Origin of the sequence: Streptomyces sp. NPDC091209 (assembly GCF_044757755.1) — a bacterium.
In the GTDB taxonomy this organism is placed as follows: Bacteria; Actinomycetota; Actinomycetes; order Streptomycetales; family Streptomycetaceae; genus Streptomyces.
The window spans coordinates 1-100,992 of sequence record NZ_JBIVVR010000016.1 but is presented as its reverse complement, the minus strand read 5'-3'; the positions used below and the strand labels follow the sequence as shown (position 1 = coordinate 100,992).

Here is a 100,992-nt window from a genome sequence, read left to right as displayed (position 1 = left end):
GGAACGCGGGACGCCGGACGCGGGCGCGGAACGCGGGACGCCGGACGCGGGCGCGGAACGCCGGACGCCGGACGCCGGACGCGGGCGCGGGCGCGGAACGCCGGACGCCGGACGCCGGACGCGGGCGCGGGCGCGGAACGCGGGACGCCGGACGCCGGACGCGGGCGCGGGCGCGGGACGCGGGACGCCGGACGCGGGGGCGGACGCCCGGCGCCGGGGCTGCCCGGACCGCGTGAAACCGGGCGGCCGGGTGTGGGACGTGGGAGTGTGAAACGCGGTGCGGCTCGGGGAGCGGGGCCGCGCGGTCTCAAGGGGCGGCGGGACGTCAGCCGTGCAACCGCAGGGGGCAGCCGGACGCTGCGCTGGGCCGCGGGACTGCGGTCCGGGGCATGCCGGATCCGCGGTATCGGCGGGGCCGCTGAGCGGGCTGTGCGCGCGCCGGGTGAGGGCAGGGGCCGCGCGGGATCCGGGGGAGGTCCGTCCCGCGCGAGGAGGGGCGGGGGTCAGGCGACGTTCACCCGCTGGCCGGGCGGGGCCGCCTCCAGCCAGGCGAGGAAACCGGTCAGCGCGTCCTCGCTCATCGCCAGTTCCAGGCGTGTCCCGCGATGGAGACAGGCGAGGATGATCGCGTCGGAGAGCAGCGCGAGCTCCTCCTCGCCGTCCGCGGTACGACGGCCGGCCACCTCGATCGCCGAGCGTTCGAGAACGCGGCGCGGGCGGGGGGCGTACGAGAAGACGCGGTACCACTCGATCCGGTCACTGTTGTAGCGGGCGACGCCGTAGCTCCAGCCCTTGCCACTGGGGTCACCCTTCTCTAGGACGTCCCAGCGCAGGCTGCAGTCGAACGTTCCGCCGGAACGCTGGATCAGCCGGCGACGGAGGCCGAAGACGAACAGCCCCACCACTACAAGCGCTACTAGCACTCCGCACACAGTCAGAGCGAGGACCATCGACACCGACCTCCTCGTCTCCTAGGTAACGGAAAAGAAAAAACTTCCGGATTTGCCTCAGCCGCGGCCAGGGCCGGAGTGATCCGGTCCCAGCCGCGGCTGAGTCAAAGCTTCACACAGTGCTAGCCCAGCGCCTAAAGGGCCGGGGTCGCACCGATGGTCAGCGGGGCGCCACCGCACGCAGGCGGACGTCCGCGCGGCGCTCGGCGGACGCGTCGGCGTCCGACTTCGCGCGCTCGAGCGCCCGCTCCGCACGCTGGACATCGATCTCGTCCGACAGCTCGGCGATCTCGGCCAGCAGCGACAGCTTGTTGTCAGCGAATGAGATGAAACCGCCGTGCACCGCGGCGATGACCGTTCCACCATCACTCGTACGGATGGTCACCGGGCCCGACTCCAGCACACCGAGCAGCGGCTGGTGACCGGGCATGACGCCGATGTCGCCGGACGTGGTACGCGCGACGACCAGGGTGGCCTCGCCGGACCAGACACTACGGTCCGCGGCGACGAGCTCGACGTGCAGCTCAGCAGCCAAGGTGGGCTCCTCGGGTCACCACCCGGCGTTGCTGCCGGGTGTTGGGTCAAAGTCTAGTAGGCGTACGGAGGGGGAAGGACCGCACCCCGCGAGGCGCGGTCCCGCCCTCTCACTCAGAACACGAGGTTCAGGAGACGCCGAGCTCCTTGGCGTTGGCCTTGAGGTCCTCAATGCCACCGCACAGGAAGAACGCCTGCTCCGGGAAGTGGTCGTACTCACCGTCGATGATCGCGTTGAAGGCCACGATCGACTCGTCCAGCGGGACGTCCGACCCGTCGACGCCGGTGAACTGCTTGGCGACGTGGGTGTTCTGGGACAGGAAGCGCTCCACGCGACGGGCACGGTGGACGGTGAGCTTGTCCTCCTCGCCCAGCTCGTCGATACCGAGGATCGCGATGATGTCCTGAAGGTCCTTGTACTTCTGGAGAACCGACTTGACGCGCATCGCGGCCGCGTAGTGGTCCGCCGCGATGTAGCGGGGGTCCAGGATGCGGGACGTGGAGTCCAGCGGGTCCACGGCCGGGTAGATGCCCTTCTCGGAGATCGGACGGGAGAGAACCGTCGTCGCGTCGAGGTGGGCGAACGTGGTGGCCGGGGCCGGGTCGGTCAGGTCGTCCGCGGGGACGTAGATCGCCTGCATCGAGGTGATCGAGTGACCACGGGTCGAGGTGATGCGCTCCTGGAGGAGACCCATCTCGTCGGCCAGGTTCGGCTGGTAGCCCACCGCGGAGGGCATACGGCCGAGCAGGGTCGAGACCTCGGAACCGGCCTGCGTGAAGCGGAAGATGTTGTCGATGAAGAACAGCACGTCCTGCTTCTGCACATCGCGGAAGTACTCCGCCATGGTCAGACCCGCGAGGGCCACGCGCAGACGGGTGCCCGGGGGCTCGTCCATCTGGCCGAAGACGAGCGCGGTCTTGTCGATGACGCCCGACTCGGACATCTCCTCGATGAGGTCGTTGCCCTCACGCGTGCGCTCACCGACACCGGCGAACACGGAGACACCGTCGTGGTTGTTGGCGACGCGGTAGATCATCTCCTGGATGAGCACCGTCTTGCCGACACCGGCACCACCGAACAGACCGATCTTTCCACCCTTGACGTACGGGGTGAGGAGGTCGATGACCTTGACGCCGGTCTCGAACATCTCGGTCTTCGACTCGAGCTCGTCGAAGCGCGGGGCCTTGCGGTGGATGGACCAGCGCTCGCCCGAGTACTTCTCGTCGCTGTTCAGCACCTCACCGAGGGTGTTGAACACCTTGCCCTTGGTGAAGTCACCGACCGGGACGGTGATGCCCGCGCCGGTGTCGGTGACGGCGGCCTGGCGGACCAGACCGTCGGTGGGCTGCATGGAGATCGTGCGGACCAGGCCGTCACCCAGGTGCTGGGCGACTTCCAGGGTCAGCGTCTTCTTCTCGCCGGCGTTGGCCGGGTCGGCCACCTCGACGTGAAGGGCGTTGTAGATGTCCGGCATCGCGTCGACGGGGAACTCCACGTCGACGACCGGGCCGATGACCCGGGCGACGCGGCCCGTGGCAACGGCCGTCTCAGAAGTCGTCGTCATTACTTGTCACTCCCCGCGGTCGCGTCGGCAAGGGCTGCGGAGCCACCGACGATCTCGCTGATTTCCTGGGTGATTTCGGCCTGGCGGGCCGCATTGGCAAGTCGGGAGAGCGTGGTGATCAGGTCTCCCGCGTTGTCGGTCGCCGACTTCATCGCGCGGCGCGTGGCGGCGTGCTTGGAGGCAGCCGACTGGAGCAGCGCGTTGTAGATACGGCTCTCGACGTAGCGCGGCAGGAGGGCGTCGAGGACGTCCTCCGCCGACGGCTCGAACTCGTACAGCGGAAGGATCTCGCCCTCGGGCGCTTCCTCCGCCACGACCTCTTCGAGGCGAAGCGGCAGCAGCCGGCCGTCGATGGCCGTCTGCGTCATCATCGAGACGAACTCGGTGTAGACGATGTGGATCTCATCCACGCCGCCGTCCGCCGTGTCCTTCTCGATGGCCTCGATCAGCGGACCCGCGACCTTCTTCGCGTCCGCGTAGGTGGGCTCGTCGGTGAAACCCGACCACGACTCCGCGACCTTGCGCTCGCGGAAGTTGTAGTGGGCCAGACCGCGGCGGCCGACGATGTACGTGTCGACCTCCTTGCCCTCGGCCTCGAGACGGGCGGTCAGCAGCTCCGCCGCCTTGATGGCGTTGGAGTTGAAGGCGCCGGCCAGTCCGCGGTCGCTCGTGAGGAGCAGAACCGCGGAACGGCTGGCCGTCTCCGCCTCCGTGGTCAGCGGGTGCTTGGTGTTCGAACCGGTACCGACCGCCGTGACCGCGCGGGTGAGCTCGGTCGCGTACGGCGTGGAGGCCGCCACCTTGCGCTGCGCCTTGACGACACGCGAGGCGGCGATCATCTCCATCGCCTTGGTGATCTTCTTGGTCGCGGTGACGGATCGGATGCGACGCTTGTAGACCCGGAGCTGGGCTCCCATGAGTCAGGTCCCTTCCTTACGTCACTTGGCTGCGGCCGGAGCGTCCTCGCCGAGAAGCTTCCCGTCCGAGGTCTCGAACTGCTTCTTGAACTCCGTGATGCCGTCGGCGATGGCGGTGAGCGTGTCGTCCGACATCTTGCCGCCCTCCTTGATGGAGGTCATGAGGCCCTGCTCCTTGCGGTGCAGGTACTCCAGGAGCTCCTTCTCGAAGCGGCGGACGTCGACGACCGGAACGTCGTCCATCTTGCCGGTGGTACCGGCCCAGACGGAGACGACCTGGTCCTCGGTGGCCATCGGCTGGTACTGAGCCTGCTTGAGCAGCTCGACCAGACGCTGACCGCGCTCCAGCTGCGACTTCGACGCGGCGTCCAGGTCGGAACCGAAGGCGGCGAACGCCTCCAGCTCGCGGTACTGGGCCAGGTCGAGGCGGAGCCGGCCGGAGACCTGCTTCATCGCCTTGTGCTGGGCGGAGCCGCCGACGCGGGAGACCGAGATACCGACGTTCAGGGCCGGACGCTGGCCGGCGTTGAACAGGTCGGACTCAAGGAAGCACTGGCCGTCGGTGATGGAGATGACGTTGGTCGGGATGAACGCCGACACGTCGTTCGCCTTGGTCTCGACGATCGGCAGACCCGTCATCGAACCGGCGCCCAGGTCGTCGGAGAGCTTCGCGCAGCGCTCCAGCAGACGGGAGTGCAGGTAGAAGACGTCACCGGGGTAGGCCTCGCGCCCCGGCGGACGGCGGAGCAGCAGGGACACGGCGCGGTAGGCGTCGGCCTGCTTCGAGAGGTCGTCGAAGATGATGAGGACGTGCTTGCCCTCGTACATCCACTGCTGACCGATGGCCGAACCGGTGTACGGCGCAAGGTACTTGAAGCCGGCCGGGTCGGACGCCGGGGCGGCGACGATGGTCGTGTACTCCAGCGCGCCGGCCTCTTCGAGGGCGCCACGCACGGAGGCGATGGTCGAACCCTTCTGACCGATGGCGACGTAGATGCAGCGGACCTGCTTCTTGGTGTCGCCCGAGCGCCAGTTGTCGCGCTGGTTGATGATCGTGTCGACGGCCAGCGCGGTCTTGCCGGTCTGACGGTCGCCGATGATCAGCTGACGCTGGCCGCGGCCGATCGGGGTCATCGCGTCGACGGCCTTGTAGCCCGTCTCCATCGGCTCGTGCACCGACTTGCGGACCATGACGCCCGGGGCCTGCAGCTCGAGGGCGCGGCGGCCGGACGTCTCGATCTCGCCGAGGCCGTCGATCGGGTTGCCGAGCGGGTCGACGACGCGGCCGAGGTAACCCTCGCCCACGGCGACGGACAGCACCTCACCGGTGCGCTGCACCGGCTGACCCTCTTCGATACCGCTGAACTCGCCGAGGACGACCGCACCGATCTCGCGCTCTTCCAGGTTCAGCGCGAGGCCGAGGGTTCCGTCCTCGAACTTCAGCAGCTCGTTCGCCATGGCCGAGGGGAGACCCTCGATCTTGGCGATACCGTCGCCGGCGACGGTGACCGTACCGACCTCCTCGCGCGAGGCCGCGTCCGGCTTGTACGACTGGACAAAGTTCTCCAGCGCATCCCGGATCTCCTCCGGCCGGATCGTGAGCTCCGCCATCTGGGTTCCCTGCTCTCCTTGTTGGGCCCGAAGTTTCACTTGGGGGGATGGACTCCCCCCTATGAGAGGTGAATCCTCTGCACGGCCCAACATGGGCCGTAATTGCGTACTGCTTATGGGATTACTAGCTCGCCATGCGGCGGGCGGCGTCCTCGAGACGGTCCGCGATGGAACCGTTGATGACCTCGTCGCCGACCTGCACCCGGATCCCGCCGAGGACATCGGGGTCCACGTCGAGGTTGAGGTGCATCGGGCGGCCGTAGAGCTTCGCCAGAGCGGCGCCGAGGCGCTGCTTCTGTCCGTCGCTCAGCGGCACCGCCGAGGTGACCACGGCGACCATGCGGTTGCGACGCTCGGCGGCGAGCCGGGACAGGGACTCGAGTCCCGCTTCCAGGCTACGTCCGCGAGGCGCGGTCACAAGGCGCGTCACCAGACGCTCGGTCGTCACGTCGGCCCGGCCGCCGAGCAGGCTGCGCAGCAGCTCGCTCTTGGCCGCCGTGGTGGCGGCCCGGTCGGTCAGCGCGGCGCGCAGCCCGGTGTTCGAGGCGACGATCCGGCCGAAGCGGAACAGCTCGTCCTCGACGTTGTCGAGCGCGCCCGTCCGCTGCGCCGCCGTGAGGTCGGCGGTGGCGGTGAGCTCCTCAAGGGCGTCCACCAGGTCGCGGGGCTGCGACCAGCGGGAACGCACCATGCCGGACACCAGGTCGGCGGCGGTGCCGCCCACCTGGCCGCCGAGCAGGCGCTGGACCAGCTCGGCCTTGGCCTCGCCGGGCTGCGCCGGGTCGGTGACGACCCGACGCAGCGACACCTCGCGGTGGAGCAGCGCGGTGACCGCGGCCAGCTCGTCGGCGAGCTGTGCCGCGTCCACGGACGTCGAGTCCGTCAGCGCGTCGAGACGCTCACGTGCGGCTGCGGTTGCCTCGCGGCTCGCTCCGTGTGCAGTCATCGAGCCGCCTCGGCCTTCTCCTCAAGCTCGGAGAGGAAACGGTCGATGACGCGGCTCTGCCGGGCGTGGTCCTCGAGGGACTCGCCGACCAGCTTGCCGGCCAGGTCGGTGGCCAGGTGGCCGACGTCCTGGCGCAGCGCCTGAGCGGCGGCCTTGCGGTCGGCCTCGATCTGCGTGTGACCGGCGGCGACGATTTCCTCGCGCTGCCGCTGGCCTTCCGCGCGCATCTCGGCGATGAGCGTGGCGCCCTGCTCCGTTGCTTCCTGGCGCAGGCGCGCGGCCTCGTGACGGGCTTCGGCGAGCTGAGCCTTGTACTGCTCAAGAACGCTCTGGGCCTCGGTCTGCGCGGCCTCGGCCTTTTCGATACCGCCCTCGATGGCCTCGCGGCGCTGCTCCAGAACCTTGTTGATGTTCGGGAGAAGCTTCCAGGCCAGGAAGCCGAAGACGATGACGAAGGCGAGCAGGCCGATGACAAGCTCGGGGATCGGCGGGATGAGAGGGTTTTCCTTCTCGGCCGCCAGAATGAGCATGTGGCTCATGTCAGTGCCTTTCGTCTAGTGGGCTGTCGCTGATCGGGTGGATCAGGTGCCGTAGACGAACGGCATGACCAGACCGATGAGGGCGAGCGCCTCACAGAAGGCGAAGCCGAGGATCTGGTTGGCGCGGATCAGACCGGCGGCCTCAGGCTGACGGGCGAGGGCCTGGGTGCCGTTACCGAAGATGATGCCGACGCCGACGCCGGGGCCGATGGCCGCGAGGCCGTAACCGATCGAGCCGAGCGAGCCGGAGACAGCGGCAAGGGTCTGCATGCCAGTTATTCCTTTTCTTTACGGACCGGTGGGGGTTGGCCACCGGACGACTGCGGGGCGGAGAGGACGGGCGCTCAGTGGTGCTCGGCCAGCGCGCCCTGGATGAAGGTGCAGGTCAGCAGCACGAACACGTACGCCTGCAGGGCCTGGATGAACAGCTCGAAGGCCGTCATCACGATGACCATGATGAACGAGACGCCCGAGTAGGCGATCCCCCAGCCGTTGAGCAGGTACCAGGTGGCGATCGTGAACAGCAGCAGCAGGGTGTGGCCCGCGAACATGTTCGCGAAGAGTCGCACCGCGTGCGTGAACGGCCGGACGATCAGGTTCGAGAGCAGCTCGATGAACATGGCCAGCGGGAGAACCGGGCCCAGCGACTTGTCGTAGCCGCTGATGTTCTTGAACGCTCCGACGAATCCGTGGCGCTTGAACGTCAGGGACACCCAGACGACGTAGACGATTCCGGCCAGCACCGCGGGATACGAAATGATCGCCGTGACCGGGAACTGGGCGACCGGAATGATCGACCAGAGGTTCATCATCCAGACGAAGAAGAACAGCGAGACGACCAGGGGTACGTACTTCTCGCCTTCCTTCTTGCCGATCGTCTCGTAGACGACGCCGCGGCGGATGAAGTCGTAGCCGGCTTCGGCGACCATCTGCAGCTTGCCCGGGACGACCTTCGGCTTGCGGAAGGCGGCCCAGAAGAAGGCGACGACGATAACCGAGCCGAGCAGCGCCAGGAGCATCGTCTTGTTGAAGTACAAGTTGCTGTCCCCGTTGCCCCAGAGAGGCTCGAACAGGAACGAGTGCAGGCCGGGTGCCGGGAAGCCACAACCGTTGTTCTCGAAGATGTGGCAGTCGGTCTCGAAAGCGAGCACCTGCGTCGGGTCAGCACTCACCGCGGGCTCCTTCAGCGTGGCGCATAGGTACGGCAACCTCGTTGTGTCGGCGCGGCGCACAGCCGCGGTTCGGCACTGGACTGGTGTTACGGATGTGGGGGCGGCAGTGGGGCATCAAGCCTCGCGATTGAGCAGGCGTCAGCTCAGATGCCCGCGCCCGCGATGCCGCAGTTGGCACCGGACGATAGCAGGATCTCCTACGTGCACTTATCCCGGCCCTACCCCTCACGACGAATGCCCCTTGTTCTCGGGCTTGTCGCCCTTCGAGGAGTCGGGTTCGACGTAGAGGATCTTGGCCTTCATATGGGCACGCGCCTGTGCGCCGATCCACACGAGAGTGGTGACGACCAGGGTGAGCGCGAAGGACTTGGGATTGAACAGCGAGGTGTTCTTGAACACGGCGACAAAGATGAACAGCAGAAGAATCTGCGCCGTGTAGAGCAGGAGACCCATCGCCTGGAACAAGTGCGGAAGCGATGTCGCCACGCGCTGCAGAACGTAGAGCCCGAGCCCCATGAAGAGAATCACGACCAGCGTCGCGACGATCGCCCCGATCGCTCCTTTGCCGCCGGCGACCACACCGCTGACGACGGCGGCAATCGCGCCGACGGCAGCTGTGGGTACAGCGGCCTGCAGGAGGATCCGGGCGTCATTGGACGGCATGGCGGCAACTCCGCTTGCTAAGGGGGGCGTGTCGTCATGGACGAGCGTAGTCCCGGGCTGAGAGAGAACCTCACGCCAAAGGACCGTGGTACTGGGGTCCTTCGGCTCTGCCCTGGGTTCTCGTGAACCGTATCACAAACTATTTGATGAGGTCTTTACCTGGTTGGTGTGCTGACTGTCACACATGAGAGTGAAGGTGCGCGTCTGTGCGCGCAGGCGACCAACTTGTCTGATATTGGGGTGCTTTACTACCCCACGATTTGGTCACGCGTTAGTCAGATTCTTACCTTGGACTCAGTGCGAGGACTCGGCCTCGCGCCGGTCGAGAAGTCGCGGACGGGCACCAATCGCCGTCGCTCCATTGACTCCTGAGACCCCGGCAGCCGCCGGCGCACGGTGCTCGCGTGCCTCGTCAGGCTCGCCCGCCACCGCCGCCTCGTGGGTCACGGGCGACCCCGCTCCGGCAGCCTCTCCAGCGGCCGCGGCGGCGGCCCTGCGGCGCCGGTAGCGCGGCGGCAGCAGGTGCTCGGCCCAGCGCGGGGCGCGCGGCGTGAAGCGCGGCAGCAGGAGCAGGACGAGACCGACCGCGCTGAGTGCCGCGATGGCGAGCACGCTCCACATGGCCCCGGAGTTGACCGAGTACGCGAGGGCGCCGAAGGCGATCAGCGCCGACCAGAAGTACATGATCAGGACGGCCCGGCTGTGCGAGTGCCCGACCTCCAGGAGGCGGTGGTGCAGATGGCCGCGGTCGGCTGCGAACGGCGACTGCCCGCGCCAGGTGCGCCGCACGATGGCGAGCACCAGGTCGGCGGCCGGGATCGCGATGATCGTCAGCGGCAGCAGCAGCGGGATGAACACCGGCACCGTCTGGTGCACGGTGTTGCGCTCGGAACCGGAGAACAGGTTCATCACGTCGGGGTCGATCTGCCCGGTGATGGAGATGGCGCCGGCGGCCAGCACCAGCCCGATGAGCATCGAACCGGAGTCGCCCATGAAGATCCGCGCGGGGTGCATGTTGTGCGGCAGGAAGCCCAGGCACATGCCCATCAGGATCGACGCGAACAGCGTCGCCGGGGCGGCGGCCTCGATGCCGTACGAGTACCAGATCCGGTAGGCGTAGAGGAAGAACGCGGCGGACGCGATGCACACCATGCCGGCGGCCAGTCCGTCGAGACCGTCCACGAAGTTGACCGCGTTGATGGTGATGACGACGAGCGCCACCGTCAGCAGGGTGCCCTGCCACTGGGTCAGCGCGACGAGGCCCACCCCGGGGATCGGCAGCCACAGGATCGTCAGACCCTGCATGACCATGACGCCCGCGGCGATCATCTGGCCGCCCAGCTTGATCAGGGCGTCGATCTCGAACTTGTCGTCCAGCACGCCGATCAGCCAGATCAGCGCGGCCCCGGAGAGCAGGGCGCGTGGTTCGTTGGAGTTGGAGAAGACCGCGTTGAGGTTCTTCAGGTGGTCGGCGACCAGCAGGCCGGCGCACAGACCGAAGAACATCGCGATGCCGCCGAGCCTCGGCGTGGGTTCACGGTGCACGTCGCGCGCCCTGATTTCCGGCATGGCTCCGGCCACGATCGCGAATTTCCGTACCGGCCCTGTCAGCAGGTACGTCACCGCGGCCGTGATGCAGAGCGTCAGCAGGTATTCACGCACGGGCTTCCCCACAGGTCTCGCTGGCCATCACAGCCCCACACCCTAGCGATGCACGCATATGGTTGAGGACTTTCGGGTAGCGACGATGGTTGCACGAGTGGCTGTGCAGCGCGGTACGCGTACCCCCGGTCAGTCCGGATAAGGCGGAAATCTACCGGTCAGTTCCCGTACTTCCTCCCGTGCCGTCCGGCCGTCGATCTCGTCCCGCAGCACCCCCGCGAAGAGTGCGGCGACCCGTGCCATCTCCGGCTCGCCCATCCCCTGGGTGGTCAGCGCCGCGGTGCCGAGCCGCAGGCCACGGGCGTCGCCGTGAGGCAGCGCACACGTGTCGAGGACCATACCGGCGGCGGCGAGACGGCCACGCGCGGTGCGCCCCTCGACACCGAGCGGGGCCGGGTCCGCGGCGAGCAGATGGGTGTCGGTGCCGCCCGTGGTGATCGCGAGCCCCTCCGCGTCCAGTCCCTCGGCCAGCACGCGGGCGTTGGCGACCACCTGACGGGCGTACGCCGTGAACGCCGGGGTCGCGGCCTCGCCGAACGCGACGGCCTTGGCCGCGATGGTGTGCATCTGCGCGCCGCCCTGGGTGAACGGGAAGACCGCCCGGTCGACCCGCTCGGCCAGTTCGCCGCCGCAAAGGATCATGCCGCCGCGCGGACCGCGGAGCACCTTGTGGGTGGTGGCGCACACGATGTCGGCGTACGGCACCGGGTTGGGCGCCGCTCCCCCCGCGACCAGCCCGATGGGGTGGGCGGCGTCCGCGATGAGATAGGCGCCGACCTCGTCGGCGATCTCCCGGAACAGCGCGTAGTCGATGTGCCGGGGATACGAGATCGATCCGCACACGATCGCCTTGGGGCGACGGGCCCGGGCCAGGGTGCGCACCTGCTCGTAGTCGATCAGTCCGGACTCCGCCCCGACTCCGTAGCCGACGAAGTCGAACCAGCGGCCGGAGAAGTTCGCGGGCGACCCGTGGGTCAGGTGACCGCCGAAGGGCAGGCCCATCGCCAGCACGGTGTCACCGGGGCGCAGCAGGGCCGCGTACGCGGCCAGGACCGCCGAACTCCCGGAGTGGGACTGGACGTTGGCGTGCTCTGCGCCGAAGAGTGCCTTGGCGCGGTCGACGGCGACGCGTTCGGCGGCGTCGACGAACTCGCAGCCGCCGTGGTGGCGGGCGCCTGGATATCCCTCTGCGTACTTGTTCGCCAGCGGTGAGCCGAGCGCGGCCAGCACGGCCGGCGAGGTGAAGTTCTCGGCCGCGATCAGTTGCAGCGTGGTCGACTGCCGGTCCAGCTCGCCGATCAGGATCTCGGCGAGCTCGGGGTCCTGGCGGCTCAGGACATCCGCTTCGAGCGTGGTGGCGACCGGCATGGTGGACTCCGGACATCTACGGGGGACGCTTACGTCCAATGTAGAACCGGGACCGGTGGGACGCCCGGTGTCACGTCCGCGCGGGTACCCCCGTCAGAGCGGTGACGACGGGATCCAGTGCCTCGTTGATCTCGTCCCCGATGGACCGGAAGAACGGCAGCGGCGCCCCGTAGGGGTCGTAGACCTCGTCGGCCTCCGCGGTCGGGGCCAGCAGCCAGCCGCGCAGCGCCGCGGCGGCCCGCACCAGGGCGACGGCACGTTCGATCACGCCGTCCTGGAGGGGCGGCAGGGTCGCCGTGTCTATGGCGCGGACCAGCCGGGTGAACTCCTTCAGGGTGAAGGTGCGCAGTCCCGCCGAGTGGCCCATGGAGATGACCTGGGCACGGTGGTCGCGGGTGGCCGTCAGGACCAGGTCGGCGCGGATGACGTGGTCGTCGAGGAGCTCGCGCCCGACGAAGCCGGAGGGGTCCGCGCCGAAGTCGGCGAGGACGGTCTCGGCGTTGGCCTCCATGGGCGCGCCCTCGTGGCCCCAGGTGCCGGCGCTCTCCACGATGAGGCCGCCCCACAGGGGGTCGCCGAGCCGGTCCGCCAGGGCATGCCGGGTCAGCCGCTCGGTGATCGGCGAGCGGCACACATTGCCGGTGCTGACGTGGAGGATGCGGAAGGACCCCCGGGGGGACCCACCGGTCCCCGTGATCCCCGTGCCTATCCATCCACGCCCCGCGTCAGGGGCTGTCAATTCGCCACCTCGAGGTCGGGTACGACCTTCCGGAGCTCCTCCGCCGACAGTGCGCCCGCGCGCAGCAGCACGGGCACCTTGCCGGTCACGTCGACGATCGAGGAGGGCACGTTGCCCGGGGTCGGGCCGCCGTCCAGGTAGACGGAGACCGAGTCGCCGAGCATGCCCTGCGCGGCGTCGCAGTCCTCCGGCGCCGGGTGGCCCGTGAGGTTGGCGGAGGAGACGGCCATCGGGCCGACCTCGGTGAGGAGCTCGATGGCGACGGGGTGCAGCGGCATACGGATCGCCACCGTGCCCCGGGTGTCCCCGAGGTCCCACTGGAGGGACGGCTGGTGCTTGGCGACGAGCGTCAGGGCACCGGGCCAGAACGCGTCGACGAGCTCCCAGGCCATCTCGGAGAAGTCCGTGACGAGGCCGTGCAGGGTGTTCGGGGAGCCGATGAGGACAGGGGTGGGCATGTTGCGGCCCCGGCCCTTGGCGTCCAGCAGGTCGGCGACGGCCTCCGAGGTGAACGCGTCGGCACCGATGCCGTACACGGTGTCCGTCGGGAGGACCACCAACTCGCCACGGCGGACGGCGGACGCTGCCTCACGCAGACCTGTGGTGCGGTCGGTCGCGTCGTTGGTGTCGTATCGCCGTGCCATTTAGCGGGCCTCCTCATACACGTACTGCTGGCTGGGGGTGCGAAGAAACGCGGTGCGGGGAAACGCGGTGCGAAGAAACGCGGTGCGGGGGAAGGCGCTGCGGGTGCGCAGGACGGCGCCGCGCGCCCGGGCCCCGTCGGCCGTGCTCACGGCATCGCCTTGCGGGCGGTCGCGAACCGCGGCCGGTTGTTGAGGTCCGGGTGGTCGGCCGCGTCGGCCCAGCCCCGCTCCTCGGTGAAGATCCAGGGCACCTGTCCGCCCTGGGTGTCGGCGTGCTCGATGACGACGACGCCGCCGGGACGCAGCAGCCGGTGCGCGGTGCGCTCGATGCCGCGGATGAGGTCGAGTCCGTCCTCGCCCGAGAAGAGGGCGAGTTCGGGGTCGTAGTCCCTGGCCTCCGGCTGCACGTACTCCCATTCGGTGAGCGGGATGTACGGAGGGTTGGAGATCACCAGGTCCACCTGGCCGTCGAGGTCGGGGAAGGCCGCGAGGGCGTCTCCCTGGCGCAGGTCGACCCTGGACCCCTCGACGTTCTTGCGCGTCCACCGGAGGGCGTCCTCGGACAGCTCCACGGCGTGCACACGGGAGCGCGGGACCTCCTGGGCGAGGGCGAGCGCGATGGCGCCCGAGCCGGTGCACAGGTCCACGATCAGCGGTTCGACGACATCCATCGCGCGGACGGCGTCTATGGCCCAGCCGACGACCGACTCGGTCTCCGGGCGCGGGACGAACACGCCCGGACCCACCTGGAGTTCGAGGTAGCGGAAGTAGGCGCGCCCGGTGATGTGCTGGAGCGGCTCGCGGGCCTCGCGGCGCGCGGTCACCTCCCAGTAGCGGGCGTCGAAGTCCGTGTCCTTGACACTGTGCAGCTCGCCCCGCTTCACGCCGTGCACGAAGGCGGCGAGCTCCTCCGCGTCGTTGCGCGGCGAGGGCACGCCGGCGTCGGCCAGCCGCTGGGTGGCCTGGGCCACTTCCGCGAGCAGCAGGTTCACGCTGGTCCTCCGGGACTGAGCTGGTGTCGTTTGCTGTTATGCGTTGGCGAGCTTGGCTGCCGAGTCCGCGTCGACGCAGGCCTGGATGACGGCGTCGAGCTCACCGTCGAGGACCTGGTCCAAGTTGTACGCCTTGAAGCCGACGCGGTGGTCCGAGATGCGATTCTCCGGGAAGTTGTACGTACGGATCTTCTCGGAGCGGTCGACCGTGCGGACCTGGCTGCGGCGGACGTCGGAGGCTTCCCGCTCCGCTTCCTCCTGCGCCGCCGCGAGGAGCCTGGAGCGCAGGATACGCATCGCCTGCTCCTTGTTCTGCAGCTGGCTCTTCTCGTTCTGGCAGGAAGCGACGACTCCGGTGGGAATGTGCGTGATGCGCACCGCGGAGTCGGTCGTGTTGACGGACTGGCCGCCGGGGCCGGAGGAGCGGTAGACGTCGATACGGAGATCGTTCGCGAGGATCTCGACCTCGACCTCCTCGGCCTCGGGCGTGACGAGGACACCAGCGGCGGAGGTGTGGATGCGGCCCTGCGACTCGGTCGAGGGCACGCGCTGCACCCGGTGCACGCCGCCCTCGTACTTCAGCCGGGCCCAGACGCCCTGGCCGGGCTCCGTGGCACCCTGGCCGCCCTTGGTCTTCACGGCGACCTGGACGTCCTTGTAGCCGCCGAGCTCGGACTCGGTGGCGTCGATGAGCTCGGTCTTCCAGCCGACGCGCTCGGCGTAGCGCAGGTACATGCGCAGCAGGTCACCGGCGAACAGGGCGGACTCGTCGCCGCCGGCGCCCGCCTTGATCTCCAGGATGACGTCCTTGTCGTCGCTGGGGTCGCGCGGGACCAGCAGCAGGCGGAGCTTCTCGGTGAGCTCCTCGCGCTGCTTCTCCAGGTCCTTGACCTCGGCGGCGAAGTCGGGGTCGTCGGCGACGAACTCCTTCGCCGTGCCGATGTCGTCCCCGGTCTGCTTCCAGGAGCGGTACGTCGCGACGATCGGGGTCAGCTCGGCGTAGCGCTTGTTGAGCTTGCGCGCGTTGGCCTGGTCGGCGTGGACCGACGGGTCAGCGAGCTTCTTCTCCAGATCGGCGTGCTCGCCGATCAGTTCCTCGACCGCCTCGAACATCTCCGGCTCCAATGGACTGTCCCCAGCTCCATGACGGGCTCGGGGACGTAGGTACGGCGTGGGGTTCCCCTGCTCGAACGGGTCGAGAGCCCGGGGAGGGGGCTGGACCGCAAAGCGCCGGTCCCGGCGTCCCCGTACGGGAGACTCCGAAGACCGGCGCTGTGGGCTCGCTACTTGTTGGCAGCGGCAGCCTTGCCGAAGCGGGCCTCGAAGCGGGCCACACGGCCACCGGTGTCGAGGATCTTCTGCTTGCCCGTGTAGAACGGGTGGCACTCGGAGCAGACCTCGGCGCGGATGGCACCGCTCGAGATCGTGCTGCGGGTGGTGAACGACGCGCCACAGGTACAGCTGACCTGCGTCTCGACGTACTCGGGGTGGATGTCGCGCTTCAAGGTGTCTCCTAGTTTCGGGAGGGCACCGGGTCGCCGCCGCTGGATGCGGATGCGTGAACCGGGGCCGACGTACCAGTCTGCCAGCACTGGCCGTATCCCCCAAAACGGGGGGACGCGACGATCTATTCCCCGGGGGTACGCAGCGGGTACGCGCGCAGGTCAGCCGGGGCCGACGACGCCCTTCGCCTGGCCGGTGGCGGTTCCCTCGGTGGCCGCCTTCGGGATCGGCCGGTCGGCCTTCAGCGCCTTCCAGACCAGTTCGGCCTTGGCCTTGTCGACCAGGACGCGGTTGGCGTCGGCGCGGTCGTACTGGACCGGCATCGTCACCATGTTCATGTGGGACGAGCCGATGCCCTTGAGGCCGCCCGCGAAGGAGGCGAGGCGGGTCACACTGCCGATGTCGGTGTCGGTGGTCACCGTCTTGGTCGCGGTGTCGGCGAGGTCGAACAGCTTTTTCGGGCTGGACAGGATCCCGATGTGCTTGACCTGGTCGACCAGCGCCTTCATGAACGCCTGCTGGAGCTGGATGCGGCCGAGGTCGGAGCCGTCGCCGACGCCGTGCCGGGTGCGGACCAGGCCGAGCGCCTGCTTGCCGTCGAGGTCGTGCGACCCGGCCGTCAGGTGCAGATGGCTCTCGTGGTCCGAGATGGCCTTGGTCGTGGTGACCGTGACGCCGCCGAGGTCGTCGATCAGCTTCTGGAAGCCGCTGAAGTCGATCTCGATGTAGTGGTCCATGCGGATGCCGGACATGTGCTCGACGGTCTTCACCGCGCAGGCGGCGCCGCCGGTGGAGTAGGCGGAGTTGAACATCGCGCCGGAGACCGTGCCGTGGACGGTGCCCTTCGAGTCGGCGCAGGAGGGCCGCTCGACGAGGGTGTCGCGGGGGATGGAGACCACGCTGGCCCTCTTGTGGCCCTTGTACACGTGGACGATCATCGCGGTGTCGGAGCGGGCGCTGCCGTCGTCGGCACCGCCGCCCAGCTTCTTGTTGGTGCCGGACCGGGTGTCGGAGCCGAGGACCAGGATGTTCTCGGAGCCGTTGTCGACCTTCATGGGCCGGTCGCTGCCGAGCGCCTGGTTGATGTCGACGCTCTTGAGGTTGCCGTTGAGCTTGAAATACAGGTAGCCGGCCCCGGTGCCACCGAGCACCACGATCCCCGCCGCGGTCCAGGCCGTGACGATCAGGGCCCTGCTCCGCGTGCTGCGGGTCTTGCGGCGGCGGCCCTTCGGACGGCGCGGGGCGCTGCTGGCGGGGTCCCCCGGTATGCCGGGTTCCGGCGTGCTCTCGGCAGGCATGTGCTCCTCAATCCGTTTGCGGTCGGTTACCCCCTGCTTTCAGGGCCAGGCCCATCTGGTCGTGACGAGGCGTACCGCTCCATGGTCACTCCGTACGGTCAGACGGGGAAACTCGGGAAAGGGTTGCACAACGCAGTGTGCCCACCGCGTCACGCGATGGGCACACTGTGTGTTCGGCCGGAGCGGGGAAAACCCGCTCACCTGCGAGGTCAGCCGAAGATGTCGTACTGCTTGAAATCGGTACCGACCGAGATCCTTGTGGCAAAGATCTCGCTGGTGGCCTTTCCGGTACCCGGGTACAGGTACAGCGTGCCGGCGGGGGTGCGGGCGAGGAAGTCGGCCTTGCCGTCGCCGGTGATGTCGCCGACCGCGTCGAAGGCGTTGTAGCCGGGCCAGGTGCGCACCTTGATCCGGGCGGAGAAGGCGCCGCTGCCGGTCTTGCCGGTGCCCTTGTACAGGTACATGTACGAGCCCGAGCTGCTGCGCGCGATCAGGTCGGCCTTGCCGTCGCCGGTGAAGTCGCCGTGCCCGCGCACCGAGTTGTACTGGTTCCAGCCGGTGCCGATCTCGACGCGGGCCGAGAAGGTGCCGTTGCCCTTGCCCGGGTACTCCCACATCGCTCCGGCGGAGTCGACGGAGAGGACGTCGGGCAGGCCGTCGCCGGTGAGGTCACCGGGGGCGAGGATGCGGGTGCGGGTGCCCCAGCCGCTGAAGATCCTGTCGTTGGCCCACTTGCCCGTCGCGGGCAGCCAGTGCATCCAGTGGACGTCACCGGTGGCGCTGTCGCGGACGACGAGGTCCTGGTAGCCGTCACGGTTGAGGTCGCTCTGGAGCACGATGTTGACGCCGGCCCAGCTCGACCACGACTGACGCGCGCCGAACGAGGTGCCGTTGGAGTCCTTCTCGTAGCCCGTCTTGGTCGACGAGTTGCGGACCCACAGGTCGGCCTTGTGATCGCCGCTCAGGTTGGCGTCCTCGACGCGCGGCCAGGCGGCGCCGACATAGGTGCTGACCTTCGAGAAGACGCTGTACGCGCCCTTCTCGACGCAGTCCTCGACACCCCAGGAGACGACGCCCACGATACGGGCGGCGGTGCCGCTGCCGACGATGAGCGGGCCGCCGGAGTCACCGTTGCAGGCAGACGTCGTACCGGCGTCGCTGCCGGTCGCCTTGGGGCCGGCGCAGACCATGTGGCCCTTGATGAAGTAGCTGCCGAAGGCGGCGGCGCAGGTGGTGTCCGAGTTGATCGGCAGCGTGGCCGTCTTCAGCGTCTCGGAGATGTCCTGGCTGGTGGAGGTGGTGCGGCCCCAGCCGTACAGCGTCGCCTTGGTGTTGGCCGCGTACGACGTGGTGTCACCGGACGTCGTCATGTTGATCGGCTTGGCGGTGACGGGGTTCGCCAGCGTGATGACCGCGATGTCGTTGTCGATCTTGGCCGGGCTGTACGAGGGGTGGGTCCACTGCCGCAGGGCGCCGGTCACCGTGCCACCGTGCAGGACGACGTTGCCCGCGGAGTCGCTGGTCGGAAGCTGGGCGGTGCCGGTGACGACGACGCCGTTGGCCTTCCAGTCGTAGATCTTGCCGCTCTCGTCCTTGGTGCAGTGCGCGGCGGTGAGGATCTTCGTCGGCGAAACGACGGAGCCACCGCAGAAGAAGCCGAGGTCGTCGGCCGTGCTGGTGGTGCCCTTGTCGTCGTAGTACCAGAGCTGGGCCATCCACGGGGCCGTGCTGATGGTGGTCGTGGTGCCACCGATGATCTTCGGGTCGACATGCGCCGGCGTCGTGGTGGCGCTCAGCGATGTCTTCCGGGTCGTACGGCCCGCGGTGTCGTCACCGGCGAGGGCGCCCGCGACACGCTTCTCCAACACGGCCTGGGAAGGCGTGGAGTTGGCGAGGCTCACGGTGGGTGTGGGCACCGTCGTGCCGGGCGCGGCGTTCGCCGACGACATCAGGAGCGCTCCGGCGACCACGGCGGCGAGGCCGGCCGCGGCGACCGGGACGGCGATCCGTATGCGACGTCTGTGCCGACCGCTCCCGGACATGGACGTATCCACTCAGGTCCCCCCTCAGAGACTGAAAGTTCAGATCTGCATCAGCAGAAGTTCAAGGGCGCGATCGTACACGCGTACCGAACAGCGCAAAGGGCCGCCCCCGTCACGTGTGTGACGGGGGCGGCCCTTGGTGGTTCTTGCCCTGAGGACCTAGTCGTTGCCGTTGCCCGGCGACGGCGTGGTCTTCTGGATCTGGAGCAGGAACTCGGCGTTCGACTTCGTCTGCTTCATCTTGTCGAGCAGCAGCTCGATCGCCTGCTGCTGGTCGAGCGCGTGGAGCACGCGGCGCAGCTTCCAGGTGATGGCGAGCTCGTCGCTGCCGAGCAGGAGCTCTTCCTTACGGGTGCCGGACGCGTCGACGTCCACCGCCGGGAAGACGCGCTTGTCGGCGAGCTTCCGGTCGAGCTTGAGCTCGGCGTTGCCGGTGCCCTTGAACTCCTCGAAGATGACCTCGTCCATGCGCGAGCCGGTGTCGACGAGCGCGGTGGCCAGGATGGTCAGCGAGCCGCCGTCCTCGATGTTGCGCGCGGCACCGAAGAAGCGCTTCGGCGGGTACAGCGCGGTCGAGTCGACACCACCGGACAGGATGCGGCCGGAGGCCGGGGCGGCGAGGTTGTACGCACGGCCCAGACGCGTGATCGAGTCGAGCAGCACGACGACGTCGTGGCCCAGCTCCACCAGACGCTTGGCACGCTCGATGGCGAGCTCGGCGACCGTGGTGTGGTCCTCGGCCGGACGGTCGAAGGTCGAGGAGATGACCTCGCCCTTGACCGACCGCTGCATGTCGGTGACCTCTTCCGGACGCTCGTCGACCAGGACGACCATCAGGTGGCACTCGGGGTTGTTGTGCGTGATCGCGTTGGCGATCGCCTGCATGATCATGGTCTTGCCGGTCTTCGGCGGGGCCACGATCAGACCGCGCTGGCCCTTGCCGATCGGCGCGACGAGGTCGATGATCCGGGTCGTCAGCACGCCCGGGTCGGTCTCCAGGCGGAGCCGGTCCTGCGGGTACAGCGGCGTCAGCTTGTTGAACTCCGGCCGTCCGCGCCCGGAGTCGGGGGCCATGCCGTTGGTCGAGTCCAGGCGCACCAGCGCGTTGAACTTCTCGCGGCGCTCGCCGTCCTTGGGCTGACGGACCGCTCCGGTGACGTGGTCACCCTTGCGCAGACCGTTCTTGCGGACCTGGGCGAGGGAGACGTACACGTCGTTGGGACCCGGCAGGTAGCCCGACGTACGGATGAACGCGTAGTTGTCGAGGATGTCGAGGATGCCCGCGACGGGGATCAGCACGTCGTCGTCGGCGACCTGCGGCTCGGCGATCTCGTCACGTCCACGACGCCCACGGCGGTCGCGGTAACGGCCGCGGCGACCGCGGCGACCGCCCTCGAAGTCGTCGTCGTCCTGCGGGCCGTTGTCGCGCGGACCGTTGTCACGGGGTCCGTTGTCGCGCGGGCCACTGTCACGCTGCTGCTGGCGGTCCTGGCGGCCGCCGCCCTGCTGCTGACGGTCCGGACGGTCCTGGCGCTCCTGACGGTCCGGGCGCTGCTGTCCGGCGCCCTGGCCGCCCTGCTGCTCGTCGCCCTTGACGGGACGGCGGTCGCGGTCACGGCCACCCCGGTCGCGGTCACGACGGTCACGGCGCTCACGACGTCCGTCGGCGCCCTCGGCGTCGCCCTGCGTCTCGGTCCTCGGCTCGCTCTTCGCCTCGGCCGCGACCGTCTCCGGGCTGCCCGCCTCGGCGGTGGCACGGCGACGGCGGCGCTCGGCGGGGGCGTCGTCGCTGAGGGGCTGGCCGGGGATCTCGATCTGCTGCTGGGCCACGGCCTTCTCGGCGGCGACCTTCTCGGCCTTCTGCTCGGCCGGGGCCGCGACCTCGTCACCCGTACGGGCCTTCGAGGTGGTCCGGCGCTTCGGCTTGGTCTCGGCGGCGGCGTCGTCGGACGTCGTCTTGGCCGGAGCGCCTCCCCCGGCCTGCGCCTCCTTGATGACCTCGATCAGCTGGCTCTTGCGCATACGCGCGGTGCCCCTGATCCCGAGGCCGGATGCGACCTGCTGCAGCTCGGCCAGCACCATGCCTTCGAGGCCGGTACCGCGGCGTCGCCTGGAGCCGGCACCGGTGGCAGGCGCGGAGGCGTCCGTGGCGGGCGCGGCAGCGGTCTCCTCGACACGTGCGCCCATCAGATCGGTGGTGTCGCTCACGAAGGGTCCTTCCCTGGAGCGGACGTCGGCCTGTCTGGCTCGGCGACCGGTTGTGCTGTCCGGCATTGGTCCTTGCTGTGTGGACCGTGCCGGGGCGGTGGTCCGCCAAAGCGGCGGAAGACATTGCTGGTGATGACGATTACGCAGCCGTGGCACTGAGGTTCGGTGTCATCGGCTCGGTCACGCCGGTTCCGGAGCGTGCTCAGCACTGCTCAGCGCATAGCACCCAATGCAAGGCACGTAGCAGTTTGGGAGGCTCCCGGAAGAATGGGTGTCCCGGACGGGGACGCGAAGCACCTCGCCATGGTGGGGTCGGGTGCAGACTTGAGGTTAACACTACCGGATCCAACAAACATTCCCCCTCTCCAAATCCGGCAACCGTGCGTCGTCAATTGACCCCGACAGGTGCGAGCGGCAACACGCACGCCCCCTGGGCGTCGAGGTCCAGACGGTTGGCGGCCCAGCCCTGACCTGCGAGATCGGCCACCTTGTCGGCCGACGCGCGGTCCGCCAGCGCGAGGACCGTGGGCCCCGCACCGGAGATCACCGCCGGGATGCCGTCGGCGCGCAGGCGCTCCACGAGCGCGGCGCTCTCCGGCATCGCCGGGGCTCGGTACTCCTGGTGCAGCCGGTCCTCGGTGGCGGGCAGCAGCAGCTCGGGGCGCCGGGTCAGCGCCTCGACGAGCAGTGCGGCGCGTCCCGCGTTGGCGGCGGCGTCGACATGCGGAACGGTGCGCGGCAGCAGACCGCGCGCGGTCTCGGTGAGCACGGGCTTTCCCGGTACGAAGACCACCGGAACGATGGAATCGGCGGGCTCCATCCTGATCGCCCGCGCGGCGCCGGACTCCATCCAGGAAAGCGTGAACCCGCCGAGCAGACAGGCCGCGACGTTGTCGGGGTGTCCCTCGATCTCGGTCGCGAGCTCGAGGAGCGCGGCGTCGTCGAGCCTGCTGTCCCCGCCTATCGTCACCGCGCGGGCGGCGACGATGCCGGCGCAGATGGCGGCCGAGGAGGAGCCCAGACCCCGGCCGTGCGGGATGCGGTTGGCGCAGACGATCTCGAGGCCGCGCGGCTGGCCGCCCAGCAGGTCGAAGGCGGTGCGCAGGGAACGGACGAGGAGATGGTTCTCGTCGCGGGGCAGCGTCTCGCTGCCCTCACCCGCGATGTCGATGTGCAGCCCGGAGTCGGCCACCCGGACGACCACGTCGTCGTACAGCCCCAGTGACAGCCCGAAGGCGTCGAAACCCGGGCCGAGGTTGGCGCTGGTGGCGGGGACGCGCACCCGGACGGCGGCGGCGCGGAACGCTGGACCGGCCATCGCTCGATGACTCTCCTTGAGCTGCGTGATCTACGAGATTTTCGAAGAACTGCGAGATGAACTGCGGGATGAACTGCAACGGACGGGCACCAGGTCCCGGAGTCCGCGAAGACCGCGCGACACCGCGGCATATGCGGCGGGCGGGTTCGGTACAGCCTATCGAAGGAAGGTTCAGTGGCGACATAGGGCGCACAGGAGGCGCACGATGCGTGTCGTAAGCCCCTCGTGCACCCCCTGTCGGGTCGCCGCGGGGGACGACCCCCACGAGCGGACGGTTTCCGACGGCTTTCTGACGGTTTCCCGCCCGCCCGGGGCGCGTTCCGCACTGTTCGACGCGTTCCGCCGGGTCCGGCCGGCCCCACCTGGCGGGTTCACGCCTGGCGGCTTTACGCCATCCCGGTCCCGGTATGACGCCGGACCAGGCCCGGTTCCACGCCGACCCGACCTGGATGGGTGCCGGACCAGGCCCGATTTCAAGCCGAACCGGGTCGGGATTCACGCCAATCCCGGCCCGATCCAGACCGGACCGGGCCCCGATCCAGACCGGACCGGGCCCGGATTCAGCCTGGAGCAGGCCTGGATTCAAGCCGGACCGAGCCTGGATTCAAGCCGGACCGGACCCGGATTCAAGCCGGACCGGACCATGTCTCGACCTACGCCAGACCGAGCCGTTCGGCCGCCGTCGCCGCGTCCACCGGGACGGTGACCGGCTGCGGAGCACCCGCGACGGCCCAGTCGGGGTCCTTGAGACCGTTTCCGGTGACCGTGCAGACGATGCGCTGGCCCGGGTCGACCTTGCCCTGCTCGGCGGCCTTCAGCAGACCGGCGACGGACGCGGCGGACGCGGGCTCGACGAAGACGCCCTCCTGAGCGGCCAACAGCCGGTAGGCGCGCAGGATCTCACGGTCCGTCACCTCGTCGATGAAGCCGCCCGACTCGTCCCGCGCGGCCAGCGCGAACTTCCACGAGGCCGGGTTGCCGATACGGATCGCGGTGGCGATGGTCGACGGGTCCTTCACGACCTCCCCGCGCACGATCGGCGCGGAGCCGGACGCCTGGAATCCCCACATGCGCGGGGTCTGCCGGGCGATGCCGTCGGCGGCGTACTCCGTGTACCCCTTCCAGTACGCGGTGATGTTCCCCGCGTTGCCCACCGGAAGGACATGGATGTCGGGCGCGTCGCCGAGCATGTCCACGATCTCGAAGGCGGCGGTCTTCTGGCCCTCGATACGCACCGGGTTGACCGAATTGACCAGCGCCACCGGGTAGTTGTCGGACAGCGAGCGCGCCAGCGTCAGACAGTCGTCGAAGTTGCCGTCGACCTGGAGGATCTTCGCGCCGTGGATGAGGGCCTGGCCCATCTTGCCGAGCGCGATCTTGCCCTGCGGCACGAGGACGGCGCAGACCATCCCGGCACGTACGGCGTAGGCGGCGGCACTCGCCGACGTGTTGCCGGTGGAGGCGCAGATGACGGCCTTCGCGCCCTCCTCCTTCGCCCGCGTGATGGCCATGGTCATACCGCGGTCCTTGAAGGAACCGGTCGGGTTGGCGCCCTCCACCTTGAGGTGGACCTCGCAGCCGGTGCGCTCGGAGAGCACCTGCGCGGGTACGAGCGGCGTGCCGCCCTCGCGGAGCGACACGACCGGCGTGCTGTCGGACACCGGAAGCCGGTCCCGGTACTCCTCGATGATTCCGCGCCACTGGTGGGTCATTGCTGGTTACTCTCCTTCAACCCGCATGATGCTGGCGACACCCCGCACGGTGTCGAGGCTGCGCAACGCCTCGACGGTCCCGGCGAGGGACGCGTCGGACGCACGATGGGTGACGACGACGAGGGAGGCCTCGCCGTCCTTGCCCGACTGACGCACGGTGTCGATGGACACTCCGTGCTCGGCGAAGACGGTGGCGACCTGGGCGAGGACACCAGGTTTGTCGGCCACGTCGAGGCTGATGTGGTACCGCGTGACGACCTCGCCCATGGGTGAGACGGGCAGCTGGGTGTACGCGGAGTCGCCGGGGCCGGTGGCACCGCCGAGCTTGTTGCGGCAGACGGCCACCAGGTCGCCGAGGACGGCGGAGGCGGTCGGCGCGCCGCCGGCGCCGGGCCCGTAGAACATCAGCTGACCGGCGGCGTCCGACTCGACGAACACGGCGTTGTACGCGCCGCGCACGGAGGCGAGCGGGTGGGTCAGCGGAATCATCGCGGGATGCACGCGCGCCGTCACCGAGCCCCCGTCGGCGGCCCGCTCACAGATGGCGAGCAGTTTGATGGTGCAGCCCATCCCCCGCGCCGAGGCGAAGTCGGAGGCGGTGACCTCGGTCATGCCCTCGCGGTAGACGTCGTCGAGGCGCACGCGCGTGTGGAAGGCGATCCCGGCGAGGATGGCGGCCTTGGCGGCGGCGTCGAAGCCCTCGACGTCGGCGGTGGGGTCGGCCTCGGCGTACCCGAGCGCGGTGGCCTCGTCGAGAGCCTCCTGATAGCCCGCACCCGTGGAGTCCATCTTGTCGAGGATGAAGTTGGTCGTCCCGTTGACGATCCCCATCACCCGGTTGATCTTGTCGCCGGCGAGGGACTCGCGCAGCGGCCGGATCAGCGGGATGGCGCCGGCGACGGCGGCCTCGTAATAGAGGTCCCTGCCGTGCTCCTCGGCCGCCGCGTGCAGGGCTGCACCGTCCTGGGCGAGCAGCGCCTTGTTCGCGGAGACGACGGAGGCGCCGTGCTCGAACGCGGTGGTGATCAGCGTACGGGCGGGCTCGATGCCGCCGATGACCTCGACGACGACGTCGATGTCCCCGCGTTTGACGAGGGCGGTGGCGTCGGTGGTGACCAGGGCGGGGTCGATGCCCTCGCGCACCCGGGAGGGCCGGCGGACGGCCACGCCCGCGAGCTCGACGGGGGCGCCGATCCTGGCCGCGAGATCGTCGGCGTGCGTCGTCATGATGCGCGCCACCTCTGAGCCGACAACCCCGCAGCCCAGCAGCGCCACCTTCAGCGGACGCGTACGCATCATCCGACCTCGTTTCCTCATACCGTCTTCGGTTGGACCAGTCTCACTCACCGGACGGGAGTTTCTACCCTTCGTCCGGATCGTGAGACGTCCATTTCATTTTTCTGGTAGGCGACGACAGGAGATCTTCCGCCCGTCCTCACCCGTACATCCGATCACCTGACGTCACCCCCTGTCACCTGACGTCACCCGACATCGAGGCGCAGGAGGTCCTCCTCCGTCTCGCGGCGGACGATCACCCGCGCCGCGCCGTCCTTCACGGCGACGACCGGCGGGCGCAGCGCGTGGTTGTAGTTGCTGGCCATGGACCGGCAGTACGCGCCGGTGGCCGGGACCGCGATGAGGTCGCCCGGGGCCAGGTCGGAAGGCAGGAAGGCGTCCTTCACGACGATGTCACCGCTCTCGCAGTGCTTGCCGACGACGCGCACGAGCATCGGCTCCGCGTCGGAGGTGCGCGAGACGAGGGCGACGCTGTACTCGGCGTCGTACAGCGCGGTCCGGATGTTGTCGGACATGCCGCCGTCCACCGAGACGTACGTCCGCAGCCCGTCGAGCGGCTTGATGGTGCCGACCTCGTACAGCGTGAACGCGGTGGGGCCCACGATGGCGCGCCCGGGCTCCACGGAGATCCGCGGCGTGCGCAGCTTGGCGGCCTCGCACTCGCGCGTCACGATCTCGCTCAGCGCCTTGGCGATCTCGTGCGGCTCACGGGGGTCGTCGTCGCTGGTGTACGCGATGCCGAGACCGCCGCCGAGGTCGATCTCGGGCAGTTCGACCCCGTGCTCGTCGCGCACGGCGGCCAGCAGCGCGACCACGCGTCGGGCGGCGACCTCGAAGCCGGCCATGTCGAAGATCTGCGAGCCGATGTGCGAGTGGATCCCGACGAGTTCGAGCGCGTCGAGAGAGAGTGCCCGCCGTACGGCCTCGGCGGCCTGCCCGTCGGCGAGCGCGATCCCGAACTTCTGGTCCTCGTGCGCCGTCGCGATGAACTCGTGCGTGTGCGCTTCGACGCCCACGGTCACCCGGATCTGCACCCGCTGCGTCTTGCCCAGGGACTGGGCAACGTGAGCCACCCGCACGATCTCCTGGAAGGAGTCGAGCACGATCCGCCCGACCCCGGCCTCGACGGCCGTACGGATCTCGTCCCCGGACTTGTTGTTGCCGTGGAAGGCGATGCGGTCGGCGGGCATCCCGGCGGAGAGGGCGGTCGCCAGCTCACCCCCGGAACACACGTCCAGGTTGAGCCCCTCCTCGTACAGCCAGCGCACGACGGCGCGCGACAGGAAGGCCTTGCCCGCGTAGAAGACATCGGCGTCGTGCCCGAACGCGGTGCGCCAGGCACGCGCCCGCTCACGGAAGTCCGTCTCGTCGAGGAAGTACGCGGGCGTGCCGAACTCCTCGGCGAGCGCGGTGACTTCGAGCCCGCCGACGCGCACGACACCGTCGTCCGTACGGCTGACGGTGTGCGACCACACCTTCGGGTCGAGGGCGTTGAGGTCGGCGGGCGGAGCGCTGTAGTGGCCCTCGGCGAAGACATCGGCGTGGCGGGGTCCGGCGGGGTGTGCGGAACGACTCATGTCTGTAGAGCTTTCTGCTGTGTCTTCTACTGGGTCATCTGCTGGTCAGAGGTATTCGGGTGCGCTGATGCCGAGCAGGGACAGGCCACCGGCGAGCACCGTCCCGGCGGCTTCGGCGAGCGCGAGCCGGGCACGGTGGGCGGCCGAGGGTTTCTCGTCGCCGAGCGGCAGCACGACGTGCTGGAAACCGAGAAGAGCGTCGGCGGTCACCACGAGATGCCGCGCCAGCCGATCGGGCGCCCGATGCCGCGCGGCGACACACAGGGCGTGCGGATAGTCGGCCAGGGCGGCGAGGAGATCGGCTTCGTCCTGGTGGGAAGGGACGGGGACGTCCGTACGGCGGATGCGGGTGACGGCCAGGCCACGGGTGTCACGGGGGGTGGGCGAGTCCTCCGCCGAATGGGCGCGCGTGGGTGCGGGCGAGCCCTCCGCCGAGGGGGTGGGCGTGGACGACGGCGAGCCGCCCTCATCGGGAACGGCGTCGGCGACAACGAGACCACCGGAACCGTTCGGAGGATGTACGTCCTCGTGGGCACCGGAGTAGCCGAGGGTGGCGGCGTTGCGGCGCAGGGCCCGGGTGCGGGCATGGGCGTACCGAACACGGAAGAGCGGGTTGCTCTCACGCTGGAGAAGGTGGTCGGCGCTGATCCGGGGCCGGTCGTGGGGCGCTGGATGCAGCAGCGCCCAGCGCGAGGCGTCGGGGCCGAGGCCGGCGGGGTCCTCGGCCGCCGGCACGGGCACGGGCCGCAGGTTCACGGGCTCCGCGTGCCGGACCTCGGCACGTCCGCCCTGGGTGGCGACGATCCGTACGAGGGTGTCGGCGACGACTTCGGCCCGGGTCTCGTGGGGCACGCGCAGCTCGACGACCTGCCCGGCGAGGGAGTCGCCGTACCCGTACCGCGCCCCCCGCTCCAACACCTCTCCCACCAGGGCGGCGACCGCTCCACCCCCGAGAGTGATGTTGAGGAACCCGGGCCCGGTCACGGTCACGTCGGCGACCCCGGCAGCACCCGCGATGTACGGCCGCAGGATCTCGGCGACCTCCCGAGCCGGCCGCCCGGCCGGACCGGCCAGCCGCAACGCGACGCTCGTCGCGTAGTCCCCGCACCCACCCGGCCCCGGCGGGGTGACCGCCGCACCCGCGGGCACGGAGACACCCAGTTCCCCCACGTCGACAGCACGACGCACCGCGCCCAGCACGACACGAGAGAGCTCAACGGGAGTCACGGGACAAGCCTAGGGGAGGAGGGGGGTGGGTAGGCGAGCCGGTTTAGACGATGGTCCGGGATGTGGACGGGGGGATGGGGGCGGTGGGGGGCCGGGCTCGGGGGAAGGGGTGGTCGCCGGGGGGGTGCGGCTGGGGCCGAGGCGGAGGCGGAGGCGGTGCTTCGGGGGGCAGGGGGCGTCGATGGGGGCTCGGCCTCGGGGGAGGGGGTGATCGCCGGGGGCGCGGCTGGGGCGGAGGCGGTGCTTCGGCGCTCCGGGGGCAGGGGGCGGTCGCCGGGGGCGCTACGGCGAAGGCGGTGCTCCGGCGCTTCGGGGGGGGCAGGGGGCGGTCGATGGGGTTGGGGGTGCTCTCCCGGAGGGGGCTCTGGCGACGGCCGCTGGAAATGGGGGGCTGCCCCACCATGCCGTCGGGTCCCTGCCCCACCACGCGACCGAACCCCTTCACCCACCACACAACCGGGCCGCTTCGCCCACCACGCAACCGGGCACAGCTCAGTGACCGGTACGCCCCGCACGCTCGGTCTCCTCGACGGCGCCGCCCGCGCCACCGCCCACCTCGCCCCGCTCCATCAACTGCCGTACCAGCCGCACGAGTTCGGCGGGCTCGAAGGGCTTGGCGAGAAAGGCGTCGACACCGACGTCGAGCCCGGTCTCGACCTCGTACTGCGTACAGGCGCTGACGATGGCGAGGGGAAGATTCCGCGTCCTCGGATCGGCGCGCAGCCGAGCGGCGGTGCGCAGCCCGTCGAGCCGGGGCATCACGACGTCGAGGGTGACGACATCGGGCCGAACCTGATGGACGACGTCCAGACACTCGGCACCGTCAGCCGCGGTCACGACCTCGAGACCCTCCAGCTCGAGGTTGACCCTGATCAGCTGCCGGATGACCTTGTTGTCGTCCACAACAAGCACCCGACCGGACACGCCTGGCACAACTCGAGAGTAGGTCCGCGCCCACCGCCGCGTCCGGGTTTTCCCCACTTCCACCCCGTGCGGACCCCACCACCCACGCCGGGCGCACCCCACCCGCCCGGCACTCCCCCGGCCCTCCCCGACTCCCCGCAACACCACCGGGCCCCGACCAAAACACGTGGCGATCACCCCTGAAAGAGCTGGTAGGGTTCTACCCGTCGCCGCACACAAAGCGCCCGACACGCCCCCGTAGCTCAGGGGATAGAGCAACGGCCTCCGGAGCCGTGTGCGCAGGTTCGAATCCTGCCGGGGGCACTCGCCACACAGCCAGCCTGAATCAAGCGCTGAGCTGGGCGGATGCCTAGATGAGAGAGCGGGAGTCAGTCTCACTGACTCCCGCTCTTTCTCGTTCTCTCTCACTGTTCGCGCACTATCTGCGATACACGCGATACGCCCGCCCCGCCCCGCTCATACGCAGGGCGCCCCCTGACGACGCCGGGGGCTGTGCGGACGTGTGTGGACATGCCTAGACCGAAAAGCTTCACGGCGTGATCGAAGACCCAAGCCGACGCGACAGCGGTGGGGCCAGCACCTGTCTACGCTGACCCACGTCCGCTATTATCGTCGTACTGACGTAAAGCTGCTGTGGTCGAAGCGGTGAGACGCCAGACAAGAGAAGGGCCAACACTCCAACTGGCGCGCACCTTGATGGCCAGCGCCACCTGTGAGAAGAGAGCCGATGGCACCTGCCGGTACAAGCGACGGAAGCGACAGCCGACGAGATGTAGTGGAGTTCACTGCGCACTCACTTGAGGAGTATCAGCGCATCTGCAAGTCGCTGAAGAACCGAGATGACGGCAAGCAAGTCTTCTTCCGTGGGCAGGTTCATGGCTACGAGCCGCAGTCCTCGGAAGAGCGGCCGCCGGTGGACGACGAAGACCGGATTCGCCGGGATCTCCTACGGCATGCATGGGAGACGACGGCGTACGCCACACTCGTCGGCTCCGGCCGCGGATCCGTAAGCCCGGCTGCGGTCATGGGTGTCCTACAGCACTACGGGTTCCGGAGCTGGTTCATCGACGTCACCGACGACGAAATGGTCGGACTTTGGTTCGCGCGCCACAAGTACACGGCCTCGACAGGGTGTGCACCCCGTCCGCTGGCTGAGGTCGACGATGCGAGCCCTGAGCATGAGCACGTCCATATCGACCTGTCCGAACTGCTGATGTTGGACATCGTTCGCCACGAACCGGTAAAGGACGATGACGACGGGAGAGTCGAACCAGGGTTCGTATTCGTGTTTGCCGTTGACAGCGACTCACCTCACTTGCTGGACCTAAGGTCCAATGTGCCGACATCGGCGTTGCGAGTGCACAGACAGAGCGGGTCGGGCCTACTTCCAGACGACGGCAGCTACGTACCCTTTCTCCTGGCGCGCATCGCGGTAACCTTCCCAGCTCCGGCCGAGCTATACAGCGGGTCAACCCTGCTCAGCACCACCGAACTGTTCCCCGGCCCCGACGAGGACGAGTTCTACAAGCTCCTGCTGCGGACGCCACGGTTCCCAGTCGATGAAGGGAAGCCGATGGTGCCTGACCAATCGCCCGATGACGCCTCGACACCGACTCCGACGCATCGACGTTTCGCCGACCCTCTTGGTATCCCACTTTACGAATCGGCCGGGATGGTGGGACATATTCCGCTGCTGTGGGATCGCGCCGTGAACAACTGCACGGGGGAATGCCTGACGTGTCTCGGGATGACGGAGGCAACCGTCGACATGCCATTCACCGCACCCGGCGGTGCACAAGGCAGCCGATTCAGGCCCGAGGAGGTTCTCGACGAGACGCGGACCGAATCGCCAGGCGAAGCCCATGCCGGACAAGCCATCGAGGGCCGAGCAGGCGCCAGCGGAGCGCCCCAACCGAGCGAGGAACACCCCCTGCTCGCCTCCGTGCCTGCGGAGCCCGTTGACTCCCAGGGTGAGCGATGTCTGACCACTCCCTTCGCGAACTGGCCTGCTGAGTCTCGCCTGTTCCTACGCACCATGGTGATGGGGAACCTGCCTGAGTTCGTGAGTAGCGAGAACCCCTTCCCGCTGCTTCGAGGCTTCATCGTCCAAGAACACGCCAAACACATCGAGGTCTGGTCAGTCTCTGAGTTGACTGACGGGGCTCTCTGCTCGTGGCCACCCCTCGCAGAGCCGGGGCTGCGCTACCCGTGGCCGCTCGAACCACAAGCGTTTGCAGCCAAACTGGGTGAAGTGGTCGGCGACGAGCTAGACGCTGCCCTAATCGGCATGCTTATGGGTGGCTATTTCAACGCGATCGAGCGTGGCGAGGCTGCGCTGTTTCAGACTGGCCCCCATCAGTTCGGCTTCTACTGGGTGCACTCGGATGGAGTGGCGCCAATCGGCAACCCATGGACGCCGGCTACTACCTAGTGATGTGGGCAGCCAGTCGATGCTCTAGCAACCGTAATCGAGCTCGCCAATCTCCTCCAGCCCGACGATGTCGGCCTCGGAGCTTATCTCGTCCGCGCCGATCAGGGAATTAGAGGGCGGTCCGAGCCTTCCGGACCGCCCTCGCAGCGCGGTGACACGGACCGCGCTATGCCGAGTCCCCGTCCTCTTCCAACGCCTTTGTGATCTTCGCGTTGGCGGCTTCCTCGTGCCCGTCGATGCAACCGTGATAGCGCCGGTGGATCACCTCAGGAGAATTGCCGACCCGTCGGGCCACCTCAGCGATCGGGACCCCGGCGTTCAACCACCTCGTGATGCAGGCGTGCCGCAGGTCGTACGGGCGTCCGGCGAGCGGCGATTCGACGCGCTCCGGTGGGAGGGCGAACACTCGCGCTTCTTCCCACACGCGCCAGTACGTCGACGAACCGACCACTCCCTCGCGCTCGTTGCCGAACACCCGCCCTTCCTTGGCGGTCCCGAACTCCTTCAGGTGAGACCGCAGGATGGCGACCAGGACGGGCGGGATAGGGACCGGGCGGTCCGTGTCCGCCTCGCGCGCCTTTAGCCCCCGGCGGTCGTGGCGCTCCCCCGAATCGGTCCACTGCTTGCCAGAGACGGGACGCGTCTCCCGCAGCGTCAACGTGCCCCAACCCTTCTCCGGTAGGTGACAGTCAGAGAGCCTCAGCCCAACCGCCTCAGCAGGCCGGAGTCCCGCGTAGTACAGGACCCCGTAGAACGCCACCAGGCGGCGCCCGCGACTGCGATCCCACGAGCCGACGTACGAGACGGCAGCGAGCAACTGGCGCCCCTGTACGGCGTTCACGAGCACGCGGCGGTCCACCACCCCAGCGGAGCCCACGCGCTTTCCGCGGGCTCCTTGGAGCGGGTTCCCGGGGAGTTCCTTGGCTGCGACTGCGTATTCGAGGGCCGTGTTCAAGGCGCGCCGCCGCCGTCTGTACGTCTCCCCCGCCGCCGGGGTGCCGTCCAGCCGATAGCTGAGGCGGTACACCACGTCCTCGAACACCCCGATGTCCACCAGATCGGCAACTGGCCTGTCCTGCGTCGTGAGCCACTCGTACGCGGCTTTCAGTTCGGCCGGCGGATCCTCCCCCGCGTTCGCGGGGACGATCCCCCACCGGAAGGCCAGCCGCAGGTCCTTGTCGTCAGGTGCGTCGTCCCCGCGCTTCACCATGGCCAGCGCCACGGCCGCGAGCCCGTCCGCGATGCCTTCACGCGTCTTCGCGGCGCTCATGCGCCACCGCCCGGCGACGTACTTCCGGCAGAACTCGAACCACCGCAACGACGGCTTGGCCTCAACGGCCTTTGCCGCCGCGTCAGCCGCCGCGCGGACTTCGGACTCAGGTTGTCCGCTCGCAATCTCGAACGCTTCGCCCCGGCGCATGGCCTGCCGGAGCTCCGAGCGTCGGCTCTCGGCGAGTGCCGACGTGGCGAAGGTCGCGCTGCTCACCTTCCCGCCCACGACCCACCGGAGTTGATACGGACGTGCCTTCCGGTCGACCTTCGTGACCTTCCACAGCCGAACGTCGAGGGAGTACCCCGGCCGGCCCTCCCCGTGGGGGCGGAGAGCCGGGGTGTCTCCGGTCGTGCTCACGCGGCGTCCTCCCGCTCCGCAAGCCACCGCTCGTATTCCGACCTGCGGATGCGCACGTCGCCGTTCGGCAGCTTGATCGAGCGCGGGCCCTTCCCGAGTTGACGCCACCGGTAGAAGGTCGACGGAGCCACCTTCAGATCAGTGATGACCTCGGCGACGGTCAACTTCTCGTCCAGTGCGCGGGCGCTCATACCGCCGTCCCTTCGGCTTCGGTCGACCCGGACAGCCCGGACAGCTCCAATTCCGACTGTCCGGGTCGTTCTTGCAGCTCAGGGGGGTTAACCGGACAGCCGGACAGCCCGGACACCTCCGGGGCGCCCTGTGTCCGGGTCTCGGTGTCCGGGTAGTACCAGCCGCCGGCGTCCCTGGTGAGCTGTCCCGCCTCGGCCATGCGGGCGCAGGTCCGGCGGATCGTGTCCATGTCGACGTGCGGCAGCTCGCCCGCCATGTCCTTGGGCTTCGCGCCGGGATGGGCACGGACGTACCGGAGGATCACGGCGCGGGTGTCTCCGACGGTGTGGTCGGTGGCCGGACCGTCCAGCAAGTGCCAGGCTCCGGAGGCCGGTTGGAAACTGAGGGCGTACTCGGCTTCGTCCACGTCGCGGCCGGTGACGTGCAGGATGCCGTCCGCCTGCCCGCGCGCCCGCTTCAGTACGAGCGTTGCGTCCGCGGCACCCGCGATGCCGTTGGTCCCGGACACCTCCGTCAGAAAGTCGTCCGAGCCTGCCTTGCGGACGTGGTGGACCAGGACGACCGCGATGCCGTAGTGGTCCGCAAGGCGCTTCGCGTAGCCGACAGAGACATAGTCCGCGTCATACGCGGACACGCCCTGTGGTGCCTGTCCGCGCATCTTGGCGAAGACGTCGATGACGACCATGCGGGCGTCGGGATTGCGGTCCAGCCACTGCGCGATGGCCTCGGTACCGCCCTGCGGGAAGGGCGGGCACTCGGTCACGAGGGTGAGCCCGGCGGGTGCGGGCTGGCCTCCCAGGAGCTTGCCCATGCGGGTCTGAAGACGGCGCGGGGTGTCTTCCAGGGCGAGGTAGAGCACGGGGCCGCCGTCGACCGGCACGGAGTCGAAAGCCTGGCCTCCGGCTGCGACAGCGAGGGCGAGTCCGAGGGAAAGCCAGGACTTCCCGACCTTCGGCGGTCCGGCGAGCAGGCTCACGCCCTCGGCGAGGATGCCGGGCACGGCCCACTTCGGCTCGGGAAATTCCGCAGCCATGAGCTGATCAGCCGTCCACGCGGTCCGCGGACGCTCCCGCTTCGGCGGCGGCACGGCCGACGGTTGGGGATCGCTGGGCACGGAATACAGGTGCAGCGGCGGAATCGGGTTGGCGCTCACGCGGCGACTGTCCGGGGGCGCCGTACCCCGGCCCGCAGGCCGGAAGCGATGGTGCGACGTGCCTCGCGCTCGCCCTGCCTCACTTGAAGCGCCGCGGTCAGGAGCCAGCCAGTCACGTCGGCCTCGCTCAACTCGCCCCCGGCGACGAGCTGCCCGAGTGCAACGGAGGCGATGTAGAGGGCGTTGTTGTGCTGGTCCTCGCCGGAGGTGGTGACCCGCTGCACTTCCCCGTTGACCGCGGCCCGCAGGAACCCGGTACGACGGCCGCGACCGGACAGGGCAACCCTGATCGGCTTCTGCGGAGGCAGCGGAGCGGGGCGCAGGAGTTCGGCGAGCCAGCCTGGCAGCGGCGCCGCGGGGGCGTCGTGGCTGACCTCGTAGGGGCGTCCGTTGAAGGTGCTGCCCGCCCCGACGACGAGTCCGCCGACGGCGCGGGTGTCGACCTTCCAGCCGAGCCCGCGGGCGCTGTCCCCGGCCGTGTTGCGCAGGGGCTCGCCTTCGGGGGCGGTGAAGTAGAGGTGGGTGCCGCCGCTCCAGGTGCGGACCGTGTACGTGTCGGAGGGGAAGGACTGGCCGTGGCGTTCGCAGAGCACGGCGAGGACGTCGGCGCCGTCGGTGACGCCGTGTTCGGCCCAGTGCGCCGGCGGGGTGTCGTTGTCGTGCTTGGGCCGGTCCAGGTCGATGACGACCAGCTTGGAGGGGCCGGTGGCGATGCCGAGGTTGAAGGCGCCGACGCACCACGCGACGGTGATGCGGTGCGGGTCGGTGGTGGCGCGGGGCTCCCAGTCGCTGAGGGCGGGGCGCTTGTCTCCGGGGATCAGAGGGAAGACGTGCCAGCCTCGTGACGCTGCGTCGAGCGCTGAGGTGAGCTGGGCAGAGCCGTCCGTGTGCGGCATGCTGAAGGTTCCTGTTCTCTCTTTTCGGGTGGACAGGGAGAACCGCGGCGGCGGGCGACCTTGCTGGGGAGTCCCGCCGCCGCGGCGTAGCTAGGCGATATCCAGGGTGAGCTGGGCCGGTGCGGACTCTGCGGCTTCGCTCGCGAGGGTGGCGAGCAGCGTGCGGTAGGCGAGTGCGGCTTGGTGGATGACGACACCGTTGCCGAGGATCTTGAGCTGGTCGGAGCGGGACAGTCCCAGGTCCGTGCCGGTGACCCAGCCGGGATCGGCGCCCATCATCCATTCGACGAACGCCGGGGACAGGCGCCGGTTTCCCTTGGTGCCCGCTTCGGTCGGCTCGGGCGCGGGACGTCCCAGAACCGCTTCCCAGCGGTGGATGGCGGGTCCGTAGTCGGTGTCGTTGGTGGCCACCCATCGGCCGTCCAGGCGTACGGCCTGGCCGGGGAGGTAGTAGTTCCCGGCGGTGTCGCGCTGGTTGGGTCCGCCGTGCGGTCCGTCGGACGCCTTGGGGGTGGGCAGCAGGTTGACGACCACCTCGTTGAGTGGGCGGGAGTTGGTCCCGAGCAGGTTGGAGGCGCCGGACTTCCAGTCGCGTGCCGCGGGGGTGGGCAGCAAAGTGACGGCGGTGCGCAGGTTCATCCCGCCCTGCCGCTTGGGGGAGGTGCCGGGGCCGCCGGTGCCGTCGGCCGCGGCCGGGGTGGGCAGCAGCCTCAGGTGGCCGTCGGGGGCAGCAAGAAGACCACTTCGTCCTCCAGCGTCGGCCCGTGCCCGCCCGCTTTGCGCTTGTCCGGGTGCTGGGGTCCGCCGTTGCGTCCCAGCTGTGAGGTGGGGGTCTTCAGCAGCGGGATAGGCGACGGCGAACCAGCGGTCGCGGCGGTGGCAGGCTCCGACTTCGGGATCTCCAGCGCGTAGGCACATCCACCGCGCGTCGTACCCGAGCGCGGCCAAGTCCGCGGCGACGACGTCGAGCCCGCGGCTGCGGATGGCGGCGACGTTCTCCAGGAAGACGAGGCGGGGTCGAAGGTGGCGAATGGCGCGGGCGATGGTTTTCCACAGTCCTGATCGGTCACCGGCGATCCCTCCCCGAGGTCCGGCGTTGGAGATGTCCTGGCAGGGAAACCCGGCGGTCAACGCCCGAGGGCGCGGCAGCGAGGCGGAAAGGGCCGCGAAGTCGACCGCAGTGATGTCCCCCAGGTTGCGGGCGTGGGGCAGGCGGGCGGCCAGCAGCCGGGACGCGGCCGGGTCCTTCTCACCGACCAGGACTGTGGGCAGGCCGGTGACGGCTTCCACGGCCTGGTCCAGCGCACCGGAACCGGTGCAGAAACTGATGTTGCCGCCCTCCAACGGCGCGACGGGATAAGTCATGAGCGGTTCTCCTTACTGCTCTCGGTGGAGGGGAGTTGGGGCAGGCCCACCGCTTCGAGGGCCGTGGGGTCGAAGCCCGGCAGTGCGGCACGGGTGACGAGAGCCTGTGCAAGCTGTTCGGCGTAGACGGCGCCAGTGCGGGCCACCTCGATCTGCGTGGTGCCGCGGATGGTCTCGACGCGCTCGATGTGGGCTCGTTCCTCTCGCCGGTCGCTCACGTGCCGCTCGTACGCGACGCGCTCGCGGCGGTCGGTACGCCAGTACCGCGCGGCGAGCCCGTACGCGACGGCGGTGGTCAGCACCCACAGCAGCAGCGGCAGCGAGGGGCCGTCGGCGTATCCGGCAACTCCGGCGAGGGCGAGCCCTCCGGAGGCAGCGAACGCAGTTCCGGCGATCACCGGGTCTCCGGCGCGGCCGATGCTCGTGCACACGCCGGCCGTCGCTGCGGCGAGCGAGAGCGCGGTCATCAGCACGGCGTTACCGATGGAGTGTTCGCCGCCGTTGGCGTTCCAGATCCGGGCCAGGATCAGCACGGTGGACGTGGCGAGTGCGGGCGCTGCCTTGGGGGCGATGAGGGCGAGCCAGTGCCGGGCGATGATCTGTTCGTTCACGGCAGGACTCCTGTCACAGGTCGGGGATGGCGTTGATGACGGCGCGGGTGAGTTCGTTGATGGGTCCGGCGGCGCCGGTCGAGGCGAGGAAGAACCCGAACATCGCGGCGATGAACGCGGCGCCGTAGCCGAGGGACTTGGAGCGGAGCAGGAAGAACAGGACGAGTCCGAAGAGCAGGACCAGGGAGACAGTCACGGCCATGGGGTGGCCTCCTTTCGTGTCAGCGGGTGCCTGCGCGGTAGATCCGTGAGGCGCGGTTGTAGAGCCAGCGGCCGATGCGGACGCGTTTGCCGCGGCCCTTGCAGCGGCGGCAGTGCTTGCCGCGCTTGGGCCGTCCCTTGCGGTCGGTGGTGGTGGCGAAGCCGAAGCCGTTGCACTTGCGGCAGGTGCCGAACGGGCTCCCCGCACACAGAGCGCCGTAACAGAGTGTGATGGCGAGCAGGCATGCGATAGCGAGGGCTATGGGGGTCATCGGGGTCCCTCCGGGCCGTTTTCCGGGGTTTTCGCAGGTGGGGTGCTATCCGCTAGATCCCTGATCGGATGCTGTTTGTGGTGCTAGCGGGGGTGCTACCGGTAGCAGGTGGGCCCGCTACCGGTAGCGGTGGTGCGGGGCTAGGCGGCGCCCCGGTTTCCGTCACGCTCCGCAATCGCGGTGGTGAGGTCGTCGCGGACGATTCCGCGGCGGGTGGTGCGCTCTCCGTCGTCGGTGGTCCCGGCGATGCCGGTGGTCTTGATGCCGTGCGGCTTGAGCGCGCTGGTGACGTTCTCGCCCTTCCAGCCGCCGTAGATCTCCGGCCGCAGCTCCGCGAGCCGGGCGGCGATCCGCTCGTTCCACACCCGCTTCTCCGAGGCCGGCACGACCGCGGCCACGTCGGCGAGCAGGTCGTAGGACGGCCCGGCCGCGCTCTCGGCCTCCTCCCCGATGGCGACGCCGGACAGCGTGCCCTCGGCCTTGCGCAGCGCGAGCGCCCGCTGAGCGATCGCGTGGGTGGCGTTGTCGTCCAGGTAGGCGGTGCGCACCACGACCGGCAGCGCGCCGGCGCCTCCGAGGTAGCCGTTGCCTGCGTCGATCTCCGGGCGGAAGGAGGTGGCGCGCACGCCGTTCTTGTACGCGGACGTGCCGAGGATCATGTCGTTCTCGACCTGTCCCGCGACGCGTAGGCAGAAGCGGATGGACACGTTGCCGCTGATCCCGGTTGGCAGCGAGTCCTTGTCCGGGCGCTGGGTGGCCAGGACCAGGATCACCCCGAGGGCACGGCCCAGCTTGATGATGAACTCGGCGTCCTCACCTGCCTGTTTGCCGTACTTGGAGTGGGCGAACAGGTTCTGGCACTCGTCGAACACGGCCAGCAGCGGCCACAGCTTGAGCGAGCGCTTGTCTGCGATGGCGCGGGTGATGCGCTTGTCCGGGCACAAGTCCCGCGGCAGCTTCTTGATGGCCGCGGCGCGGCGCATGACCTCGGCGCGCAGCAGCTTGAGTGAGTCGGCTGCGTACTCGATCGCTTCGTCATGGATGCCGGAGACGAACCGGTGCGAGACGCATTCGAGTTCGTCCAGGTCGCCGGTGCCCTTGTTCTCGTGCAGCCACAGTTCCACCGACGGGTCCAGGGCCGCACCGCAGGCCAGCACCCGCACGGAGGCGGTCTTGCCCTGGCCAGGCTGCGAGCCGATCAGCACGTTGTGCTGGATCAGCGGCACCGCCTGAGCCCGTCCCCGCGGGTCGATGCCGAACGGCACGCGCTTGAAGACGTCGTGCCGGCGGGCGCCTGCGAGCTGCCACTTGACGATGCCGGTCTTGGACAGGTCCCGGTCCCCGACCCACAGGATCAGGCGTCCCTCGTGCTCGTTGGGGTCGGCGTCCGGCCACACGCACCCCAGCGGGCGGCGCAGGCCGGAAGCGAGCCGGGCCCGCCGGTCCGCCACGTCCGCCGGGGTCACCCCGAGCGGCAGGTCGATGTCGGCGCGCCAGCCCGGTCCCTCGCGGGTGATCGGGGCGACGAACTTGATGCCGTCCTGTCCCTTGGCGACCGCGGACGTGATCTGGCCGATGCCGATGGAGGCCATGGCCTTGACCACGATGTCGCTGGTCAGCTTCTGCACCTCGGTCTTGACGACCGCGCGCGTCGCGAGCGGCGCATCCGCTGGCGCCCCGGCCAGGCCGAAGCCGAGCACCGCCACCGCGGCGGCGATGACCTGCGTCATCGGCTCCGCGCCGTAGACCAGGAACAGGGCGAGTCCGAGAGCGAAGACGGCCCCGAGGACGGTGAGGATCATCCGCAGGCGCACTCGGCGGTCGCGCTGCCGGGAGAGCTTCAGGTACTCGTCGACCTGCTCGTTCGTGGCCGTGTACTGGCGCAGGGCCTCGCCCTCGGCGTCCACGGACCAGCGGCCCACCTTGCCAAGGGTGTTGAGGGCGCCGCGAGGGGCGCGCCAGGCGAGTTTGGGCAGGTAGACGAACGGCACGCGGACCGCGTGGAAGGCGACGGTGTGCCAGGCGTGCCCGGCCAGCCAGCCGAGCGCTTCCTTGAACTCGTGGCCCGACTTGAGCCAGGCCGGGAAGACGTCCAGCCGCTTGGAGTTCTTGATGCGGTCGATGACGCCGGGGCCGGACACGGTCGGCACGGTGCTGTCGACCAGGGTCGGCCGTCCGTCGGCCGACTCGGTCGGTTCCGGGTCGGCCGACTTCGACGGCCGGGAGTCGGCCGACGGGTCGGGGCTCGGGGCGGTCGACGGGTCGGGAGCCGGGTCGGTCGACTCGCCGCGCGCGGTCCGTGCCTTGCCGAAGTCGACCACCTCGCCCCCGGCCGGGCCTGCGGGGTCGGTCAGTTCGGCTTCGAGCCGGTTGAAGAGTTCGTTGTCGTCGTCGGGGTGTTTCACTGACAGTTCCTTCTCTCGGGAGGGAAAGGTCGGGCCCGGCCGTCGCTGTAGGAGGTGGGCGGTCGGGCCCGCCGCGGGGGTCATGCGGCGCGCTGTTCCTCGGGGTAGGCGCAGGACACGCACAATCCGAGCGAGGTCGGGATGACGTATCCGGCGTCCAACCGGCACTGCGGGCAGGTGCGGCGGGCGAGCATCGCCAGGGCGAGCGCGCCCCACTTGCGGGAGGTCATCGGCCGCACCGGGCGGGCGCGGTCGACGCGGTAGAGGTAGGCGACCTGCACCCCGGACTTCCGGCCCCGGTGGCAGCGCATCACCTGCGCGGCGATCGGCTGTCCGCCGGGCCGCAGCCCGCGGTCCCGGAGCTGTCGTCGGGTGGCGTAGCCGTCGGGGGCGAAGTGCCACGGGTAGGTGGGGACCCCGTACCGCGTGCCGTCGGGGTCGTAGCACTTGCCGAACGCCGTGGACATCAGGCCCCCACCCCAACAACCGGCGCATCGGTGCGAGCGCCGGTCCGGCCGGCACGACGACCGTTGACCGTGGCGAACAGCCAGCCAAGACCTGCCCGGCGCATTCCGGCGCGGGACTGCTTGGCCGCGTACATCGCCTCATCCGCCCGCCGCAGCAGCCCCGACAGATCGTCGTCGGGGAAGTCCGCGGCGCGCACCCAACCGAGCGAAACCGTGGTGTGTACGGCCGGGTCCTGGCCGTCGACCGGACGGGCGAGCACGCCGTGCAGAACGGCGAGCAGGTCGCCCGCGGTCCCGTGGTCGTCGATGACGACGGCGGCGAACTCATCGCCCCCGAGCCTCCCAGCCACACCGGAGTCCTGGACGTAGTGGGTGAGCCGGTCGGCGGTCGCCTTCAAGAGCGCGTCCCCGGCCGGATGCCCGTGGGTGTCGTTGATCTGCTTGAAGCGGTCCACGTCGGCCAGCACCACCACCGCGCGTGGGTCCTTGAGCAGAGCGGTGGCGCGGCGGGTGAACCCGTCGCGGGTCCATAAGCCGGTCAGCGGGTCACGCCGTGCCGTGTTGAGACGGGCTGACAGCCTCCAGGCGTGGACGGCCCAACCTGCGGCCGGGGCCAGTGCGGACAGCAGGGCGGTGGCTTGGGTGCTCACGCTGCCGCCCCCTCGCCGCTGTCGGTGCTGTCGATGGGGTGCAGGCGCCGGCCGTCCGCGCGCTCACTGAGCAGCAGGTCCCGCAGCACGCGGGAGTTCGCGGCCGAGCAGTGCAGCGTGGTGCGGATCGCTTCGGCATTGATCGCGTCATCCACCCACCCGGCCGTGGCCTCGCGGGCTTCGGCCAGCAGTTCAGCGGGAGTCCGCGGCGCCTTGCCGGTCTTGCCCTTGGGTTTGGCGGTGCGCTTGCGCGGCGGCTTGGGCGTCTCCTGCTTCGGCAGCTCCGGGTCCTGCGGCGGAACAGGCGACAGGTCGTCACTGGCCGGGGCCAGCTCACCCAGCTTCAACAGCACCCGCTCCGGCCGCGGCGTCTTGGAACGCCACCGCCAGCCGAACCGCTCGCGCAGCTCCGCACGGGCCAACTGCCGCTCACGCTCCCGCCCCAAAGCATCGGAGTAGGACGTGACCTCCCATAGCGTCATGCGGCGCCACAGGGCGAACGTCGACAGCGGGGCGAGCAGCCAGCGAGAGCGCCGGATCTTCTCCATCCGCCGACCAGTGACGGCACCGATCCGGGAGGCGTAGACGTGCGCGGCCACCTCGGACAGGACCACCCACAGCAGCGGCATCGTGCCGTGCGCGAGCTTCGCGGAGAGCGAGTGCCCGGCCGCGATGTTCAGCCAGCACGTCACCCCAGTCAGCGCCCACGGCACGAACCGCACCCAGCCCAGCGGCATGTCCGTACGGATCAGCAGCAGGAACGCCGCGGTGAACACCGGGATCGCCGTGTCGATGCCCACCGGCAGCATCCACGGGGAAGCGAACCCCCAGCGCGCCCCGGCCGCGGACACAGCCTCGAAGGAAGAAGCCAGGCCCAGGCCGCCAACCCCGGCCGCGAGCACGGCGACCGCGCCTAACAGCCACAGTTCCGGCGTCGTCAGCGGCGGCACGACCGGACGCTCGATGGTCTCTGGCGCGCTCATGCGCTCTCACCGTCCTGCGAGGCCCGGAGCTGTGCCTCCATCAGTTCGGTTTCCACGTCGCCGACCTGGCCGTCGAGGATGCGTTGATAGACGGCCTCGCTCTCCAGGAACATGCGGTTCTGGAAGTTCGGGTCCTCGCTCATGCCGCCGCCCCCTTGCGCACCGGGCGACGGCCGGCGGGACGGGCCAGCGGGATGACATTGAACAGCTCCGGCGCGTACGCCTCGATCGCCTCAGCGGCGATCCGACTCACGTCGTCGGGCAGATGCGGGTAGTCGGCGAGGATGTCGCGCGCCGCATCCAAGCGGGCCGCGCGCTCCTCGTCCGTCTCGCCCTCCACCCCGAGCCACAGTTCAACCGGGGTGCCAAGGGCGAGTTCTACGAAGTCATCAGCGGAAACCGCCTGTTGATGGCCTACGTATGTGCGCATGGACGTTCTCCAGGGTCGAAGGAGCAGGGAGAGCCGCGACGTTGGGCGACCTTGCTGGGGAGTCCCGGCGCCGCAATTTCAGATTGACCTATGTCAATCTGACTGTCAACAGGGTCGGGCCGAAAACCAGAGATTGACCTAGGTCCAGCTACTCTCGGACCTATGGAGCAGAGCCCAGACGCGCACAGGCAGGCCCCCACGGCCAAGGAGATCGCTGCGGAGTTCCGCGAGAAGATCACGGGACCGCGCCCCGGGTACGACCCGGGAGATCAGCTTCCCGCCGCCCGCAAACTCGCCAAAGACCTCGGCGTACAGCTCATGACTGTGCAGAGCGCGTATGGCCAACTCCGCGACGAGGGGCTGGTTCTCACTCAACAAGGCCGCGGAACGTTCGTCCGTGACCCATCGCTGCCGCTCGGGACCGAGCCAGGCAGCAGTCCGGCGTTCACCGCCCTCGCGGCAGAACTCAGCTCGATTCATGACGCACTTCGCCTGCTCGGTGAGCGGCTGGACCGCCTGGAACACCTTGTCGGCGACGAGACTCCACCCTCGCAATGAGTTCATCCGCACGCCTCACCAGCTGCTCTGCCGTGGCGCGTGCCTTGCTCAAACTCGCTTCGATCACGGCAAGTTCCGCAGGAGTTAAGCCTCCTAACTCGCCGATCCGATCATTGATCCCTGACATGCCAACGAGCATGCGGCCCTCAACAGGCGAGGACCCGGACAGAGTGTCCGGGTCCTCTTTTTCGTGCAGGTCAGGGAGGACAGGGCGTCAGAGAGTGGCCGCATCCACGGCGTCCAGCACGGCCGCCCACGGCAGGTCCCGTCCGGCCGGCGCTTCCCTTGGCTCGTACAACGGCCAGACATCGGGGCCGTAGACGATACGAACTCCCCCGGCGACGAGGACGTCGATGTGGCCCTGCCACGCGGGATGGCGAGCATGCGCCGCGTTCACGCGCGGGAAGACGACAACCGGTAGACCGAGGGTGCCGATAGCCTCACCAACCTGGGTCAGAGCCTGGTTGTCCATCAGGCCGACCGCGAGCTTGGCAACCATGTTGGCCGAAGCAGGAGCGACCGCGTAACAGTCGACCGCTGGATGTGGTCGAGCCTCACCAGGTAGACGCGGTTCGTCACGTACAGGCAGGCCGGTGAGCTTTTCCAGCCGGTCAACCTCGCCGCTCATTCGCAGCCACTGACCAGCAGTCGGCGTCAGAGTGACAGCCACCTGCCAGCCTCGCGCCATCGCTGGCTCGACAAGGCCAGTACGCAGCGCCTCAACACCTCCAGCTGCGGATCCGACCACGCCGAGCACCCCACGCTTGCCTGAACTCACTGCACCGCCCTGCACCGCTGAGCCATCACGAGCACCTCGGATGAACGCGATCCGCTGGTCACGGGGGACTGCTTGATCAGGTCCCTGAGCGTCTCGCGCACTCTCGGATTGTTGCGCACGAGCTGCGGCGAAGTGCGCTCGGCCATACGTAGCGCAGTGAATGCTTCGTCACCCTGGCCGGCGAGCGACAGGGCGCGTGCGTAGTCGATGCGATGCGAGACGCTGCGCTCCTGCGGCATGTGGTCGACGTTGATTCGGCCGTGCTCCACAACGTACGAGACATTGTCGAGATCCAGCTCAATGGACAAGCGATGGAGCAGGACATTCGTCGGCCCAAAACCGGTCTGCCAGTAGTTTTCATCCGACCCGAGGTCGCCTGCGAGTTCTTCGGCACGATCTAACAGGCCCGTAGCCGTCGGCCGGTCTTGATACCGTGCTGCGGCGACAGCCGCTCGGAGATGGATCATCCCAAGCAGGCTGAGCGCCGCTGGATCGTGCACGGACACCTGGGACGCCAGCCAGGCTGCGGCCGCGTTGCCCAATTCGAGGGCATCGTCGTAGCGCCCGTTGGCGAGTAGGGCATGGGTGCCGGACCGTGCCGCGGACGCCAGCACGAGCGGGTCGTCCGACTCGTCAGCGGCTCGCATCGCACGCTCGGCAGCGAGCCAAGAGATATCCGATTCGCCGATCTTCGCCAGCGTTGTAGCGGCGAGATGGTGTGTACGGGCCGACACTGCCCAGCAATCACCGCGCTCTTCGCCGCGCCGCGCTGCTCGCTCTTCCAACTCCTGTGCAGTCTGGAGCAACGCAGGAAGTGCAGCGACGACAGTGCCGAGCCGTCCGCCCTGGTAGTCGTTCCACGCCTGTTCCACACGTACAGCCACGGGTGCGGGATTCGGGAGTTGAGCCTCAGCATCGGGACCGAACAGCAGGCGTGAGAGGCGGCGCGGGCTCATGAGGGCGTCACGCACAGCGGGGACGTCATCCTGTTGCCGCTCATCCTCCATGAGGACGGTCTGCCCAAGCAGATCTCCGAGTTGGACACGCAGGATGCGGGACAACTCCGCGAGCATGTCGATGCGCGGCGGCTTCCGCCGCCCCGTCTCGATCTTCGCGAGCCAGTCGGTGCTACGACCGACCAGGCCAGCCAGCACCTCCTGCGTATAGCCGCGGCGCTTGCGGTAGAACGCAATGCGCTCGCCGATGCTGAGGTGATCTCCAAGACCACGCATGGGGTGTTGCCTCCCGCTGCTGAGTAGGGGCATCTCTCACGGTACCGACGCGGCGGGGAGCTAGTAGGCGATCTCGGCCTCCAACAGCCCCACGGCGAGTGTGAGGCACTGAGCAGGAGCGAACCCGGACAGATTGTCCGGGTCTGAAGGACCCGTGCTTGAAGGTGTCCGGGCTGTCCGACTGTCCGGTTAGCACTCTCACCTGCACAAACGGTCCGGACAGTTCATTGGGCCGCTGTCCGGGCTGTCCGGTCACAGACGGCTGCAACACCCTGGGTGTTTCAGCCCGTCGGCGAAGCCGACCTTTCACTGGATGTAGGAGCCGGAGGTGACTTCCGATCCGATCTGCGCCTCACAGCGGGACGACCAGGAGGACGTGGAATTTCCCCTACCTGGTTCAAGGCGGCTCGCTCCGTTCCCTGCGGCGGCCCCGCCCCGGCCAAGCCTGCGCTCCTGCCACCGCCCCACTCCAAGCTGGCTGGCGCCCGTGCCGCGCACAAAGCAATCAGCCACCTGATCCCAGATAGGGGCACGTCGTGGCTGGGGCGGCCGGATCCACGGCTTTACGGGCCATGATCACTCGCCCCAAAGCAGCGGCACCCCAAAGCCGATCCGCCGACCTCGCTTCCGGCAGCTAAGCGGTGCCCGTGGCCTCGCTCTCGGCCTGCGCAAGGAACCACTTCTCACTAAGCGCCCTTGTTAGCACGCGGGCCAACTCGTTCATGAATTCTTCGCACTTTTTGAGATGCGCAGAGAAAAGACCACCTGGAATCTTCTCTTTGCGCCCGCCGTGCGCGATATCGTTCCGAACATTTTTCACAAAGTCAATTGCCGTATATTGGTCACGCTTTACCTTCTCTACGGAGATACCCAAGGCGACGAGGCACTTCTTTAGGACATCTGACCCTAGGTTCATCTCCATCGACACAGCCACCTCCGCGGCGATAGAAATGGGCCCTTCATTGAGCTCTTGAAGACGTTGAACGAAGGCAATCTGGTGACGGGCGCGGGAAGTCATCTTCCCTTCGTCCCCGGCCAAAGGTATACCGCGACGCAACGTGTCAAACTCGCCGGAGAGTGCAGCCGCAAGGAGTTCGGGTCTTAATGATTTAGCTGACAAACCTTGGCTGTTGATCGCATCGACATAAAGAGAAAGTGCGGTTCTCGTAAACCCCTCCAAGTGCGCGTACTGCATCACCAGAATCGCACGGAGAGAATATACGGAAGCCTTGTCTGGATCATCGCCTTGCAGGAGCAAGTTGCGAAGGTGACGTATTTCGTCTAGGCGCCAGAGGATGTCTGCCTCAAGTTGGGCCCGCATGTCGGACACATTCATCATGACAGCGCTCGCGTGAAGCTGTCACGGAAGAAGCCGATGCGGGTCTGAAGAGAAATACGGTCGTTTTTACCTCCCCCGATAGCCTTGGTGAATCCCGGGTTGGTCTTGCCATCTTTTACCGCTTCGGCAAGTTTCTGCATTTCCTCTTCATCTTCGAGGTTGATTCTATTGAGAGCATCTTGCATCCCCAGCACAATGCCTTCAAAATGGTGGACCGAGAATTGCCAGCGCGGCTCACCATTTCGACCAACAGTACCCAAGACCCTCGGGCCCCAACCGAGCAGTTCGCCAAGCTTCGTGACCACGCGGAAGGTCTTCTCGAATACCTTCCTTTCGTGCTCATAATCGAACTGGGTGACACCCGAAGGATCGGAGACGTCCTCCATGTATTCAGTCATGAAGTCGGCAATATCGTGCCTGTATTGAGCGCCGGCGTTCTTGAAGGCAAAGAATCTTAGAATGAGTTCTTGATCAAACCGCTCATTGCTTGCCTTCTCGGTGAGCGTCTCTACGCAAATACGGAAATCGACATTCTCCGACAGGTCGATAATAAACTGATTGAACTCATTGGCCAGCAGGCGGATTGTCGCGTTCCTGACCTCTTGATTAGAGAGCGCCAAGCCGCCGGTGTTCAATCGCTTGAACATGTAGTAGCGAAGACGTGGGTCGCTTTCCTTACGAAGGATCTCCGCTCGGATGTAGCTACGCTTCAGCTTGATCTCAAGGGCTTTCGGAAGAGAAGCGTATGTGCAGCCATTGAGCTCGGGAACGATGTCACAGTCGGACAGCACAAGAGGCGGCACTTGGCTGCCATTGACTGTGAGCTCACCCCGAAAGTGGAGATAGGAGGAAATACGCTGCAGACCATCGATCAATTCATAAACCCGATTCTCTCTCTCAATGAGGAAAATCGGGGGAACAGGTAGCTCAAGGAGCAACGACTCCACGAAACGTGACTGCGCACCCTCGGACCAGCGGAACATGCGCTGAAAATCTGGATCAATAATCAATTCCTCCGAGGCGTACATATCCGCCAGTTCATTGAAGGAGAAATCGTTACTCTTCGTTCGGACGGCGGTGATCTTCTGATCCACCGCTTCGATCAGCTCTTCTGCGCTAAGGTGGCTGGGCACCCTATTACCCCCTACTGAACGTAAGGACAGACTCGACTACGTCGCCCTTTTTGTATGTTCGAGCCGACTTGTTCAGCGAAGTGAGTGTCCGGCGCACCGGAAAGCGTTCCGGTTCGTTTTTCAGAACCCATCCCCGCATCGTTGCTTCATCAATACAGATGTCAGCCAGTGGCACGTGCACGTCCTTGTAGAAGGAATCCTGCACTACGAGATGAGCCGTCGCGGAATCCCGGGCCACGCGCGTAATCTCATCAAGACCTGACGCTAGATCTGCTAGGTACTGCTGAGCCTGCTTCAAGTAGTACCCGGATGACGCTTTACTGTCATGCTTCTGAATAAGCGACAGTAGGTTCGATCCAACTTTCCCAAAATCGGCAGAGGTTTCCCCCTGCCGTCGGATTAGCGTGGTCCCCATAAGGCCTGACCGAAGAGAACGATCGCTTGAGATGTTAACGCCGAGCAGTGCCAGCTCTCGAGAGTAGGCGACAGCGTAATCAATTCGAGTTAGATACGGCGGGGAAGTGACGATGACGTCGACCGAGTTGGACGCAATCGGCATCTGTCGAGAGTCTGCCGTAATTACGCATACTGGTCGGCGCAGCGATTTGACACCAACACGCGAGGAAACGAATCCGACGTGCCGCGCAATAATCGAATCTAGCTCTTCACCCGTGATCAGGACTCTTTCAGTGGAATCTTTGGCCCGCTTTACCCACGTGGGATTGCTACCCTCAAACCGTTTGGTCACCTCGCGAATAGCGCGAAAAAGTGAAACAATCAGCAAATCTTGGGTAGGACCTCCAACATATTCGCCCGTCTTGAACCACTGTCGAATCCTGCGGACAGTAGGATCGGCAAGCCAAGCCGCTAGCGGATCATCGTCTACGCACACGCCAGTATCCGCATGAGGACGTTTTATCTCTTCGATTTGCGAGTAGTCTTGAGCTCGCAACTTGGCAATTACGTTTGCGACAGGATTGAGATCCAGACCAATCGCATTAAAACCGAGGCTCTGCGCTGCAAGGGTTGTGGTGCCACTACCGTTCCAGGGGTCCAGAACGGTCGCACCACTAAGCTGCTCGGCCTCGTGCCCTGCCAGTTGATGGCATGCCCACTCGAAAGAAAAGCCAGCGTAGTACGGGAAAACATCCGCAAGCCCCGCAGTCTCCACTGCTGGCCGCTTCGGCGACAGGGCTCCTGCCCTGCGGACTCCCGGCAACACGCCACTCAAGGGCATCACCAAGGCCTCCTGCACAGGCAAGGCTCCTAGAGTGTCCTGCGGCGTATCCACTGTCCCTCTTTCACGCTTCTCGGCAGCGGGCGTCGGGTCAGTCTAAGGGACTACGGTTCCCTGAACCGAGGCATGGTACCAGCGGCCCGCAGTGACCGGCGCTCACTTGTCAACAGGCAGTGGGCTCGCCCGGCGGGAACGTGTCAAGGCTCCCGGACCCCTGTGGCCAGTTGCTGGGGTGTCTCGACGAGGCCCCAAAACGAGCACTGAGCCCCTGCAAGGTCCACCCGGAGCCCGCCCGCCCTACGTAGACGCTGCGTCCCAAGCCGACGGCCTCTTTGTACGCTCCGTGGACCTAGCAGTGCCTGGGAGGCACCTGCCCTCCCAGGCACTGCTAGGTCCACGGAGCGTGAAGCGCTCGATAGGGGGCGGGACTCGACCAAGGCGACACCTTTGACGGCTGCCGCTGTCGGCCCACCTGAGCCTTCCCTGCCTCATCGAGGGCCCTCACTGTTCGCCGGCGCCCGGCTTGATGCAGGTCGCGTACAACACGAGCGGGTGCTGTGCCTGATCGACCGTTCACAGGACAGCGACCCCCAAACGTTTGGAGTCGGCTCTAGTTCGCGTATTAGGTTCGCGTATTAGGTTCGCGTATTAGGTTCGCGTATTAGGTTCGCGTATTAGGTTCGCGTATTAGGTTCGCGTATTAGGTTCGCGTATTAGGCGTATCAACTACCCCAAAATTGGGGTAGTTTTCCTAGCGGTTTAGGAGGAACGCTCCCTGACCTGCCAGTTTGCCCTTCTTGGTAAGCGTCCTGAACAATCGACAGAACACGGCCTCGGGACACTCCCAAGGGGGGAGGGAAGAGGCCACCCGTGCGCCTAGAGAACGATTCGGGTGGCCTCTTGGTCCGCAGCCCTCGCAGACAGGGACCTCTGTCAGTATGAGAGATCGAGTTCGGCAAATCCAGGCAGCAGCTTCCGGCGAAGCTTCTACTCGCGTGCAGATCGTTGCGCTCCTAGCAGGCGCCGCGCTCATCGCTGCTGGGCAGACGACTGTGGCAGAAGCGGGTGCCTACGTGGCTCCCTTCCTGCTCATCAGTGAGCGGCTCGCTACACGTCAGGGAGACATCACGCCCATGCAAGATCAATCGAGCAGACCTCAACAACCGCCCCGCCCCTAGTTCGAGTGGCGAGGGTCTTCCTGTGTGACAACGCTGACGGACGCCTGCGGACCATCAACGCAGGTGACCAGCACACCATTCGGGACGAAGAGATCGATCGGTTAGCGGGCTGTGCATGACCAGCGAGATCCTGGCTTGTCCCGAGTGCGGCGAACCTCTGACGTCAGGCGGCTTCGCACTGTACGAGCGGGGCCGGTCCGGCGGCTCGCGCCAGCGGGCGAGAGGGCCAGCACGGACACGGGCCAGCCCCGGCTTCGCACTATCTGCGATACACGACGCCACAGAACGTCACCCACGATCAAGAAACCTGCTGGTCAGGGACCATTCTCAAGCCGAACTCTGATTGTGCTCCGGAGCCGTGTGCGCAGGTTCGAATCCTGCCGGGGGCACCCCTTATGAGGTGCCCAAAGACCCCGTCACCAGCGGAAACGCTGAGGCCGGGGTCTTCGCGTATCCACAGCCATGTGCAGCCGAATGCCGCCCTGTGCGGCCCTACGTCGGCGTCTGTGGACTATTCGTGGACAGGATCTTGGAGTGTTTTCCCTGGTCAGTCCCGACGAGCGGCAAAGCCCGCAGCCAAGTCGGGAGGCTGGGTGGCGGCCACCCGGTAGTACGACCGCGGACGACGCAGCGCCAGCGGAGGCTCCTCCGGACCATCAGCGTTTGGGCCAGAGAGTACGGGCTCGTTAGCTACCGTCTCCACGTCATGAGAACTCAGGTGAGTGCCAAGGGGTGGGGATGTCCGGCGCAACCGTCTCTCTAATCGTTGCAATCGTTGGCGTTGGCGGCACGCTGGCCTCCGCGGTGATCACCCAAGTCCTCGCTCAGCGGGCAGAGTCACGGAGGCTGGATCGAGAACAACAAATCCGCGCCGCTGAACAACGGGCTTCTGAAGATCAACGCAAGATCGATCAGCTGCGAAGCTGCTACGCCCAACTGAACGCCCACGATCGCCAGTACAGGGACGCAATGCTCGCGTACGCATACGAACTCAAATCAGGATCCACCGACGCGGATGCAACGGAAGTGAGTAGCGCGCGACGCGCTCAGCGAGACACCCGCGCTGAAGCCCAGCTGCTGGCAAGCGACGCAGTACTCGCGGCCGAGAGCCCCGTGAATGAACGACTCACGACCGCATACAGACACCTGATGAACGTCGCAGGCGAGTCAGACCCATCCACACGTCGGGCAAAGATCACTAGGATCATCGGCCTCTTGGACTCGATCATCCCGCTGCAGGGCCATGTGCGGGATCTCATGCGCCTTGAGGTACGCACCACTGAAGAGCTCCCGGACGCGCACCACTCCGAGAGCGGGCTAGCAACGCTCCATCAGACCGACTCCTGACGTTCCACGACTGCCGTTGCTGGAGGCTCGACTACGGAGACTTCCAGGGGGCTCCACCTGGCAGAGCCGTGATCACTCGTACTCGCGCAACAGCTCCTCGATCTTCCGGTTGGCGATCTCCTGCCGCCCGTCGATGCACTTGGCGTAGCGGCCCAACAGGACCTCAACGCTGTTGCCCGCCCGCTCGGCGACCTCGGTCGGGTCGACCCCGGCGTTGAGCCACGTCGACAGAGCGGAGTGGCGAAGGTCGTACGGTCGACGGCCCAGCGGCGAAGCCACCGCGGCTGGCGAAAGGGCAAGCGTGCGGGCTTCCTGCCAGGCCCTCCAGTACGTCGACGAGGCGACCACTCCCCCGCCCTCGCTGTAGAATAGGCGTCCGTCAGCGGCGGTCCCGAAGGTGTCGAGGTGTTCGCTGAGTATCGCCACGAGTTGCGGCGGGATAGGGACGCGGCGCACGTCCTCGGCCGGTCGATTCTTCAGCCCGCGGTCGTCGTGGCTCTCCCCGGAATCTGTCCACTGCTTGCCGACGCTCGGACGCGTGCGATGCAGGAGCGCGGTGCCCCAGCCTTGCTCAGGCAGTGTCAGGTCAGCTTCGGCAAGGCCGATAGCCTCGGCAGGCCGCAGGCCGGCGAAGTACATGCAGGCGAAGAGGCCGACCAGTCGACGGCCGCGGGCCCTGCGGTAGCCGCCCACGTAGGACACGGCGTGGAGCAGTGAGAGAACCTGCTGCGGATTCACCACAACGCGCGGGTCCACCTCGCTGGACACCTTGGGCTTCTGCCACCGCACGGCGGTCAACGGATTCTCCCTGAATTCACGGAGGTCAACGGCGTAGTGCAGAGCGTTGACGAAGGTGCGGCGCTTGCGGCGTACGGTCTCGGCCGCAGCGGACTTCCCATCGAGACGGATCTTGAACGAGTCGAGCACCTCACGTGCCGTCACAGGATCTGCCAGATCATTCAACGGGCGCGACGCCTTGGCGATCCAATGCAGGGTGTTCTCGATCTGGGTAGGCGCCTCCCGCTCAGCCGGCCCCGGGAGGACAAACGCCCAGTTTCGCAGGGCCTGCCTGATCAAAAGGGCACTCGGCCGTCCCGGGCGGTCGTCGAGCAGCGCGATCGTCACCGAGGTCAGTGATTCGTTGATCCCGTCGCGGGTGTTGGGCGCGGCATGCGGCCATTTCATCGCCAGGTACTTCAAGGCGAAGTCGTACCAGGTGAGCTTGGCCTTCATCTCTGCCATCGAGTCCGGAAGGCCAGTGACGTCGTCGAATTCCTCACCGTCCCGCGCAGCGCGCATGAGCTTGGTGCGGTAGTGGTCCGCCAGAGCCTTGGTCCGGAACGTCTCGGAGAAGACCTTGCTGGCAACCGACCAACGCACGTCGTAGGAAGACCGCTTCGCAGCACGCTTGCGGACCCCCCAGATCTTCACATCCAGGGACTTCACGCGGCTTCCTCTCGCTCGCGAAGCCACGCGGTGAAGTCGCTTCGCCACACCCGCAGCTCGCCGTTGGGGAGCTTCAGGGCTTTCGGCGCCTGACCCAGCTCCCGCCAGCGGTAGAAGGTGCGCCGCGAGACCTTCCCCAGCTCGTCGAGGATCTCCGGAACGGTCATCAGTTCATCCCTCACAGGTGCGCTCCTTCCAGGGCTAGTTGGTCGGGCAGGGCTTCGCGTGCGGTTTCGCGGTTGATCTGGAGGTCCCGGGCGATGCCAGCGGCGAGGACGGATTCCCCGGGCGTGTGGCCGTGGCCGGCGTACTGCCAGCTCGCCAGCACGAGGACCGTGTCCGGCTCCGTGTCATCGAGGCCGCGGCCTTGGCGCTCTTGAGCAGCGCGGTAGTCGGCGCGGATCTGACGCAGGGTGCCGAGGGTGGTCGAGTAGCGGCGGGACTTGGTGGAGAAGTGGCCGCGGAAGCCGAGCATGTGCGCCCAGGCCCGCAGGCGCCGGGCCGGGTAAAGGGAGTCAAGGTCGAAGCAGGCTTCGATGAGGCGGCGGGCGTGGTCGGGGACGCCGAGGACGACCGGGGCTTCGCGGTTGCCGATCGGCCGGTCCAGGGTGCCTGTGTTCTCAGCTGCCTTGGTGGCGTACTTGGCGACGTAGGAGGCGACCGCCTGCTCTGTGATGTCGGAGCCGTCGCCGAAGGCCTTGACGGGGCGAATGTCGAGCTGAGTGCCCCACCGGAAGGAGCGGGCCGGCTGCTGCCCCGCGGCGGGCGTGCTGACGGTCGAGTAGCGGTGAACGGCGGCGGCCCGGATGGACTCCGTGAGAAGCCCGGTCGTAGCCCAGGACGGCGGCGGATCATCCGGACCGTCGGGTCCGTCAAGGCGGATCACAGCGTGGAAGTGGACGGCGCCGCGCTTCTGAAATTCGGCGACCTTGCCGTAGGAGAGGCGGCAGGTGTCGACGAGTTCGCGTTGGGTCAGCCCCGCACGGGCGGCGATCTCACGGCGCAGCCGCTTGACGAAGCGGTGCCACAGGTCCCCAGCGTGGTTGTTGAAGAGCACGGCGCCCGCGTAGTCGTACGTCGCCGGATCCAGGGCCGTACCGAGCGCGGGGTCGTCCTCGGCGTGCCGACTACCGCAGCGGCAGCACCCACGGGTGGGCCGGTTGTGGACGGGCCCGAAGGACGGGGCGGTAAAGGTGGCGAAGACGCGGGGGCGTTCGCGGACAGTGGCAGGAATGCCGTGACGGTCGTCTCCGGCGAGGCCCGCGCGGATCAGGTGATAAGTGTCGCCCGCATAGGTCCAGGCGCAGGCCGGGCAGCGGGAGGCACGGCGGTTACCGCAGGCGATCCGTAACCGCGCGCCCGGCTCGTGGTCGGTGCTGTAGTAGTGGAGCGTCTCACCGGTCGTCCTGTCCTTGGTGAGGGTCCAGCCCGTGAGGTGGATGGGGTTGGCACAGCCGCCGGTGCGGCGGATCTGGTCCTGCCAACGGTCGAAGCCCGGGGAGCCGGCCACCCGGAGTGTGTCGGTGAGGGTGGCCGGGTCTAGGCCCGCAAGGATCGCGGAGTCGGTCATGCGGCGGTCACCGCCGTCTCTCGGTCGAGCGGGGTGCCGGTGATGGTCTCGGTGAGGGCGGAGACAAGGACCTCCGCGACGGGTGGGGTGACGGCGTTGCCGTACTGGCGTACGCGTTCACGCTTGGTACCGAGCACGGTGTAGGCATCGGTGAAGGCCATACCGCGGCCGATCTCGTACGGCTCCAGCATCCGGAACAGCACGTCGTCCAGGTCGACATGGCTGCCCGTGGTCAGGCCGTAGCGGTCGTGCGTGGTCAGGGTGCCGACGGGTTCGGCCACCGGGCGCGCGGTGCCGGTGCCGTAGTACGGGATGAGGAGGCTGTCCCAGTGGACCTGTTGGAGACTGGACGGGGTGACCAGGCCGTGGTGGTTGCCGGAGGCGGTGACGGTGGCGAGAGCGTCCAGGACGGGTCGGGCGTCGGAGTTGCCACCGCGCAACTCGGCGATGAAGGGCAGCCAGGCCAGGCCGGTTTCGTTGCGGGCGGTCTGAGTGCGCAGCGGTTCGCCGGCCGGGGCGGCGTGCTTGCCGTCGCGGCCTTCCACCGGGACCAGCAGCGGAGGCAGGGCCAGGGCGTCGTTCTCCCGGGTGGTGCGGGTGGGCAGCGGCACCGTGACAAGGCTCGCCTCGGCGCGCCAGGTGCCGCCTGCCGGGACGGTGACGGGCAGCGCGTAGCGGTCGAGTCCGGCGCGAATCCGGGCAAGGGTCTTGGGTGACAGTCCGCCAGGGCGGGCGCCGATCGGAGTGCCGGGCCGCGACCAATCGACGGCGACGGCGGCCGGGAGGACGGAGGGCTCCACGAGGGCATTGCGGCAGGTGGCGTGCGGGCATCGGTAGACGTACTGCTGCCGGTATCGGCCCATGTCGCGGCGAAGGTTCTTGAACACCTGCACCGCGTACACCCAGGTCTCACAGACGGGGCACCAGGCCGACGGCCGCAGCCACTTGTCCCAGTCAGGGGCGCGACCGAGCGAGCGGCGCCAGTAGGCGAGGTAGAGCCGGTCTCGGGACTGGGGCGCGTACGGCGTGCGAACCGGGCGGGCGTGCATCGAGTTCAGGGCGATCAGCCGGGTGTCGTAACCGAGTTCGCGGATGGTGCCCCGCCAGGTGTGCCACAGGTCCCAGGCCCGGACGTCGATGACGTTCTCGACGATCCCGGCGAGCACCGGCCGGCCCTTGGCCAGGCAGGCTTCGAGGTAGCGAGGCACGTCCCACATCAGGGCGCGTGAGCGGTCGGCGGCCGGGTCGGGCAGGGTCTCACCGAACAGGTCGGGCTGTTTGTCGAAGTCCCGGCGGCGCCCACGCGCGTTGGACCACTGGGGGCATTCCGGGGAAGCCCAGAACACGTCGGCGGCCGGGAAGCGGGCGACATCAGCGTCGTGCAGGTCGCCGCGGAAGTGGTCGGTGTCGGGGAAGTTCGCGCTGTGTGACTCGATCGCACGGTCCCAGTGGTTGGCGGCCAGGACGGGGCGGATGCCGGGCACGCAGACGGCACCGTAGGACGAGCCACCGACCCCGGCGAAGAAGTCGATGTAGGTGAGGTCAGACACGGTCCACCGCCCGGCGCGCGATCGCCGCGTCGTACACGTCGGCGATGAGCTGGAGCGGCAGCCAGCCGAGGCCGTTGCAGCCGATGCAGTTGGCGAAGACGATCGTGTGGGAGCCGCCGTCGTGTCGGGTGCCGACGGTGACGGCGGCACGGCCGAAGCCCCAGCAGTTGGGGCACGTGCGGCCGTCGTCGGGGAAGAGTTCGGTGTAGTGCGCCATGATGGGCGTTCCTTCCGGTTGAGAGATCGGACGGGGGCACGGCGCCCGGAGCGGACGAAACTTGGCGGTAGAGGCCGCTCCGGGGGCCGGTCAGCGTCGGGTGTCCCTGGCGAGGATCGAGCGGACGACGAGCGCGCACACGGCCAGGGAAGCGGCGGTGATGGCGATCGCGAGCAGCATGGAGACCAAGACCACTCCCACGACGAGGACCACGGCGACGCCCGCGCCGGCGACGGCCACGACGGCGCCCGGGGTGAGCTGGACAGCGGGCCGGGACGGTGCGGAAGCCATGGCGGCCGGCACGTGGTGTTGGCAGCCGCAGGCGGCGGCCGTGGCGTGGTGGGACTGGTCGACAGCGGTCGGAGTGACCACGGGGACGATCTGTTGGCCAGGGGTCGGGTTGACCGGGATACGGGGCTGGAACACGGTGGAACTCCCTTCTAGATCAGCTCATTTGGTGGTGGCGTCGATAGCGGGGGCGAGGAAGCTGCCGGCGAGGAGGTAGCCGCCGATCAGCAAGACGATCACGAGCCAGAGCGGTGGGCGGACGAGCTTGATGCCGACCAGGCCGACGCAGGCGATGAAGAACCACAGCGGTACGGACACGGCGCCGGTCCCCTCTCAGCAGACGGGGCAGCGGTGGCCCTGAGCGGCGATCATGGCGGGGCTGATGTCGTCGTATTCGACGGCCCAGCCGCAGTCGTCGGCGGCGCAGGCGGCGACGTATTTGATCTGGCCGCGTCGTCCGTGGGCGGTGCCGACAGTGACCTTTCCGACGCGGTGCAGTTCGCGCCAGATCTGGTAGATGCCCATGGATGGTGCTCCTTTCGGGGTCAGGTGAGGTGGGCTGAGATCGCGTCGGCGAGGTGGGGCGGGACGCCGAGGCGGATACGCAGGGTGTCGGTGTCGATCGGGGTGCCGGTGCGGGCGCGGTGGTCTTCGGCGACCTTGCGGGCGTGGTCGACCAGTGCGGCCGGGACCGGCGGAAGAGGAGCAGCGGCGGGGAGGGCGGGCGGGTCCTCGGCAGCGGGCAGCGCGGCGGGCTCTGCCTCACTGGCGGGCCCCCGCTCGATGTCCAGGTCCATGTCCGGTGTGGTTGGCGAGACTTCGGTTGCCGGTCCTGCGGGCTCCGGGTCAGGTGGCACGTAGGAGTGGGCAAGGAGCGTCCCGCCGAGGAAGGCGAGCGCGGGCCATCCGGCGATGCCGAATCGCAGCCAAGCCGGCGGGTGCACCAGGTCGAGGAATCCGGCCGTGGCCACGTTGGCGCCGAGCGAGGCGACCAGGGCGATCAGAAACCAGGACCAAGCCAACCGAGACGGCCCGTCGGAGCGGAGGCGTCGCCAGGCAGCCACCAGGAGCAAGTCGACCGAGACCGGATAGGCCCAGGCTTTCCATCCGTCCTGACCAGCAGCATCGGCCAGGTCATGCAGGTGGGCGAAGGACAGCGCACCAGCGATCACGGCTTGAACGAGGACGGCGTCCGGGCGGATCGAGCGGGACATGTCTTCACCTCCTTCTGTGGTGTGGGGCGGGACCGGGCGGGATCGTGTCCGGCCGCCCGGGCCCCGGCGCGGTTCAGTCGGTGGGGGCTTCGCCGCTGCCCCAGCAGGTGAGGCAGAGTCCGGCCTGCTGATCGGCGGTGGCGCGGCCTTTGCGGGAGCCGACCCGGACGGCTTCTGTGCTCTCGCCTGTGCCGTCGCAGTCCGGGCACTTCGCGAGCTTGGGTACGGCGGTCCTACGGCGGCCGGCGGGCTTCTTGGCGGTGGCCATGGTCACCGGCCCTGGCCGGGGTACTCGGGGCCCTCGTTCGGGTCGTAGCCGGGCGGGAACATCCCCGGCGGCGGCTCCGGCAGGGACGCGGCCAGGCACGGGCCGACGGTGTCGATGAACGTCTGGTCGGCGTCGTGGAGTTCGGCGTAGACGGCCAGGGAGCCGAGCATCAGCACCGTGCGGTGGAAGTCCTCGCAGTGCTCACACATCGAGTGGTCCTCCTGTTTCAGGCATGGCTCGGGTAGGGATGTGGCGCGAGGCGGTCGCGCCGGCCGGTGGAACGGGGAAGGATCAGGCGGCTTGAGCTACCGCCGGAGCCTCAGCGGGCGCGACATCGAGCCCGGGCCGGAAGCGGGCCAGCTCCGGGAGATCCGGCACCAGGTGGGCGTGCCGGTTGCAGGCGGCGACGGCCTGCCGCATCGAGGTGTGCGGCGTGCGGATACGGGTCCAGTCCCCGGTGGAGTAGCCGACCACAGCCATCCCGCGGCGGGCATTGGGAATCTGGGTCGCGGCGAACACCGCGTGCGGGGAGACGTCGCCGAACGCCATCTTGGCCGTCGATTCGTCGTTGACCCGGTGCACGGTCCGACCGGTCAGCTGGGCGCGGAGCATGGTGATGCCGTCACCGAGTTCGGAGCCGAAGCGCTGCCCGTAGATGTCGAGGAACATGCCCGCCGCACGGCCGAGCTGGGCGAGACGGATCAGGGCGGTGACGATCCGGTCCCGTCGCGGATCGTTCCGCTTGGCGCTGAGAGCGAGTTCGGCGATCTCGTCGATGGTGACCACGACGGGCACCGGGCGCAGGGCTTCGGGCAGGTCCCAGATGTTCGCGGCGATCTCGGCATCCGGGGTGTCGGCGCTGATCCGCTGCTCGCGGCGGACCACGTCGTAGATGGACTCCATCCGGGCCACTAGGGCTTCGAGCAGGTCGGCGGCATCATCGGGATTGTCAGCCAGTGCGGAGAAGCGGCGTGCGAACGGTCCGAGTTCGATCTTCTTGCAGTCGATACCCACCAGCGCGACCCGCTGTGCGGCGAGCTCCTTGATCACGGTGCGCTGAAAGACAGACTTGCCGGACTGCGTGGCGCCGACCGTCACCGAGTGCGGCACCTCCCGGTAATCCCGGTAGTGGACCGATCCGTCCTCCGCGAGCGCGACCGGGATCTTCAACAGGCTGCGGTCAGCCTTGGCTGGCATCTGTACGTGCCTGAGCACGTCGTAGCCGGTCAGGGTGATCTCGACAACGCCCGGCTTCACCTCGCGGGAGGTCACCTGATGGACGCCGAAGGAGTGGCGCAGCCGGTCAGCGGCCGCGGAGAACTCGAATGCGTCCTGACCTGGACGCATCTTGATCCGCAGCCGGATGCCGGTCCGTGTCGGCCGCAGCCACAGCAGTCGGGGCACCCTCTGCTGCGGTACGGGCTGGTTGAACCATCGGGCGAGCGCGAGCCGCAGGCGCGAGGCCGGCACGGTCAGGTGGCAGGCGTCCATGACGGCCGCGTAGCGGAAGCGGATCCGGAGCGCGGCCAGGGCGACGCCGAAGGTCAGCCAGTACCAGGCTGGGCGGCGCCACCTCAGAAGCAGGGCGAACCCGACCACGACCGCTAGCGCGATCATTAACCGGCCCATGATCAGGCCGCCTTGGGCTTGGCCGCCTCGGTCACCAGAGAGGTGACGGCGACCGCACGGAAGCTGATCCCGTGGCGCTTCTGGCCGTTGAACTCGTTCTCCCACGGCCGGGCCACCAGACCGGTCAGGGCGACCGGCGTGCCCATGACCAGCTCGCCGGAGATGTCGGGCTCGGCCACGGTCACCGTGATGACCTCGGCGTTTCCGTTCATCACGAACAGAACGTCGACGGTCACCAGCGCACTGCCGGTCTCCTGGTCGGTGGCGATCTCACCGGTCCGACGGTCCTTGACCTTGGGCTGCGGGGGCTGCGCCACCATCGCGGTGGCGGACGAGGTGTCGACAGGGATCTGACGCATCGTCTCTTCTCCTGATCTCAATGGGAGTTACACCGACTTTTGTCGGCGAGATCAGGAAACTGCGAATAGTGCGGACGTAGCACCGGCCCTATGGACCTTTGGGGACGTTCTCGCTACCGTCGAAAACGTCCCTGCGTCCTAGAGTTCTCCTGGGAGCAAGTCATGGCGAACGAGCGCTTACGCGCGGCGATCTCCGCAAAGGGCGAGACCATCCAGACGCTCGCAGATCACGTCGGCATAGACCCGAAGAGCGTCGAACGATGGATCTCGAAGGACCGCACGCCGCATCGCAACCACCGGTGGAAGGCAGCAAACTTCCTCGGCTCTGACGAGGTCTACCTCTGGCCCGCAGTCGAGAAGCAGGTCGAGACGGCAAGCACGTCCGAGCTGATCACGTACTACCCGCACAGGGGCGCCGTGCCAGCGTCGCTCTGGTCGCACTTGATCGAACGGGCGACCAGTCAGATCGAGATCCTCGTGTACGCGGGCCTGTTCCTCTTCGACGGACACCCCGACCTTCCCGACCAGCTGGCGGAGAAGGCTCAGCGCGGGGCGCACGTACGCATCCTGCTTGGTGACCCGGACTCGGAGATGGTTCATCAACGAGGCGAGGAAGAAGGTATCGGGGACGACTTGGCCGCACGCGCCAGGATCACACGCCGCTACCTCCAGCCGGCCGCCACAACACCCGGTGTGGAGATCCGAGTGCACGACACGATCCTCTACAACTCGATCTATCGATTCGACGACGACATCCTTGTGAACCCTCACGTTCTCGGCGCTCCGGCAGGGCAAAATCCCGTCCTGCACTTCCGCTACCTTCCCGGAGCCCGCACATTCCGGCACTACATGCGGAGCTTCGACTACGCATGGGAGCGTGGGACTCCCGTGGCGTCGTGACCCCTGAAGAGTTCCCGCTGCTCGCAGACGTGTTCCCGGCGCTCACGGCGAACATCCTGCGCCTGCTCGACCCAGACGACACGGTGCTGATTGATCAGGTCCCAGCCTTGCGGTACCACGGCGTCTGCACCTGCACGGCCACATGCCACAACCTTCTGACCGCGCCACAGGGCTCACCCACCCCCTACCTATGCGAACTGGAGGAGAACGACAAAGCCGTGATCTGGCTCAATCTCGACCCGACCGCGACGGTCATCGTGGACAGCGAGGTCTTGGACGACAGAGTCCTCTAACTAGTCCTCATTGGCCCGGATCGCGGGCTCCGGGCCAAGGGCAACCTCGCTGATGCCGAGCGCCTCACGGGGTCCTCTATGCTCGCGGGGCAGTTGGTATGAACAGTCCATTTAGGGGGCGCGGAGCCGCATGGCTGACGAGATCAAGTACGAGTACAAGACCGTGCGGGCAGTGCGCGGCACCAACGGCGTGATGATCTCGAAGATGCAAAAGGATGGCTGGGAGCTCGTGGAGCAGACCCAGGGCACGCTTCGCTCCGCCCTCAGTTTCCGTCGGCCGAAGAAGCCGCTGCCGTGGCCTCTGATCGGCGCGTTGGCCGCCGTCCTAGTGATCCTGGCCGTCATCATCGGCGTTGCCTCTGCACTCAGCGGCGAAGGAGAGAAGCAGGACAAGCCGGTAGCCGCTGCGCGCGAGAAGCCTTCCGCTACGCCGACTCCGACCAAGTCGACTGCCGCTGAGGTGATCACGCCTCAGAACAACCCTGAGTTCGCGGCGCTGCTGAAGGCGGACTCGTGCGACGACGCGAACCTGGACTTCGCGACCAAGCACGCGGGCCAGACTGTCGCATTCAACGGCTCGATCGTGAACATGGTGCACCACGGTGACCACGACACCCGCTACGACTTCCTCTTGGGTCCGGGCGACAAGGGGCCGAACACGACGGTCGGCCCGGCCTTCAAGTACGAAGACGTCAACACCCTTGACCTGAAGCTGACCGGCAAGAAGATCCCCGCCGCCGTTGGCGCAGGCGACAAGTTCCGCTTCGTCGCCGAGGTGGGCGAGTTCAACGCCGCCTCGTGCCTCTTTCTCCTCGACCCGGTCGCAACGGAAGTCCGGTAGGCAGACAGGCAGCCGCGTCATCACGGACCAGCGTAGTGACAGCGCAGTTGGCCCTGCCCACGGCGGAGCACACGTGCGAGGCTGGATGCATGGCCCGCATCGACTACTTCAATGATCCCAACGCACCGAAGGCAAACAGCATCGTCCCGTCGGTGACCGCTGTAGCACTCAACGATGCCGGAGAAGTCCTGCTCATCCACAAGACAGACAACAACCTGTGGGCGCTTCCCGGCGGCGGAGTCGACGTTGGGGAGTCAGCTCCCGATGCCGCGGTGCGGGAAACCAAAGAGGAGACAGGCTTCGACGTCGAGGTAACCGGGTTGATCGGCCTCTACACGAACCCGGCACACGTCATGGCGTACGACGATGGAGAGGTCCGACAGCAGTTTTCGATCTGTTTCGCGGCCCGCATCATTGGCGGAGAGCTTCGCACAAGCAGCGAGAGCAAGGAAGTTGCCTTCGTCCACCCCGGAAGGCTGGATGATCTGAACATCCATCCGTCCATGCGCATGCGGATCGATCACGGCTTGGCCAGCCGGCCCAAGCCCTACGTCGGATAGAAGGTTCCCCTGCAATGCCAGTGGCCTACGAGCCGTTCACACCTTGATCTGATCTGTTCGCCAGACGTGCCCGCGTCCGCGCGACAGCGGCTCCGAGGTAAGGCTTCGCCTTACTGATCGCGGTGTGCACCTCGCTGCCCGGCTCATACCGGACCAAGATCTCGTCGATCCGCCGGTCGAAGTCGAAGGACTGGCCGGCGGGGCCGGTCGTCATGTCGGCGTAGATCAGCGCATCGAGCAGCGGTGAGTCCTCCCGCTGATACTCAGCCAACTCGCCTGACAGCCCTCGCTGTTCCGCCTCGTACACCGCGCCAGAATGGTGAGCGACCAGCCTCACGACTCGAGCTGGAGCGCCCAACGATTCCAAGTAACGAGCGCCGTCGAGAGGGTGAAACCCCGTCTCGCGCAGCTCTGGGGCATAGCCGATGTCATGCAACCAGGCAGCTGCCACGAGGAGATCCCGCTCCCCCTCGGACACAGCCAGCGCGGCCTGTCGCGCTCGTTCCGCCACGGCCTGAGTGTGCAGCCAGCGGTTCCCGAGCGGCGGCAACAACGACTCGGCCAGCTCGGCCGCTCCCTCAGGCGTGTCCAATGCTGATGGCATGAATCGCACGGTAGCTGATCGAGCGCACTCACAGACAGCCTGACGCCAGCATCTCCGATCATTGTCGGATCCCAGCTGATGCCTGACGTTCTGGTCCCACGTGATGCTTGACGGTGGGCCTAGACAACATAGGGAGCCCCGTGGGGCTTGTTCGCCTTCACGTTACGGACCGGGACGTCGGTCGTGCGCCGGATCACCCGGACCTGGCCGTCCAGGTCGACCGTGATCGTGGAGTCCGACACGTGTGCGGTCACGGTCTGTCCTGCATACGTCCGGCCGAGCGAGACGACCTGCCGACAGACCATGATCGTGCCCGTTGTGCTGATCCGACGCTGCACCCGCACCGGCTCGACGCCCGGACGCGGTGGCGGTCCGGCCGGACGCAGTCCCCGCAAGCGACGGACTTCTTCGCCGCTCAGCGGGTTGGGCCGCACCCGCAACAGTTCCCGTGAGGACAGGTCGAAGAACGACAGCGTCTCGTCGTCGATGCGGATGCCCACCTGGCGGCCGCCCAGGATCTCCGCGGCCAGCACCTGGCGTCCGCCCAGGCCCACCAGGCCGCTGTTGTTCACGACCCGGTCCACCTCGAACGCCGCCCCGTCGTCGGCGGGAAGCGGGGCCGCTCCGGCAGCACGACCGCCCCGGCCGGCCAGCCGTCCCAGATCCGCCACCGACAGATGCGAACGCACGGTCTTGATCCGTGCTCCCGCGATCAGCAGATGAATCACCGAGGTGTCGGCCCAGAACGTCACCGTCAGCCCTGAGCGGGCCGGCCCCAGCCAGAACTGTTTGCCCGCGACCTGCAGATTCCCGCTCGCAGGCACCACCCGCTCGAACTCCACCGGCCCACCGGGCTCCACCGGCACCACGGCCGGAACCGCCTTCGGCGGCGCCACCTCGGCGGCATCCGGCACCACAGGCGGAACTGTCCGCTGCTGCGGGACCAGCGCCAGCACGCCGGGCACCCTCAAGCCCAGTACGTCCCGCTCCTGCTCGGGCACCGGGGCAAACCGGTCGGCAGGAGAGTCCATGCCCAGCGCCTGATGCGGCCGGACGGAGTTGTATTCCTCGACCCACGCATCCAGCGCTGCCTGAGCCGCCCCGATGCTCTCGAACGCACCGCAGTCGTCCAGGAGTTCACGCCGCAGCGTCTGATGGAACCGCTCGACCTTGCCCGTCGTGGTCGGAGAGGCCGGCTGGGTGAGCCGGTGCGCGATCCCGTTCTCCCGGCAGATCCGGTCGAACAGCACCTCACCGCCCTGCCCGAACCGGTCGGTGAACTGCTTCCCGTTGTCGGTCAGCACCTCCTCCGGCACCCCGAACGCCTGCAAGGCCCCGGCGAACGCCGAGCACACCGCCCTCCCGGTCGCCCGCTCGACCACCGACGCGATCACGCAATACCGGGAATGGTCATCCACCCCGGTCACGACCTTGGCCTCGGACAACTCCCCGGTGACCGGGTTGACCAGCATCACGCCGCCGACGATGTCCATCTGCCACAACTGCATCGGCCGATCCCGCTGCCAGCGCTTGTAATCCGACCGCTTCCGACGCCGCACCCCCGGCTCCACCAGCCCATGCCGGACCAAGATCCGATACACGGTCATCCGCGACGGCACCGGACTCACCACCCCGGACCGCTCCAGCACATGAGCGATCCGCCGCGGCCCCCACCGCGGATGCTTGCGCCGCAGCTCACACACCGCCGCCTCCACCTCGGCAGAAGCCTGATGCGGACACGACGCCGGCCTACGCGAACGATCAGCCAGCCCGGCCAGACCCGAAGCGGCATACCGGGACTTCCACCCGCTGACCGTCTGCCGCGACACCCCCAGCGACGCGGCGACCTCAGTCACGGTCGAACCCGCCAGCACCGCAAGCACAGCCCGGTATCTCTGCTCGACAACCGACAACTCCACCAGCGCCAATCCCGGCCTCCCCACACGCACCGCAACGACGCGCACAGAAAACCCGAACACGGCCACTGTCAACCATCAGCTGGGACCGAACTGTCAAGCATCTACCGGGATCGGACAGCATCTCCGATCATGGCGCGGCCAAACTTTCCCTACCTCATCAAGGCTCGCTGCGCTCGCTAGTCCGGCGGCCAACGGAGCTCATCGATCATCGCCAACCCGACCGCCGCACACTCCGCCAAGCGCATCTACGGCCGTGGCGGCCCGCATGCCACCGCCACCACGATCCGGCCTCAGGAAGGAAAGACACAACTGCGGTCGGACCTCAAGGCCCCGCTTCCGGGGCCACGCCGCACCCCTTCCGCCCGGTTGCCTACACGAGTAGGTCGGATCAACCGAGGGCCACACAAAGTGCGGCGGCGACGGACGGTCGCCGCCGCGCCGCCTCAATGTCTTCGCCACCGGCCGCACGTCGCCGCCCGTCCGTCGCCGCACACAGCGGCCACATTCCAACACGGGCACGGGGACTAGCTGTGATCCCCAACGGTGCAGGTCAAAGACGCTCTGTGTCACCGAAAGAGGCCGGATCGTGGTGGCGGTGGCATGCGGGCCGACGCTGCCAGACGCGCGGCGTACTTGCGGCCCGCTGATCCCGCACGAGGCCACCGGCCGGACAGCGGGTGCGGCCACGATGCAAGGGAGAACCCAACCCCACGCGGGGCCGGTCGGCTCCGAGACTTTAGGCAGCCACCATGGGGCGAGCCTCGAAGATCATGGCCCCAACGTCGTGCTTTAACGGGCAGGTCCACAGACTGCCCGACTCGCCGGAAGCTTACGGGGCCATAATCACTCACCCCATGGCAGCTCCCGCCCAAAGTCTCGGAGCCGACCTCTGCGGTAGTAGCCTGCGGCAGTTGCTCGAACATGCTGGAAGGAACGTGCACCATGCGAGATCGCACCGGTCGAGTGCTTGCCCCAGAGGATCCGGTGACTGTCCGCTTCCCCAGCGATCGTTCCTCAGGCTTGTACTCCGGCGCCCATGGAGTCGTTGAAAGTATCGGAACCAAGCGGGTGCGGATACGCATCACGCGTGGGCACTCGGAGTACACCGACGGCAGGAGCGAGACCTTCCTTCCCGGCGATCTTGAGTATGGGCACCACGGGAAGCCCCGAACCAGCGACCAAATGGCTGACGCCATGCTCGGTCTCAGGCGCGCCAACGTAGGCGAAGCCACGGACCTTGCCGTTCACGCTGGCGTCATCACGAGAGAACAGGCCACAGAGATAGTGCAGTTGTGGATCAAGCACACTGAACCTACTGCCCTCTGAGTCGCTGCTGTTGGTCCCGAGAGGTTCAGCGACCGCTGCACTCATGGTCGGCGCGGTGCCCGTTCCACTCTCGTACCAGAACGGGCGGTAAACCGAGGGGAATCACGGTGTACAGCGGGACGCGCCGGCCGGTCGACCCAAGGCAGGGGATCCGCACGCCAGGCCGGTGATCGCCCAACTCACACACAGGGCGGGATCGTCGGCTGTGGGCAGGGTGGTGTATTCAAGTACCAGCATCGGTACGAGCCGCCGCACATGGGCGGTGCCGGTATGGGGAGGGGCCGCGTTGAGCGTTCTTGGGGAGCCGGTGGAGCAGATAGATCTGACGCCTTCACCACAGCTGTTGGAGGCACTGGGAGACATCCCATACAAGCCGTGGCAGTGCCTGGCCGAGCTAATCGATAATTCGTTCGATGACTTCCTGTCGGATCCAGACCCGGATCCAAGGGGGACCCGTAGCGTGTCGATTACGCTGCCGAAGGCGACCTCCGCCGATCCCCAGGTGACCGTGGTCGACAACGGTCGGGGAATGAGCTTGGAGATGCTGCAGAGCGCGCTGCGTGCGGGCTACAGCGGCAAACGGCGGTATGGCAGCCTCGGCCTGTTCGGGATGGGTTTCAACATAGCCACCGCGCGCCTCGGCAATCTCACCGAGGTACGCACCACGCGAGCGGGTGACGATTCCTGGCTGGTCGTCGAAATCGACCTGCGCCGGCTGGCCCGCAACGACAGCTACGCCGCCCCCTTGCGCCGCGAACCGAAGCGTGATGCAACCGTTCACGGAACCGAGGTAACGGTACGTCGCCTACGTGACGACATCGCGGAGGAACTCAAGCGGCCCCAGCGGCATGCCGCCATCCGCAGAGAACTGGGGCGTGTCTATTCCTACCTGTTGCGGGCGGAAGGCTCCGTGCCGGGCCTCCCCGACGGCGCGGCTGCGGGACGCGGTTTCCAACTCAAGGTGAACGACAAGAGTGTCTCTCCACGGCTCCCGTGTGTATGGGATCACACCAGGTCCGTAACCCGCGAGGGCCGCGAGATACCGGCCGTGCTACCGGTCGACATCGAGCTCACACCCGCGCTGGCTTGCATGGATTGCGGTCACTGGCACCGTGCCGACCTGAACCTCGACCGGTGCGCCGAATGCGAGAGCGAGGACCTGCAGGTCCGCGAACGCCGTATCCGCGGTTGGATCGGCGTGCAGCGCTACCTGGACGAGACGGACTTTGGCATTGACTTCCTGCGCAATGGTCGCAAAATCCGCCTAAACGATCGCAGCCTGTTCTCGTGGGAACACCCCGAGACCGGAGCGCTGGTTCCGGAGTACCCGGTCGACATCCCCGCAACGCAAGGTCGCATCGTCGGCGAAATCCACCTGGACCACGTGCCGGTGGGCTATCAGAAGCTGGATTTCAACCGCGAGAGCCGGGAGTGGCGCACCGCCCTTACGCAGCTGCGCGGCGATGGCCCGATGAGGGCAAGGAAAGCCAAGGATCTCGGATACGGAGAAAACCAGTCGCCACTAGGACTGATTTTCAAGGGTTACCAGGAGAACCGTCCTGGCGCCCGGTGCCTGATCCCGGGCAACGGCCAGAAGGCCATCCACGATAGCGCCCGGACGTGGGGGAAGAACTTCCATACCGGGATGGCCGAGTACATTTCGGACGAGGTCTGGTTCCGGCATGTCGTGGGGCATGACGAGGAACACGGCAGCGGTACTGGCAAAGCCAGCAAACAACGTCCCTCGGCAAGTGGTCCGGCCACCTCCCTCGGGGCTCGTCTGGGCCTCGGTCCATTGCCGCCCACCACCCCATCGGGGGCTGAGAAGGACGATGAGGCACAACCTGATCCAGAACCTGGCGAGACGGAGACGGAAGAGCAGCGCTTCGAACGCTACCGACGCGGCGCGCGCAAACTGCTCGACCTGGTCGGCGAAGTCTCGCTTCCCGGACGCCTGGGACGCCGGCAGGTAACGGTATATGAGACCGCTCATCCCTTGCGGGACGACCGCGACCGCGATGCACCGTCGCTGGCGCGCTTGGCTGCCGGGAACAACCTCGAGGTCTACGTCTACGGAGACCACGCCGTCTTCCGCCAGTTCGGACGGGACCCCCGGGACTATGCCCTCATGGAAATGGCGCAGACGCTTCAGGCCACCCAACCGGACGGCCCGAAGGCCACCACGATCGCTGCGGACATCACTCAGCAATTTCCCGGCCAGCGCGTCACCGACTCGGCACTCCGCGACAGAATCGAGACCGTCCTCGAAAACGTACGCCGTCGTATGCGATTGCAGGCGCGGGCCGACGAGCCCGTCGACTGGTGGACGGCTCTTCCTGACTCCTGCCAGCTGCAAGCGGAGCGTGCTGCAGGACGCGCGGACTCCGCTTTGGATTGGCGTGAGGCAATCAAGACCGGCAAGTTCGTTGACCACCTCGACGCCGCTGGCGTGGCCGCGCTAATCCGAGCGGCACCTGGACGCTTCCTCGACGGCAGTGTCTTCTCAACTACCTGGGCCAGCTGGTCGGATGCCGACACGAAGGAGCGCCAGGTGGCCCAGGTCACCCGGCCGTTCGAGGTCCTGCACGAATTCATGGTCGAGCAGGGTCGAAAGTCGCGTCTGGAGTTGTCCTTGGCACGGATCACGTTGGACATGCTCGACGTGATCGTTACCCGGTTGGAGTAGGTAGGTGAGCATCTCTTTCGTAGAACCGGCGTTCCTGCGCGAAGTCGGCCCGATCGGGTTCACCCGCCAACTGGAACGCCTGGCGCTACACCTGGGATTCACTAATGTCGTGAACATCGACGGACCTGGCGACCAAGGCGGTGACCTTCTGGCCGAGCGAGAAGGTCGCCGTTGGGTCTTCCAAGCGAAGTGGAAAAAACGGGGTGCACCCGTTCCTCCAGGCGCCATAGAGGAGGTCTTGGACGCCAAAGCCCACTACGGCGCCTCGCACTGTGTTGTCGTCACGAACAGCCGATTCGGTCCGGAGACATACAAACGCCGCGATCGCCTTGCGTCAGCCGGAATGCGCGTGGAACTTTGGTCAGGCGTTGACCTGACCGAATTGTACGCGGACCCTTCCTATATGCTCGAACACCTCCCTGAACGCACGCTCCGGGATTACCAGGTGACAGCATTCGAGGAAGTCGTCGGCGATCTAGACGCCTCGGGACGGGCCCTGTTGATCCTGGCCACCGGACTCGGCAAGACCGTCATCGGGGGCGAGGTGATCGCCCGGCACCTGCGCAGCCGACCCGACGACAAAGTTCTGGTCGTCGCTCCCACGAAGGACCTCGTAGAGCAGCTGGAGCGTGCGTTGTGGCACCACCTATCCAAGAACGTGCGCACCCAATTGCTTACCGGCGACCACCGTCCCGACGACCTGCGCGGGGTCACCTGTGCCACCGTCGCTAGCGCGCTCTACTGCGCCCGGGCCGGCTATCGACCGGGGCTCGTCATGGTCGACGAAGCGCATCATGTCTCCGAGAACGGCCAGTTGGCGGACCTGCTGAACGTTCTCTCCTCAACTGAGCAGTTCGGGGTCACTGCGACCCCGTGGCGAGGGGACCGATTCGACATCCAGGAGCGTTTCGGCGAGCCGAGCTACAGCCTAGGCATCGAAGACGGCATGCGTTTGGGCTATCTCGCGGACGTACGTTATCGATTGTTCGCGGACACGATCGACTGGGACTTCGTACGGGACGCGAGTAAGAACGAATACTCCATCAAAGATCTAAACGCTCGCCTGTTTCTCCCCGAGCGCGACGAAGCGGTGCGCGACCGACTTATCGAGGTATGGAAAGCCACCGAGAAGCCGCGCGCGGTCGTATTCTGCCGCACAATCGAACACGCCGAACGCATGGCAGACCTGTTGAATGAGGTTCCGCAATGGCCGGGAGCACTCGCCGTACACGCTCGTCTTGACCAACGCGAACGCCAGTCGCGCCTGATGCGCTTCCGCAGAGGGCAGGTCCCCATCATCACCGCCGTCGACATCCTCAATGAGGGTGTCGACATCCCAGATGTGAACATATTGTGTTTCGCGCGAGTCACTCATAGTCGTCGCATCTTCGTCCAGCAGCTCGGCCGCGGACTTCGCCTCCGGACAGGGAAATCTCATGTGGAGGTACTCGATTTCGTAAGTGACATCCGTCGAATCGCCGCCATCCTGAACATCCGCAGCCAGATCGCCGCCGATGAGGTCGAGGTGTTGCGTCTCGCCGAACGCGGCACCACCTTCGAGTTTAGTGACCAACGAGCCGAAAGTCTTATGCGTGAATGGATAAAGGATGCCGCGAGCCTTGAGACGGCACTAGACGAAAGTCGGCTGCAGTTCCCCGACCCAGCGGTCTTCGGAGGCTGAGGCCAGCCACCCCTGGGCACTGGCCTGGACGGAGGCGGCCGCCGTTCCAGACGAATTCAGGCACGGCGGCCGCTTCCAAAGGCTGCTGCCGACAGCGTGCCGGGGAGCTCTTGTAGCCCACGACTTACGTCAGTTTGTCTGTGGGAAAGAGCTTCTCGGCAGGCCCCTCCGCCCGACGACGCGTCATGGGCCCACTCCATCGGCTGTCGACTGAGGCGGAGTCAAGCAGCGTGCGGGACGGCAGCAAACGGTAGGACAGTTGAGGACGGCCTGCGGGTTCGCCGGGTCAGACAAAACAGCTCGCTAGATTTTACAAGCCCACAAGACCCAGCCGCGCCTTCGCTACAGCAATCGCCACATTTTCTGCAGCCGTGCTGGGGTCATCGTGCTCCCACACACGAAGCACCGTCCAGCCAGCAGAAAGAAGGAGCTCGTTTGTCTCTGTGTCGCGCTCCACATTGCCTTTAATTTTAGTCGACCAGAAATCTGCGTTCTTCTTTGCCGGGCGACTGTGCTTGGGGCACCCATGCCAGAAGCAGCCGTCTACGAAAACTGCAACGCGCTCCCTAGGAAAAACCACGTCTGCACGCCGACGAATCTCCGGGATGGGGCGTGCGTCTACACGGTACCGCAGTCCCGAAGCGTGAAGGAGAGAACGCAGCGCTAGCTCGGGACCGGTGTCACGACCACGGTTGGCTTGCATGTTGGCGCGCACCGCGACAGAGGAGGCCTTTGAATTTTCCGGGAGGGGTTTTTCAACTAGGAACCCTTGCTCCCACGCGCATCGCCATGCTTCCGCTAGGTTGGCTCCGCGCCAATCATGTGCGACCTCGCAGACGTACCGCTCCTGCGTCTCTCCGTCTTTTGACCAGCGCAAGTATGCACGGATTCTTCTCGTCCGGCGATAGAGACGCAAACTGATAGAGGCTCGAGCATAACGATTATCATCGAGCGCCACCCAGCGGCGGTTCCTGCCACCAGCAGCCTTGTCCTGCTCGGCAGTAGGCGCTGCGGCTCCAGCCCGCCGCTTATACGCATGCTCGGGCGGGACCTCTTCCTTCCAGTGCCGACCTGCCGAATCCATAAAAGGGTCACTGCCCTGCATCATCGAGGGTATCTGCTACCGCCCGCGCAAAGTGCTCGCCAAGTAGTACTGGTACGGCGTTTCCGAGCTGGCGCATTTTCTCACCCCGCGGCCCACTGCCTTCCCAGTCATCAGGGAACGTCATGACTCGTGCGGTCTCCCTGACGGTCATGTAGCGATGCTGATAGGTCGCACCATCCCCAGGAACAGAGCCGGGCGCCAAGTCATCGAGAAGGACTACGGATTCGCCGCCAGGAACTCCGTGCACTCCGGCTTTAACAGTCTTTGCCGGACGGTCTAGTTCGTTAGGGGTATGCCCCTTGTAGATCCGCGCATCAGGCCATCCGACATGATCAGAGATCCCAAGATGGTCAGCCTGATTAGTCTTCTTATCCAACGCCTCGAGGTTGACGTTCGGAAGCGCTGGCAACCTTTCACCAGTACCGTATCCCTGAATTGCGTCTCGAAGGGTTCGCCAGGGGGGAAGATCCTCTTCTCCCAACTTAGGCTGAACACCCTTCGGAATACGCGCCCGAACTCGCTCCCGTACGTGCGGCTCAACGTGACCATGCCGCGTCCAGTACTCGCTGTTATCGTCGAGCAGCGACAGGTAGAGAGCTTCTTCGGAGTGCTTTCGCGCAGAGTAAATCTCGTAAAATTTCTCAACATCGACGGGAAGATCAGCCCGGAAGGCAACCATCACGACCCGATTACGCACCTGGGGCACACCGAAATCGGCCGCATTCACAGGGAACACCTTGACTCGATAGTGCTCCGCATTATCATCTTCGTCGGCAAGATCGACTGTGTCGCCCAGAATACCTTCCAACTTACGGTTGTGATCCTGCCACAGATCCTTGGATCCCCGGGACTCAAACGGCAAGGCAAGTTCGCGCTGGATATAAGTGAAGTAGTCCAGGAAGGAAGGCCTCAGAAGACCCCGCACGTTCTCGCAAATAACAGCCTTCGGACGCATCTCGCGAATGGCCTTGAACATGGCGGGGAACATGTTTCGCTTGTCCTCATCCCCCTTCGCCACGCCTCCAGCGCTGAAGGGCTGGCATGGCGGCCCGCCGGCCAACACATCCACCTGCCCCTGGAAGGCGCTCAGGTCCAGTTGACTGACGTCCAACGGGAAGAGGGGCGCAGGCTCACCCACGGCCGGCGGTACGGGACTGAACGACTCCGTACGCTTGACCCCGTCAACCCCGAGCGTCCTATTCGCGTTAGCCTCAAGGGTCTCGCACGCCCGCGCGTTGAACTCGTTCAACAGGAGAGGGCGGAAGCCAGCGCGGTGCACCGCCATGGCGAGGCCGCCCCCACCTGCAAACAGTTCAACGCTGGTGCGGGGCTTCTTCACGTCTCCTGGCAGGTCAACCATGGGCGAACCATACCGCGGAGTCGCCGATCCTGAGGAGCGTTCCTCCGAACGAGCTCGCAACGGCCCGTGTCGCGCCCTAGAGTGCCCTTGATCATCTGGCCAGGAGGGGAGACAGGGATGCCGAACACGGCGGGGCACCGCGGGCAGGTCACGAATCATGGTGACTTCAGACTCAGCATCACGCAGGCGCTCGGCGATCAACTAGCTGACGCTCTGGACGATCTGTCCCCTGCGCCATTGACAGAGCCCAACTTGAACGAACTGGAAGATCGCCCCGGCGTCTACCAGTTGTATCGAAATGACAAGTTCGTCTATGTCGGCAAGGCGGATAAATCACTACCGACGCGGATCCTTAAGCACCTGCGGAAGGTGTCGGGTCGCCAGGGCATCTCTCTTTCCGAAATGACTTTCACCTGTCTCTACGTGGCCGAAGATTTCTCGGCACTCGCACCCGAAAAACTGCTGATCAAGAATTACAAGAAACGAGGGGAAATCCCTTGGAACAACAACGGCTTCGGCAATAACGATCCGGGTAAGCGCCGGGACGAGACCGTCGTCAAGGAGAACCACTTTGATGCACTTTTTCGCATCGACTTGGGTCGGACGATTCCCAGAATCAAGCCGGGGGCGACTACGCTCACCAAGCTGTTGGCCCACGTAAGCAAGGAGGCTCCCTACACCTTCCGCTACGAGAAGAAGAAGATGGGAACCGCTTACAAGAAAGAGATACAGGTCCCCGAAACGGATCTGACGATTGCCCAATTGTTCGAGCTTATAGCAATTAACTTGCCGGAAGAGTGGCAGATCACCGTACTTCCGGGCCGGGCCATCATGTATCCCGACAATCGGCGCAACTATCCGAGCGCATGGCGGTACTATCGCGGAGGTCAGGTTCTCGACGTCGAACCGGAAATTGGTGAGGCAGGCGAGATCCCTGAGGAGCCTGACGCAGTAGACGATGAGGACTGACCCAACGCACGCCCGACGGCTTACAGGGTGACTTGGGGGGGCGACCGATGTCGCCCCGCCAGACTCGAGCAAGGCAGGCGCTGTGGACTATGCGTGGACTGGCGTAAGCCGAAACAGCAGTCACACTCACCTGACCAGCAAGGATCCGTAAGTAGCCTAGGGCCTCCGGAACTGTGTACTCGGATGCCGCGGCGCAAACCCACCCAGTGAGCCTGGCATCCAGCCAGAGCCGGCTCTCACCCGATTGCCGCGAGAGGGGGATGGACGGTCGATTCGCGATCGGGCGTCTTACCGTCGTTCGCCTTGGCATCGAAGGCGCCCCCACACACGCGACTCGATGAGAACGCCCTCGCTCTTCTCACGCGTTAGCGGGTCAGCGCGTGTCGTCGTCCAGCCTCCCCTCCGCGGCCTTCAGCGACTGCAGGAGTCCGTCGACGGATGTCCTGATCGCCTGTCGATCCTGGTTCGACAGGGGATCCGGAATATGCGCACCCGGCATGGCATACCTCAGCCACAGGCGGGAACGCTGAAGCGCCCGGTGAACCTGCGCGGGCATCTGGGACTCCGTGCCGGAGCGGGCCGCCTTCTCCTCCAGACTCGCGATCGCGTCGCTAACCCTGCGTCGGTCCCCGGGGGTGCTCACTGGCGCCTTCACGTTCCGCGTGACCGCTATGCGGCCGACCAACGCGTTCACCTTCCGGGTCTGCTTCCTGGTCAGCACATGGGCGTCGGCCTGCGCGCCCTTCAGAGGCATACGGGGCCGCACAGGACGTGGTGGACTCGCGTGCACGGCGAAGGCACGGTCCCGTTCGCGATCTGCCCACTCACGCAGGACGGACGAACCGGCCTGCACACTCTGCGCGTTGGCGACGCCGAGCCCGACTACAACGGCATGAAGACAGGACACGGGCTCCTGCCAGTTCCTGTCCCAGAGCAGAGCGGTGAGGACCGGCTTGCTCTCCCACAGCGGGGTGTCGATTTCGATGAGGAAACCCGCGCGCTCCTTCTCCGACATGTCGGGGTACAGGGCGCCCAGTCGCGATGCCAGATTGGCCCAGCGCAGGGTACGGCCGTGCCTGGCAGCATCGCGCAGTAGCTCGCGAGCGCGGACGGCGGCCTGGCCGCGGCTCAGTACTCCGGGGTCTTTCCCCTTTGCCCTGTCAACGGCCGGCGGGGGCGTCCGCGCAGCGACGGAGCGCACGCGCTGAGACTGCTGGGCCGGCTGCGGTGGTGCTTTCACCGCGGGCGGCTGGACAACAGGGGGCGTGTGCGGCTCGGAGGGGTCACCCGCCAAACCCGTCCGAGCTGCCTTCGCCGCGTCGAGGCGGACGTATCGGTCGAGCTGGAGAGCCCATGCTCCGTTTTCCTGAACGAGGAGTCGGGCATGGTCACCGGCGCGGTAGACGTGCTGTGCCGGGGGCAGGTCCGTGTCGTCGGGCAGGGACAGCGCCGTGCGGACGACGGGGCTGTCCATGGCTTTCACATACGCCATGACCAGGCGGCGCCCCTCGGCGGCGAACGGCGAATTGTCGGGTGCAGGCGCTTCAGGATCGAGTGCGAAGACGACGGAACCGTCGACGGGGAAGGCGAACGGCTTGGGGCGCGGCGGGGCCAGCCGTATCGCTTCTATGGCCGGCGCCATCAGACCGCCGGGCGTGATCCGGCAGTCCTCCAGTCGGCTCCATCGCACCTCCAGCTCGGCGTAGCTCTGGGCTCCGATGTGGACCCGGCGCTCACCGCCGACGGTCTCCAGCCGGAACCGCAGGCTGTAGCCCTTGCGGGCGAGGAGTTCCCTAGTGAGGGTGCCGTCTGTGCCGAATAGCCAGTCGACCTCGTCCACGTCGTCCCCAAGGGCCAAGTCGGCCGCTCGCCAGCCCCGGTGGTCGAGGCCGGCGAGCTGGAAGCGCAGTCTGCGACGGGCTGCGGGAAGGTGCAGGTCCACGGCGCCGCCCGGGCTTGACCCGAGGTCTCGGCTCTCCACGGTGCCTCGCTGCTTGTCCCTGCCGAGGAGGTCGCGCAGGCCCCGCTTGATGAAGAGGTGGTCCGCGCTGGACTCGCCCACTGCGGAACGGCCGCACGTCGGACCGCCAGGTTGGTGGGCGAAGTGGCACACCTTGTCGTGGTAGAGCCTGTCGCTCAACTTGCTGCCGCAGCCGCCAAGTTCGTATCCGCACCAGTAGGTGTAGCCGGGGTGGCGCCGACGCCAGGCGTCCAATTCCCCGGCGTCCATAGGCAGGATCACCGGGTGATCGGAGTAAGCGTCGCCGACCACAGCCGTCTGAACGAGACGGTGGTCGTATCCGAGAACGGGGCTCACGCGAAGAGTCGCCTCCTCATACCTCGCGCCCGCTTCGACTTGGGCGCGCTGCGGATACACGGACGGACACATGGATCCGGACACGCACGGCGCGATGAGTGTCCGGCAGACGCCTGATGTCGGAGCCAGGCACACTCAGACGTTGGAGCGGAATATAGAGCACGAGCCGCCACCTGCGAAGATGCGGTTCTGACATAGGTCGTCCCGGCACGGCCGCAACACGGATCTTTACCAAGTTCTGTAAGAGCTTCGGCCAAGCCATGGCGGACTGCAAAGAGCTGCCAAGCAGCGGAGACGCGCTCTAGTAGCACCTGTGCCACTTCCGGCAGGAACGCGGCGAGTGTCCGTGTCCGGGCCGCCGGCCACAGACGGCTGTAACACCCTGAGTGTTACAGCCCGTCAGCGAAGCTGGCCTCTTTAGGTTTTGCCCCCCAGACCTTCGTGCAGCTTCAGGGCTTCGACACGGAGGGCCTCTGTGAGTGCCTCCCTACCCGCGCCATACGTCTTATTGGCGTGACAGTTGGGACAGAGAGCTATCATCGCGCTCGGATGGTCGCGTCCTCCTGCGGCATGATCGTCGATGTGGTCCACCTGGAGTAGCGACTTACCGGCAGACGTGCGGTACGGCAGGTCGCGTTTGAAACACTGAGGGTTCTCGCACTGGTCCTCGCAACGCAGCAAGACGGCTTGACGCGCTTCGCCGTCTCGCACCCGGCGCTCACCCGTGTGCTGTCGTCGTTCCTCGTGAAGTCCAGCCCGTTCCCGCTCCAGCACACGACGGCACATTGCTCGGTACGCGGCTCCCCGAGACATCCGCACGCGCATTCGGCGTGACGCGTACGGCATCGGCTCAAGCCAAGCGGGCCGGGCAGGAGCATCCCACGCCTTCCTGAGCTGCGGAGTTGCCCCGGGGAATAGCTCAGCCAGCGCCAGAACTCGGTGCTGCCCATCTACTACTACTGCAAGTCCCGTATTTGTCTTGCCGGAGCCGGTCCCGAGCTGAGCTAGAGCGGTCACTTCCGAGGAGCCAGCCGACATCGTCTGCGCGTGGGCAGCAAGTACGGCCTTGATCCCCACGCCGAAACGCCCGAGCTGGCCGCTCCGCTGTCGCGGCCCCGTCACTTTGCGCAGAATCTCCGGATACGCGCTGTCATACGTATCTTCCACAGCCCCTCCCCCAAGTTGCCCTGTCGGGGCACCATCCCACATGCCACTGACAGCGCCCGTGATACCGCTTCACCGGCCCCAGATGATGAGCGGCGCGAGTCGAGCCTCGCCGGTTCGGGAATCCGGACGTCATCTAGTTGGTGGCGCAGCCCGTGGCGAAGCCGTTCTCTCAATAGGCCCAAGAGCCGGAGGCGAATTCCAACTTCGCACTATCTGCGATACACAAGGGCGCCGCACACCTGGCGAGATCAAGGAGCCTGCTGGTCAGGACACATTCGCAAGCCGAACTCTGATTGTGCTCCGGAACCGTGGATGGAGGCAGGGGGCGAGATCGGGTTACGTCAGAAGCTGCCACTGGTCCCGCCAAGCGGTGACGTCCTCGGGCTTTATGACGGTGCTCCTTGAATCGGGGTTGCGAGGGCGTACACCTCCCACTTGCTCCAAGAACCGCTTGTGGCGGGTTTGTACTTCGGCACGCAGCGTGTCGCCGTCAGCAACGTAGAAGTACCTCCCGTCCGCTGTGATGTGGACCAGTATGACTCGGGTACAGGTCAAAGCTGCGAACTTCTCGATGTCCGCAATCATCCAAGCGCCCTTGGCGGCCACCATCACTTGCGCGGTGTGGCCGCCAACCTCGATGTAGGTTTGGGCGCCTTTTAGTCTGGCCGGCAGCCCCCGCAGGAGCGCCTCGGCAACAGCAAGGTGACGTCCTGCCTGGTGAGTTTGTGCGTGGGTGCGAGAAGCCATGGGCATGGCGACCAGCATGCCCCACGATGTGGCGGGAGTGAAGCGGCGTCATGCCCCGGATCAAAGTCAGCGTCTTCTGGTATTGAGTCGCAGCAGTCTGTGGCTGCCCAAGGTCCGTGCGTGCCAGACGTGCGCCAGATCCTTCGGGGAACAACGGGGAACGGCCCCGGGTTCACTGTTCCCAAAGATCCCGCACCCAGCTAATTAGCCGAGTGCGGGGCCTTGTCACCTGTTCAGCCGAATGCGGCGGAGTACAACACTCTGCCAGTGATCACGTAATGGCGACGTCAGGCGTCACCACGTCGCCCGCGAGGCGCATTCACCGCAGGTACTTCACGCAGGTGAACAACGCGGCTACAGCGCAAAGTCCGAGAAGAACCCTAGGGTTGGCTTATCGAACGTACCGATCACCAAGCCTCGGTCGAGGAAGCGATTGAACTCCTCGCAGCTCGTCTCAGGCAGCAGTGCACAGCCATGACAGGCGGCCAAATTACACGAATCGGGGCCTTGGCCCTTCTCTCCTGCATCCATACACACCGGATCCGTCGAGCACCAGCGTGCATCGCTCAAAGCGGACGCGAAGACGGCTCGCAAGTGCTCTTGCCGGGCCATCCGGACAAGGCCTCCCATGGTGCCCTCAGAGTCGCCAGCTGCGGTGTAGATCAGCAGACCAGCCATGTCACGCCCACTCTGTTGTGATACGTAGAGACGCTCCCGCAACGATGCTGAGCTATAGCCACTGGTGAATACAAGCTCGTTGATCAGAAGGTGTCCGAGCGTGTGCAGCATTACGAACCTCGGACTGAGGTCTCGGAGTCGCCCGCCCCGATCCGTGATCACTTGCGAATGGCGCTGCGCAATCATGTCTGCACGCGCCTGAACTTCGCCCTGAGCCTCCCACTGCGCGAGCCGGTCGGGGTCGAGCTCGAGGTAGATGCCCTCGCCCTTCACCACATACGCCGGGAGCCAGTCCCTGTCCGGCGGCAACGCGCGGCGCCGGAGCATGGCCTTGCCTACCGGCAGCTTTAGCTCACCGTCGCGTCCTCTCGTGAAGCCCCGCAGGGCACGCGTCTCCTGGAGGACCCTCACGCTTCTCACCCTGCCGATGTGTGAACTCAGATCAGCGTGGATACCGGGGTCGGTCGCGCGCAGGGCATCGTCATCGGGGGTCTCGCGGAGCCTCTTGAACTCGGGGTAGCGCCAGATGTCGTCGCTAGTCAGGTCGTCCGCGCCGTCTCCCCCGCCCTCGTCATCGATCCCAATGCCGTGCCGATCGTGGTACATGGCGAGAAGTTGCTCGTCGCTGTACGAGTCGAAGAGCTCGGGTGCCAACTGCTTCCGGAGCATTGCAGGGGTCGCGTCAGGACCCGCGAACGAGTGGACGATCTCCATGACCACGCCGACGTCAGCCCGCTTCAGGAGCTCTCGCATGGCATCGGTTACGACTCCCTCCTGTTGTGGCAGGAAGATCGATGATTCGACCCGCGGGAAGTAGACGTTGCCGGCAGCTCGGAGGGCGCCACGAATGGGCTTGTCGCACGGCCCGTCTACCTCATGGAGCCACGGACGGGCTCCCGAGCAGCGGTAGGGGTCGCTGCGTCCGGCTAGGTTCTCGGTGAGGACGGTGCTTTCCAGGCCGTCGTCACCGCGACGGCCGCCCATCGTGATGCCCTGCAGAGTGCGGGACTCCCCACACCCCAACCGTTCGTCGTGCTTACCCTTGTCGTCGAACCCGCAGCGGACGACCTGTCCTTCAAGCCCTCCGCCGCCGGTCGAGAACAGCCGCAGCACGCCAGTGCAATGCGGGATCCTGGACCGGTGCACCCACTTGTCGAACGGGAAATCGTCGACGTGTCCGCTCTCGCAGATGGCCACGAAAGGCACTTGTGCCATACGGGGACCTTTCCCACGCCCTCCCTCATGGGAGAGGTCTCCGCAGCGGACGACGTCCTGGAAGCTCAGCGTCGTCAGTTTGAGCCGCTTGCAGTACATGCAAAAGCACCAGCGGGGGAACCGCAGAACAGGAACCGTCAGCTTGACGTTGCGCTGGTCCTTGCCGCTCCCAACCGACCGGAAGTCCGGAGGCAGCCGGAACCCGGCCACTTTGAGACGAGCTTCAAGGCGCCAGTCGTGGACGACGAACTCCTCCAGCGCGAGGTTAGGATCATCCTTCGGGTACCAGTGGTCTAGACCGGCTGTAATCACCGACGTACCGTCAACGAGCACGCTCATCGCACCCACGCCGAACGGCGCCACAAGCTGCGCCCGCCGAATGCTTCCGCTACTCATGCCTCACTGTCCTCTGCTGCCAGGTCATCCATGACGTACGCCCGCGTGATCTCCAGTCGGCACTCCGCGTCGACGCTGCGCATGCTCATGGGTGTATCCCAGGTGATCGTCTTATTGTCGGGATCGGCGAGCTCGCCGGCCGGGCGCATCAGGCCCTGCTTTGGGTCGCCATCGAAATACGTGCTCGCGGCCCACGCTGTCCGCTCACCCAGGCCCCACTGACGGGCCCGCTCCGCGGCCCAGTGGTCAAAGATGGGGACCTCGTCGGGGTCTGCGAGCTCGGCACGCTGTCGCAAGAGCGCGACCGCCGCGTCGTATGCAGCCTTCGGGAAGGGATACGGCTCGAGGTCGGGATCCAGTTGCCGCATGCGGGAGATCACCGCAGCGTGGAGTGCACGCTTCAGAACAGGCTCGGCAAACGGCGTAACGGATGTCGGTTCGACTTGGGCGTACAGCTGCTGGTGGTACGTCCGAAACCGCTCGTAGTGGCTCCGGTCGCGCGGCTTCGCGGCGCCGTAGATCGTGATGACAAGGCCGGGCGCTCTCGGATCGCGGCCGACACGGCCGCTGACTTGGATGTACTGGGCAGTCGTCTTCGGCTGGCCCACGATCGTCATGAGGCCGAGGCGGGACACATCGATACCGACCTCGATGATGTTGGACGCGAGGCAGATGTCGATGCAGTCCGGCGAAGGGAGCTTCTCCTGCAACTGCTCGATCGCCTTGGGGATCTCGTCGCTACGCCGACGCGACGTTAGTTCCATCGCGTTGCGGGGCCAGCGCGGCGCGATGCCGTCGCGGCGCTGCAATCCAACGAGGTAGTCAGGCACGTCGGACTGCAGAAGCGAGACCGTGTTGCCCAGCTCTCGCAGGCTATTCAGGAAGTTGAGGTTCGTCCAATAACTGTCTCGGTCGGTCTCGTCCGGAATCTGCGGTCCTGCCTGAAGCGTCGCGGCGGCAACGCGGACCTGCACGGTCTGCGTCGAGCCAAGCGAGGAACTCATGACCCCCAAGTACTTCCGGCCGGGGGCGGGCGTTCCATCCTCCAGTGTTGCCGGCTCGGCGAAGAACGAATGCCCCTCGGTCAACCCGTGCGGCGGGAACAGCGCCACTTCAGTGCGCCCGAACAGTCCCTTGATCTGGTCCTCGTAGCGCCGGACGGTCGCGGTCGACGCGATGATCTTCGCGGGAATCGGATCCCCTTCACCCGGATCGGTAGTCAGATCGTCGATCACCGGCTCGTAGAGGCCAACCATCGACCCGAGCGGGCCGGAGATTAGGTGCAGCTCGTCCTGGATGATGAGACCCGGTGGCGAGTACAGACGCTTGCCATGCTCATCGAACCCGAACAAGTAGCGCGCCTTGGGGCGCCACGCCATGGTCGCGAACTTGTCGACGGTGCCGATCACGATCGACGGCCTGGACTCATAGATGTCGTCGTCGACGACATGCACCGGCAGCGTTCTGCGCCCGCTGAAGCGGCAGTGCTCGTCGATACACTTGAGCACGAAGCGGTTGCCCGACCATACGTACCCCGGCGTGTCCTGCCCCTTTTTGGCACGTCTTACGGGTCCCATCTTTGTGCCACACCAAGGGCACTTGAGGAGCAGGAACCGGTTCGACGCGGTGGAATCCGAACGCAGCTTTTTGAGACTCGATTCGGCGCTCTTCCACGTGTTCGGCGTTGAGTCGCCACCAAGCCAGACGCCGATACCGAATGGCGTCTCCCCGAGCTCTTCCTCGTTCTTGGAGCGCATGTCCTCAAGCACGCAAATCAGGGATGAAGCCCGAAGGAACTGCTGGGCGGTCAGGAGCCGCAGGGTGTAGCGCATCAGGGTGTCAGTGCCGGCGTCGTCCCGATTACGCAGACGACGAGCGATGAGCGAGATGGCCGAAGCGCCCAAGTAGGCCTCGGTCTTTCCGCCACCAGTCGGGAAGAAGATCAGGTCGACCACGGACCGCTTCGAGTGCGTCGGGTCGACGAGCTCTGGCAGGCTCGCCAGCACGAACGCGACCTGGAAAGCACGCCACCGCCCGTCACGGGGTCCGGGCACGGCGTCCGGATGTGCGCCGACAGGACTATAGACGCCCTGCGCGTCAATTTTGACCTCGCGGGTGTCAAGGCGAGAGCGAACCTGCTGATAGAGCATCGCGAAGTTGGCGAGCTGGAAGGCGCGCGCCGCCAGAGGGTCATGCAGCACGAGCTGCCAACCCTCGTCCATCCGCTTGAGCGCCTCGCGGCAGAGCCGCATGTGCCGCAATGCCGCCGGGTGGAAGCGTTTGTCGAGATCGTGGATCGAGGCCTCGCGCTGTTCGATCCATTCGCGGTACAGGCTGAGCACCTTCTCGACCTGGGCATCACCCTCAGGGGTCTGCTTCGCAAGCTCGGCCATGCTGACGCTGACTGAGGTCCGACTTCCGTCCTGATGTACCTCGTAGACGTCAGGCGTCAAACTCGCGACTTCGTACGCCGGCATGGTGTCCGCCTCGACCCAGGTCACGGACTCGGAGTCCTCCCAAGCGGCGGCGCAGCCGTGACCGATCGCGTACGTGAGACGCTCGCGGTAAAGCAGCGCGATCGACTCCTCTTCCTCGTCACTATCTGGTTGTTCGACGTCCGGGTAGGGCTCGATCCGGAGGCCTCCCTGTGCAGTTGCTTTGAACCCCATCTGGAAGAAAGCGCTGCTCGGTCCCGTACCGGGTACCTCGTTGGTCACGGCCAGGGTGACGAGTCGGAGATCTGTATCAGGCTCCCCCGGCACCATCCGGCTGAAGACACTGAGAGTCGGCACCTTGGCGGGAGCAATCTTCGGCTCACTCACCGACGCCGCCGTCGGCACGACCTTGATCCTGTGCACCTCGTTGAGGAGCGTGGTGCCGGATACCGTCGCCTCGAGCTCGAACGGTCGGCGCACCCACCAGTCGAGATCCGAGACACCGGGAATTGTTACGACGACCCGGTCGTAGTACGCGCCGGTCACGCGCACGCCGAGCGAACCATCTGACGGCACCCTGACCTTGAACGAGATCGCCATAGCCGAAGGTTTCCGCCGGTTGGCGTCGGAGAGGTCGAAGTCGTCCGTGTCAACCTCATCCCGGGCGACGTGCCCCTTCACTTCGACCGGCGCCTGATCAGGGTTTTCCTCGCTCTGGGGAGTGCCGCCGATCACGACAGGGTCCTCGTCGACGGCTGTGCCCCCGGCGCTCCCGCCGCTGGAGAGGACACCCACGCCGTACCGCCGCAGCGGGTCGGAACGCGTCAGCACCTCCTCAAGGGTGTCGCGGTCATGAAACTGCCCGTGGCTCTCCTCCTTGGTCGTGAACCTGCACTTCGGTCCCGAGCAGTCAATCGGGGTGCCAAGCGGCTGCTCGCCCGATTCCGGTCCGAACAACTCGCGGCGCACCGCGGCCTCGACGATGCCGCGCGCTTCCTGACCAGTCACCGCTCACCCTCCATACCTGCGCGCAGCGTGTCAGCCTCAATGACTCCGTACAACCGGTCGGTCGCTCTGGTGAGTCCGACGTACATGAGCGACTCGAAGTTAGGCACGAGCTTCCGGTCGAGATCTGTGACCACGACCGCCGGCGCCTCAAGGCCCTTGAACGCCTGAATCGTGGCGTACTGCACTTCACCCTTTCTCCGCACCTGGCCGGTCACCGGTTGCAGGATTTGCCGGAGCCACTGATCGTTCGTAGACGCCGCGACTGACCCTTCCGCCAGTGGGCTGAGCACGACAATCTCATCCAGCTTGTAGTGGTCATCCCGAAGCCGCCGGATCGCCTCCAGCAGCAGTGACGTCTGGTCACTCCCAGCCTCGTACTTCAGCCATCCGGGGTTTATTCCGTCGTCGCCGCGGCGGAACTTCCGGTAACCAGGCTGGAGGCCACTGAAGATGTTGACGCTGTGACCGATGCGCGGCAGGTTGCGGCAGTTCATCGTCAGTCGATAACTGGGCAAAAGGGGCATCCTCGCGCGAAGCAGTTCCCGGCCCGCGCCATCGTCGTAGATCGCCTGCCGCTCAAAGTCACCGAACAGCAGCACACGCCCTGACCGAAGACCCCCTTTGACCATCAGATCAAGAACATCGAGATACGACTCGCTGAGGATGTCTTGGACCTCGTCGATCACGAGGAAGTCCACCGCCGCGTCGTCGCCCATCGCAACGATGCGCTCCATAGCTCGTTCCGGAAGCTCCTCGGTCCAGAACTCGGCCGGTGGGTCGACGGGCGGCTTCACCCCGGCGACCGCCAGCAGTTGACGATGCAGGGTACCGACCTTCAGGTCTGGGTCCTCAGGCATGTCGGTCATTAGGCGCCTACCGAGCAGACGGTTAAAGCAGAGCAAGCGGCCCTGATGCCCCTGGGCAAGCTCACGCCGCGCCGCTTCCATGGCCAGGAGTGTCTTGCCAGACCCAGCCGGCCCGGTGAAGAGCACCGCCTGATTGTCGGTCATAGAGTCGAGGGCCTCGTATTGCTCTTCGACGAAGTGGACAAGCTGGTCCTGGCGGGCGTGCCTGAGGTCGCCGGCGACCACTGCCACCTCGAACTGGGGCCGCAGCAGAAACGCGACCCGTTGGGCAGTCGCCTCATCGGGGCCGACCCCGCCGTACGCGACATACGTGGTCTTGTCGAGGTGCGCAGTGCCTGTCTTGATCGTGCGCATCACGGCAGCCGTGACGCCGTTCTTGAGGTCCTCGGAATCAAGCACCTGCCAGTCGTGCCACTCGGGCGACTCGGGAAGCATCGTCCGCGCGCGCACGGCTGTGAACCACGCGGCGCTGAGCACTGGAATCGAGCTGAGGTTGACCTTCTTCTTCAACAGGTACTTACGCAGGCTGTGCATCGCGTCGCTCGCCTGCTTGAACGGAGCCCGCGCAGTCGGAGCGTCATTGCCAAGCTTCCACACCCCATTCCGGTAATCGAACGTCAGGTGCGACTTCACTTCGATGACCAGTATCCCGTGGTCTGGCACGATGACGATGAAGTCAGCCTCCCCCTCAGGCTTCTTCACATGTTCGGCAATCGCAAGCGAGTGCAGCACGATCCAACCGTCGGTGCCATCACTCTCGGCGAGTGCCTTGTATAGCGCCTGCTCCCCCGGCGGTGCACTCGTCGGGAAGTATGACGGAATCATTCGAGCCATTCGCCGCTCCGATCGAAGAAGGGGGCCCGCATGTGCGGCCGCGACACGATCTCTGTGTACGGGGAACGCGCCTGCACCTTCGCGACCACCATGCTCCGGAAGCCCTCGCGCTCGATCTCCAGACTCATGCGGCCGTCACGTTCGAGGGCCGCCAGATCAGCGCGGCTCACCGCGTCCTCCAGTTCTTCGCGCAGATCCGCGCTGGCCTGGTAAACAGCGCGGCGCAGTGCCATCGCATTCCGATGCGATGGCTCCACAGCCAGGCCCAGCCACTCAAGCAAGAGAACCAGATCATGCTCATGCTTCGGGCTGATCAGTCTCGCCTCAGTCCACGCCTGGACGCGCGCCGCCGACTTGACGCCTCGCCCTCGCAGCTCTGAGATGCTCGCTCTCGCACCCCTGCTCGCGAGCCGTTCCTCCAACGCCGTCTTCCATCCGCGCTGGGTCTCCTCGATTGCTGCGGCGCGCGGTCCCATGAGACGCAGCGCAGCCTCGTACATGGCGCCATGCTCCGTCTCTCCATCGCGCAGCACCAGGTACGTTCCCGGCACGACGTCCTCGACCGCGGCGTACGTCACCCGTTCGCCCTCAGGCTGACGCGGGTCAAGCACCCGGATCCGGTCGCCATCATCTAGCCAGATAGCGAGATTGCCTGCGAGCAGGACCTTCCACGCCTCAGCTTCGTCCGGTCCCGGCTCACGATCACCAGAAGTACGCCCGCGCCATACCGGCTGCGGATAGTACGTGTCCTCTATCGACTCAGCGTCGGAGACAGGCGACTCTGGCTCGCTGAGATCGCCGACGGTCCGCTCCCTAACCCTGGCTTTCATGGCACCGTCGGCATGGTCGGCGAACCGCGATACCGGAATTGCCCTATGGCGGAACCATGCTGGCATGAGGAAGGTGAGCTCGTCCGCCGTCGGCGCCGTCACCAGGGACGGCGGGAAGAAGCACGGTGGCCCGGCAACATATAGCTGCTCAACGCGCTCGCCCACGTGGCTGAGCTCGCCGGGTAGCAGCACGGGAACGGAGAGCGAGTTAAGCCACTCCTGCAGTCCCGCCCGGGCCCGACCGCTGCTGGCCACGACAGCGCAGATCGACGGGTCCGCCTCTTCGATCGAGCGCCAGAGCTCGTCGCCGACCGGCGAATCCGTCTGACGTACGCACTGGGCTGCTGTGGCGATCTCATCTAGGAGTGCCTCGTCTGCTACTGCGCCGCGGAGTATGCGCGCTTCACGGACGACCGCGTTGGCGGCCTCGGTAAGAGCAGGATGGAATTCGCCGGGCTGGGGCTGCGTCATACGGCGCCAGCGCAGGGCATTCGCCGCACGCAGCAGGTCACCCATAACGTCGTTGCCGTTCTCGCTGACGGTGTGCGCGAGGCGTCGAACCGCAGCATTGAGCCGTGCACCCGCCGGATCGCCAATCACGAAGATCTCAACGCCGTGGCGTACGACTTGGACGGATGCCTTATACCGCCTGATGACGTCGTGCACCCGGCTCATAGCGCCACCGTGAACGCAAGCGCCTCGACGCCGCCGACAGGCTGCCAATACAGCTCATCCTTCAGGCCGACGGGGCGGCTGTTGGAGCTCCGGGCTTCCATGATCGTCTCTGCGGCGGACTCGTCCGCAACCGATCGGTCGATCACGCAGACGACAATCGGCGCAGGAATGTCGTTGAGGTACTTAATCGCACCATAGCCGTCGAGGATGGCGGCTTGCTGCTGCTCGACGAGGTGCGGCTCGTCCGCCAGTTTCGGGGCCGACACCACCTGGGTCGACCACGTCGCCGCTCCCTTCACTTCGGGCAGCACATAGTTCGAGAGCGGGCACGGCACATCCTTCGGATCCCCAACTTTACCGATACACGCTGCTAGGTCCTCTCGTAGCCACTTGGCGGTGCCAACGAGGACGAGGTCCAACGGAGGAGCGGCCATCCGCTCCGCCCATGAATCTGACGCACCAACGAGCTGCGCCAGGAAACCCGGTGCCGGCAGGACTGAGTGCGACGATTCCACCGCCGAGTCGAGCTCGAACACTGCCTTGTATCGCGCCACCGGCAGCACTTTGTCGGCGACGAGGACCCGCAACTCTCCGGAAGCGGCTTGAAGCCACGTAAACGCGCCGGTGTTAATACGGTTGCTCGTCACCGCACGAAGGTACGTCCCCTGGGATGCCGCCCGGAAGACATCGATCGGATCCGCAAGCTCAGGCGCTGGGCTGGACAGCATCCAGCCGCTGGCGATGAGCGCGGCCGCATAGTCGCGCTGCGGAACCGAGATGGCAAGCACCAACTGCCGTCCATTGAGCTTCGGTATGAAGTCACGGAGCCTTGAGCCAAGCACGATGAACGATCCGATCCACGGAGCCCATTCGACCGCTTGGTCAGGACCGTCCGCCAGGCCGACCCTGACTGGCGAGCGTCCCTCCGTCACCGTGGCTGACTCCCTCCGGCCTGGCATGTGACTCTTTCTTGGGGCTGGACCGGATACTTCTACCTCGGCGTCAACATGCGGGACCGTGTTCCACAGCGCATTGCCCTCACCGAAGAACTTTGCCGAGTGCGCCTCGTGCTGCTGCTTGTACTCAGACCTCATCTAACCTTTCCAGCTTCCCCACCCCAGGCCGTGTCCCCATCCACGGCTGTAGGCCCATGCTCTCGCGCCCCGTTCGGCGGTGGCCCTGCCATCCGCCGAGACCAGCACACGCCACTTACGGGGCTCTTCACGCGATAGGCGTACGCGCTTGTTCGCTCACCCAGCTTGTTGGGCTTACTGGCGCATCACTGACCGTTCTCCCCCGCCGCAAGTTGCCAGAAGGCCTGCATTTCCCTGTATCCGGGCAGCACTCCATGCCGTCACCGAACCGCTGACCGGACCAGAGGCCTTCAACCCGGCTGCGGTCACGAGAGGCGGCAGGCGCCGAAGGCGGCACTAGCCAGAGGACCGCAGCTCGTACCCTCCAGCAGCGATGGCCGAGGTCCTGTAAACACTTCCCCCGATCGAAACGCGAAGGTTGGCCCCGACGCCAACTGACTCCCCATCAGTCAAGCGACATGACGCCAGCAGATCCCCGCACCGGCGTCCACTCGACCCGGAGGGGTAGAGGGACGCAAGGAACCCGGGGTATACACAGAATATCCACGCCCTCTCCACAACATCACGCCCGTGTCGGAATCGTGATGCTGCCTGGCGGGCAAAAAGACCAGGCCGAGCCGCATGTCACAGCCCACTCCTGCTGGCCACGCGCCAACTCCAGGCGTGCTCCGGTCTGTCGATCCGCCTGTGCGCGCAGTCCCTCACTCGGGCGCATTGGGCGCTCACTCCATACGATCACCGCAGGCTGGCATGAGCTTCAGCGAAATGCGCTCGATGCTGCTGCCTTCGGCACGCCCTCCCGGCCCCAACGAGCAGCTCACAAAACGTCCGTGGACTACCTGCGGACGAAGCTCGCGCCAACTGGCGCCCAAAGGCCTGTGACCTTCTGAAACGTGAGCAACGCACGGGCCCTCCGGAGCCGTGTGCGCAGGTTCGAATCCTGCCGGGGGCACCCCTTATGAGGTGCCCAAAGACCCCGTCACCAGCGGAAACGCTGAGGCCGGGGTCTTCGCGTATGTGCGGGGAGGTTCAGTCGTTGCCCGGCGTGGGTGGCGGGGTTGTTGGGAGCGCCCAGATTGGATCCTGGGGGTCTGGGCGGCCGTGGAGGCGGCTCGGGATCGGTCCTGGGACAGCCAGTCGATGGCGGGCGATTGCGGTGAAGGACCGGCGTCGGTCCTCGACAAGGTCTCGAAGCTCGAACCAGCGCTCCTGCGTGGATACCTCGCGGACAAGAGCAAGCTGAGCTCGCCAGATCTCCTCGTCGATCGCATGGGCGGCGTGGGCGATGTCGTGGTCAGCCACAAGACTCACCATCGCTAAGGCGTCGTTCCACGGCCGCCAGTCGATGGTCGAGACCCCGTCTGTCGATTCGCCCGCCGGCTGACCCCTCACTTCCCGAGCCAGCCGGCTCAGTGCTATCAGGATCGCGGCGGACTCCCGCAATACCTGTGCACAAGCATCCGTCTGCCGTTCCCAGGAGCGCTGTCCTCGTTGCGCCCGGCTACTGACGGCGGAGCCCGCGATGACGCCCAGCAGAGTTGTTACTACGGCACCGCCCGTGGTGGCGATGAAGTTCCAGTCGATGGTCACACCTCCCAGTCTCAGTGCCACACACAGCCTCCGGGAAGCATCTTGGTGGCCGGACTCGCTCGGCAGAAGACCTCCCTGGCCTGCTCGGCGCCGTGAGGTGGTCGAGGGCTACGGCGTCACCGAGTCTTCGGTTCACGGCGGTGCCGCAGGCCCGGTCGACGTCCAGCCAAGGGAGTTCGACCGGGGCTTCTGATCGCTGACCCGCGTCACGCGCAGAAATGCATGCTCGATCGGTGTTGAGTCCCGGAGCAGGCGGGCAGTCAGGCCCTGGGGGCGTTTCTCATGTGCTCGACCCTGGCCGTTCCGCCCAGTTGGATGCGGGGTCCCCGGGGGCCTGGGGTGGCTGTGGTCGTGATGGTGGCGGGGCTGCCCAGGGCGTCGCCCATGTCGATGGTGAGCTCAGTGGTGCCGTGTGCGGCCAGGTAAGCGGCCAGGCAGGCGCTGCTGTTGGCGTTGGCTATGTCCTCCGGGACGCCGATCGACGGTGCGAACATGCGGGCCGCAAGGGAGCCTGAGGGTGACGGCGGGGAGTAGACGTACGCGCCCAGCAGGCCGAAGCGGTCGCAGGCGGCGCGGAGTTGGTCGAAGTCCGGATTCAATGCGGTGAGCGCCGCGCGGTCGGGAACGGGGACCAGGAGGCGCTCCCTTCCCATCGCCGCGACGCGTACGTCCTGGCCGGGCCCGTCCGCGCCGGGCCTGTCCGCGCCGGGGCCGTCCGCGCCGTACTCGTCCACGCCGGGCTCGTCCCGTGCCACGCCGAGGGCTTTCAGCGCTAGGGCCCGCTCGGGCTCGGTCGGTTCGCGCAGGTCCACGGGGCCTGGATCGAAGGCGGCGGCGAAGTGGCCCCCACGCGGTTCCGACCAGCCTTCGAAGACGCGCCTCGCTGTCCGGAGGGTGGCCTGGTAGGACTCCGGGGCGCCGTTCCGCGACGCGGAGTGCGCGAGGTATGCCAGCGCGGCGACCGTTCCGTGGCCGCAGGCCGGCAACTCCCCCTCCGCGGTGAAGAAGCGCAGGTCCACCGTCGGTTCTCGGGTCTCGCCGGGGTGCACTCTGACGTAGACGGCGTGCGAGGTTCTCGCATTCACCGGTACCCGGCGCCGCTCCTCGTCGCTCAGGTTCGGATGTGCCTCCTCCAGCACCACGGCGGTGGGGCTGCCGCCCGCGCCCCCGCGCAGGCAGGCATGGACGAGGGTCACGGGCGGCGCGCTCATCGGCCGCCCCCTGGGCGGTGGTTGGGCCTGCGGACGGGCCTCTCGCGCGGCGCCGCGCATCCGCCCGGCCTTCCCCGTAACTCCGCGTATCGGCCCGGCCTTCCGGGCGGCTCCGCGTACCGCCCCGTGCTTCCCCGTAACTCCGCGTACCGTCCGGGCCTTCCCGGTAACTCCGCGTACCGTCCCGGCCTTCCGGGCGGCTCGCATCGTCCTGGCATCCTGAGCAACTCCTCGTATCGCTCCGACCTCTGGGCACCTCACATCGCCCCAGCCGCCCCGCCACCCCGCCGACGTCAGGGGCGAGTTCCGCGCACCGTGGGCGCCACCGGCGCCGCACGTCTCCGTCACTCTAACCAGGCCCGGGAGGGCGGGGAGGCGCGTCCCTCGGGCTCCCAGGCCTGCAACCCGGCCCGGGTATCCGTCAGGCGGACGCCCGCTTGTGCGAGGTCGTCTTCTTCGCCGGCGCCTTCTTCGCGGCGGTCTTCTTGGACGTCGTACGGGAGGTCGTCGACTGGGAGGCTGTCGTGCCGCCGGAGCGCTTCGCCGTGGTGCCGGTGGTCGTCTTGGCGGTCGACTTCCTCGCCGTCGACTTCTTCGCCGCGGTCTTCTTGGCCGCCGGCTTCTTCGCCGTGGACGTCGACTTCTTCCCGCCGACTTCCTTCGGTGTCGTACGGGTCGACCCACGGGCGGCGGTCTTGCCGGCCGGCAGCGGGGTGACCTCGGCGTCCTCGCCGGTCGCGGTGGTCTCCTCGGCCTCCTCGCCCCGCGACTCCTTGGCCGCGCGCACGCTCTTCTCCAGGGCGGCCATCAGGTCCAGCACCTTGCCGCCGGCCTTCTCCCCGGAGGGGGCGGCGGGTGCCTCGTGGCCCTCGGCCTTGGCGGTGACGAGTTCCTCGACGGCCTCGCGGTAGTCGTCGTGCAGGTCTTCGAGGTCGACCTCGCCGAGGGTGTCCATCAGGGCGTCGGCCAGGTCGAGCTCCTTGTCGCGGATCGTGATGGCGGCGTCCGGGGCGACCTCGTCGGTGGCGCGGATCTCGTCCGGCCACAGCAGTCCGTGCATGGCGATGACATCGTCGACGACGCGCAGCATGCCGAGCCGCTCCCGCCCGCGCAGCGCGAACTTCGCCACGGCGACCTTCTGGCTGCGTTTGAGGGCCTCGCGCAGCAGGACGTACGGCTTGGCGGCCGGGACGCCGTTCGCGGCGAGGTAGTACGCCGTGTCCATCTGGAGCGGGTCGATCCGGTCCGCCGGGACGAATGCCACGATCTCGATGGTCCGGGTGGTCGGGATGGGCAGTGAGGCCAGATCCTCGTCCGTGATGGGGATCAGCGTGCCGTCCGCGTCCTCGTAGGCCTTGCCGATCTCGGCGGTCGAGACCTCGCTGTCCTCCAGCTCGCAGACCTTGCGGTAGCGGATGCGGCCGCCGTCGTCGAGGTGGATCTGGCGGAAGGAGATCGCGTGGCTCTCCGTGGCGTTCACGACCTTGATGGGGATGCTGACCAGGCCGAAGGAGATGGCGCCGTTCCAGATGGATCGCACGTGCAGCACCCTTCCGATCACGTTGAGCGATTTTTGTGCCGTTTTCGTGGGATTGTCATGGTATGACGCCGATCACGGAGGTGGAGGGCAGAAGGCTCGCGCTCACCAATCTCGACAAGGTCCTCCATCCGGCCACCGGCTTCACCAAGGGCGAGGTGCTGCACTACTACGCCACCGTGGCGGACGTACTGCTCCCCCATCTGCGGGACCGGCCGGTCTCCTTCCTGCGCTATCCCGACGGGCCGGACGGGCAGCTCTTCTTCACCAAGAACGTGCCGCCCGGTACGCCCGGCTGGGTCACCACGGCCGAGGTTCCGCGCACCGAGGGGCCCGCGCGCATGGTCCTCGTCCAGAACCTGGCCTCCCTCATGTGGGCGGCGAACCTGGTGACGGAGTTCCATACGCCGCAGTGGACGATCGGCACGCCCGGGATCGCCGACCGGATCGTCTTCGACCTCGATCCGGGGGCGCCGGCGACGGTCGTGGAGTGCTGCGAGGTGGCGTTGTGGCTGCGCGAGCGGCTGGCCGCCGACGGGATCGAGGCGTACGCGAAGTCGTCCGGGTCGAAGGGGCTGCATCTGCTGGCCGCCGTCGCACCGACACCGTCCGCCGACGTCAGCGCGTACGCGAAGGAGCTGGCCGTGGAGGCGGAGAAGGCGCTGCCCCGCCAGGTCGTGCACCGGATGACGCGGAGCCTGCGGCCCGGAAAGGTCTTCGTCGACTGGAGTCAGAACGCCGGCCGGAAGACGACCGCCACTCCTTACACGCTACGGGCACGGGCGGCGCCGACGGTGTCCGCGCCCGTGAGGTGGGAGGAGGTCGAGGAGTGCGGGTCGCCGGACCGACTGGCGTTCCAGGCAGCGGACATCGCGCCCCGCGTGCGGGAGTTCGGCGATCTGCTGGCCCCGCTGTTCGACCCGGAGCGCGCGTGCCCGCTGCCCTGAAGGGCCCGGCGAGGGCCGCGGGCGGGCAGCGCCCGGTCCGGGTTCACACCCGCAGCCAGGTGTGCCGGTCGCGGGCCATCGCGTGCAGGGCCTCCACGTCCGCCGGCTTGAGCACCCCGCCGAGCCGGGCGAGGCCCGCGAGGTCGGTGTCCCGCAGGACGCGTACCTCGCGGGGGAGCACGGGTGTGTCGAGACGGGCGGGTCCGACCACGGCGAGGACCGCGCGGACCTCGGCCGTCAGGGCGTGGGACGCGCGGTCGGCGTCGGCGCGGACCCGGCGGAGCAGCGGACTCGGTTCCCGGCGGCCGACGGTGACCATCGGGTCGGCGACCAGGACCCGCTGTTTACGGGCGTACAGGCTGTGTACGCAGAAGAGACCGGCGGGGCCGATCACCAGGTGGTGGACGCGGTCGCCGCCCGGCAGCGGGACCGAGTGCAGGGTGTGCCAGCCGCCCCCTTCCAGCTCGTCGAGGGCGGCTCCGACGGCCTGCTCGGCGGCGAGCGCGCGGCGGCGCGGGTCGGGGCGCAGCCGGTGTGCCGGGCCGGGGTCGCGGTCGAGGTCGATCACGAGGGCCTCGCCGGGCCGGTTCGGCGCGAGATCGTCGTCCGGGTGGAGTGTCAGCCGGGCCAGCTCGGCCGGGGTCGGCACGGGCGGCGGCCCGACGGTCACCGGGCCGGTCAGGAACGGGCCCAGCACTCCGAGCACGTCCTCGCGCCGGTCCTCGCTGAGCAGATTGACCCTGGCCGTCTCACGGTCGTACCAGGCGACGCTTCTCCCGTCGGTCAGGCACACATACAGACGCTCCTGTCCGTGCCGCCGGGCCGGTACGACGCGCAGTCCGTTCATGCACCATCACCCCACGACCATGGGAACAGGCGGGGTGCTCCCCGGGCAAGAACCCGGTTACCTTTGGCAGGAGTTGGGGGAGTTGGGCGGGAGGCGCCGGTGCGGACTCGTAGAAGATATCCGGATGTTCCGGCACCGGACAGCCCGTGGAGTGAGATCGTGCCCGGCCTGTGGATGGGCGGCCATGAGTTCGCGGGGCGTTCGGGACAGCCCGAATCCGCCGTCGTACACGATGAGTTCGACCTGGTCCTGACGCTTCTGCGGCTGCCCGGGCACGGGCCCGACCCGGGCGTCGAGCACCATGTGTGGCCGATTCCGGACGGGCCGTTGGACGGAACGCAGCTCACGGGGGTCATGCGGCTCGCGCGGGCCGCCGACGACGCGCTGGAGGACGGGCGCCGAGTGCTCGTCCGCTGCTATCACGGGTACAACCGCTCGGGACTGGTCGTCGCGCACGCCCTCACGCTGGCGGGGCACGGCGCCGAGGACGCGATCCGGCTGATCAGGGCCCGGCGCTCGCCCTGGGCCCTGCACAACGACCTGTTCGTGGAGTACCTGCGGGCCGGGCTCGACACGGCACGCCTCCTCGAGGAACTCGCGGAGTAGCGGGGTAGCGGGGTAGCGGGGTAGCCGAGTAGAAGAACTCGCGGAGCGGCCGTGGAGGAGCAGCGGCACAGGCGTCGGGCGTCCGTACGGCCCGGGCGGCCCGGGCGTCCGTACGGCCCGGGCGGCCCGGGCGTCCGTACGGCCCGTACGGACTGCGCGTGCGAACAAAAAGGACGCGCGCCCAGGATCCGACGCGCCCGCAGGACGAGGTGGCCGCGGTCGCCGGAGCCCTCGACACGATGGCGTCGTCGTTGCAGGGCAAGCTGCAGAGCGAGCAGCGGCTCACGGCGGACGGGGCGCACGAACTGCGCACTCCGCTGACCGGGCTGCACGCGGCGGCCGAACTGCTGCCGCCGGGGCGGCCGACCGAACTGGTGCGCGACCCGGTGGCCGCGCTGCGCACCCCCACCGAGGACCTGCTGGAGATCTCCCGGCTGGACGCCCGCAGCGAACGTCTGGAACTGGACTCGGAAGCGCTGGTGCCCCTGGCCGAACGGGTGGTGCGTGCCTCGGGCACCGACACCGAGGTCCGGGTGACGCGGGGCGCGCGGGTCGAGACCGACCGGCGCCGGCTGGAGCGGGTGCTCGGGAATCTGGTCGCGAACGCCCACAAGCACGGCAGGGGGCCGGTGGTGCTGACCCTGGACGGCCCGGTGGTCACCGTCCGGGACCACGGGGACGGCTTCCCCGGCTACCTCCTGGAGCACGGGCCGCAGCGCTTCCGCACCGAGGGCGGTTCGAAGGGCCACGGACTCGGCCTGACCATCGCGCTGGGCCAGGCGGAGGTCCTGGGTGCGCGCCTGGTTCGCGAATGCCCCGGACGGCGGAGCGGTGACGACGCTGACGCTCCCTCAGGGCGGGTGGGAGGAGCCGGGCATCTCCGATGGCGGAGTGTGACCTGCGTTCCCCGGCTCCCGATTCTAATGTGGCGGTAAGTCAGGTTCGCCCCCTTTCCGGAGGAGCCCTCCATGTCCCTGCGATCCACATACACCCGAATCGGCATGGCCCTCGCCGCCGGCAGCCTCGTCGCCCTCGCCGGTGCCGCCCCAGCCCTCGCCGACGGCGAGGGCGGCACCGGAAGCGGCGACACCCACCAGTGGAACACCAGCGGTGGTGGGGGCGATGGCGGTGGCGGTGGCGGAAACGGCCAGACCTCGAACAACGGGGGCGGTGGCGGCGGAAACGGCCAGACGTCGAACAACGGCGGGGGCAACGGCAACGGCCAGACCTGGAGCAACGGCGGTGGCGGGGGCGACGGCAACGGCCAGACCTGGAACAACGGCGGTGGTGGTGGAGGCGGCAACGGTCACGAGCAGGGGAACGGGGACGGGAACGGAGACGGGAACGGCAGGGACGACGGTTTCGGTCAGAACAACCCGCGCCTGTACCAGGGCAGGGTCACCGCCCGCGGCGGCCTGGCCCTGCGCAGCTCCCCGACCCGCGGCAGCCAGCTGATCCGGGTCGCACGGCAGGGCGAGATCGTCTCCATCTTCTGCAAGACCCCGGGCCAGACCGTCGAGGGCAACCCCCTCTGGTACCTCCTGACGGACGGCACCTGGGCCTGGGGCGCCGCGCGCTACATCGACAACATCGGTCCGTCCCCCCGCTGGTGCTGACCCGCCGGTGCCGAAGGATGACGAACCGGACCGGCCCGTTCGTCATCGCGTAACGGGACATCGGGGCGCCCGCTTGCTACGTTCCGGACATGATCCTGCCCGGAATGTCCGGAACGGCCGTGGCGGCGGAGCCGGCCCCTCCCGCTGAACGCCTGCCCAGGCGCCGTGGCATCGAGCTCACCCTCATCGTCGTCGCCGTCCTGCTCTGCGTGTACGGCTACTGCGCCGTCGGTCTGGCCAGGAACGGCACCGTCCCGCCCGGCGCCGCCGGATACGGCGCCGGGCTCGGCGTGCTCGCGCTCCTCGCCCATGTCGCCGTGCGCCTGCGGGCCCCGTACGCCGATCCCCTGCTGCTGCCCATCGCCGTCCTCCTCAACGGCCTGGGCCTGGTGCTGATCTACCGGCTCGACCTGGAGACCCCGGCCGACCAGGCGGCGCCCATCCAGCTCATGTGGTCGACGCTCGGCGTCGCGTTCTTCATCGTCGTCGTGCTCTTCCTGCGCGACCACCGGGTCCTCCAGCGCTACACCTACGTCTCGGTGGTCGGCGCGCTCGCCCTGCTCGTGCTGCCGATCTTCTTCCCGGCCGTGAACGGCGCCCGCATCTGGATCCGGATCGCCGGATTCTCCATCCAGCCGGGCGAGTTCGCGAAGGTGCTGCTCGCGGTCTTCTTCGCCGGCTACCTCGCCGCCAACCGCAGCGCGCTCGCCTACAGCGGCCGCCAGGTCTGGCGGTTCAGACGGCTCCAGCTTCCCACCGGCCGGATCCTCGGCCCGATCGTGGCGATCTGGCTGCTGAGCGTCCTGGTCCTGGTCCTGGAGCGGGACCTCGGAACCTCGCTGCTCTTCTTCGGCCTGTTCGTGATCCTGCTCTACGTCGCCACAGGCCGCACCGGCTGGACCGTCGTCGGGCTGTTGCTGGCCTGTGTCGGCGCGGTCGCCGTCGGCCGTCTCGAACCGCATGTGCACAGCCGGGTGCAGGACTGGCTGGACCCGTTCGCGTCGATCGCCGCGGGCCAGGGTCCCAACCAACTCGCCCAGTCCCTCTTCGCGTTCGCCGCCGGAGGCATGCTCGGCACCGGGCTCGGGCTCGGCCACTCGATCCTCATCGGCTTCGCCGCCAAGTCCGACTTCATCCTGGCGACCGCGGGCGAGGAGCTCGGTCTGGTCGGCCTGTCCGCGATCTTCCTCCTCTACGGCCTCCTCGTGGAGCGCGGCTACCGCGCGGGCCTGTCCCTGCGCGACCCCTTCGGCCGGCTGCTCGCGATCGGGCTCGCCTCGATCGTGGCCCTCCAGGTCTTCGTCATCGCGGGAGGCGTGACCGGCCTGATCCCGTTGACCGGCATGGCGATGCCGTTCCTCGCGCAGGGCGGCTCCTCGGTCGTCACCAACTGGATCATCGTGGCTCTGCTGATCCGGATCAGCGACTGCGCCCGCGGTCAGTACGACGGGACACCGGCCCCATGACCAAGTACATCCGCCGGGCCGTCGGACTGTGCGCCGTGCTGCTCGTGGCCCTCCTGGTCAACGCCGCCCGCGTCCAGGTCGTCCAGGCCCCGTCGTACGACCACAACCCCGCCAACCGCCGTCCGGCGATCGCCCGTTACGGCCAGCCGCGCGGCGACATCGTCGTCGACGGCCGGACGGTCACCGGCTCCAAGGACACCGGCGAGCAGCTCCGCTACGAACGGACGTACCGGGAAGGCCCGTTGTACGCGCCCGTCACCGGCTTCTCCTCGCAGCTCTACGGGGCGACGCTGCTGGAGGGCACCGAGGACGGCGTCCTCTCCGGCTCCGACCCGATGCTCGCCCCGTTCCCCCTGCTGAACGGCCTCACCCGGGCCCGTAGTCCCGGCGGCGGGGTCGTCACCACCCTCGACGCGGCGGCGCAGCGCGCTGCCTACGAGGGGCTCGGCGGCCGCCGGGGCGCGGTCGCCGCGATCGAGCCGACCACCGGCCGGATCCTGGCCCTGGTGTCCACGCCGTCGTACGATCCCGCGCTGCTGTCCGGGACGGGGCCGGCCGTGTCGGCGGCGTGGGCGCGGCTGAACGGGCGGTCCGACAAGCCGATGCTCAACCGGGCGATCCGCCAGACCTATCCGCCGGGGTCGACGTTCAAGGTGCTGACCGCCGCCGCGGCGCTGGACTCGGGTGTGGTGGCCGATGTGGACGCGCCGACCACGTCACCGGACCCCTACCGGCTCCCCGGCACCACGACGCGGCTCACGAACGAGATCGAGGGCTGCGAGGACGCCTCCCTGCGGTACGCCTTCACCTGGTCCTGCAACACGGTCTTCGCGAAACTGGGCGTGGACGTCGGGCTCGACGACATGACGAGGACGGCGGCGAACTTCGGCTTCAACGACCGCAAGCTGCGCATCCCCTTCTCGGTGGCGCCCAGCAACTTCGATCTGCGGCTCGACAAGGCACAGTTGGCGCTCTCCTCCATCGGCCAGTTCGACACCCGCGCGACTCCGCTGCAGATGGCGATGATCTCGGCGGCCGTCGCGGGCGACGGTTCGGTCAGGACGCCGTACCTCGTGGAGAGGACGACCGCGCACGGTGGCGGGACGCTGGCCACGACCGGCCCGCGGACCCTCCACCAGGCGATGAGCGCGTCGACGGCGCAGCGGATGCGCGAACTGATGACCGACGTGGTGGAGAAGGGCACCGGAACCGTGGCCGCCATCCCCGGCGCCACCGTCGGCGGGAAGACCGGCACCGCCCAGCACGGCATCGGCAACTCCGGTACCCCGTACGCCTGGTTCATCTCCTGGGCCCGGGCCGACGACTCCATGGAGCCCGCGGTGGCCGTCGCGGTCGTCGTCGAGGACGCGGCGGCGGACCGGGGGGACATCACCGGCGGCGGGTTCGCGGGGCCGATCGCGCGGGCGGTGATGGAGGCGGTGCTGGGGTCGTGAGGGGGTCTCCTCACTCGGGCCGTGAGGGGGGCCTCTTCTTTCTCTCACTCCGTGAGGGGGTGGGCGAGGCGCGCCCGCGAACGGGGCAAGAAGGCGTTCCCTCACTCCGTGAGGTGGTGGGTGAAGCGCCCGCGAAGGCGGCAAGAGGGCGTTCTCTCACTCCGTGAGACGGGGGGTGTGGTCGTCGCCATGGCCGACCTACCGTTCGGTCATGACTGAGTCGACAGCCTCGTACGAGCTCGCACAGGTCAATATCGCCCGCCTCAAGGCACCTTTGGACTCACCCGAGTTGAAGGACTTCGTCGAAGCCCTCGACCCCGTGAACGCCGTCGCGGACGCGGCGGACGGATTCGTCTGGCGTCTGCAGAACGACACCGGCAACGCCACGGACCTCCGCGTCTTCGGTGACGAGTGGCTGATCGTCAACATGTCCACCTGGCGCGACACGAACGCGCTGACGGCGTTCATGTACCAGGGCCTGCACCGTGAGCTGATGGCGCGGCGCCGTGACTTCTTCGAGCGGCTGGAGGAGGCGGTCACCGCGCTGTGGTGGGTCCCGGCCGGCCATCGCCCCGCGGTCCCGGAGGCCGAGTCCCGCCTGCTGCATCTACGTGAACACGGGCCCACCAGGCACGCGTTCACCCTGCGGACGTCCTTCCCGCCCGGGGCGGCGGAGGAGTCCTAGTGAGCTGGTTGTGAGTTGGTTCGGCACCACGTGGGTTGCTTTCCGTACCACTTCACGGGTTCGCATACCTGGTGCCGATTGGCTGCGGTCT

Annotated in this window: 90 protein-coding genes, 1 tRNA gene and 2 pseudogenes; 19 read left to right on the top strand and 74 right to left on the bottom strand. The window is 67.3% G+C overall.

Annotated features, from left to right (window positions below):
• Positions 1 to 271, top strand: a pseudogene (locus ACIQRL_RS35065) (hypothetical protein); the annotation flags it as partial.
• 232 nt (positions 272 to 503) lie between these two features.
• On the opposite strand, the gene ACIQRL_RS35060 reads toward ACIQRL_RS35065, so the two are convergent.
• The 26 genes from ACIQRL_RS35060 to ACIQRL_RS34935 form a co-directional block, all read right to left on the bottom strand.
• The gene (locus ACIQRL_RS35060) at positions 504 to 950 is read right to left on the bottom strand and encodes a DUF2550 domain-containing protein (RefSeq protein ID WP_401339210.1); all 447 of its coding nucleotides are present in this window, start codon (positions 948 to 950) and stop codon (positions 504 to 506) included.
• A gap of 160 nt (positions 951 to 1,110) precedes the next feature.
• A complete protein-coding gene (locus tag ACIQRL_RS35055; RefSeq protein WP_401339208.1) occupies positions 1,111 to 1,485 on the bottom strand; it encodes a F0F1 ATP synthase subunit epsilon in 375 nt (124 codons plus the stop codon).
• 127 nt (positions 1,486 to 1,612) lie between these two features.
• Positions 1,613 to 3,049 (bottom strand): F0F1 ATP synthase subunit beta, encoded by a 1,437-nt coding sequence (gene atpD / locus ACIQRL_RS35050; RefSeq protein WP_328553381.1) that lies wholly within the window; start codon positions 3,047 to 3,049, stop codon positions 1,613 to 1,615.
• Positions 3,049 to 3,966 carry a F0F1 ATP synthase subunit gamma gene (locus ACIQRL_RS35045; protein WP_401339206.1) on the bottom strand — a complete coding sequence of 306 codons (918 nt, stop codon included), beginning with the start codon at positions 3,964 to 3,966 and terminating at the stop codon, positions 3,049 to 3,051. The genes atpD and ACIQRL_RS35045 overlap by 1 nt, the downstream gene beginning before the upstream one ends.
• 21 nt (positions 3,967 to 3,987) lie before the next feature.
• Positions 3,988 to 5,577, bottom strand: a complete 1,590-nt coding sequence (atpA, locus tag ACIQRL_RS35040) for a F0F1 ATP synthase subunit alpha (protein ID WP_401339203.1) — start codon at positions 5,575 to 5,577, stop codon at positions 3,988 to 3,990.
• Between the two features lie 124 nt (positions 5,578 to 5,701).
• Positions 5,702 to 6,523, bottom strand: a complete 822-nt coding sequence (locus ACIQRL_RS35035) for a F0F1 ATP synthase subunit delta (RefSeq protein ID WP_401339202.1) — start codon at positions 6,521 to 6,523, stop codon at positions 5,702 to 5,704.
• Positions 6,520 to 7,062, bottom strand: a complete 543-nt coding sequence (locus ACIQRL_RS35030) for a F0F1 ATP synthase subunit B (protein WP_328553385.1) — start codon at positions 7,060 to 7,062, stop codon at positions 6,520 to 6,522. Before ACIQRL_RS35030 ends, ACIQRL_RS35035 begins: the two co-directional genes overlap by 4 nt.
• 42 nt (positions 7,063 to 7,104) lie before the next feature.
• Positions 7,105 to 7,332 (bottom strand): ATP synthase F0 subunit C, encoded by a 228-nt coding sequence (atpE, locus tag ACIQRL_RS35025; protein ID WP_391858896.1) that lies wholly within the window; start codon positions 7,330 to 7,332, stop codon positions 7,105 to 7,107.
• Between the two features lie 74 nt (positions 7,333 to 7,406).
• Positions 7,407 to 8,234, bottom strand: a complete 828-nt coding sequence (gene atpB, locus ACIQRL_RS35020; protein WP_401339201.1) for a F0F1 ATP synthase subunit A — start codon at positions 8,232 to 8,234, stop codon at positions 7,407 to 7,409.
• 225 nt (positions 8,235 to 8,459) lie between these two features.
• The gene (locus ACIQRL_RS35015; protein WP_401339199.1) at positions 8,460 to 8,897 is read right to left on the bottom strand and encodes a hypothetical protein; all 438 of its coding nucleotides are present in this window, start codon (positions 8,895 to 8,897) and stop codon (positions 8,460 to 8,462) included.
• Positions 8,898 to 9,191: 294 nt separating this feature from the next.
• The gene (locus ACIQRL_RS35010) at positions 9,192 to 10,559 is read right to left on the bottom strand and encodes an MraY family glycosyltransferase (protein WP_401339198.1); all 1,368 of its coding nucleotides are present in this window, start codon (positions 10,557 to 10,559) and stop codon (positions 9,192 to 9,194) included.
• A 129-nt stretch (positions 10,560 to 10,688) separates the two neighbouring features.
• Complete coding sequence (gene glyA, locus ACIQRL_RS35005) at positions 10,689 to 11,927, bottom strand: serine hydroxymethyltransferase (protein ID WP_401339196.1); 1,239 nt, start codon at positions 11,925 to 11,927, stop codon at positions 10,689 to 10,691.
• Positions 11,928 to 11,997: 70 nt separating this feature from the next.
• Positions 11,998 to 12,666 carry a protein-tyrosine-phosphatase gene (locus ACIQRL_RS35000; RefSeq protein WP_401339193.1) on the bottom strand — a complete coding sequence of 223 codons (669 nt, stop codon included), beginning with the start codon at positions 12,664 to 12,666 and terminating at the stop codon, positions 11,998 to 12,000.
• Entirely contained in the window at positions 12,663 to 13,310 is a 648-nt protein-coding gene (locus tag ACIQRL_RS34995; protein ID WP_103550972.1) for an L-threonylcarbamoyladenylate synthase, read from the bottom strand. Before ACIQRL_RS34995 ends, ACIQRL_RS35000 begins: the two co-directional genes overlap by 4 nt.
• 146 nt (positions 13,311 to 13,456) lie before the next feature.
• A complete protein-coding gene (gene prmC / locus ACIQRL_RS34990; protein WP_351543452.1) occupies positions 13,457 to 14,302 on the bottom strand; it encodes a peptide chain release factor N(5)-glutamine methyltransferase in 846 nt (281 codons plus the stop codon).
• A gap of 36 nt (positions 14,303 to 14,338) precedes the next feature.
• The gene (gene prfA, locus ACIQRL_RS34985) at positions 14,339 to 15,415 is read right to left on the bottom strand and encodes a peptide chain release factor 1 (protein ID WP_401339189.1); all 1,077 of its coding nucleotides are present in this window, start codon (positions 15,413 to 15,415) and stop codon (positions 14,339 to 14,341) included.
• Positions 15,416 to 15,585: 170 nt separating this feature from the next.
• Positions 15,586 to 15,807, bottom strand: coding sequence for a 50S ribosomal protein L31 (rpmE, locus tag ACIQRL_RS34980; RefSeq protein ID WP_266762813.1), 222 nt, complete (start codon positions 15,805 to 15,807; stop codon positions 15,586 to 15,588).
• 159 nt (positions 15,808 to 15,966) lie between these two features.
• On the bottom strand, positions 15,967 to 17,103 hold the full coding sequence (locus ACIQRL_RS34975) for an LCP family protein (protein WP_401339187.1): 1,137 nt from the start codon (positions 17,101 to 17,103) through the stop codon (positions 15,967 to 15,969).
• A gap of 209 nt (positions 17,104 to 17,312) precedes the next feature.
• Entirely contained in the window at positions 17,313 to 19,145 is a 1,833-nt protein-coding gene (locus tag ACIQRL_RS34970; protein WP_401339185.1) for a trypsin-like serine protease, read from the bottom strand.
• 159 nt (positions 19,146 to 19,304) lie between these two features.
• Entirely contained in the window at positions 19,305 to 21,353 is a 2,049-nt protein-coding gene (rho, locus tag ACIQRL_RS34965; protein WP_401339183.1) for a transcription termination factor Rho, read from the bottom strand.
• Between the two features lie 388 nt (positions 21,354 to 21,741).
• Positions 21,742 to 22,671 carry a homoserine kinase gene (gene thrB / locus ACIQRL_RS34960; protein WP_401339181.1) on the bottom strand — a complete coding sequence of 310 codons (930 nt, stop codon included), beginning with the start codon at positions 22,669 to 22,671 and terminating at the stop codon, positions 21,742 to 21,744.
• A 653-nt stretch (positions 22,672 to 23,324) separates the two neighbouring features.
• A complete protein-coding gene (thrC, locus tag ACIQRL_RS34955) occupies positions 23,325 to 24,383 on the bottom strand; it encodes a threonine synthase (RefSeq protein WP_266762803.1) in 1,059 nt (352 codons plus the stop codon).
• Positions 24,384 to 24,389: 6 nt separating this feature from the next.
• Entirely contained in the window at positions 24,390 to 25,682 is a 1,293-nt protein-coding gene (locus ACIQRL_RS34950) for a homoserine dehydrogenase (protein WP_401339179.1), read from the bottom strand.
• Between the two features lie 182 nt (positions 25,683 to 25,864).
• On the bottom strand, positions 25,865 to 27,256 hold the full coding sequence (gene lysA / locus ACIQRL_RS34945) for a diaminopimelate decarboxylase (protein WP_401339177.1): 1,392 nt from the start codon (positions 27,254 to 27,256) through the stop codon (positions 25,865 to 25,867).
• Positions 27,257 to 27,301: 45 nt separating this feature from the next.
• Positions 27,302 to 28,483, bottom strand: coding sequence for an ArgS-related anticodon-binding protein NrtL (nrtL, locus tag ACIQRL_RS34940; RefSeq protein WP_401339175.1), 1,182 nt, complete (start codon positions 28,481 to 28,483; stop codon positions 27,302 to 27,304).
• A 492-nt stretch (positions 28,484 to 28,975) separates the two neighbouring features.
• Positions 28,976 to 29,470, bottom strand: coding sequence for a response regulator (locus tag ACIQRL_RS34935; protein ID WP_401339172.1), 495 nt, complete (start codon positions 29,468 to 29,470; stop codon positions 28,976 to 28,978).
• Positions 29,471 to 29,638: 168 nt separating this feature from the next.
• Between ACIQRL_RS34935 and ACIQRL_RS34930 the strand changes: the two genes are divergently transcribed.
• Together ACIQRL_RS34930 and ACIQRL_RS34925 are read left to right on the top strand one after the other, a co-directional pair.
• Positions 29,639 to 29,710: transfer RNA gene (locus tag ACIQRL_RS34930), tRNA-Arg, on the top strand.
• A gap of 472 nt (positions 29,711 to 30,182) precedes the next feature.
• Positions 30,183 to 31,838, top strand: coding sequence for a hypothetical protein (locus tag ACIQRL_RS34925; protein ID WP_401339170.1), 1,656 nt, complete (start codon positions 30,183 to 30,185; stop codon positions 31,836 to 31,838).
• A 166-nt stretch (positions 31,839 to 32,004) separates the two neighbouring features.
• On the opposite strand, the gene ACIQRL_RS34920 is transcribed toward ACIQRL_RS34925, so the two are convergent.
• The 14 genes from ACIQRL_RS34920 to ACIQRL_RS34855 all read right to left on the bottom strand — a co-directional run bounded on the left by ACIQRL_RS34920 (position 32,005) and on the right by ACIQRL_RS34855 (position 43,093).
• Positions 32,005 to 33,468 carry a tyrosine-type recombinase/integrase gene (locus ACIQRL_RS34920; RefSeq protein ID WP_401339168.1) on the bottom strand — a complete coding sequence of 488 codons (1,464 nt, stop codon included), beginning with the start codon at positions 33,466 to 33,468 and terminating at the stop codon, positions 32,005 to 32,007.
• Positions 33,465 to 33,659, bottom strand: coding sequence for an AlpA family transcriptional regulator (locus ACIQRL_RS34915; RefSeq protein WP_067029612.1), 195 nt, complete (start codon positions 33,657 to 33,659; stop codon positions 33,465 to 33,467). Before ACIQRL_RS34915 ends, ACIQRL_RS34920 begins: the two co-directional genes overlap by 4 nt.
• Positions 33,656 to 34,774, bottom strand: a complete 1,119-nt coding sequence (locus tag ACIQRL_RS34910) for an AAA family ATPase (protein WP_401339333.1) — start codon at positions 34,772 to 34,774, stop codon at positions 33,656 to 33,658. Before ACIQRL_RS34910 ends, ACIQRL_RS34915 begins: the two co-directional genes overlap by 4 nt.
• 35 nt (positions 34,775 to 34,809) lie before the next feature.
• Positions 34,810 to 35,709 carry a bifunctional DNA primase/polymerase gene (locus ACIQRL_RS34905; RefSeq protein ID WP_401339166.1) on the bottom strand — a complete coding sequence of 300 codons (900 nt, stop codon included), beginning with the start codon at positions 35,707 to 35,709 and terminating at the stop codon, positions 34,810 to 34,812.
• A gap of 90 nt (positions 35,710 to 35,799) precedes the next feature.
• Positions 35,800 to 37,074, bottom strand: a complete 1,275-nt coding sequence (locus ACIQRL_RS34900; protein ID WP_401339164.1) for a DNA cytosine methyltransferase — start codon at positions 37,072 to 37,074, stop codon at positions 35,800 to 35,802.
• The gene (locus ACIQRL_RS34895; protein WP_401339162.1) at positions 37,071 to 37,685 is read right to left on the bottom strand and encodes a hypothetical protein; all 615 of its coding nucleotides are present in this window, start codon (positions 37,683 to 37,685) and stop codon (positions 37,071 to 37,073) included. Before ACIQRL_RS34895 ends, ACIQRL_RS34900 begins: the two co-directional genes overlap by 4 nt.
• A gap of 13 nt (positions 37,686 to 37,698) precedes the next feature.
• Entirely contained in the window at positions 37,699 to 37,887 is a 189-nt protein-coding gene (locus ACIQRL_RS34890; RefSeq protein ID WP_164192113.1) for a hypothetical protein, read from the bottom strand.
• A 19-nt stretch (positions 37,888 to 37,906) separates the two neighbouring features.
• Positions 37,907 to 38,158 (bottom strand): hypothetical protein, encoded by a 252-nt coding sequence (locus ACIQRL_RS34885; protein WP_355209257.1) that lies wholly within the window; start codon positions 38,156 to 38,158, stop codon positions 37,907 to 37,909.
• A gap of 140 nt (positions 38,159 to 38,298) precedes the next feature.
• Entirely contained in the window at positions 38,299 to 40,563 is a 2,265-nt protein-coding gene (locus ACIQRL_RS34880) for a cell division protein FtsK (RefSeq protein ID WP_401339159.1), read from the bottom strand.
• Between the two features lie 80 nt (positions 40,564 to 40,643).
• Positions 40,644 to 41,030 (bottom strand): RRQRL motif-containing zinc-binding protein, encoded by a 387-nt coding sequence (locus ACIQRL_RS34875; protein ID WP_401339157.1) that lies wholly within the window; start codon positions 41,028 to 41,030, stop codon positions 40,644 to 40,646.
• Positions 41,030 to 41,680 carry a GGDEF domain-containing protein gene (locus ACIQRL_RS34870; protein ID WP_401339155.1) on the bottom strand — a complete coding sequence of 217 codons (651 nt, stop codon included), beginning with the start codon at positions 41,678 to 41,680 and terminating at the stop codon, positions 41,030 to 41,032. Before ACIQRL_RS34870 ends, ACIQRL_RS34875 begins: the two co-directional genes overlap by 1 nt.
• Positions 41,677 to 42,663 carry a DUF2637 domain-containing protein gene (locus tag ACIQRL_RS34865; protein WP_401339153.1) on the bottom strand — a complete coding sequence of 329 codons (987 nt, stop codon included), beginning with the start codon at positions 42,661 to 42,663 and terminating at the stop codon, positions 41,677 to 41,679. Before ACIQRL_RS34865 ends, ACIQRL_RS34870 begins: the two co-directional genes overlap by 4 nt.
• Positions 42,660 to 42,806: a hypothetical protein gene (locus tag ACIQRL_RS34860; protein ID WP_401339151.1), complete on the bottom strand. Its 147-nt coding sequence runs from the start codon at positions 42,804 to 42,806 to the stop codon at positions 42,660 to 42,662. The genes ACIQRL_RS34865 and ACIQRL_RS34860 overlap by 4 nt, the downstream gene beginning before the upstream one ends.
• On the bottom strand, positions 42,803 to 43,093 hold the full coding sequence (locus ACIQRL_RS34855; RefSeq protein ID WP_401339149.1) for a hypothetical protein: 291 nt from the start codon (positions 43,091 to 43,093) through the stop codon (positions 42,803 to 42,805). Before ACIQRL_RS34855 ends, ACIQRL_RS34860 begins: the two co-directional genes overlap by 4 nt.
• Positions 43,094 to 43,255: 162 nt before the next feature.
• Between ACIQRL_RS34855 and ACIQRL_RS34850 the strand changes: the two genes are divergently transcribed.
• Positions 43,256 to 43,651 (top strand): GntR family transcriptional regulator, encoded by a 396-nt coding sequence (locus ACIQRL_RS34850; protein WP_389856306.1) that lies wholly within the window; start codon positions 43,256 to 43,258, stop codon positions 43,649 to 43,651.
• Positions 43,652 to 43,865: 214 nt separating this feature from the next.
• Here the strand turns inward: ACIQRL_RS34850 and ACIQRL_RS34845 are convergent, their stop codons facing one another.
• The 5 genes from ACIQRL_RS34845 to ACIQRL_RS34825 all read right to left on the bottom strand — a co-directional run bounded on the left by ACIQRL_RS34845 (position 43,866) and on the right by ACIQRL_RS34825 (position 49,424).
• Entirely contained in the window at positions 43,866 to 44,429 is a 564-nt protein-coding gene (locus tag ACIQRL_RS34845; protein ID WP_401339146.1) for a flavoprotein, read from the bottom strand.
• Positions 44,426 to 45,661, bottom strand: a complete 1,236-nt coding sequence (locus tag ACIQRL_RS34840) for a helix-turn-helix domain-containing protein (protein ID WP_401339144.1) — start codon at positions 45,659 to 45,661, stop codon at positions 44,426 to 44,428. Before ACIQRL_RS34840 ends, ACIQRL_RS34845 begins: the two co-directional genes overlap by 4 nt.
• Before the next feature lie 634 nt (positions 45,662 to 46,295).
• Positions 46,296 to 46,982, bottom strand: a complete 687-nt coding sequence (locus tag ACIQRL_RS34835) for an MAE_28990/MAE_18760 family HEPN-like nuclease (protein ID WP_401339331.1) — start codon at positions 46,980 to 46,982, stop codon at positions 46,296 to 46,298.
• A 14-nt stretch (positions 46,983 to 46,996) separates the two neighbouring features.
• A complete protein-coding gene (locus ACIQRL_RS34830) occupies positions 46,997 to 48,133 on the bottom strand; it encodes a DUF262 domain-containing protein (protein WP_401339142.1) in 1,137 nt (378 codons plus the stop codon).
• 4 nt (positions 48,134 to 48,137) lie between these two features.
• Positions 48,138 to 49,424, bottom strand: coding sequence for a DNA methyltransferase (locus tag ACIQRL_RS34825; protein ID WP_401339140.1), 1,287 nt, complete (start codon positions 49,422 to 49,424; stop codon positions 48,138 to 48,140).
• Positions 49,425 to 51,286: 1,862 nt separating this feature from the next.
• Here ACIQRL_RS34825 and ACIQRL_RS34820 point away from each other — a divergent pair.
• On the top strand, positions 51,287 to 51,895 hold the full coding sequence (locus tag ACIQRL_RS34820; protein WP_391059755.1) for a hypothetical protein: 609 nt from the start codon (positions 51,287 to 51,289) through the stop codon (positions 51,893 to 51,895).
• 72 nt (positions 51,896 to 51,967) lie between these two features.
• Here the strand turns inward: ACIQRL_RS34820 and ACIQRL_RS34815 are convergent, their stop codons facing one another.
• From ACIQRL_RS34815 to ACIQRL_RS34755, 13 genes are all read right to left on the bottom strand, one after another.
• The gene (locus ACIQRL_RS34815) at positions 51,968 to 53,341 is read right to left on the bottom strand and encodes a tyrosine-type recombinase/integrase (protein WP_401339138.1); all 1,374 of its coding nucleotides are present in this window, start codon (positions 53,339 to 53,341) and stop codon (positions 51,968 to 51,970) included.
• Positions 53,338 to 53,508 (bottom strand): helix-turn-helix domain-containing protein, encoded by a 171-nt coding sequence (locus tag ACIQRL_RS34810; RefSeq protein WP_183127728.1) that lies wholly within the window; start codon positions 53,506 to 53,508, stop codon positions 53,338 to 53,340. Before ACIQRL_RS34810 ends, ACIQRL_RS34815 begins: the two co-directional genes overlap by 4 nt.
• Positions 53,509 to 53,519: 11 nt before the next feature.
• Positions 53,520 to 54,911, bottom strand: coding sequence for a replication initiator protein RepSA (gene repSA / locus ACIQRL_RS34805; protein WP_401339136.1), 1,392 nt, complete (start codon positions 54,909 to 54,911; stop codon positions 53,520 to 53,522).
• A complete protein-coding gene (locus ACIQRL_RS34800) occupies positions 54,908 to 56,461 on the bottom strand; it encodes a DNA cytosine methyltransferase (RefSeq protein WP_401339134.1) in 1,554 nt (517 codons plus the stop codon). The genes repSA and ACIQRL_RS34800 overlap by 4 nt, the downstream gene beginning before the upstream one ends.
• Entirely contained in the window at positions 56,454 to 56,678 is a 225-nt protein-coding gene (locus ACIQRL_RS34795) for a hypothetical protein (RefSeq protein WP_401339132.1), read from the bottom strand. The genes ACIQRL_RS34800 and ACIQRL_RS34795 overlap by 8 nt, the downstream gene beginning before the upstream one ends.
• Before the next feature lie 90 nt (positions 56,679 to 56,768).
• Complete coding sequence (locus ACIQRL_RS34790) at positions 56,769 to 57,104, bottom strand: SpdD-like protein (RefSeq protein ID WP_401339131.1); 336 nt, start codon at positions 57,102 to 57,104, stop codon at positions 56,769 to 56,771.
• 24 nt (positions 57,105 to 57,128) lie between these two features.
• The gene (locus tag ACIQRL_RS34785; RefSeq protein ID WP_097224766.1) at positions 57,129 to 57,284 is read right to left on the bottom strand and encodes a hypothetical protein; all 156 of its coding nucleotides are present in this window, start codon (positions 57,282 to 57,284) and stop codon (positions 57,129 to 57,131) included.
• 15 nt (positions 57,285 to 57,299) lie between these two features.
• Positions 57,300 to 57,491: a mobile element transfer protein gene (locus ACIQRL_RS34780; protein WP_401339130.1), complete on the bottom strand. Its 192-nt coding sequence runs from the start codon at positions 57,489 to 57,491 to the stop codon at positions 57,300 to 57,302.
• Between the two features lie 20 nt (positions 57,492 to 57,511).
• A complete protein-coding gene (locus ACIQRL_RS34775) occupies positions 57,512 to 58,180 on the bottom strand; it encodes a DUF2637 domain-containing protein (protein ID WP_401339128.1) in 669 nt (222 codons plus the stop codon).
• A 73-nt stretch (positions 58,181 to 58,253) separates the two neighbouring features.
• Positions 58,254 to 58,448 carry a hypothetical protein gene (locus tag ACIQRL_RS34770; RefSeq protein WP_401339126.1) on the bottom strand — a complete coding sequence of 65 codons (195 nt, stop codon included), beginning with the start codon at positions 58,446 to 58,448 and terminating at the stop codon, positions 58,254 to 58,256.
• A 2-nt stretch (positions 58,449 to 58,450) separates the two neighbouring features.
• Entirely contained in the window at positions 58,451 to 58,657 is a 207-nt protein-coding gene (locus tag ACIQRL_RS34765; protein WP_326842336.1) for a hypothetical protein, read from the bottom strand.
• A gap of 82 nt (positions 58,658 to 58,739) precedes the next feature.
• The gene (locus ACIQRL_RS34760; protein ID WP_401339123.1) at positions 58,740 to 60,077 is read right to left on the bottom strand and encodes an FtsK/SpoIIIE domain-containing protein; all 1,338 of its coding nucleotides are present in this window, start codon (positions 60,075 to 60,077) and stop codon (positions 58,740 to 58,742) included.
• 2 nt (positions 60,078 to 60,079) lie between these two features.
• Entirely contained in the window at positions 60,080 to 60,436 is a 357-nt protein-coding gene (locus ACIQRL_RS34755) for a hypothetical protein (RefSeq protein ID WP_121415015.1), read from the bottom strand.
• Between the two features lie 162 nt (positions 60,437 to 60,598).
• Here ACIQRL_RS34755 and ACIQRL_RS34750 point away from each other — a divergent pair, with 162 nt between their 5' ends.
• The 4 genes from ACIQRL_RS34750 to ACIQRL_RS34735 all read left to right on the top strand — a co-directional run bounded on the left by ACIQRL_RS34750 (position 60,599) and on the right by ACIQRL_RS34735 (position 63,030).
• A complete protein-coding gene (locus ACIQRL_RS34750; RefSeq protein ID WP_401339120.1) occupies positions 60,599 to 61,336 on the top strand; it encodes an XRE family transcriptional regulator in 738 nt (245 codons plus the stop codon).
• Positions 61,333 to 61,629, top strand: a complete 297-nt coding sequence (locus ACIQRL_RS34745) for a hypothetical protein (RefSeq protein ID WP_401339117.1) — start codon at positions 61,333 to 61,335, stop codon at positions 61,627 to 61,629. Before ACIQRL_RS34750 ends, ACIQRL_RS34745 begins: the two co-directional genes overlap by 4 nt.
• Before the next feature lie 130 nt (positions 61,630 to 61,759).
• On the top strand, positions 61,760 to 62,470 hold the full coding sequence (locus ACIQRL_RS34740) for a DUF4839 domain-containing protein (RefSeq protein ID WP_401339114.1): 711 nt from the start codon (positions 61,760 to 61,762) through the stop codon (positions 62,468 to 62,470).
• Positions 62,471 to 62,559: 89 nt separating this feature from the next.
• Positions 62,560 to 63,030 (top strand): NUDIX hydrolase, encoded by a 471-nt coding sequence (locus tag ACIQRL_RS34735; protein WP_401339111.1) that lies wholly within the window; start codon positions 62,560 to 62,562, stop codon positions 63,028 to 63,030.
• 25 nt (positions 63,031 to 63,055) lie between these two features.
• Here the strand turns inward: ACIQRL_RS34735 and ACIQRL_RS34730 are convergent, their stop codons facing one another.
• Positions 63,056 to 63,634: an HD domain-containing protein gene (locus ACIQRL_RS34730; RefSeq protein WP_401339108.1), complete on the bottom strand. Its 579-nt coding sequence runs from the start codon at positions 63,632 to 63,634 to the stop codon at positions 63,056 to 63,058.
• A 119-nt stretch (positions 63,635 to 63,753) separates the two neighbouring features.
• A complete protein-coding gene (locus ACIQRL_RS34725; protein WP_401339105.1) occupies positions 63,754 to 65,562 on the bottom strand; it encodes an IS481 family transposase in 1,809 nt (602 codons plus the stop codon).
• A gap of 1,624 nt (positions 65,563 to 67,186) precedes the next feature.
• Between ACIQRL_RS34725 and ACIQRL_RS34720 the strand changes: the two genes are divergently transcribed.
• On the top strand, positions 67,187 to 69,565 hold the full coding sequence (locus ACIQRL_RS34720) for an ATP-binding protein (RefSeq protein ID WP_401339102.1): 2,379 nt from the start codon (positions 67,187 to 67,189) through the stop codon (positions 69,563 to 69,565).
• A gap of 4 nt (positions 69,566 to 69,569) precedes the next feature.
• A complete protein-coding gene (locus tag ACIQRL_RS34715; RefSeq protein ID WP_401339099.1) occupies positions 69,570 to 71,246 on the top strand; it encodes a DEAD/DEAH box helicase family protein in 1,677 nt (558 codons plus the stop codon).
• Positions 71,247 to 71,556: 310 nt separating this feature from the next.
• On the opposite strand, the gene ACIQRL_RS34710 is transcribed toward ACIQRL_RS34715, so the two are convergent.
• Together ACIQRL_RS34710 and ACIQRL_RS34705 are read right to left on the bottom strand one after the other, a co-directional pair.
• Positions 71,557 to 72,330, bottom strand: a complete 774-nt coding sequence (locus ACIQRL_RS34710) for a very short patch repair endonuclease (protein WP_401339330.1) — start codon at positions 72,328 to 72,330, stop codon at positions 71,557 to 71,559.
• Between the two features lie 7 nt (positions 72,331 to 72,337).
• The gene (locus ACIQRL_RS34705; protein ID WP_401339096.1) at positions 72,338 to 73,711 is read right to left on the bottom strand and encodes a DNA cytosine methyltransferase; all 1,374 of its coding nucleotides are present in this window, start codon (positions 73,709 to 73,711) and stop codon (positions 72,338 to 72,340) included.
• A gap of 117 nt (positions 73,712 to 73,828) precedes the next feature.
• On the opposite strand from ACIQRL_RS34705, the gene ACIQRL_RS34700 reads away from it, so the two are divergent.
• A complete protein-coding gene (locus tag ACIQRL_RS34700; protein ID WP_401339094.1) occupies positions 73,829 to 74,680 on the top strand; it encodes a GIY-YIG nuclease family protein in 852 nt (283 codons plus the stop codon).
• A gap of 373 nt (positions 74,681 to 75,053) precedes the next feature.
• On the opposite strand, the gene ACIQRL_RS34695 is transcribed toward ACIQRL_RS34700, so the two are convergent.
• The 11 genes from ACIQRL_RS34695 to ACIQRL_RS34645 form a co-directional block, all read right to left on the bottom strand.
• Positions 75,054 to 76,997, bottom strand: coding sequence for a hypothetical protein (locus tag ACIQRL_RS34695; protein ID WP_401339091.1), 1,944 nt, complete (start codon positions 76,995 to 76,997; stop codon positions 75,054 to 75,056).
• 417 nt (positions 76,998 to 77,414) lie between these two features.
• Positions 77,415 to 77,783 (bottom strand): HNH endonuclease signature motif containing protein, encoded by a 369-nt coding sequence (locus tag ACIQRL_RS34690; protein ID WP_401339329.1) that lies wholly within the window; start codon positions 77,781 to 77,783, stop codon positions 77,415 to 77,417.
• A gap of 717 nt (positions 77,784 to 78,500) precedes the next feature.
• Positions 78,501 to 78,929: a hypothetical protein gene (locus ACIQRL_RS34685; RefSeq protein WP_401339088.1), complete on the bottom strand. Its 429-nt coding sequence runs from the start codon at positions 78,927 to 78,929 to the stop codon at positions 78,501 to 78,503.
• A 336-nt stretch (positions 78,930 to 79,265) separates the two neighbouring features.
• Complete coding sequence (drmB, locus tag ACIQRL_RS34680; RefSeq protein WP_401339085.1) at positions 79,266 to 81,200, bottom strand: DrmB family protein; 1,935 nt, start codon at positions 81,198 to 81,200, stop codon at positions 79,266 to 79,268.
• Positions 81,197 to 84,643 (bottom strand): helicase-related protein, encoded by a 3,447-nt coding sequence (locus ACIQRL_RS34675; protein ID WP_401339082.1) that lies wholly within the window; start codon positions 84,641 to 84,643, stop codon positions 81,197 to 81,199. The genes drmB and ACIQRL_RS34675 overlap by 4 nt, the downstream gene beginning before the upstream one ends.
• Positions 84,640 to 86,343 carry an NERD domain-containing protein gene (locus tag ACIQRL_RS34670; RefSeq protein WP_401339079.1) on the bottom strand — a complete coding sequence of 568 codons (1,704 nt, stop codon included), beginning with the start codon at positions 86,341 to 86,343 and terminating at the stop codon, positions 84,640 to 84,642. Before ACIQRL_RS34670 ends, ACIQRL_RS34675 begins: the two co-directional genes overlap by 4 nt.
• A complete protein-coding gene (locus ACIQRL_RS34665) occupies positions 86,331 to 87,848 on the bottom strand; it encodes a hypothetical protein (RefSeq protein ID WP_401339076.1) in 1,518 nt (505 codons plus the stop codon). Before ACIQRL_RS34665 ends, ACIQRL_RS34670 begins: the two co-directional genes overlap by 13 nt.
• Complete coding sequence (locus ACIQRL_RS34660) at positions 87,845 to 88,780, bottom strand: hypothetical protein (RefSeq protein ID WP_401339073.1); 936 nt, start codon at positions 88,778 to 88,780, stop codon at positions 87,845 to 87,847. Before ACIQRL_RS34660 ends, ACIQRL_RS34665 begins: the two co-directional genes overlap by 4 nt.
• A gap of 1,191 nt (positions 88,781 to 89,971) precedes the next feature.
• On the bottom strand, positions 89,972 to 90,532 hold the full coding sequence (locus ACIQRL_RS34655) for a hypothetical protein (protein WP_401339070.1): 561 nt from the start codon (positions 90,530 to 90,532) through the stop codon (positions 89,972 to 89,974).
• A 260-nt stretch (positions 90,533 to 90,792) separates the two neighbouring features.
• A complete protein-coding gene (locus tag ACIQRL_RS34650; protein WP_401339067.1) occupies positions 90,793 to 91,743 on the bottom strand; it encodes a PhzF family phenazine biosynthesis protein in 951 nt (316 codons plus the stop codon).
• Positions 91,744 to 92,164: 421 nt separating this feature from the next.
• Positions 92,165 to 93,292 carry a Ku protein gene (locus ACIQRL_RS34645; RefSeq protein WP_401339326.1) on the bottom strand — a complete coding sequence of 376 codons (1,128 nt, stop codon included), beginning with the start codon at positions 93,290 to 93,292 and terminating at the stop codon, positions 92,165 to 92,167.
• A 53-nt stretch (positions 93,293 to 93,345) separates the two neighbouring features.
• Here ACIQRL_RS34645 and ligD point away from each other — a divergent pair, with 53 nt between their 5' ends.
• Positions 93,346 to 94,227, top strand: coding sequence for a non-homologous end-joining DNA ligase (ligD, locus tag ACIQRL_RS34640; RefSeq protein WP_401339065.1), 882 nt, complete (start codon positions 93,346 to 93,348; stop codon positions 94,225 to 94,227).
• A gap of 43 nt (positions 94,228 to 94,270) precedes the next feature.
• Here ligD and ACIQRL_RS34635 read toward each other — a convergent pair whose 3' ends face one another.
• Entirely contained in the window at positions 94,271 to 95,074 is an 804-nt protein-coding gene (locus ACIQRL_RS34635) for a nuclease-related domain-containing protein (protein WP_401339062.1), read from the bottom strand.
• A gap of 99 nt (positions 95,075 to 95,173) precedes the next feature.
• Here ACIQRL_RS34635 and ACIQRL_RS34630 point away from each other — a divergent pair, with 99 nt between their 5' ends.
• The 6 genes and pseudogenes from ACIQRL_RS34630 to ACIQRL_RS34605 all read left to right on the top strand — a co-directional run bounded on the left by ACIQRL_RS34630 (position 95,174) and on the right by ACIQRL_RS34605 (position 100,901).
• On the top strand, positions 95,174 to 95,680 hold the full coding sequence (locus ACIQRL_RS34630; protein WP_401339059.1) for a dual specificity protein phosphatase family protein: 507 nt from the start codon (positions 95,174 to 95,176) through the stop codon (positions 95,678 to 95,680).
• Positions 95,681 to 95,856: 176 nt separating this feature from the next.
• Positions 95,857 to 96,577, top strand: a pseudogene (locus ACIQRL_RS34625) (ATP-binding protein); the annotation flags it as partial.
• Between the two features lie 71 nt (positions 96,578 to 96,648).
• Positions 96,649 to 97,296 carry an SH3 domain-containing protein gene (locus ACIQRL_RS34620; RefSeq protein ID WP_401339056.1) on the top strand — a complete coding sequence of 216 codons (648 nt, stop codon included), beginning with the start codon at positions 96,649 to 96,651 and terminating at the stop codon, positions 97,294 to 97,296.
• Positions 97,297 to 97,385: 89 nt separating this feature from the next.
• Positions 97,386 to 98,762: an FtsW/RodA/SpoVE family cell cycle protein gene (locus ACIQRL_RS34615; protein ID WP_401339053.1), complete on the top strand. Its 1,377-nt coding sequence runs from the start codon at positions 97,386 to 97,388 to the stop codon at positions 98,760 to 98,762.
• Entirely contained in the window at positions 98,759 to 100,216 is a 1,458-nt protein-coding gene (locus ACIQRL_RS34610; protein ID WP_401339050.1) for a penicillin-binding transpeptidase domain-containing protein, read from the top strand. The genes ACIQRL_RS34615 and ACIQRL_RS34610 overlap by 4 nt, the downstream gene beginning before the upstream one ends.
• A 211-nt stretch (positions 100,217 to 100,427) precedes the next feature.
• Positions 100,428 to 100,901, top strand: a complete 474-nt coding sequence (locus ACIQRL_RS34605; protein WP_401339047.1) for a DUF3291 domain-containing protein — start codon at positions 100,428 to 100,430, stop codon at positions 100,899 to 100,901.
• Positions 100,902 to 100,992: the final 91 nt, after the last annotated feature.

What these genes read in the sequence shown, in the direction of transcription:
- ACIQRL_RS34710 (WP_401339330.1), bottom strand. Translation starts at nt 72,330, where the DNA reads ATGGATTCGGCAGGTCGGCACTGGAAGGAAGAGGTCCCGCCCGAGCAT.
- ligD (WP_401339065.1), top strand. Translation starts at nt 93,346, where the DNA reads ATGACGCCGATCACGGAGGTGGAGGGCAGAAGGCTCGCGCTCACCAAT.
- ACIQRL_RS34970 (WP_401339185.1), bottom strand. Translation starts at nt 19,145, where the DNA reads ATGTCCGGGAGCGGTCGGCACAGACGTCGCATACGGATCGCCGTCCCG.
- ACIQRL_RS34740 (WP_401339114.1), top strand. Translation starts at nt 61,760, where the DNA reads ATGGCTGACGAGATCAAGTACGAGTACAAGACCGTGCGGGCAGTGCGC.
- ACIQRL_RS35035 (WP_401339202.1), bottom strand. Translation starts at nt 6,523, where the DNA reads ATGACTGCACACGGAGCGAGCCGCGAGGCAACCGCAGCCGCACGTGAG.
- ACIQRL_RS34885 (WP_355209257.1), bottom strand. Translation starts at nt 38,158, where the DNA reads ATGACCCCCATAGCCCTCGCTATCGCATGCCTGCTCGCCATCACACTC.
- ACIQRL_RS34615 (WP_401339053.1), top strand. Translation starts at nt 97,386, where the DNA reads ATGATCCTGCCCGGAATGTCCGGAACGGCCGTGGCGGCGGAGCCGGCC.
- ACIQRL_RS34950 (WP_401339179.1), bottom strand. Translation starts at nt 25,682, where the DNA reads ATGATGCGTACGCGTCCGCTGAAGGTGGCGCTGCTGGGCTGCGGGGTT.
- ACIQRL_RS34780 (WP_401339130.1), bottom strand. Translation starts at nt 57,491, where the DNA reads ATGGGCATCTACCAGATCTGGCGCGAACTGCACCGCGTCGGAAAGGTC.
- ACIQRL_RS34765 (WP_326842336.1), bottom strand. Translation starts at nt 58,657, where the DNA reads ATGTGTGAGCACTGCGAGGACTTCCACCGCACGGTGCTGATGCTCGGC.
- ACIQRL_RS34915 (WP_067029612.1), bottom strand. Translation starts at nt 33,659, where the DNA reads ATGAGCGCCCGCGCACTGGACGAGAAGTTGACCGTCGCCGAGGTCATC.
- ACIQRL_RS34855 (WP_401339149.1), bottom strand. Translation starts at nt 43,093, where the DNA reads ATGCGCACATACGTAGGCCATCAACAGGCGGTTTCCGCTGATGACTTC.
- ACIQRL_RS34865 (WP_401339153.1), bottom strand. Translation starts at nt 42,663, where the DNA reads ATGAGCGCGCCAGAGACCATCGAGCGTCCGGTCGTGCCGCCGCTGACG.
- ACIQRL_RS34835 (WP_401339331.1), bottom strand. Translation starts at nt 46,982, where the DNA reads ATGCGGGCCCAACTTGAGGCAGACATCCTCTGGCGCCTAGACGAAATA.
- ACIQRL_RS35045 (WP_401339206.1), bottom strand. Translation starts at nt 3,966, where the DNA reads ATGGGAGCCCAGCTCCGGGTCTACAAGCGTCGCATCCGATCCGTCACC.
- ACIQRL_RS34685 (WP_401339088.1), bottom strand. Translation starts at nt 78,929, where the DNA reads ATGCTGGTCGCCATGCCCATGGCTTCTCGCACCCACGCACAAACTCAC.
- ACIQRL_RS34665 (WP_401339076.1), bottom strand. Translation starts at nt 87,848, where the DNA reads ATGAGCCGGGTGCACGACGTCATCAGGCGGTATAAGGCATCCGTCCAA.
- prfA (WP_401339189.1), bottom strand. Translation starts at nt 15,415, where the DNA reads ATGTTCGAGGCGGTCGAGGAACTGATCGGCGAGCACGCCGATCTGGAG.
- atpA (WP_401339203.1), bottom strand. Translation starts at nt 5,577, where the DNA reads ATGGCGGAGCTCACGATCCGGCCGGAGGAGATCCGGGATGCGCTGGAG.
- ACIQRL_RS34900 (WP_401339164.1), bottom strand. Translation starts at nt 37,074, where the DNA reads ATGACTTATCCCGTCGCGCCGTTGGAGGGCGGCAACATCAGTTTCTGC.
- ACIQRL_RS35030 (WP_328553385.1), bottom strand. Translation starts at nt 7,062, where the DNA reads ATGAGCCACATGCTCATTCTGGCGGCCGAGAAGGAAAACCCTCTCATC.
- glyA (WP_401339196.1), bottom strand. Translation starts at nt 11,927, where the DNA reads ATGCCGGTCGCCACCACGCTCGAAGCGGATGTCCTGAGCCGCCAGGAC.
- ACIQRL_RS34705 (WP_401339096.1), bottom strand. Translation starts at nt 73,711, where the DNA reads ATGGTTGACCTGCCAGGAGACGTGAAGAAGCCCCGCACCAGCGTTGAA.
- ACIQRL_RS34650 (WP_401339067.1), bottom strand. Translation starts at nt 91,743, where the DNA reads ATGAGCGCGCCGCCCGTGACCCTCGTCCATGCCTGCCTGCGCGGGGGC.
- drmB (WP_401339085.1), bottom strand. Translation starts at nt 81,200, where the DNA reads ATGAGTAGCGGAAGCATTCGGCGGGCGCAGCTTGTGGCGCCGTTCGGC.
- ACIQRL_RS34820 (WP_391059755.1), top strand. Translation starts at nt 51,287, where the DNA reads ATGTCCGGCGCAACCGTCTCTCTAATCGTTGCAATCGTTGGCGTTGGC.
- ACIQRL_RS34795 (WP_401339132.1), bottom strand. Translation starts at nt 56,678, where the DNA reads ATGGCGCACTACACCGAACTCTTCCCCGACGACGGCCGCACGTGCCCC.
- ACIQRL_RS34690 (WP_401339329.1), bottom strand. Translation starts at nt 77,783, where the DNA reads ATGTGCCGTCGTGTGCTGGAGCGGGAACGGGCTGGACTTCACGAGGAA.
- atpD (WP_328553381.1), bottom strand. Translation starts at nt 3,049, where the DNA reads ATGACGACGACTTCTGAGACGGCCGTTGCCACGGGCCGCGTCGCCCGG.
- ACIQRL_RS34905 (WP_401339166.1), bottom strand. Translation starts at nt 35,709, where the DNA reads ATGCCGCACACGGACGGCTCTGCCCAGCTCACCTCAGCGCTCGACGCA.
- ACIQRL_RS34860 (WP_401339151.1), bottom strand. Translation starts at nt 42,806, where the DNA reads ATGAGCGAGGACCCGAACTTCCAGAACCGCATGTTCCTGGAGAGCGAG.
- ACIQRL_RS34840 (WP_401339144.1), bottom strand. Translation starts at nt 45,661, where the DNA reads ATGCGTGGTCTTGGAGATCACCTCAGCATCGGCGAGCGCATTGCGTTC.
- thrC (WP_266762803.1), bottom strand. Translation starts at nt 24,383, where the DNA reads ATGACCCACCAGTGGCGCGGAATCATCGAGGAGTACCGGGACCGGCTT.
- ACIQRL_RS34755 (WP_121415015.1), bottom strand. Translation starts at nt 60,436, where the DNA reads ATGCGTCAGATCCCTGTCGACACCTCGTCCGCCACCGCGATGGTGGCG.
- ACIQRL_RS34760 (WP_401339123.1), bottom strand. Translation starts at nt 60,077, where the DNA reads ATGGGCCGGTTAATGATCGCGCTAGCGGTCGTGGTCGGGTTCGCCCTG.
- ACIQRL_RS34730 (WP_401339108.1), bottom strand. Translation starts at nt 63,634, where the DNA reads ATGCCATCAGCATTGGACACGCCTGAGGGAGCGGCCGAGCTGGCCGAG.
- ACIQRL_RS34975 (WP_401339187.1), bottom strand. Translation starts at nt 17,103, where the DNA reads ATGCCTGCCGAGAGCACGCCGGAACCCGGCATACCGGGGGACCCCGCC.
- ACIQRL_RS34890 (WP_164192113.1), bottom strand. Translation starts at nt 37,887, where the DNA reads ATGGCCGTGACTGTCTCCCTGGTCCTGCTCTTCGGACTCGTCCTGTTC.
- ACIQRL_RS34775 (WP_401339128.1), bottom strand. Translation starts at nt 58,180, where the DNA reads ATGTCCCGCTCGATCCGCCCGGACGCCGTCCTCGTTCAAGCCGTGATC.
- ACIQRL_RS34750 (WP_401339120.1), top strand. Translation starts at nt 60,599, where the DNA reads ATGGCGAACGAGCGCTTACGCGCGGCGATCTCCGCAAAGGGCGAGACC.
- ACIQRL_RS34635 (WP_401339062.1), bottom strand. Translation starts at nt 95,074, where the DNA reads ATGAACGGACTGCGCGTCGTACCGGCCCGGCGGCACGGACAGGAGCGT.
- lysA (WP_401339177.1), bottom strand. Translation starts at nt 27,256, where the DNA reads ATGAGTCGTTCCGCACACCCCGCCGGACCCCGCCACGCCGATGTCTTC.
- ACIQRL_RS34610 (WP_401339050.1), top strand. Translation starts at nt 98,759, where the DNA reads ATGACCAAGTACATCCGCCGGGCCGTCGGACTGTGCGCCGTGCTGCTC.
- ACIQRL_RS34670 (WP_401339079.1), bottom strand. Translation starts at nt 86,343, where the DNA reads ATGGCTCGAATGATTCCGTCATACTTCCCGACGAGTGCACCGCCGGGG.
- ACIQRL_RS34810 (WP_183127728.1), bottom strand. Translation starts at nt 53,508, where the DNA reads ATGACCGTTCCGGAGATCCTCGACGAGCTGGGGAAGGTCTCGCGGCGC.
- ACIQRL_RS34700 (WP_401339094.1), top strand. Translation starts at nt 73,829, where the DNA reads ATGCCGAACACGGCGGGGCACCGCGGGCAGGTCACGAATCATGGTGAC.
- ACIQRL_RS34735 (WP_401339111.1), top strand. Translation starts at nt 62,560, where the DNA reads ATGGCCCGCATCGACTACTTCAATGATCCCAACGCACCGAAGGCAAAC.
- ACIQRL_RS34770 (WP_401339126.1), bottom strand. Translation starts at nt 58,448, where the DNA reads ATGGCCACCGCCAAGAAGCCCGCCGGCCGCCGTAGGACCGCCGTACCC.
- atpE (WP_391858896.1), bottom strand. Translation starts at nt 7,332, where the DNA reads ATGCAGACCCTTGCCGCTGTCTCCGGCTCGCTCGGCTCGATCGGTTAC.
- ACIQRL_RS34850 (WP_389856306.1), top strand. Translation starts at nt 43,256, where the DNA reads ATGGAGCAGAGCCCAGACGCGCACAGGCAGGCCCCCACGGCCAAGGAG.
- ACIQRL_RS35060 (WP_401339210.1), bottom strand. Translation starts at nt 950, where the DNA reads ATGGTCCTCGCTCTGACTGTGTGCGGAGTGCTAGTAGCGCTTGTAGTG.
- ACIQRL_RS34875 (WP_401339157.1), bottom strand. Translation starts at nt 41,030, where the DNA reads ATGTCCACGGCGTTCGGCAAGTGCTACGACCCCGACGGCACGCGGTAC.
- ACIQRL_RS34605 (WP_401339047.1), top strand. Translation starts at nt 100,428, where the DNA reads ATGACTGAGTCGACAGCCTCGTACGAGCTCGCACAGGTCAATATCGCC.
- thrB (WP_401339181.1), bottom strand. Translation starts at nt 22,671, where the DNA reads ATGGCCGGTCCAGCGTTCCGCGCCGCCGCCGTCCGGGTGCGCGTCCCC.
- ACIQRL_RS34620 (WP_401339056.1), top strand. Translation starts at nt 96,649, where the DNA reads ATGTCCCTGCGATCCACATACACCCGAATCGGCATGGCCCTCGCCGCC.
- repSA (WP_401339136.1), bottom strand. Translation starts at nt 54,911, where the DNA reads ATGACCGACTCCGCGATCCTTGCGGGCCTAGACCCGGCCACCCTCACC.
- ACIQRL_RS34995 (WP_103550972.1), bottom strand. Translation starts at nt 13,310, where the DNA reads ATGGCACGGCGATACGACACCAACGACGCGACCGACCGCACCACAGGT.
- ACIQRL_RS35015 (WP_401339199.1), bottom strand. Translation starts at nt 8,897, where the DNA reads ATGCCGTCCAATGACGCCCGGATCCTCCTGCAGGCCGCTGTACCCACA.